Origin of the sequence: Flavobacterium branchiophilum FL-15 (genome assembly GCF_000253275.1) — a bacterium.
GTDB classification, from domain to species: Bacteria; Bacteroidota; Bacteroidia; order Flavobacteriales; family Flavobacteriaceae; genus Flavobacterium; species Flavobacterium branchiophilum.
Map to the genome: position 1 here is coordinate 3,451,541 of NC_016001.1, position 108,344 is coordinate 3,559,884.

Here is a 108,344-nt window from a genome sequence, read left to right on the forward strand (position 1 = left end):
ATTTTCATCTTTATTGCCGGCTGTGCCATTATTAATAAAATTGTACAAATCAATTATTGGTTCTACTTCGATTTCATTTACATTTTCAGCCTCTTGTACACCTATTGATTTAAAAAAAGCTTGATCGTTTTGATTGATTTTAGTTTGCAAATAATCTATTTTGGTGTACAAATAATCAACACTACCATAATAAGGCGTAACGATGAGTTCGTGTCTGTATGATTTGGAAAAATGGTCTATTGTATAGCCCAAAATGCCTCCACCTATTATTAAAAAGGCAAAAACACGACTATTGTTTTTTAAAAACAATATACATTTGAACAAAGAAAAGGCAATGTTACCAAAAAATGATTTCACTTTATCAGTTAAAACTGATAAATCTATATCTTGATCGGTTGTTGAATTTGAGTTTGTATTCATTTTAAAATATTAATTGATATTGAAAATTTGTTCCAATATTTTGATAGTGATCAAATAGGTTGGTTTTACACCTGTTGTTCCAAGTCCGCCAGATGCCAGCGTACTTCCCGTTTCTAAAGGGTTGTCCGATGCATAATAAGCATACCTTACTTTTACATTTGGATGAATGCTTTTTCTAATTCTTGATGCTGATTGAATGGCTTTTTGATAATAAGAGCCTTCCATTTCTAGTCCGATGGCTTTCCAGGTGGATTCATGAAAAAATTTCAACAAATCTCGGTTTTGCAACGAGGTTCCTAAAACGGTTATCATGGGCCCTGCAAAAACAGGAATATCATTTCCGTCAAACATTTCGGGAGTTAATTCGTTTTCAAAAGGATAATTGTCGGCCGTACCTTCGTTTACGTGTGCCGTAGGTATCATGATGTCGCCTTTACCACCTTCTAAAATTCCAGCTTTGCCCATAATTGAAACCGATTCGACATTTAAAAAAATGTCTTTCTTGTAGGGTTTCAATAATTCATCAATCGTTTCATAGGCTTGTTCTCCAAAAGCATAGTCCATTACTATAATCACGGGTTTTTTTTCGCCCGTTTTGGCATTTGGAAACGCTGATTTTGCCCAATCTATTTTGGCAGTATCAAAAATTTGTACATCAATGTTAGTTCCCGATGTGTCTGGTATTGCTATCATACCATGTTTTGAGGCAAATTCGGTTACCTTGTTGCGAACATCGTTGGCACCAGATTTACTGAGTTCTTCAAAAATATCAAAATCCGACTTGTCTTTAAATTTGGTTTTAAGTACATAGGTTGCAAACAAGGAGTTCATTACCGAGTGCATATTGGCACTAATAATATGTATAGGTCTTTGCAACAATTGATGGGCTTCTAACACTTTTTTGATGTTTGTGGCCCAAATTTCGCCATGAATATGATGCCCCAAACGTTCTCTTAAAATAGGACTAAAAGTAATGGTTCGCTTATTGTTTTCAACAGATTCCTCTATGGCTAGTTTGCCCAACCAATAAATAATATGTAGGAAACGATTGGGTTTTTCAAACGTACCAAAATCATCATAAATATCCAAAACCTCCTCAAATGTTCTACCCAAAATATTTGACAAATGTGAAATGGCTTTTTCCTTGTCTATTTGAGTTAATTTTTTATTTTGAATAACAATTTGTTCTATTTTTTGCCAATCTCTAGTAACTTCATTATTATTTTCGTCCAATAAAATACGGTCTTTTATTTTGTGCGATTCAATAAATATAAAGGTTAAATGGGTTAAAATATCATAAATATCCGATCGCCCCCTTGTAATTACGATATTCATTTGCTCTTCGTCTATGCGATAGCAATTTCTGCGACGTTTTGGAGGTACTATGGGTTGAAAATGCGATTTAGAATACCCTTCTTCTGATGTTAAATTGATAAAACGACATTCTTCTATCCCAACGGGCAAACGTTCTATAACATACAACAAACCATTTAACTCTACTTTTTCGTCGGCAATAGAACCATAAATTTCTGGACGTAAGGACAACAAAGCTTCTTTTAAAGTTTCGCCCGAAACTCCCATGGGTTTATAAAAACCTCTATTAAATAAATGTCGAATAGTAATGTATAATCTTTCAATTGCAGCCGACGATTCTTGAGCCCTTGAGCGAGAAATGTTTTTGGTTTCGTTCATAAATGGATATTTATATTTATAATAATTCTTATATACTATTGCGTTTTGTAGTTTAATGTAGTTACAACCAACAAAACACAATGCAATAATAGTTGTGTTTTTCACCAAAAAAAGCCTAATATTTCAACATCATATCATTTAGGTTATTTTTTAACACGCAAATATATGAAATTTATTTAAAATAAAATTGTGTTACATCATTTTGCAAAACAAAATAATTTAGAACGCCCTTTAATTTCATTGCCAAATGTTGCAGATTTGAATTAAAAACAAGACTTTTGTGGGCTAATCAAATTGCTTTTCATATTATGAGAACATTAGTTATTGGAGACATTCACGGAGGGCTACTCGGCTTGCAGGAAGTTTTACAACTCGCTTGTGCAAAGCCAGAGGATCAGTTGGTGTTTTTGGGCGATTACGTAGATGGTTGGAGCCAGTCGCCCGAGGTTTTAAATTTTTTGATCGAACTAAAAAACAGTCATAATTGTATATTTATAAGAGGCAATCACGACCAACTTTTGTTGGAATGGTTGCAATCTGGTGCTCAAGAAATAAGCAACAAAATGTGGTTTCAGCATGGAGGCGAAGCAACGGTATTGGCCTATGCCAAAGTAGCTAGTGCTACCATTCAACAGCATATTGCCTTTTTAGAAAACTTAGTAGATTATTATATAGATCCTCAAAATAGGTTGTATATCCACGCAGGGTTTACAAACTTAAACGGAGTAGCAAATGAATATTTTTCAAAAATGTACTATTGGGACAGAACCCTTTGGGAAATGGCTTTAGCATTAGACCCCAAAATGAGTGCCGATGCCGATACTTATCCCAAAAGGCTTCTGTTATACGACGAAATATACATTGGACACACTCCAGTAACCCGAATTGGAAGCAGTACTCCACTACAAAAAGCCAATGTTTGGAATATAGATACTGGAGCGGCTTTTTGGGGGCCACTCACCATTTTAGACGTGGATAGCAAAACATTTTGGCAAAGTAAACCGCTTTGTGAATTATATTTTAATGAAAAAGGTAGGAATTAAGTTAAAAAACAGTACATTTGCACCAAAATTAAAATAATTTAAATTAAATAATCCATATTAAACATGAAAAAATTAGCAATTGTAGTTATAGCAACCTTTGCCACAATAGGTCAAATACAAGCCCAAGCATTTAAAGGAAAAGGAGATGTCAAAGGGCAAGTTGGAGTTAATTTTCAAAGTGGCGGAACAGGAATTACTGTTTCATCAGATTTTGGAATTGGAGAAAATATGTCTTATGGTTTTGTTGCAGGGTATTTGCTATCTGTAGAAGAGGTATTGGGGTCAAAAGCTGGATTTTCTGACAGAGTCGATTTGAAAGCACGTTTTAATGCCAATATAGGAAGTGTTTTAAAGTTGAATCCAAAAATAGATGTATATCCTGGATTGGATTTGAGTTTGAAAAATTTTGGTGGCCACGTTGGGGCAAGATATTTCTTTACAGACGGTTTTGGCGTATATAGCGAGGCCGCTTTTCCTATTGCACGATACAACAACAGTGCAACAGGTTTTGATTATTATAACAACCAATTTAATTTTCAAGTTGGCATAAGTTTTAATCTTTAAAATATTTTGCAAATAATACCTTTCTCAAATAAAACATAATTCTTTTTTTGATTTATTTTTTGATGAAATGTTTTAAAAAACAAAACTTAAAAACTATATTTGCAACCTAAAAATTAACTATTTCAAATGAGTAAATTATTGATAGTAGGAACAGTAGCATTTGATGCCATTGAAACTCCTTTTGGAAAAACCGATAAAATATTGGGCGGTGCAGGAACCTATATTGGATTATCAGCATCAAACTTTAATGTAGATGCAGCCATTGTATCTGTTGTTGGAGATGATTTTCCACAAGAATATTTAGATTTGCTAAGCACTCGAAAAATTGATATTTCGGCCATTGAGATAGTAAAAGGTGGTAAAACCTTCTTTTGGAGCGGTCGCTATCACAACGATTTGAACTCTCGAGATACTTTGGATACACAATTGAATGTTTTGGCCGATTTTCAGCCTAAAGTACCAGAAAATTTCAAAAATACCGATGTAGTCATGCTAGGGAACTTACACCCTTTAGTACAAAGCAGTGTGTTGGACCAACTGACCTCCAAGCCTAAATTAGTTGTTTTGGACACCATGAATTTTTGGATGGATTGTGCTTTGCCAGAATTACTCGATGTTATAAAACGTGTTGATGTAATTACTATAAACGACGAAGAGGCCAGACAACTTTCTGGCGAGTATTCTTTAGTAAAAGCAGCTGCCAAAATTCATACTATGGGGCCACAATATGTAGTTATCAAAAAAGGAGAGCATGGAGCGTTGTTGTTTCAGGGCGAAGACATCTTTTTTGCACCAGCATTACCATTAGAAGAAGTGTTTGATCCAACAGGAGCAGGCGATACTTTTGCTGGTGGATTTGCAGGTTACATTGCACAAAGTGATAATATTACGTTTGAAAACATGAAAAATGCTATTATTCATGGGTCGAATTTAGCGTCGTTTTGTGTGGAAAAATTTGGAACCGAAAGAATGTTGCAACTTGATTCTGAAGAAATTGCCAAACGATTTGAAAAATTCAAAAAATTAACTTCATATTAATTCAAATTAAAAAAAAATTTATACTTTTACAAAAAAAAATAATTCAAATAATTTACCCAAATACACACGAAAAAAGATGAAGAAATTATCCCTTTTAACATTAGTTTTATTGATATGTAACTTTGCATTAGCTCAAGACAAAAACCCATCATTTATTGTAAAATCTGGCGTTAATTTACCCATGTATAGTTCAGATTGGAAAGGAGCATTTGTAGGATACCAAGTTGGATTGGCCGTTGATGTACCTTTAACAAACAAATTATCGTTTCAACCTGAAATTGATTATTTTAGATCAAAATCAGAATGGCAATTAGATGCGTTACACAAATTAACCATATCTACTTGGAACATTCCATTGGTTTTCAATTATAAAATTACCGAAAAATTAGGTGTTTTTGCTGGGCCACAAGTAAGCTACATTGCACACTTTACAAGAAGTAGAGTCATTGGCGACTGGGTACAAAGCGAAACAACAAAACCAGATCGTTATTTGTATGAATTCAACTATGGACCAACAGCTGGAATTTCATATAATTTTTATAAAAAATTCTCAATCGAAGCAAAATATTTTATGGGAATGAGAGAGTTAGATATCAATCCTGGTTTTTTTAATCAATTCACAAATTTGAATGTACAAAAAATGAGTATTGCTAACGTTTCACTTACATATAAATTATAGGTAAACCAATACATAACTAATAGCCTCAATTTGTTTGAGGCTTTTTTTTTTAAAACAATATTTTAAATGAGCGATCAATTAAAACACGAATGTGGCATTGCCTTAATTAGGCTATTAAAACCCCTTGAATTTTATAAAGAAAAGTACGGAACAGCTTTTTATGGGGTTCAAAAGATGTATCTTTTGATGGAAAAACAACACAATAGAGGCCAAGATGGTGCTGGATTTGCAAGCATAAAATTGGATGTTGAGCCAGGCGAAAGATATATTAGTCGTGTGCGATCAAACCAGGCACAACCCATTCAAGACGTATTTGCTCAAATTAACGACCGCATCAACGAAGAGCTTACCAAACACCCCGAATATGCCAACGATATCGCTTTGCAAAAAGCCAATATCCCTTATATTGGCGAACTTTTTTTGGGACATGTTCGGTATGGTACTTTTGGTAAAAACAGTATCGAAAGCGTACACCCTTTTTTGCGTCAGAATAATTGGATGCACCGCAATTTGATTTTGGCAGGAAATTTCAATATGACCAACGTAAAAGAACTCTTTAACGGCTTGGTCGAACTAGGGCAACATCCAAAAGAAATGACAGACACCGTAACTGTCATGGAAAAAATAGGTCATTTTTTAGACAATGAAGTTACCCAACTGTATCAAGAGTGTAAAAATTTAGGATTGACAAAAAGAGAAGCCTCGCCATATATAGCCGAAAACTTGAATTTGGCCAAAATATTGCATCGTGCTTCAAAAAATTTAGACGGTGGCTATGCCATGGCTGGCTTACTTGGTCACGGAGATGCCTTTGTGTTTAGAGATCCTGCTGGAATCCGACCTGCTTATTATTATAAAGACGACGAAATTGTAGTAGTGGCCTCGGAAAGACCCGTAATACAAACCGTTTTTAATGTTGCATTTGACAAAGTACAAGAAATTGAACCTGGCAACGCATTGATTATCAAAAAAAACGGACTTGTAAGTACACAAGAAATATTGACACCAACCATCAAAAAAGCGTGTTCGTTTGAAAGAATCTATTTTTCTAGAGGCAGTGATGCCGAAATTTATCAAGAACGAAAAAAATTAGGTAAACTTATTTTGCCAGCCGTTTTAAAGGCCATTGATGACGATACAGATAACACCGTTTTTTCTTATATTCCAAATACTGCCGAAACTTCTTTTTATGGCATGGTAGAGGCAGCTCAAGATTTTTTGAACCAACGCAAAAACAATTATATTTTAGCAAACCGAAACAAACTTACAAAAGAAACGCTACAAGAATTGCTTGAAGTAAAAATTCGGATGGAAAAAGTAGCTATCAAAGATGCCAAACTACGAACTTTTATTACAGAAGATGCCAGCAGAGACGATTTGGTAGCACATGTATATGACGTTACCTATGGCGTAATACAACCAAACGACAATTTGGTTATTATAGACGATAGCATTGTTAGAGGAACTACCCTAAAAATGAGCATCATCAAAATGATGGATCGATTGAATCCGAAAAAAATCGTTATTGTATCATCGGCTCCACAAATTAGATACCCTGATTGTTATGGTATTGATATGGCAAAACTCGAAGGTTTAATTGCTTTTAGAGCAGCCCTCGAACTATTGAAACAACGAAACATGTACCACATTGTACAAGAAGTGTACGACAAATGCAAGGCTCAAGAAAACTTGAAAGATGCTGAAATGGTTAATTATGTAACACAAATATATGACCCTTTTGAACCTCAAGAAATATCAGACCAAATTGCAAAAATGCTTACCTCGGCAGACATCAAAGCCGAAGTAAAAATTATTTTTCAAACGGTTGAAGACTTACATCTTGCTTGCCCTAAAAACTTGGGCGATTGGTATTTTACAGGCAACTACCCAACGCCAGGAGGCAACAGGGTAGTGAATAGGGCTTTCATGAATTTTTATGAAGGAAAAGATGCTAGAGCCTATTAAAAATGTTAAAATGTGTATTTTATCGTTTTTTTAGGTTAGTTACCTAAATTATTTGGAGGTTAAATAGGCTTATATTACTTTTACAACATCATAAAATAGTAGGTTAAATTTATGGTAGATTTGGGGCAAAAAAGGTGGATTCATTCCACCTTTTTTATTGTACTAAATTCAAACAAACCACCAAATCGTTTGCTATAAAATCCTTGCTTTATCCTTATAATCCGTTTTATTTTTATGGAAAACAATAACCGTTGCCCTTGGTGTTTGTCGAGCGAATTATACAAACAATATCATGACACCGAATGGGGTGTACCAGTACATGACGATCAAAAAATGTTTGAATTTATAATTTTAGAAACCTTTCAAGCAGGATTAAGCTGGCTCACTATTTTAAATAAAAGAGCCCATTTTAAAAAAGCTTTTGATGGATTTGATTATCAAATTATCAAAAATTATTCTGAAACTAAAATTGCCGAATTACTTCAAGACAAAGGAATTGTACGCAACCAATTAAAAATTAGGGCTGCTGTAACAAATGCTGCTGCTTTTATAAAAATACAAGAAGAATTTGGAAGCTTTTGCCAATATCTTTGGCAATTTGTAAATAACCAACCCCTCATCAACCGCCCAAAAACATTATCAGACGTGCCATCAAGCACCCCATTGTCTGACCAAATTAGCAAAGATTTGAAACAACGAGGCTTCAAATTTATGGGTACCACCGTGGTATATGCCCATTTGCAAGCCACAGGAATTGTAAACGACCATTTAGAAAGTTGTAGTTTTAGGGGGTAAAAAATTATCGAAAACCGCTTGAGTTAGTGCTTAAAAAAGTGGCTCTTGGATATAATCCCAACCACAACAACAACCCTATGGGTATGCCGGCAAAGCCCCATCAACAAACCAAAAATTTCTTTCTTTCTTCTAACCACTAACTTCAAACTTCATAATTCAAAACTTCTATAGTTGTTTCTATAAGTTTGTTTTACGATAATTTCAATTCTTGTAATTTTTTTATGAAAAAATTTGCAAAGTGTTTTTTTTGTTTGTACTTTCGCAAAGTAGATACAGTATGTTAAAAACGCAATGAATTTCGTGTATTTACTAGTTGGGCAACATTCTAACCAAAAAGAGCCGAAAGTGAACTTTTAACACAAGATACACTTATTTAAAAAAATAATTTGTTAATTTGCTTTGTGGAAAAAATAGGACACATAGAAATAAGAATAACAGGTTCAAAAGGTAATATTGAACTATCTCCCGATAATTATGACATTAGGGAAATAATTACTATTCTTGAAAATGCCGAAAATTTACTTTATCCTGGCGACAAAAAGGAAAGACCAATTATAAGCTACAATATTGAACAAGGTTCCGTAAAACATATACTTAAAACTTCAATCCAATTTATTATTGGTTTTAATGCTATAATTGGACAAGTTAGTAATATTCAAGAAATTGATTTTCTTGATTTACAGACAGCAAAAGCATTTGAAAATTTACAAAATATTGCGATAAAAAAGGATTATATTTTTAGTATAAAAACTTCATTAGAAAATAGTAATGAGGTGAAAGTTGATAGAACAACTCGATATATCAGAACTGAAGCAATTTGGGCAGATGCGGAATTCTATTTCTATGGTAAAATAACAAATGCCGGAGGGAAAGATAAAGCAAACATCCATATTCTTACAGCAGACTTTGGTACTATTCGTATTCAAACTCCAATTAGTTTTTTAGAGGATTACGAGGAAAATTTACTTTATAAATCTCTTGGAATTAGAGCTTTAGGAAAACAACATTCCTCAACAGGAGAGATAGATACTACAACATTAAAATTCTTAGAGTTAGTTGATTATCAACCAAAGTATGACGATTTATATCTTAAAGGACTTCGTGAAAAAGCTAAAAAATCTTGGCTTGACGGAATTGATCCTGATAGTTGGTTAAAAGAAATTAGAGGAGGTTATGATGCGTAAATCAGTTTTGTTAGACACAAGTTTCTTTATAAGGTTTTTAAATGACAACGATCCTTTATTTAAAAATGCAGATGGTTATTTCCGATATTTTATAAAAGAAGAAATAACAATGATTATTTCGACTATTTCAATTGCTGAATATTGTGTTGGAGGAGATATTTATGAATTACCATTGAAAAATTTACAAATTGTTCCTTTTAATTTAGACCACTCAAAGAAAACAGGAGAATTTGCAAAAATAATTTTGATAAAATATCCGAAAAATTAAAATTAGAGTTAATAATTAAAAACATAATCCAATAAAAAATGTATTTTTGCTATTACAATTATTATTTTTATGTTTGTAAAAAGCCCAAATTTTCTAAACGAAAGATTTCCTTTATCCAATACTTATCAAAATATCTTGAAACAAGGATTATTTATTAGTCTATCTGTTTATTTGTTTTTGATAATTTTTCAGCCATTTGGTACTTATGAATTAAATATTGGTTGGCTCAAATTTCTGATTTTGTTCCCCTATAGCTTAATTACTTTTGTGTTTTTTTGTGGACTAAAACTTATTTATGTTCGTTTAAAATCGAACGTTTGGAACATCAAACACGAAATTTATAATTACTTGATATTACATTTCTTAGTAGCTTTTATTGGATATTTGTATCTGATGAAATTTATTCAAAAATCTGATTTTAGTTTTATGAATTTTTTACTTATAATTTTTATTACTTTTGCTATTGGCATTCCTATTTGCATGCTTAACTTTCTTGGAGCATTTATGTTATCAGTTTATGAAAACAAAAAAGCAGGTTCAAAAGAAAGAAATAATTTAACCAAAAATTCTGATGTAGGGTTGAGTTTATTAGAATTTGAAAACGTGGCTCAAAATTTTGTTTTTGCAAAATCCGAAGGAAACTATTGCTATGTCTATTATTTTGAAAAAGAAGTATTTCAAAAAAAATTAATTAGAATTTCGCTTGCAGGATTGGAAAATGTTTTGATTTCTGAAACAATTCAAAAATGTCATCGTTCTTATATTGTCAATACTTCCTATATTATGTCCAAAAAAGGAAATGCCCAAGGCTATAAAATAAAAGTCGAAAACTATGATGATTACATTCCTGTTTCTAGAAAATATATAAATCAAGTAATATAATAGAAATAACAAACGTTTATAATAGCTTCATTTTTTGGTTTTATGTTAGTTAATTATTGAAATTACTAAGCAATTGTATTGTAAGTATAATTTTCAATATTAAAAAGCTTGTCAAACATCACATTTTCTTGTCAAACATCACATTTTCCTGAATAAATCATTTTAATTAATGATTTTTGCAGTCTCACTAATAACGTGTTAAAACGTTTTGTTTTTACATTACGTTTTACGAATAAATATAAAAAGCATCAAAAATGAAAAAAATTATTACATTAGTACTATTAACAGTATCAACTATTTGCTTTTCACAACAAACAGAATTGTTGGTAAAAGCTAAAATTAGATCCGAAGGTTTCAGTTGCGAACACGACACAATTTCAAAAAAAATCATACTTACGGTTGATTTAGAGGGTAAAACCTATACCCTTTTAAATACTACTATAAAGAACTGCGAGGTTGCTTATCCATTGCCAAGTCCAAAAAAAGACCGATTGTTGAAATTATATATTGAATCAAATAATTATGAAAAAAAATATTTTGAATTTGAACTCAAAGCAGGTTCCAAAGGAAATATCGAAATAGGAGAAATTTTATTAAAAAAAAAAGCGAAAGAATAACTCTTGATTCACAAACCAACAATTTAGAAACCGTTACTGTTTTTGGCATCAAAAAAGAATTTATCAAAGTTGAAGCAGATAAAACAACAATCAGTATCAAAAATAATGACATCTTATCAAACGGTAACATGTACGAAGCCTTAATGAAACTGCCAGGAGTGATGCAAAATCCTTCGGGCGGTTTTTCTTTGAATGGCAAAGGAGCTACAGTTTGGATAGACGGACAACCTACAGGTTTGTCGGGTCAGGACATGATAGGTTTTATCAACAGCCTTCCTGCCAATGTGGTCGAAAAAATTGAAATGATAACCAATCCTGGTGCTTCGTATGATGCCAATTCAACGGGGGGTATTATCAATATTATTACCAATCCAAAAACTTTCAAAGGATTTAGTGGTACGTTAAACTCCAGTTATACTTATAGTAGATACAACAAATATGGCACCTCATTGTCCTTGCTGGGTAAAGTTAAAAAATTAGGTTGGCAGTTTTTAGCAGGTGCAAACCATAACATATCCGACGAACAAAAAAACATTATTAATCAATTTACTGATTTTCAACCAAATGTTTTTTTAAAACAATCTTATTTTACAAAAACAAATGACAAAAGTTTCTTTAACAGAACTACGTTAAACTACGACCTCACAAAACAAACAACTATTGGATTGAAATATAATTTTAATACCAACAAAAATATGAGTAGTTCGAATGGATTAATTAGTGCTGATAATACTTTCCCATCAATAAATACCATAACTAGCAACAATCCAACCGACAAAAACACTAGAAATGAAATCATCCTGTATCTTAAAAACAAAATGGATCAAAATGGATCCGAGATGACAATCTTGGGTGATTGGAGTGTTTTTGACAAAAATAATTTTAACCCGCTTTCTCAATCCAATACTTATAGTATTGTAAACAAAGATTTGAAAATAGACAACAAATATTTGAAAATAGATTTTTCGCTACCCAACAAAAATAAAGATTTTACAATAAATTTCGGGTCAAAAGTGGCTTACAACAAAGTAAAATCTAACGGAAAATACAATATGAACAATACCAATAGTAGCATTTTTGATAACCCAATTTACAACTCACAAATTGATTATCAATACAAAGAAACCAACTATGCGGCTTATTTTGAAACCAAAAAAAAGTTTGACAAATGGAGTTTTATGGCGGGATTAAGAGTAGAACATTTCAAAATCAATAGCGAGGTGTACGGTAGTTCTACCGTTTATGATCGCAAATATACCAATGTATTCCCATCAATCAATTTTTTATATCATCTTAGCAAAATTGTTGATTATTCTATTTCCTATTCACGAAAAGTGCAACAACCTAATTATAGCGATTTGGATCCAAATATCAACGGGTATTATGATAGTTTTACTACTAATAGTGGTAATCCAAACCTTCAATTAAACTTTAACCATAACTTTGAAACACGGTTGTCGCTTTACAAATTTGCTTATTTAGGTTTTAACTACACCTATTCCAATAGTCAAAATTTTCTTGTTTTACAAAACCTAAACAACCTAAAAACCAATCAAACAACCATTACAACAGAGGGTTTAGAAAATTATAATTTCTCTGCTGCAATTCCAATTCCATTTGGTCTTTTTACAGATGGTGTAGCGTATTTCAAAAAACCTATCAATATCAATAAGGTTAGCTATTTGTATTTTATAGCTAATTGTAATATCTTCAAAATCAATCATTTTGATACTTATTTTTCTGGTTCAAAACCATTTTTTTCTTATAATGTTTATTCTCAAATCATTCTCCCATATGACACCAAATTGGTTGCTTCTTACTTTCTAACCTCAAAAGGTACTTACAATATTTATCAAATCAACTCTCCAATGCAAAGACTTGATTTAAGTATCAGTCGGAGTTTTCTTAACAATACATTAAAAGTAACTGCATCGGCAAACGATTTACTACATAGTTATAAAATCAATGCCCTATCGCAATCTAATAACTTGTATATAGACTACAATTTGGCCACAGATACACACAGCTTCAGATTAGGACTTAGTTATAATTTTGGCAAATTTTCAGCCTTACACAAACAAAAAGAAATCAACGAAGACGACAATGAAAAAAATCGGGTAGAGAAAAAATCTAGCATTGGTGTTCAATAATACAAAATATTTAATAAATAATTGATGTAACTTTAGTTGATTTTGCATCAATTATTTGTATAATACCAAATATATTTATAAAATAGTCCAAAGATGCGTAGTTATTTTTTAGAAAAAAATTTCAAAAAAAATCGTTGCATAGCTGGGCTACGGAACTATTTTTTTTGAATAATTTTAGCAAAAAAGAACAAGTAGATTGGACTATTTTATATGTATATTTGGTATAATTATAGCTTTTAATTTAAAAATTACTCAATAATATAAAAAATACTAATACAAAAACTAGCCTTTCCCTGCAACCGCAAGCCGAGCAATGAATGGCTGAATATTATTTATTACCCCATTTTGCGTTAGGGATAGTGGTGGAAATCCTTTTTTTGGTAGAAAGTTATAACTTTAGTTTACTATCAAACTGATTTGTTAGGCATTTTTTAAATCTTTAATAATCTTAAAGGCTACATCTACTTGTTTGTCATTTACTAGTATGGTAAATTCATTTGAAGTAGAAATAACTTCATTGATAATAATGCCTTCCCAAGCCAATCGCTGAAAAATGTAGTAATAAATACCTGGTATCACTATGTTTTCTTTAGGTAATTTTACTGTAATTGAAGATAAATTTTCGAGTTTTTGAATCATTTTTTCATTGGCAAAATGTTTATCTACCAAATGATTGATGCTTTGCGAAACTACAATATTGGTTTCGTTTACACCCCGAGAAGAGGTATAAAACAAATCCGAATGGGTGTTGATTTCTGATATCAAATCGGCTTGTTTGTTTAAAATACTTTCAGAAACCATAAAAGTATAATCCGTTAAGGACGAACGCACCGTGATTTCGCCAATGTTTTTTAAAACTTTAAGAATACTATGATTAATCCTAAAATCCAAATCTACCGACAACCGTTTTAATGCCATCACAATAGCTCCTTGCTTGACATCGCTGGAAAATTCTTGCTTCAAATCGGTCATCATATTCCTAGACAACGACGTAAGGTTGATAATCCCTTCTGAAAGGGCTTGCAACAAAAAAGGTTTGGTTTTGATATAATTTTCTACTATCGACGAAACAGTTCTCATAAATTCAATTGTTTTAAAAACACGGCAAAGATATAAAAAAAAACATTTTGTTACAAATAAAACAATTAGTATTTTAATGAAATTCTCAATATCTTTGCCGCAAACAAAACAGGCTATGTTTTTTTTAGACGATTCTAATTATTTCCCAAATGTAAACCAGGCCAATCCAGAGGGTATATTGGCCATTGGTGGCGATTTGTCTGTAGAGCGGTTGCAACTTGCCTATCGGAGTGGCATTTTTCCTTGGTTTAATGACGATGAACCCATCATTTGGTGGGCTCCTAATCCGAGAATGGTACTTTTTTTAGACGACTATCAACCCTCAAAAAGTATGCGAAACCTATTGAAAAAAAAGCTATTTAGGGTAACATTCAATCAAAATTTTAAGGCCGTTATGACCCATTGCCAGCAAATCAAACGCTACGGGCAGTCGGACACTTGGATTTCCAATGAAATGATAAAAGCCTATTGCCAACTACACGACATAGGTTTTGCCAAATCTGTAGAAGTCTGGCAAGATGATCAACTTGTTGGGGGCTTGTATGGTATTGATTTAGGTCACATTTTTTGTGGCGAAAGCATGTTTTCTGTGGTAGCAAATGCCAGTAAAATAGCTTTTGATTTTTTGGTCAATCATCTAAAAGCCAATCAATACCAGTTATTAGATGCCCAAGTATATAACGATCATTTGGCTCGCTTGGGTTGTATAGAAATCGAAAGAGACGTGTTTATGAAAATTCTAGAAAACAAAGCAAATCCTATATAAAACAACAATTTATACAAACATTTTTTGAGCGTTTCCACAAGCGTCGGGCTATCTGTTTCAAACAACGTTCATTGAACTCCAAAAGAAATATAATATTGTGAAATAAACTTTTTTGATAATCACATTCAGAAACTATATTCGTGCAAAATAACACACACTTTTTGGGGCTAAGGGCTTCTAAAAGGATTTCCTCTACTATCCTTAACGCAAACTCTGGTAAATAATAACATCCAACCAAACATAAGAAATAACCACAATATTTGATTCTTCTTTTATACTTTGTTATCTTTGCCTAAACATCAAACTTATGGCCAAAATCAAAACTGCTTTTTATTGTCAATCCTGTGGAAATCAGTATTCAAAATGGCAAGGACAATGTAATGCCTGCAAAGAATGGAATACCATTGTTGAAGAAATCATTCAAAAAGAAACCAAAGTAGCCTGGAAAATGGCCTCGCCCGAAATAGTAAAAGCATCTAAACCACTACGAATCAACGAAATAGATGCTACACAAGAAGTTCGTATGAACACCACCGACGAGGAACTCAATAGGGTTTTGGGCGGAGGCATAGTACCTGGATCTTTAATTTTGTTAGGCGGCGAACCAGGCATTGGAAAAAGTACCCTTTTATTACAAATTTCGCTAAAATTACCTTACAAAACACTATATGTTTCTGGAGAAGAAAGCCAAAAACAAATCAAAATGAGGGCCGAACGCATAACCCATTCGGGCGAAAATTGTTTTATACTAACGGAAACCAAAACCCAAAATATTTTTAAACAAATTGAAAATATAGCCCCAGAAATTGTCATTATCGATTCTATTCAAACCCTTCATACCGAATATATTGAATCGTCGCCAGGCAGCATTTCTCAAATCAGAGAATGTACGGCAGAGCTTATAAAATTTGCCAAAGAAACCAATGTTCCTGTAATTTTAATTGGCCATATTACCAAAGACGGCAGTATTGCTGGGCCCAAAATTTTAGAACACATGGTAGATACTGTTTTGCAATTTGAAGGCGACAGAAACCATGTGTATCGGATATTGCGATCGCTCAAAAACAGGTTTGGCTCTACGGCCGAGTTGGGCATTTATGAAATGATGGGCAGCGGATTGCGAGAGGTAACCAACCCCTCGGAAATCTTAATATCTCACAAAAACGAAGAACTCTCTGGAACCGCAATAGCCTCTACACTAGAAGGAATGAGACCTTTGATGATAGAAATTCAGGCACTCGTAAGCACCGCTGTATATGGAACCCCACAGCGAAGTACAACGGGATACAATGCCAAAAGACTCAACATGATATTGGCTGTTTTAGAAAAAAGAGCAGGATTTAGACTGGGAGCAAAAGATGTTTTTTTGAATGTAACTGGAGGCATTTCTATAGACGACCCCGCATTAGACTTGTCTGTTGTAGCCGCCATTTTATCGTCTAACGAGGATATTCCCGTTGGAAAAGATTTTTGTTTTGCGGGCGAAGTGGGACTTTCTGGCGAAATAAGACCCGTAAATCGTGTAGATCAACGCATTCAGGAAGCAGAAAAGTTAGGTTTTTCGACCATTTTTGTTTCAAAATACAATAAAATAGCACTCAAAAATACGGCCATCAGCATCAGATTGGTAGCCAAAATTGAGGATATTGCCAGCGAACTCTTTGGATAACCCGTTTCAAAAATTTTAATTCACAATAAATGTCAAAATTATATATAGTACCCACCCCCATTGGCAATTTAGACGACATGACTTTTAGAGCCATCAAAGTTTTGAAAGAAGTTGATTTGATTTTGGCCGAAGACACCCGCACCAGTGGCAAATTGTTGAAACATTTTGACATTGCAACCCACATGCACAGTCACCACATGCACAACGAACACAAAACCGTTGAAAATATTATAGCCCGATTGCAAGCAGGCGAAAATATAGCTTTGATTTCCGATGCGGGAACACCCGCCATATCCGACCCCGGATTTTTACTCACTCGGGCCTGCATTGCTCATCAAATACCCGTAGAATGTTTGCCAGGTGCTACGGCTTTTGTGCCAGCATTAGTCAATAGTGGGTTGCCTAATGATAAATTTGTTTTTGAAGGATTTTTGCCCGAAAAAAAAGGAAGACAAACCCGTTTTTTAGCCTTGGCAGACGAATCCAGAACCATGATTTTTTATGTATCGCCCCACAAGCTGGTAAAAACTTTGCTGGAATTTATTACTTATTTTGGTCCAGACAGACCCCTAACGGTATCTCGAGAAATATCCAAACTTCACGAAGAAACCATTAGAGGTACCGCCCAAGAAGTGTGGCAACATTTTGAAAACAAAGCACCAAAAGGTGAAATTGTAGCAGTAGTTGCAGGTAAATCCAATAAATAATTCCTAAACCTTTTTCAATTCAAAATAACATGACACTAATAGCATTTTTAGAAAGAATAAAACACAACCCCACATCTGTTACTTTTGCAGATACTATTGCAATTATTGAAAAATATTACAACTTTTCACCAACTGCTTTTGTCAATGGCCAACAGCATAATGCCGCAGGCGAAAACTCTGGATCGTGCCAATTGTTTGCCTTTGCAAAAATTCAGCAATTGAATGAATCCGAAACTTTGGCCTGTTTTGGTGCTTATTATTTTGACGACGTAATGAATAATCCTACGGGGAACAACCACCAAAATATTAGAAATTTTATGCAAACCGGCTGGAAAGGTATTGCTTTTGAAGGCATTGCATTAACATTAAAACCCTAATCAACAGCACCCTTTTTGTAGGGGCAAATTCCCATAAGTTATGCGTTGGACAATCAAACCCAAACCTTCGGATGCAAGTATAGCAGTATTGGTTTCGCAATTGCAAGTGAGTCCAATTATTGCAACCCTGTTATTACAACGGGGCGTTAGCACATTTGAACAAGCCCGTCAGTTTTTCAGACCTCAACTTTCAGACTTGCACAATCCATATTTAATGACCGATATGCATTTGGCGGTAGCCCGAATAGAAAAAGCTATTGAAAATCAAGAAAATATATTGGTTTTTGGTGATTATGATGTAGATGGTACAACGGCAGTATCCTTGGTGTCGAGCTACTTGAGAAGTTACTATCCAAACGTAGCAACGTATATTCCAGACCGATATACCGAAGGCTACGGTGTTTCGTTTCAAGGCATCGATTTTGCAGACGATAATGGTTTTTCGCTGATCATTGCACTAGATTGCGGGATAAAATCGATACAACATGTGGCTTATGCAACTGAAAAAAACATAGACTTTATCATTTGCGACCACCACCGGCCTGGGGACGAATTGCCCAAAGCAGTAGCCGTATTGGACCCCAAAAGATCGGATTGTAGTTATCCTTATGACGAGTTGTGTGGCTGCGGCATTGGGTTCAAACTGATACAGGCATTGGCACAAAACAGGCAACAAACCATTGAAGATTTGGTGCCTTATCTGGATTTAGTAGCCACTGCAATTGCGGCAGACATTGTGCCTATGACGGGCGAAAATAGAATTTTGGCAAAATTTGGATTAGAAGTCATCAACAGTCAGCCAAGGGCTGGTATTTTGGCAATGATTCAAAATATTAAGAAAAAAGAACTCACTATAACCGATGTAGTATTTATCATTGCTCCCAGAATCAATGCCGCAGGCCGCATCAAACATGGCAATGAAGCAGTAGCACTACTTACAGAATTTGATTTGAATGAAGCCGAAAAATTTGCATCGGAAATAGAACAATACAATACCGATAGAAAAGATTTGGACAAAATCATGACCCAAGAAGCCTTATTGCAAATAGAAGAAAACGACGAACAAAACCGTTTTACAACAGTCGTTTTTCAGGACAATTGGCACAAAGGTGTTATTGGAATTGTGGCTTCGAGACTTACCGAAAAGTATTACAGACCCACTATTGTTTTTACAAAAAACGACAATAAATATGCCGCTTCGGCTAGGTCTGTCAAGGATTTTGATGTGTATGATGCTTTGGAAAAATGTGCCGAACATTTAGAGCAATTTGGCGGACACAAATATGCAGCTGGAATGACGTTGAAACCAGAAAATTATCAAAATTTTAAAGCTGCTTTTGAAAAAACAGTCCGAGATACCATTTTGCCCGAGCTATTAATTCCAGAAATTTTGGTAGATGCAGCACTTGAATTTGATGAAATAACACCCAAATTCATTCGGATTTTAAAACAATTTGAACCTTTTGGTCCAGAAAATATGTCGCCTGTATTCTATTCAAAAAACATAAAAGACACGGGATATGGCAAAACTATGGGCAAAAATGACGAACATTTGAAACTTTATGTCAAGCAAAATTATGGCAACAGCTTTGGAGCAATTGGTTTTAATTTGGGAAACAAATTAAACAAAACCCAAAACCAACAACCCTTTGAAGCTGTATATAATATTGATGAAAATGACTATAATGGCAGCATCAATGTACAACTTCGATTGAAAGATTTGAGGTAGAAAAGGGGTTTTATTAAAAAAAAGGTGCTTTTTGAATAAAAAAAAACAGAAAATGAATTAATTATTTTGATAGTAGCATACAAAACACTAAGTTTGATTTTCATTTTGATAAAAAAATAAAATATTTCTTAAACAAGTGATAAATGATGACAGAGAATCCAAAATTTGCAGTAATTGGAGGCGGTAGCTGGGCAACAGCAATTGCCAAGATGTTGTGCGTAAATTTGCCCGAAATTGCTTGGTATATGCGTAATGCCTCGGCAATAGAACATCTTACCAATTACTACCACAACCCTAATTATTTGAGTTCTGTAGAATTTGATACTAAAAAACTGCGATTGACAACCAATATTAACGAGGCAATTGCCTATGCAGACTATATCATTTTTGCCATACCGTCTGCTTTTTTAAGTGCAGAGTTGTCTCATTTGACCGAAAGTTTAGACAACAAAGTCATTTTTTCGGCCATCAAAGGCATTGTTCCCGAAACAAGTTTGATTGTAGGCGAACACTTTCATGAAACATATCATATTGATTATCAAAATATTGGAGTTATAACAGGGCCTTGTCATGCAGAAGAGGTGGCACTAGAGCGGTTGTCCTATCTTACAATTGCATGTGGCGATGCTAATAAGGCCAAAATAATGGCCAAATACTTGAGTAGCAATTACATCAAAACAAAAATTTCTGACGACATTGTAGGTACAGAATATGCTGCCATGCTCAAAAATATTTATGCCATTGCCGCTGGTATGGCTCACGGGCTTGGTTATGGCGACAATTTTCAGTCGGTTTTGATGAGTAATGCCATTCGTGAAATGAAAAAATTCATCAAAAAAGTACACAAAATGAAACGAAACATCAATAATTCAGCTTATTTGGGCGATTTATTGGTAACAGGCTATTCCGTTTTTTCGCGAAATAGAATGTTTGGCAACATGATTGGCAAAGGCTATACCGTAAAAAGTGCCATGATGGAAATGAGTATGGTAGCAGAGGGCTATTATGCTACTAAAAGTGCTTGGAAGCTCAATCAAACCTACAAAGCCTCTACTCCAATAATAGATGCCGTTTATTGCATTTTGTATGAAGGCAAAGAAGCCAAAAAAGTATTCAAAAAATTAACAGATAAATTAGATTAAAATCCAAATTATTATGAACGAAAGATGGAAATACCAAGTCAAAACTGGAGGCATTTGGGGCATTTTTATGATTGTTTTTTCCACGTGGTATTATACCAATACCAAGCCGTTGGCTCTGCAATTGGCAGAGGGTGGCTATTATTTTAGGGCCGTTGGCTATCTTGTTTTTGGTGTATTTGTGCTTGGTTATTCCAGCTGGACAGCCAAACAACGCAGAGAAGGCAAATAATACCAAATATACATATAAAATAGTCCAATCTATTGGTTGTTTTTTGCTAAAATGAGTCAAAAAAAATAGTTCCGTAGCCCAGCTATGCAACGATTTTTTTTGAAAATTTTTTCTAAAAAATAACTACGCATCTTTGGACTATTTTATAAATATATTTGGTGTAACTTTTTAGGGCTAAATACTACATAAAAACAACCAACTAGCCTCGGTTCACATGAATTTTATGGGGATTAAGCAAATAATTTTTCCATTCTGAACAGAAAGAACTTCACATCTATAACACCTCTTTGGTTAGCTCTAAAAAGTTTTATTTTGGAATTAAAAGATTCTGCATTTGCATTTGTGAGTCTTAGAGTAAAGAAATTTAATATTGTTTCTAAATGATATTTTAAGCTGTTTGCTGCGGTATTAAAAGTGTTTAATTTTAATAATTTTGTTTTCTCAATCCAGTTTAAAAATTTTTCTCTTGCTAACTCTTTTGATTGTTCTTCATAAATATTTCTAAATTCCATTGTATGTTTATAAGCATCATGTAAAAGTGGATAGTTTTTAAATAATAATTCTGCTCTTTGTTTTTGATTTTCTGTCCAATCACTTTGCTTTTTTGCAATAATGTATCGACTTCGAGCAAGTAATTGTTTTGGAGAATCATCATTTTCTAAAATAATCGGAATATATTTTATGCCTTGATCTTTGGCTAATTTTATGGCTTGACTTTCTTTTTCAATTTCCTCCCAGCGATATTTTATTCGAAGATGTTGCAAACATTCCATAACCATTTTTACAACGTGAAAACGATCCGTAATCAAGGAACTCTCTGGAAAACACATCTTTGAAGCTAGTTGCATGTTGTTTGCCATATCTTGAGTAATTGTCTTAACTAATTTACGTTTTTCTAACGGTATTTTTTGTAAAACATCAATAATATCCTGACTCTTAGTGCCTTTTATACTAGCAACTAATGTTCGTTTTTTACCTTTTCCTGATTTATTAGTAACAAATGTGTAAAGCTCTCCTTTTGACAAACTTACTTCATCAATACTTAAATTTTCACCTATGTTTTCTGGGTATATCAAATAATCTTCAGCATGAGAGTATTGATTCCAAATTTTAAAACCACTTGTCTTTTTATAATGTCTTCTCACTAAATCTGCCTTGACACCATAATAACTAGCAATATTACTTATCGTATCTTCTCGGGTCGAAACCTGTAGATTTTAAAAAAGCTGCCAATTCAATAGTTAGTTTTGAACCTTCAGTGATGAACGAATAATCGCTTTTAATTTCAACAGATTTATCTGTTTTACTCCGCCATCGCCTACGACGAATACCTAAATAAACGGATTTTCCACGAATAGGAAAATCTTGAATTATGGTTCGATTATAAAATCCTTTTGATTCATATTGTTCACTTTCATAGCCATTTGGAAGTATATTCTTCTCATCTAAATAAATATAAAAACAATCCTTTTTGGTTGCTATATCCCCTAATTCTTTAAAATCCAAAACATCAAAATGATCTAATAAACCATCAGGTAGAAAGTGTGAAAAAAATGAAAAATCCATTGCTTTTTTATTGCAAATTTACAAATTCTCCCCAATTATTTTATATGAGCCCTAGCCTCAATGTTTTTTGGGCATTACCACAAGGGTCGGGCTATCCGTTGCAAACAACGTTCATTGAACTCCATAAGAAATATAATATTGTGAAATAATCATTTTTGATAATCACATTCAGAAACTATATTCGTGCAAAATAACACACCCCTTTTGTGGGTTGGGGGCTTCTAAAAGGATTTCGGCTACTATCCCTAATGCAAAATCCGGTAAATAATAGTATTCTGCCCTTCTTAGCTAACCATAACACCCTCTACAAATAGCAAAGGCACTTCGGTTGCATTTTCGAGCGCTATACTATTCGCCTTGAAAGTGTATTTTTTGTCATACAATTTATTGTCTATAAAAAAAGTAACCATAAATTCATTGTGAAGTGCCAAAACACTTTTTTCTAACATCTCAATTTTTACAACCGACACGGGTTTTACTTCCATAAAAGCATGCCGAAGGATAGATGTTTTTTTCATCTCGCCATTGATGGTTCCAAATGCTTTTGACACAATCATTACGCTATCTAACTGATAATCAGAATCATTTATCAAATAAGCATACCAAACTTTTTCCATAAAATCATCGTTCCACTCTTGTACGGCAGCCAAATGAATGTTTTCAACAGTCGGGATCATGATGTCTTTTTGCATTTTGATTCAAATTTTTGGATTAATATTGACAAGGCAAAGGTAATGATTTGTTTTTTTGAAATAAAAGTCAAATCAACTTACTAATGAAATAAATTGTTTCAGTTTGCCACTTTTGCTTCTTATCAGTTTGTCTTTGCGAATAAACTTAAAGGATAATCCTTTTTCCAAATACTTTTCAATGGCTTGTTCTATACGTTCTATTTGATTAGAACTCAAAACACTATCACTCACATACTCAATTTCAAAAACAGCCGTTTGAAGTTGTTTGATTACAAACTCTTTTACATTGCCATCGTCATCAATGATGCTCTTGGTAATGTAATAAAACGTAAGTCCTGGCGATTTTTTGCCGCTTGGCAAAATAGCAATGTCGTTTGTTCTACCAACAAGTTGTTTTAAAATAGGTTTTTTAATTGTACTTTTTTCGTCTAAAATTCCTCTATCGCCAATGTCATATCGGATAAAAGGATGTGCCTTGTTATACAAAGACGTAATTACAATGCGGCCTTCTTGTCCATTGGGCAACACCTTATTATGGTCGTCCAAAATTTCAACTAATATCGTTTCAGAATTAACCTCCCAGTTACCGTTTGGATGCTGAAAAGCAATCAAATCGAGCTCTGATGCACCATACTCGTTTACAACCGGAACTCCAAACTGGGTTTCGAGCAACAATTTATCCGATTCAAAAAGCATTTCGGATGTTGTTACCGTCACTTTTAAGGTTGGACAAACATCTTTGAGAATGATGTTTTGAGCTTTCAAAAATTTTGCAAACAAAACAATTGAACTGGTATAGCCGTTGATGTAATCAAATTGGTTTTTTTGAAATTTCAATAAAATGGTTTCTAAAATGGTATCAGACATATCAAAAATAGGAAAACGGTAGCGGTGGCTCAAAACGTCTTTGAGCCTTTCTTTGGTATGCCCAATAAAATCGAGCGGAATACCGTAAAATCGGGCCTGAAAAGATTGATCAAAATCGATGCCATACCATCCAAATCGATGGATAATACCACACCAAGTAAGTGCATGGCAGTATTTATCTTTGGCAAATACAAACGGGTCGCCGCTAGATCCAGATGTTTTATTGATAAAAACATTTTTTGGAGTATAGCCGTTTGACAGTCTTTGAGCAAGAGGTTTTTGAAAATCTTTTTTGGTCAAAATAGGTATGTCTTGCCAAGTACGAATGGCTTTTGATTGTAAAATAGCTTTATAAAAAGGGTTGTTTTGTTGATGAAAAAGCACAATATCGCTTTTTTTTTCATTAATATAATGATGGTATTGTGCTTCTGGAATTTTCAGAATGGTTTCAAATTCTGATTGAGCTTCTTTGATTGGAAAACCCGAAAATTTGAGTGATAGCTGGAATAAAGAGACCATAAAGTGGGGCTTAGTAGGTTTGAAATGAAATATTTCAAAAGTATAAAAAATAAATTATTTTATCATTCTAAAACAAACTATTTTTGCATCATTAAAAACATACACAATGACAATTTTATTACTTGGTTCGGGCGGCAGAGAACATGCTTTGGCATGGAAAATGTTGCAGTCCGACAAATGTTCCAAACTACTTGTTGCCCCTGGCAATGCTGGTACGGCAAGCATCGCAACAAACATCAACATTAGCCCCACAGATTTTGAGGCATTAAAACAATTGGCCATTGCCGAGCAAGTAGGTATGGTTGTGGTGGGGCCAGAGGATCCATTAGTTCAAGGGATTTATGATTTTTTTAAAAATGACGAAAAATTACAGCACATTCCTGTAATTGGGCCATCAAAAATGGGGGCACAACTAGAGGGTAGCAAAGAATTTGCTAAAGAATTTTTAGTCAGACATCAAATTCCAACGGCGGCATACAACAGTTTTACGGCAGCAACTGTTGAGGCAGGTTGTGCTTTTTTGGAAACGTTGCCACCGCCTTTTGTATTAAAAGCCGATGGATTAGCAGCTGGTAAAGGAGTATTGATTATCCATAATTTGGACGAAGCCAAAACCGAGCTGCGTAACATGCTGGTGCATCAAAAATTTGGACAAGCCAGTACAAAAGTGGTTATCGAAGCATTTTTAGATGGAATCGAATTGAGCTGTTTTGTATTAACAGATGGTAAAAATTATAAAATATTGCCAACAGCCAAAGATTACAAACGCATAGGCGAAGGCGACACTGGCCTAAATACTGGGGGCATGGGGGCTGTTTCGCCTGTTCCATTTGCAGATGACGTGTTGATGGAAAAAATAGAAAATCGGATTGTAAAACCTACTGTGGCTGGGCTTCAAAAAGATGGTATAGATTATAAAGGCTTTATTTTTATTGGCCTGATCAATGTAGAGGGTGAGCCTATTGTGATTGAATACAACGTACGAATGGGCGATCCAGAAACCGAAGTGGTCATTCCTAGACTACAATCAGACTTAGTAGCGCTGTTTGAGGCTGTAAGTACACAAACTTTGGATAAAGTGGTTTTAGAAATAGATCCCCGAAGTGCCACAACCATTGTGGTGGTTTCTGGTGGTTATCCAGAAGATTTTGAAAAAGGAAAAATCATTTCTGGACTAGATAGTATAGCAACATCATTGGTGTTTCATGCAGGAACAAAACTCGAAGGCAATCAAGTGTTGAGCAACGGTGGTCGTGTTTTGGCCATTACTTCTTTTGGTCAAGACTTTAGTGAAGCCGTAAAAAAATCTTATCAAAACATAGACAAACTACATTTTGATAAGATGTACTTTAGAAAAGATATAGGCTTTGATTTGTAAAAAATAAGACATAAGCTTCTGAAAATTTCAGGAGCTTATTTGTCTAAATACGAATGTGCCGTAGTATCTTGATACTCGTCGTTGTTTGCTTTGTGTAATTTTAATTGTTTTATCCAATAAACAATATAATAAGTACAAATTCCCATAAAAATCCAATTGAAAATATTAGCAGCAAACCAGCTTTTTAATTCCAAATCTTTCAAGAAATCTTGAGGGATATAAAGTACCTTTTCAAACAACCATTGTATTCCTTCGAAAAATGCTTTCATATTCTATAAAAATTATATTTATATTTGCAAAAATATAAAATATCCGCATGATAACAACTATTTTTAAGAAATCTAATCCAATAAATTATATTTTGATTGGTTTATTGATAATTGGCTTCTATATTATTTACATTTTTAATCAAAAAATAGTTTTTTTCGACTCTTTTTTTTGGATTGAAAAAACGATTTCGTTATTGGCAATCCTTGGATCGTTAATAACTGCCGAGTATATTACCCAAAAAAATGGTTTGAGCAAAGGAGGCACTTATTCTATATGTTTTGGGTTGATGTATTTTATTTTTTTTCCCTCTGTTTTTAATGAAACACGCATGTTGTGTGCCAATTTTTTGGTGCTTTTAGCAATCCGAAGGCTCATTTTGATGCAAACTTTAAAATTTCCAAAAGAAAAAATATTTGATGCCTCATTTTGGATTTTTATTGCTACCATATTTCATTTTTGGAGTATTTGGTTTTTACTTTTAGTATATGTAGCCATTGTTTTTCATGCTTCTAGGGATTACCGCCATTGGTTAATTCCATTTATTGCCTTGTTTTGTGTGCTTATTTTATTTGCACTTGGCAGTTTAATTATTAGTAAAAATTTGTTTTACGCTTTTATACAATCTACTCATTTTACATTCGACATCAATTATTTTGCTTCTATAAACGACAATATTAGTTTTTCCATATACCTTACAACCTTGTTGTTTTTTGCGGTTTCGCTACTCCTCTCGCTTTCAAAAAGACCTTTAGTACTAGGGGCTACCTACAAAATTGTGTTGTTTTGGCTGGCCATTGGTTTATTTATATTTGCTGTTTCGGCCCCAAAAAACAATAGTTTACTGGTATTTACCTTTGTCCCTTTGTCCATAATATGTACCGCTTTTTTAGAATTTGTTCCCTTGCAATGGCAAAAAGATACTGCCTTTGTTGGGGTTTTAGTACTGAGCATTGTTTCTTATTGTATTCATATTTAATTGATAAAAATAAATAAAATTCTTATTAAATCAATTCATTATTAATAAAATCTAAAACAAGTTTATACGCTTCTTTTTTGGCGGTTTCCAAATCATAGTTTTTAATTATGGTATCAAATTGGGGTGCTGTTGCCAGCTCTACATGGGCTTTTGCAATTCGCATATTGATTTTTTCATCGCTTTCGGTAGAGCGTTCTTTGAGTCGTCGTTTCAATTCATCAACGCTTGGTGGTTTTACAAAAACTGCCAAGGTTTCATCAGGAAATTTAGATTTGATTCGTAAACCACCCGCAACATCTATATCAAAAATAACATTTTTTCCTTTGTCCCAAATTCGGGTTACTTCGCTTTTTAGCGTGCCATAAAAATTGTCTCTATACACTTCTTCCCATTCTACAAAATCTTCGTTTTTGATGTGGTGTTTAAATTGTTCTAACGACATAAAATAATAATCTTTACCGTTTTCCTCCTCTCCCCTAGCCTGTCGAGTTGCTGCCGAGATGGAGAATTCTAAGTTTAAATTTTCGTGTTCCAACAAATGTTTTACAATTGTTGTTTTTCCTGAACCTGAAGGAGCAGAAAAAACGATAAGTTTTCCTTTTTGCATTTTCCTATCTTATTTTAAAGCACATTCAATACTTGTTCTTTTATTTTTTCTAACTCGTCTTTCATCTGTACAACCAATTTTTGCATTTCGGCATGGTTTGATTTGGAGCCCATTGTGTTGATTTCTCGTCCCATTTCTTGAGTAATAAAACCTAGTTTTCGGCCATTGGCCTCTTGGCCTTCGAGGGTTTCGATAAAATAGTCCAAATGATTTGAAAGCCGTACTTTTTCTTCGGTGATGTCTAATTTTTCCAAATAATAAATCAATTCTTGTTCAAATCGGTTTTCGTCAATACTAACTTTAAGTTCATTGATGGCTGTTTGCAAACGGTCTTTGATGGCTTGCACCCTTTCTGGATCTAATGCCAAGGCCTCTTGCATATATTGCTTGATATTGGCTATACGGTGTCTGAACTCTTTTTCGAGTGATTGCCCTTCGGAAATTCTAAATGCTTGGATGTTTTGTAGGGCTATTTGCACTGCTTTTTGTATTTCTTGCCATTCATTTTCATCAATTTCTTCTCGTTCGGTTTTTAGGGCATCGGGCATTCTTACGGCCATTTTCATCAACTCTGTTTGATCTGCAGTGGCATACACCTCTTGGAGTTGGGCTATATAAGCTTTTACAATTGGAACGTTTACTTTTGAGGTGGTTTGTTCGGTTACATTTTCTATAAATATCGAAAAATCAATTTTTCCACGTTCGAGTTTAGAGGCTATTTCGTTGCGTAATCCCAACTCCATTTCTTTATAAACAGACGACATCCGAACGTTTAAGTCTAATCCCTTGCTATTTAAGGATTTTATTTCTACGATTATTTTTTTGGTTGGCAACTGCAAATTGGCCTTGCCATAGCCTGTCATCGATTGTATCATATATTGGTTTTTCAAAAAAAAGTTGGGCAAATATACTAAAAAAGCCTTATTCATTTACTTTTATATCCCATACATCTTGAGGCGGTACTTTTTGTAACTACAATTTGATTTTGTAGATAAAGCCAAATTCATATCAATAAAAAATATATATTTGTATGTTGAAACCAAAAACATTTTGTTATTTTGATTCATTTATAGAACAAGTTTAAAAATTAAAAATTAAAAAATCATACCGCATGAAATACCATCTTATTGATAATCAATTATTTATAAAAAACAGAGCCAAATTTGTTGCTCAAATGAAACCCCATAGTGTTGCGGTTTTCAATTCAAACGACATCTATCCAGTATCGGCAGACAGCACTTTGCCATTTGCACAACATCGGGATATTTTTTATCTTTCGGGAGTAGATCAAGAGGAAAGTATTTTGCTTTTGTTTCCAGACGCTCCTTATCCAGAGCATCGAGAAATGTTGTTTTTAAGAGAAACCAACGAGCATATTGCCGTTTGGGAAGGCGAAAAACTAACCAAAGAAGCCGCTCAACAAGTTTCGGGTATTCAAACCATACATTGGCTGCAGGATTTTCATAAAATTTTGAACGAAATGATGACTTATTCTGAAATAATGTACATCAATACCAACGAACATTATCGGGCAGCAGTAGCTACTGAAACCCGTGAGGCCCGTTTTGTAAAATGGTGGAAAGAAGCTTATCCTGCACATCAAGTTGCTAAGAGCAACCCTATTTTGCAAAGGATACGATCTGTCAAAGAGCCTGAAGAGTTGGCCTTAATTCAAACGGCTTGTAACATTACTGAAAAAGGGTTTCGTCGTTTGCTTTCTTTTGTAAAACCCAATGTCATGGAATATGAAATTGAGGCCGAATTGATTCATGAATTTGTCCGCAATCGTTCCAAAGGATTTGCCTATACCCCAATCATTGCATCGGGCAAAAATGCCAATGTGTTGCATTATATAGAAAACAATCAACCGTGTTTGGCGGGCGATTTGATATTGCTAGACGTTGCTGCAGAATATGCTAATTACTCTAGCGATTTAACCCGAACAATACCCGTTTCGGGTCGTTATACTGATCGTCAAAAAGCGGTTTACAACGCCGTTTTGAAGGTAAAAAATGAGGCAACAAACCTTTTGCAGCCGGGTGTTTTGTGGAAAGAGTACCACCTTGAAGTGGGTAAAATAATGACTTCGGAGCTGCTAGGATTGGGACTTTTGGACAAAGCCGATGTACAAAACGAAAATCCTGAAAAGCCCGCTTATAAAAAATATTTTATGCACGGTACTTCACATCATTTGGGCTTAGATACTCATGATTATGGCTTGTTGCACGAACCTATAAAACCCCACATGGTGTTTACCGTAGAACCTGGCATATATATACCCGAAGAAGGTTTTGGTATTCGATTGGAAGACAATGTGGTTGTACAAGAGCATGGAAATCCTTTTAATTTAATGCAAAATATTCCTATTGAAATTCAAGAAATTGAACATTTGATGCATGCATAAAAATGCTGTTGTTTGTAGCATTTTGCGTTAGGGATAGTAGTGAAAATCCTTTTAGAAGCCTCCCAGCCCCCAAAAGGGGTGTTATTTTGCACGAATATAGTTTCTGAATGTGATTATCAAAAAAGATTATTTCACATTATTATATTTCTTTTGGAGAATAATGAACGTTGCTTGAAACGGGTAGCCCGACCCTTGAGGGAACGTCCAGAAAACATTGAGGCTAGTTGGTTGTTTTTATGTAGCATTTAGCCCTAAAAATGATGCCTATTTGAATGACATTAGCTATTGTGAAAAAAAAACACCTTTTGTTTTGGTTACTACATCCAAAAACAAAAGGTGTTTTTTTGATTGTGCTAGGTCTAAAAGCGATAACCTATAGATATGCCGCCACGCCCCACATATTTGTAATCCAACTCTTTTGATTTTGGGTTGAATAAATTGCGACCAACACCAGAACTAATTTCAAAAAATATTCCTTTTTTATTGATCCATTTTCCTCCGATACCAAATCCTAGTGCAAAATCGGTTGATTTTTCGGGTTTGAAAGTATAGTAATTGTAATTGCCGTTTTCATAAGTATAAGCCAAATAATCTTTGCCTTGCTGTGTATTGAGCATTCCAAATCCTTCAAAGAAAAAACCGGCTGCGGGTTTTTTTCCAAAATACATTCTATAATAAGTTGTCAATCCAAAAACCTCGGACGTATCTTCGTTGTTTGCAAACATTAAGGAAGCACCAACACCCGAATCTTCGTTGAGTAATCGTTCATAAGAGGCGTCAAAAGCACCTAAAACGAGGTAGAGAGCATTTAATTTAAGTTCGTTTTTTTTTGAAAAATTATCTTTTTGTTGAGCTACTACTACACTTGAAATAAGAAGTGTGAGTAAGATGAATTTGTTTTTCATTTTTAAAAAAATTAAGTTGTAAGTTTGTTTTATAATAAGTACAAAAGTATTAAAAAAAACTTTTATCTATCATATTTATCTATTAAAATTATAAAAATTCGCTATTTTCCCAACCCCTGGCTTTCAAAGGGATTTTAGTATTGGCTCGTGTAATCAAATGAATACCGTCTGATTGCGGCAGGATATGCCCAATAATACTAAAATTTGGGTTGCCTTTAATTTTGTCGAAATCCGTAATTTGGATTGTAAATAAAAGTTCAAAATCCTCGCCTCCACTCAAGGCCACGGTGGTACTATCGAGGTTAAATTCTTCGCAAGTGTTCATAAACTGCGGGTCGAGTGGCAATTTGTCTTCATACAAATGGCAACCCACTTGAGATTGTTTGCAAAGATGCATCACTTCCGAGGCCAAACCGTCTGAAATGTCTATCATGGCCGTTGGCACTATCTCTAGAGCATGAAGGAGCGTTCGAACATCCGTTCGGGCTTGTGGCCGAAGTTGCCTTTCTATTAAATAAGCATAGGCTTCCAAGTCGGGTTGCACGTTTGGATTTACAAGAAACACTTGTTTTTCTCGTTCTAGCACCTGAAGCCCCATATATGCGGCGCCAATATCGCCAGAAACTACTAGTAGATTAGTGTCTTTTGCCCCATTTCTATAAACAATTTCGGCCTCATTTGCCATGCCCAATGTGGTAATACTTATGATAAGTCCTTTTTGTGAACTTGTTGTTTGTATGCCCACAAGGTCTAATGTATAATCTAAAGTGGCTCTTCGGATTCCATCAAAAAGGTCGTCGAGGGCCTCGAGGGTAAAACGGTTTGAAACGCCTACCGAGACTGTAATTTGAGTTGGGCGGGCGTTCATGGCAGCTATATCCGAGAGGTTGGCCACTACGGCTTTGTAACCTAGATGTTTGAGCGGCATATAAGCCAGGTCAAAATGAACCCCTTCTATCAACAAATCATGTGCAACAAGGGTTTTTTGATGATCAAAATCCAATACGGCAGCATCGTCTGACACGGCGTTTGTTGTAGAGGGTTGAGAAGGGCAAAAAGGTTGATTCAAATGATGGATAAGGGCAAATTTGCCCATTTTTTCTAATGTTGTGCGTTGTGGATTTTGATCTTGAATCATGGCAATTACAGTTGATTTTTTGGGTACAAATATACAAAGTATCTTCTTATAAAGCGGACAGCCCCAAAAGCGTTTTTGGAATTTTAAATAATAAATACGTTTCTGTTTGATTTTTTTATACATTTGCGGAGGTAATAAAAACGGGATGTTATGAAAACTCGACTAAACAATGATGATAAATGAAAATAGTATTAGACAACATTATTTTTTCTAATGTAAATAATGGTGGCGTTTCAAATTATTGGTTTGAACTTATCAAATATATAGAGAATCAAGATATTGAAGTTACTTATATAGAAAATCAAAAAATGGAGTCTAATTTTCATAGAAGTCAATTGAATATTTCTAGTGAAAAAATATTTAAAACAAAATATCAAAAATGGAATAGGTTATTGCCAATAGATTATAACATTGAAGATGAAATCATATACCATTCTAGTTATTATAGAGCATTGACCCATGCTAAAAATGCTATAGAAATAACAACCGTACATGATTTTATACATGATTTTTTTTCTCCAATATACAAAAGAAAACTTCATAATTATATTAAATATGCTGCAATAAAAAGAAGCAAAGGCGTTATTTGTGTTTCTAACAATACTTACAAAGACATGCAACGATTTTGTCCAACAAAACCTCATCAACAAACTGCTGTTATTCCAGTTGGGGTTAGTGATGATTATTTTCCAAAAGAAAATACTCCACAAGATTTTGCCCAATTAAAAGAATGGAATATTGAAAAAAATGGATATTTATTGTTTGTTGGAGGAAGAGTTAATTATAAGAATTTCGATTATGTATTGGAAGTTATCAAACACACTCATTTCAAACTTGTTGTAGTTGGCGGTGGCCGTTTTAATAAAATAGAGTTGAAAAAAATGGCTTCAATATCTAGCGCTATTTTTCATTTGGATAATGTATCAAATACCCATTTGAACTTGCTTTATAACAATGCATTTGCATTGATTTATCCTTCTAAATATGAGGGGTTTGGCATTCCTATAGTAGAAGCCATGAAATCTGGTTGTCCTGTAATTGGTTTTAATCAACCCATAATTAAGGAAATTGTTGCAGATGCTGCTTTATTGCTTAATCATTTAGACCCATCGGCATACATTTATTTTGAAAATTTATTAAATAAACAAACGTATAGAAACGAAATAATAGCAAAAGGGATTGAAAATTCTAAAAAATACAGTTGGACTAAATGCAGTAAAGAGACTTTAGAATTTTATCAATCATTAAGTTGATGGTATTGATATTTATGGTTGAAATAATAAGTAAAAAATAGTAGGTTGAAAAAAAACACACCGTTTTGTCTGTAGAAAAAGTCTTCGGTAAAATTCAAAATAAAAATATTTAGCATGATAATAGAACAGAGTAACTGGTTGTATTTGTAAATAAAATTAGTAATTTTGAATACCCATATTAAATATATACACAGCCCTAAAAGGCCACTTGACAAAAGTATATAAAAGAAATAGTTGTGCGTTAATTTAGGATTTTTATAAAAATCGGAATCGTATTTGCTTTTGTAACAATCTAATAATTCCGTCTGAAGTTGGGCAAAACCAACACCAAATAATAAATTGGGTTTTGCAACATCTACACTACATTCAAAAATGGCTCGTCTGATGTTTGTAGAGTCGTAAGATTTTCCTTGAGGTTTAGAGCTATAAGACTCTACCAATTCTACAAACCTTTTTTCTACACCAGGAACATTATAACCAAAAATACCAAAACATGTAATGAATATAAAAAACACCAAGTATCGTAAATACTTGGTTGAATGAAGTTTAAATAAAATGATGTAAGATATTAAGATAAAAATAAAAATAATATTTATTTTGACGGATAACATGAAAGTGATAGTAATATAAAAAACAACGTATATCATTTCCGAATATTTTTTTTGGTAAATGAATTTTATAAATGAATTGAAAATACATAAAATTAATATCGATGTAAAATAAGTAGGATGTATCCTAAAAATTGGTATTTCGTTGTAAACAAAATTTCTAAATTTAGGAACTTTATAACTATATAAAAATAAATCGAAAAAACTATATTGATTTAGGAATAATACAATATAAGTAATACAAATAATAAGACAAACATATTTTAATAAATTCAAATATAAGGTAACATTTTTATTTGAAAAAAAAATTATAGGTATATTGTTAAAAATAAAAGGTATTAAAAAGAAATATAGTGCATTTTTAATAGGAGTTAAATCGCTGAAGTTGGTCATTCTGAATATACAAAAAATAAGAATTATCCAAAAAGGTATGCTGTATATAATGATATTTTTATCAAAATTAAATTGTTTTTTTTTATATTGAACAAAAAGACAAACTAAACTTGTGATTATGAAAATGGCATTGTTTATATTCTCTTTAAACAAAGGAAAACAAAAAAACAAGCAAAACAGAATAAATAAAAAATTATTAATAAAATTGTTCATGCTATAAAAAATATTAATACTTTTGCAAAGTTAATATTTTAATTTAAACAAAAAATGAAAAAAATAATTGGTTTAGTTTTATCTGCTTTGATAATTGTTTCCTGTGGAAAAGAAAAGAAAACAGACTCTGAACAAGAAACCCTTGAAGTGAGTGGGGATAAATTTACTTTAGAAATAGAAGGAATTTATGAAAAAGACGATAGTTTGATTGTTTTTTATGAAAACGAAGGTTTTTTTGTACATGATAAACCTACAAGTGTAAAAGTAAAGGGGTCTCCATTAAATCAAAAAATAATTGTGGATATGCCAAAAAATATTTTTCCAAGTAACTTTAAACTTACTGTAAGTACTAATAAAGATCAGAAAAATTTATTAATTTCAAATGTAACCATCAAAAATGGCAAGTTATTAATTGATGGTAGTAATGATAAATATTCTAAATTATTTGCTACTGATGAATCATTTTCATGGGATGAAAAAAATTCTAGATTTACATTAAACCATTCTAATAAATATCCGCCATCATTTATAGGAACAAAAGAGTTAATAGGTTTATTAGCCACCGAATAAAATACACCCTGTATAAATAGAAAAGCTGTTCATATCATAAATGAACAGCTTTTTTTGTATTATATCAAATTATAATTTTGTAGAATTCTTTTAAATCTGGGCTTTTCTAACATTTATAACTTCATAATATATTAGCCATATAAAGAAAAAGAATTCGGGCGGAAAGTAATGCCCGTCTCGAAATAGTTTTAATAAAATATAAATAATCAACCCTTGAGATAAATAAAATTTTTTGTTTAAAAAATACTTTTTGGAATGCCATAAAAACATAATTACCACAGATATTCCAATATAGCCCATTTCAGATGCCATTCTTGTAAATAATGAATTGGCATCGTTTGCATTTGTATCTGCTCTTTTCATGACATATAAATATTTTGGAGGTGACATTCTGTGAAAATAAACATTTTTATGAACATATACATGGCTTCCAATGCCACTACCAAATGGGTGATCCTGCAGGTTTTGATTGGCAATAAATACATTACTTAATAATGCATAGGAACTCAAATTTGTATATTCTTTAAATTTTCCGGTATTGACGGCATTTAACGACTCTATTGTATCATCAACTCTTAACTTAAAAAAATTATATTCATTGTAAATATATACAAAGGTTATTAAAATAAATGGTATCGAAATTAATAGGAATAATATTCTTTTTAATGAAATATTAGGTAAAATAAAAATTAAAGCTATCCCTAAATATCCAAGTGAGGAACTAGAAATAATTAAGGTTATAAAAATTATCAAAAACGGAATGTAGTTTTTTATTTTTAAGTAGTAATAACAAGCCGGAATGACTACAATGGCATAATGTGCTGGCTCTGTAAATATGCTACATAATCGCTGATCGCCCTGGGGATTAAATGAAATACCCATAAAATACATTGGATAAGCAATAATTGCTGCCCATAAACTCATTTTTAAGTATATTTGTTTTATAATAATAAAATCAAACATCGGAATGAAATTATAATAATAAACGCCAATGATAGATATGCCAATGATTTGAGCTAAAGCATAATTTGGAGGAATACCAATAATGATATTTGCAATCAAAGCGTGTATTAGAAGCGACACTAATACGATTAAAAAGTATTTATTAATATGTATGGTTTTATTTATTAAAAAAACCAAAGTATAATTTAAAATTATAATTAGGTATAATAATTTTAAATCTATAATAAAATGAAAAAAAAAGGCTTCGGTAAAAACTGCAAAAATAGATGAATACAATAAATATTGCTTTAAATTATAATTCAATTTTTTTGATACAACCATAGATGTGTATGATTAGGGAATATGTTATTATATTTTTTGCCATTGTACATGATAAAATCTTGTTTGTTTGAAGTTATCAATACCTCGTTGTCCGATAATGGTTCTTGTATAATGGTCGTTGAATTATTAACAAATATACAATTAATTTTATAATTAGTCCAAAAATAATTATATACTAACGGATATTCCCAATCGTTTAACCCAAAACCTATTGTAGATATCGCCCCTTTATCTAAATAGTTGCTTATTATATTATATTCTTTATATAAAAATAATTGGTTTGAAAAATATTTTTTATAGCGTGTATCGTTTATCTTTATATTCTTGGTAAACTTTAGGTTGGTGATTATAGGTCTTGTGTTGTTAAATAAGTAATAAAACCCAAAACAACAAACACAACAAAATAAGGTTATTGCTACTATAAATTTTTTATGTTTTTTTATGTTATCAAAATAAATAGAAACTAGCACTGCCGAAAATATAAACATTGGAATATGGAGTCTTGTGTGCCATGGTTGCCATTTTAAATATCCCACAAACAAGATTAATTGAAATAGTATTATTAACAATACTAAGATTTGAATTATTTTATAATTGTATAAATTCTTATATAATATGTATATAGAAATTAAAACTATAAAAAACAATTGTAAAGTATTTGGTACTAAATCTTCGTGTGTTTCATTAGATTTGGGACTCAAATATTTTGCTCCATAATAATTGGTGTCTGGACTATTAATATCCAATTCATATTTTTGATGATAACTTTCGATAAAATCATTATAATATGAAGTAAAAGGAGGTATAATATGCAAACCAATGTTTTTTAACAAATTTGAGGTAAATATTTGGATATTCATCTTGTCGTTTGAAAACATTTTGGATTCTACCTTGTCAATATTCAATATATTTCTATCTATATTATAATTTCTATAAAAATGATTAAAATTTAATATAAAAATAACGATAAAAGCAAAAAAAATGTTTTTAAATATAGCAATTTCTTTAGTTTTAATTATATTATGACATATAAAAAGAGCCAATATTACTATTATAGGAGCTATAAATAAGTATGCAGTACCTTTTGTAAAAATTGCCAATCCAATTGAGAGTCCAAGAAAAATAAAATTTTCAACATTAGATCGTAAATAAACACGTATAGAAAATAATGCTGTGGTGATAATAAAAAAACCACACACTATATCGTTTTTAGTTGTAGTAGCTTCTAGTAAAATGGATGGTGTGCTAATAAAAAAAACAATCCCAATTAATTTACTTAACCTAGTTGTATTTGTAATGTCTAAGAGGGTATAGAATGATACTGCTGTTAATAATAAGAAAAATAGTTGTACACTATTGGCTAAATAATCATTACCTTGTAATAAACAAACATGTAAAATAAAAAATTCACTAAAAGGGGGTTGATATAAATGCCTTAAAATATTGGTTTGAAAATGTGAAACAGATTCATTACTTATCCAAAACATTATACGTGACATGTGATAAGTTAATGAATCCCAGTTGTTTGGTGGATATATCAATCCTTGAAAGAGTAAGCAACTAAAAAAAAGGAGGATTAAAAAAGATATACGTTTTTCAATATTTGAAAATAATTTAAATTGGGCGTTTAAAAATTTAGGTAATTTTAAAAGTGATTTTGTTTTTATCAAATAAATTACATTTATGCCAGAAAATAGTAGCCAAAAAAATAATATTACTGTAAAATTAAGTAGGTTTAAATAACTTAATAATTCTGTAATAATTACTAATATACAAAAAAATAATAGGCTTGTTTTGATTATAACGTCTATACATTTCTCGTTTTTAAAAAACTGAAAACCCGAAAAAAGTAATAATAAATAAGATATGTATATAAGCATAAAATTAATTTTTAAATTCTACATTTATTTCTTAGAAACATTTATCACGGAAAGCCCAATTTTATTGAAAGTAATATAATCTGCAAATTTGAATATTGGGACTAATAGATTGAATATACCCATTTGACCTTCTGGAATAGTTTTTTTCTTTAAGATATTTCCAGAAAAATACCAACCAAAGATACCTATAAAATTAAAAGAAAACGTATGTTGAATTGTTAAGCCATTTTTTGAAATTATTTTTTTTAAGCTATTTGGAGTATATCTTCTAAAGTGTTCTAACTCAACATCAAACGAGTTGAAAAGGGCTTGATAAGCTGGGACTAGAATGATCAGTACACCATTTGCTTTTAGTAATTTTTTACAATTCTCAATGGCTTTTTCGTCATTTTCTATATGCTCTACTACGTTTAAAGCAAAAACTGTATCAAACGTTTCTAAATACTCTTTATACTGTGAATCAAAATTTGGATGAACCAAATCAATCTTTACAATTGGGTTAGTATATTTTTTTTTTAGGATTTCGCAATAATTTTCTCTTAAATCACTTAGTGTAATATCATATTTATCTTTAATAAAATACTTAGAAATATTACCTATACCACTTCCTATTTCAAGTATTTTGCCTTTACAATTTTTTTTGATGGTATGATACATCCATTCGTTAAATTTATCTGCTTTTTCTATCACGTTTAGTGTGATATGTCCTTCTACATCTATTTCTTTTATATTATGCTCCATCTTATTTTGCTTTAAATAAACCATATTTTATTATACAATATATTGCTCTAAAACCATCTTTCCATCCAATTTTTTTACCCTCTTCATAAGTTCTACCATAATAAGAAATGCCAACTTCGTAGATTCTAATTTTGGGTATTCTAGCTATTTTGGCTGTTATTTCAGGCTCAAATCCAAATCTATTTTCTTTTAAAGATAAGGACTGAACAATTTTGGTGTCGAATAATTTATAACAAGTTTCCATATCTGTCAAGTTCAGATTTGAAAACATATTGGATATAAAAGTCAAAAATTTATTTCCAATTGTATGCCAAAAAAAGGAAATTCGATGAGGCTTTCCTCCCATAAATCTACTACCATATACAACATCTGCAAAACCATCTACAACGGGTTTCAACAACAAATTATATTCTTGTGGATCGTATTCTAAATCTGCATCTTGAATTATTAAAAATTCACCCGTTGCTTTTTTTATACCCGTATGTAATGCTGCTCCTTTTCCTTTATTTTGATGATGCTTGTAGTATTGAATATTCAACTCAGCATTGTTTTTAATGTAAGATAATACCGCTTCCTCAGTATTGTCATTAGAATAATCATTAACTATAATTATTTCTTTTTCTATTCCTGCTATAAGTTGAGTTTCTTTTAACTTATTCAAAATAATATGTATTGTTTTTCCCTCGTTGTAAGCGGGTATAATTACAGATAATTTGTGCATCATAATTTATCTTTTTTATAAAAAATCCCATCTACCTCTAGTTGTTTTCCGGTTGAATGATCAAAAAAACCATTTTCTATGGCTAATAGTTCAAATCCTAATTGTTCTATATTTGATTTCATTTTTTCAAATGTTATTGTCCCTTTATAACTTGGTATCAATGACATTTCTATTTGTATTCCTTTTATTTTATTTAAGGAATTAGTAGCTCCTTTCAATACAAATTCTTCGTATCCTTGAGTATCTATTTTCATATAAATATTGTTACCACTTATATTTAAACTTTCAAAAATAGTATCTAAAGTTTTTACTTCTATTGCTTCTTTTTCTATGAATTTTGCTTTTGGTGCTGCCTGTGTTAGCAACGGCAAGTCATCAAGCATAGAGCTACTTACAGAATTATGTGAAATATTAATATAGGTTTTTTCGTTTTTATCGCCCAAAGAATAATTATAAACACTCCAATTTTTACTTTGTTTTGCGTTTTTTTGCAAAGTTTCAAAAGCTTTTTGAGTTGGTTCAAATGAAATGATAGCTCCTTTGTAGCCCAAACTCCTCATCAAACATCCATATTGACCAATATTTGCACCAATATCTAGTATTACATCTATGTTATGGTACTCTAATAATTTAATTCTTCTTACTAATTCATCATTTGGATATTTTATTACATCTATATGAAACAAGCTATTTAAACTTCTTTTTACTTTAAGCAAAAAATTTTTATTTTTGTATAAAAATGAATTCATTTATTCCTTATAATTATTAATTAAATTTTGTCTAATATATTGTAACAGTATTTTGGTATTAAAATAGCCCAAATTATACTAATGATTACTGAAGACAAAACTACACTATTTATTCCAAATTTTAAATTAATTAAAACTAAAGTTAATGGAATCTTAAAAAACAACCCTATTATTAGTAAAATCATATAATAATTAAGTTTGCCAATTCCGTTCAAAAAATTGCTGTAAAAACTAAAAAATATTCGCAATGCGGTGAGCAATGCTACCCAAATGATCAAACTCGATGAAGTAGTCAAACTATTTCTTGTCCATAATTTTAAAATATAAGGATATAAAAAACCAGCAACAACAATACACAACACCATGACAACAAATAGTCTATTGAATAATTTAAATTGTTTTAATAATTTTTTTTGTTCTTTTTCTAAGTAATTTTTTGTAAACATACTCCAAAGAGGCGAAAATGCAGCAATAATTATCATTAATGGAAACTGAAAATATTTTGTAACAAAATCATACGCTGCAATATGATTTGGTCCAAAATAATAGGAAATGATATAACTATCTATTGTAAAAATAAATATCATCGAAAGTTGGATAATCATATATTTTGTTCCCAATTTGATACTTTCTAAAAATAATTTTTTTGGAAAATCACCTTTTATAAATAGATTCATTTTTTCGATTATAAAAAATCGTATGGTAAAAAATAAATTTACTATAAAGCAAAAACCGCCATTGATAATTGTTATTGCTATTAATTTATTTGAATATGAAATATTTTTGTAAAAATGATGTAAAAAAAACAATAATATCATAAAGCCAAACTGATTGATGAATATTGAAAGTTCGGCATATTTACCTTTTAAAAATGCAACATATAATGATTTATGAATGTTTGCTATAAAATTTAGGCAAAAAAATAAAAAATTTAGTAGAAATAATTTTTTTAAATAATTTTCAGGATAGATATTTAGATTGAAAATGGTTCCCAAGTGATTTGTAAACACAAAAAAAGTAAATATTAAAAAAAGTAATAGTGCAATATAAGCCGATGTTTTGTAAGTAGATTTGATGTATAACTGTAATAATTTTGTATTGCCTTCTAATATCAAATGGGGTATTTTTGTTTTTAGTGCACTTTGAATACCAAAATCCATCAATAAAACCCATTGAAACATTGTAAATACTAAATTCCAAAGACCATAATTTTCTTTATCCAAATATCGTAATAACAAACTCATTGAAACAAACAATGACAGTCCTGATAGTGATTTATAAAATCCACTTAACACAATATGATTGTTTTTTAAACTAGATAATGTAAAATATTGTGTCATGTAAAAGCTTTAAAAAAGAATGCAAAGTTATTCTAATTTTTTGTTATTTTTGTGCTGTTTTTAATAAATAATCTATTCTGAATGACCTATCAATCTGTTTCTATTTTAGGGATACCTTTTTATAAAGGCAAAGCCAATCAAGTGTTTGATTTATTAAATACGAGCGGAGGCCTGCTTACGGTGCCTGCAGCTCCTGGACTTGCCAATATTCCAAACGATGCCCACTATTATCAGGCCTTGCTCCATTCGGATATTATCATTCCAGATAGTGGTTACATGACCCTGATTTGGAATCTTTTTTTTAGTCCAAAGCTTCACAAAATTTCTGGATTAGAATTTATCAACTATTTTATTGACAATATTTCGAGTTTGAAAAATAAAAAAATATTTTTGATCAACCCTTCAGATTTGGATGGTCAAATCAATCAAAAATATTTTGGAAGTCTTGGCCATACCATTTCCGACCAGAATGTATATACGGCTCCTTTTTATGAACAAAACACTCATGATGAACAGTTGTTAAATCAAATTAATTTACAAAAACCAGACTGGATTATTATTAATATTGGTGGCGGTACTCAAGAAAAATTAGGCCTTTTTTTAAAACAAAATTTATTTTACAAACCAGTCATCATTTGCACTGGAGCTGCTCTTGCTTTTAAAACAGGGCGTCAAGTTCAAATCCCAAAATGGATAGATTATATTTATTTAGGTTGGTTACACAGATGTATTTCAAGCCCAAAAAACTACATCCCAAGGTATTGGAATAGTTTTAAATTGTTCTTCTTGCTAATTAAATACCAAAACAAACCTATCACCGATATTTTTTAATTACTAACGCTTTTTTGGTAATTATTTTTTGTGCATGATCTCATCATACCAAATTTATTTAGATAGAGGGTAACACCCCCAACTGTAGGGCTTTTAATATCAAACCTGCTGTGCTTTTGATTTGAAGTTTTACAAAAATATTTTTGCGATGGGTTTCTATCGTATGTTTGCTGCTATTGAGCCTATTTGCAATTTCTTCTGTGGTTAGTTCTTGGGCTATTAGTTTGATAATTTCTTTTTCTCGTGGGCTTAATATATTTTTATTAAACTCAAATGAATTGGTTTTTTTTTCAATATGCCAAAAAACTTTTTGGTTTCTATGCACAATGTCTTCGATGGCAGTTATCAGTTTGTCTTTTTCTGTTTCTTTTAATAAATAACCATCTATGTCTTCGTAGGTTTGTAAATTTCCAAACATACTAACAACTAAAATTTTAATACCTACATGTTTGTTTTTTAGAGCCTTAATAAATTCGATGCCATTCATATTGGGCATAGAAATGTCTGTTATGATAATATCGGGCAAGTCTAAAGCTATTTTATTGAGGGCCAGCTGGGCATTGTTTACAGCAAAAACTATTTCAAAATTGCTTTTTTGAGACAATACCGAAACCATTCCGTCTAAAAACATTTGATGATCGTCAACTAATCCAATTCTAATATTCATGTTTCTTTGTTTGTTTTTATCTAAGTTAGAAAACATCAATAATGACACAAGTTCCATGCCCTAGTTCAGATTCTATGGTCATTTGTCCATTGATGCTTGTAAGTCTTTCTTCTATATTTTTTATGCCTATACCTTTTGCTTCATGGGTTTCAAATCCTATCCCATCGTCTTCAACCATAATATTAATTCGGTCGTTGTGTTGGGTAATCGAAAGGCTAACATGTTGTGCTTGTGCATGTTTTTCGATATTGGATAGCAATTCCTGAAAAATACGATACAAATGATGGACCGCATCTGAAGGTAACGCTAAAAGAATGTCGTCTGGAAAACAATAAACATCAATTTGAAAAAGACCCCTGTTTTGGTAATTATCACGGAGCTCACCTAGTAAATTTTCCAATGTACGATTGGCAATATAATTAGAACTCAAATTGTGCGATATGGCCCGTAACTCGCCAAATACTTTTCCAATTTGTTGGATGGTTTCATTCAAATGAATGTCTGGATTTTTAGACTGCAAACTAGACAATTGCAGCTTTATGCCGGCCAACTCTCCTCCAACACCATCGTGAATTTCTTTGGCAATACGGTTGCGTTCTTGGTCTTGCCCTTCTACTAAACCCAAAACGTGTTTCAACTCCCTATCCTTTTCGAGTTGTTTTTTTTCTTGTTCGGCTAAAATTAATTCGTTTTTGCGAATGATTTTTTGAGTACGAATGCGGTTTCTGTAAAAAACGATGACTACAATAATGCCTAAAAAAAGTAAAAATGCGAGTCCAATAAACCCCCTTTTTTTATTACTTTCTATCACTTTTTCTTTAGACAACAAATTGATTTTCAGGTTCTTTTTATCTACTTCATATTTGGTAATGATATCGTCAAAAGCCTTACTTTTTGCTACGCTAAAAAGGCTGTCTTGCAATTCATAATGTTTTTTTTGATAACCTAAAGCCTCTTTGTATTGCCCTACTTCAGTATAATACCCAGAAATGGCTTTATACAAACTGGCTTTTTGCTCTTTGTTAAAACCTTTTTGGGTGAGAGCCAAAGCTTTTTTGTAATACTTTATAGATTCGGAATATTTTTTTTGACTTTTGTAAATGCCTCCTAAATTAAAGTATATATAAAAGTACTTATCTTTATTATTTAGAATTTTGGCTAACTTTTCAGCTTTTTTGATACAATTTAATGCTTTTTCAGTTTTTTGCAAATCATATTCATCTATATATATAGTACCTAAATTAATCAAAATATCGCATTGAGTATTGACATCGTCCAATTCTTGTGCAATTTTATAGGCTTTCAAATGATGCTCAATAGCCAACGGTCGGTTTTTATCACGTATCAAACCACCAACATTAATATGAATAGCCAACAAATTATCTTTCAGGTCGTTGTCTCGGGCTATTTTTTCGTTGGTTTTATAATATGACAATGCTTTTAGAGTATCCTTTTTATAACTATATAATAATCCTAAATTGATATAAACATCACTTAGATGTTTAGTCAATTGGTGAGCAGTTGCAATTTTTAATGATTGAATCATTTTTTTTAAAGCGTTTTCATATAATCCCTTATCCATATCTATATTTCCTAACTGATTATATGCACCTGCTAAAATTTTATAATTCTTTGATTTTAAAGCGTATGGAAGTGATTTGTAAAAATAAGCTGTTGCCAGTTTAGTGTCAGATTTCATCGTGTAAAAATAAAATCCCATATTATAATTACATCTCGACAACAAAAAATCGTCTTGCAAGGATTGACTTTCTGATAAAGCTTGTTGGATATATTTTAAGGCTTTATCGGGGTTAGAATTGATATTGGCCGCAAACAAATCGATCAGTTGGCTTACATGTGCCTGTTGGGTTTGAGGATATAACAAGGTGCTATAGCCCAAACCAAACATCCATGCAATAAGATACAATGGTCTGTTGGATATTCCCAAAAAAGCGTTTTGTTTCAAAAACATTTTCAAAAGCATAAGTTGATTATAACACGTTATAAAACACGAGCCTTTTTTGGGGTAAGGCTTTTTTTTATCATCAAAAACAAGTGCAGTAGGATTCCTTGTTTTTTTAAAAGTCAAAAATAATAAAAAATACCTGTTTTATGGTATGTTTTTAAAAGTAATTGTAAATTAGCTTTGTCAAATCATTAAAGAATTGTTTTTATGAACACTTTTAAGTATATTTTTATTTTATTTTTTACAAGCTTTGTAGCTCAAGCACAATATGTTGTAGCGGGATCATCTCCTGTTACAATAACCTTTACAGCCGATTATTTTAATGCCTCTTTTTATTTTCAACAAGAATTAATAGTTACTAATTTGCAAGACGTTGCTATAAGCGGATCGTTCATTGCGGAAGAAGGGGTATATATCAAGCCAATGACCAATACTACCATCCTATTGGTACCCACTACTACAACTAGCGGAAGCCCCCACAGTAATAACGACAATTCGCTAACAGAAGTGGGAAACGGAACTATAATTGCGAAAAAAGGTGGTTCAACAGGAAAAGTAACCATTTTCCCAAATCCTGTACAGGCTAATTTAAGTTTTAGTTTGGACCACGAATTTGTGGATCGATACGAAATTTATGATGCCACGGGCCAAATAATAACAAGTCAAACTATAGTTCCTACACAATCCAATACAATAGCAGTTTATACTTTGCCTAGCAATGCAACCTACATTTTAAAGCTCCATTTAACCAATAATACCTACCTTAATGTTCAATTTATTAAAAATTAAAGAAAATGTTTAGGTATTAATAAGTAGAATTTTTAAAACCGAAACCCATATCGTTCCGCTCCACAATATAGGAGCGGCTCGGTATGACAACATTACAAAATTAGAGCGATACCCGAAAAGCTTAAAAATAGAGTAGGGACAACTAAAAAAAACAAAACAATGAAAAAATTAATTTTTACGGCAGCACTTTTGGCTGCGGGAATGACTTATGGACAAATGGCCACTCCAAACGGAACAGTAACCACCACAACGAATCCAACAACCGGAAATGTGGGTATAGGTACTACAACACCAACACAAAAATTAGATGTGGCTGGTTTTATTCATGCAAATGGATTAGAAATAGGGAAATTAAATGAGGATGGGATAATATACCTTAAAAGGGCATTAGATGGTAATAGTAATGGTATTATTAATGTACAAAATGGTAATACTCTCAATATTCATCAAGGGGGTGGATTAGGTTCAAAAATAGTTATGAATACAAACGGTATTGAGTTAAAAACTGAAAATTCGTTAAGTCCATACAATATTGATACAAGGTTAATTGTAAAACACCATACAGGTAATGTTGGAATTGGTACATTAGACCCAAGTGCAAAATTAGATGTTGTAGGCACTACCAAACTGAATGGACAAGTTGGTATAGGACAAACTTTTGGTTCATTTCCAACAACAGCTGGAAGTGTAGATGTTTCAAATTATAAATTATTTGTAAATGGTGGTGTTTTGGCAAACGAAATAAGAGTGCGAACAGGTTGGGCAGATTATGTTTTTGCAAAAGATTACGCATTAAAACCTATTGCAGAGGTAGAAAAATTTATTGCTTCAAAAGGACATTTGCCAAACGTTCCTTCGGCTGCAGAAGTAGCAGATAGTGGCATCAATGTTGGGGATATGGCACGTATTCAGCAAGAAAAAATCGAAGAACTGATGTTGTACATCATCCAACAAAACAAACGTATTGAAGCACTTGAGGCAAAAGTAAACCGTCAATAAACATAAAACCAACTTTATGCAATAGAATAGAAAGTAATTCTATTTATTGACTTATAAATTTACATAAAAAATTTTATCGTAATAATTTTATTCCTTTTTTCAAAGGGACAGGGTATTTTTTAACCATTTTAAAAACAAATAAAAATGAAATCTAATCCAATATACACCATCATATTGTTGTTGCTAACCACATTTGGTTTTGCACAAAACAACGAAATAACAGGTACTTTAACTTTACCAACAGTCAATAGTATAACCCCCATAGCTTCAAATGGCAAAGTGCTTACATTAGACAATTCGGGCAAAGTAATTTTAGCCAATACCAGCAGCGGCACTGGTAATGCTACAAACGTTTATACCATAAAATCCATCAATTCGCCTGCTATTTTAGGGGCCAATATAACGGTTGATAATACTAATACATTTCTAAATGATGCCATAAACGCTGCTATAAATGATACCATTAATTTTAAATACAAGAAAATTTATATCCAAGAAGGGAATTATAAAATGAATGGAAGTGTAATTTTAAGCAATAAAAAAGGGATTACTATTGAGGGAAGTGGAAACAGTACTATTATTACACCTTTTACAAATATGGATATGGGTTTAGCCTTTTTCAAAGTAGAAAATAATAGTTATTACAATACCATAAAAAACCTATGTCTTGTACCAGAAGTGTTTAACGGCCAAGTTTCTACTGCAAAAATAAATTCATGTATAGAATTAAAAGACGGAGATAAAAATATATTTGAAAACATTTTAATTGGTCAAGTAAATAATGATGAAGGTGTGGTTAATAGTTATTATTGTATGACTTCACCAACCCCTATACACATCATCGCTCAAGGAGAGGCAGACTTTAATACTTTTAGAAACATCAGCTTCAAAAGAAGTTTAGGAGGCATAGTTATAAATACATCTCTAGGGGCTTTTAACGGTAATACTTTTGAAAACATTAGTTTTGACAAAGCAACTGTTGGTATAGAATTCGTTGATAGTGATCCTGCTGATCTTTCTTTTAGACCAAATGATAATATTTTTAATAAAATAAAGTTTCAAACAACAACTAACCCTAGTAGTGATTTAGTATTAATTGACCAACTAACAACACATGTTGTAAAAAATGTTATAGGCAGAAATAATACATTTAGAGATTTCGATATTTTTGACTGGAAAGAATCCTCTCCAAATAATAAATTAACGTATGTTATTAATGTAAGTGAAAATGCTGATAGGACTGTTATTGAAAATTTTGATACAGAAGGCCGAACTAATAATGGTACATCAGAAACTAGAGATAAATATTACAAAGACGAAGGACATCATACGCAGTTTATTAATAATGGTATTGGTAGAGGTGGAACAGATAACATACTTAGAGGTATAAATGATTATTATATAGAAGGAGTTGAAAGAACAACTTATCCAACCTCACTAAATGATACTAATAAAAATCATTTGGCGTTTAAAAATTTTGGAAAAGTATTGATACAGAATAATGAGAACAATTGGGGTAGTTCACAATTAACATTTCAAAATTATGAATTTTTTACTATAGGGAATAACACAAAAACACCTAAAGATGATAATATTTATAACGGAATAAGCAGGTTAAATATAAATGGAACGAAAGTGTTTTATGGAACAAGTATAAATACATTATTTAGCAAAAGAGGAGTATTAGGAATTAATTGTGAACCTGGAATCTCAACAGATTCTGAATTATCTACATTTAATCCAGATCCTTGGAACGAGTATGTTTTTAGAGTTAATGGTAATATTTCACTCCGTAATTTAGCAAGCACTAAAGAACTTTTATATGTTAATTCAGCTACAGAAAGTATTTTAATTGGTGCAAATAGTGTAAATGCAAAGTACATATTAGAAAAAGCAGAAAATGCGGGATATAATCTTTTAGTAAATGGCAAAGTAAAAGTAAAAGATGAAATATTAGTAAGCAATGTTGGATGGGCTGATTATGTATTTAAAAACGATTATAAATTGCAGTCGCTAGCAGAGGTTGAAAGTTTTATCAAACAAAATGGTCATTTGCCTAATATGCCATCGGCTCATGAAATAGAAACAAACGGATTGCCTTTAGCAAGTATTAGCACCAAACAACAAGAAAAAATTGAAGAGCTCACGCTGTACCTAATCAATCAAAAGAAAGAAATTGACGAGTTGAAAAAATTAGTTCAACAACTTGTTGCAAATACCCCACAAAGATGAAAACTATATTAATATTTGCCTTGTTTTTTGCGCTACAAATCATGGCTGCTCAACCCGAAACTTTTTGTTCTCCAGCACCAGTAAATGCCAATACCGCTGTAGCTATTTCATTTTCGGCAACAAATGTCCCTGTAAATAATGGTAAGTATTACACCAATCAAGCCATTACTACTACTGGAACGCTAAATGTAACAAATAATAAGTTTTATTCAGCAACAAAAGTAAGTCTTACAAATGGATTTAAGGCTGTTCCTTTGGTTACAGGTAAGTTTATTGCAGCTGTTGGGCCTTGTAATAATGTTTCTTCTAAGGAAACAATTGTAACAGATACAATAATTGCTAAACCCGCCATAGAACAAGTGGCTATAAGTGAGGTAGATGTTGTGCTGTTTCCCAATCCTGCCGATCAATTTTTGAATATCAATCTAGGTAATATTGACGCAAATAGGATAGCAATAATTGGAATTGATGGTAAAATAATTTTTCAAAGAAGTATAGATATTTCAGACAAAACAGTAACTATCGACGTTGGAATGTTGGCAGAGGGAATTTATAATTTGATTGTTTCAAGTGATAACAATGTTGTAACTAAACATTTTGTAAAATCAAAATAAAGACCAACTTACTGCATCATTACTTTGAAGCGGGTGTCCTAAAAAGTTGAATTTTCAAGGCTTTATATTTTTATCTCATTACTATTTTAGTGTTTTAAATGTATAAAAATGAAATTTTAACTTTTTGGGACATCTTTTTTTTGTAAAAAACAAATTACACCAAATGTACAATATAAAATAGCCCAATCTATTGGTTCTTTTTTGCTAAAATGAGTCAAAAAATATAGTTTCGTAGCCCAGCTATGCAACGATTTTTTTTTAATTTTTTTCTAAAAAATAACAACGCATCTTTGGACTATTTTATAAATATATTTGGTATTAAAAAGGTTTGTTTTGCAATATCCAATTATAAGTAATATTAATACCCTCCTCTAACGAAGTTTGGGCTTTCCAACCTAATTGATTGATTTTAGAAACATCTAAAAGCTTTCTTGGGGTTCCATCGGGCTTGGTTGTATCAAAAATAATGTTGCCCGTATAGCCTACAATTGTACTTATTATTTGTGCTAGTTCAAAAATGGTTACATCTGTTCCGGTTCCAACATTTATAGTATCTTCGCTTTCATAGTGCTCCATCAAAAAGCAACAAGCCTCGGCCAAATCAGATACAAAAAGAAATTCTCTCAGAGGTTTTCCTGTTCCCCACAAGCTAACTTCAGGAACATGATTTTGTTTGGCTTCGATAAATTTTCGCAACAAAGCAGGCAAAACATGCGAATTTTGAAGGTCGAAATTATCATTTATACCATATAAATTAGTAGGCATTGCCGATATAAAATGGCAACCATATTGTTTTCTATAAAACTTACACATTTCAATTCCAGCAATTTTTGCAATCGCATACGCTTCGTTTGTGGGTTCGAGGCTTCCTGTAAGCAAATATGTTTCTTTGATGGGTTGAGGAGCTAGTTTTGGATAAATACATGAACTGCCCAAAAAGAGTAATTTTTTTACTTGATTTAAATAAGCAGCATGTATAACATTATTTTGAATCATCAAATTATCATATAAAAAGGCAGCTGGATAAGTATTATTTGCTAGAATACCACCCACTTTTGCTGCCGCCAAAAATACATACTCTGGCTTTTCAGATTCAAAGAAATCTAAAACTTGTTGTTGGTTTCTTAAATCTAATACTTTGGAATTTTTCTCTATAATATTAACAAATCCTTTTGCTTTTAGGTTTCTAACAATTGCAGATCCTACCATTCCGTTTGATCCTGCAACAAATATTTTAGCAGTTTTAGTAAACATTGTTTTTATATTGGGTTACATATTCTAGGTCGTGTTGCATCATAATTTGAACTAATTTTTCAAAAGATGTTTTGCGTGGATTCCAGCCCAATTGTGTTTTGGCTTTATTTGGATTACCCAAAAGGGTTGCTACTTCAGCTGGTCTGTAATATTTTGGATCAACCTCAATTAGTGTTTTTTGTGTTTTGGAATCAATTCCTTTTTCGTTTGCTCCTTCGCCTTGCCATGTTAAGGTGATGCCAATTTCGTTGAATGCTAATTCGCAAAATTCTTTTACACTATGTTGTTCTCCAGTAGCAATTACGTAGTCTTCTGGACAATCTTGCTGGAGCATAAGCCACATACACTCTACATAATCTTTGGCATAGCCCCAATCTCTTAAAGAATTTATATTACCAAGATACAATTTTTCTTGCAATCCAGCAGCAATTCTGGCTGCAGCAAGTGTAATTTTTCGTGTAACAAATGTTTCCCCTCTTCTTTCGGATTCATGGTTGAATAAAATACCATTTACTGCAAAAATTTGATAGGATTCTCTGTAATTTTTTGTAATCCAATACGCATACATTTTCGCTACTCCGTAAGGAGAACGAGGGTAAAATGGGGTTGTTTCTGTTTGAGGTATTTCTTGCACTTTACCATATAATTCTGATGTTGATGCCTGATATATTTTGGTAGTAGATTCTAATCCACAAATTCTGATTGCCTCTAATAATCGAAGTGTACCAATAGCGTCTGTTTGTGCCGTATATTCTGGCAATTCAAACGAAACTTTCACATGCGATTGTGCTGCTAAATTGTATATTTCATCCGGTTTTAAAGCTTGTATTAGTCGAATCAAATTCGTAGCATCGGTCATGTCTCCATAATGAAGTTTTATTTTTTGTTGTGCATGCAAATCTTTGATAAGATTATCAATATATAAATGTTCTATTCGCTCCGTGTTAAAGGTGGAGCTTCGACGGATAATTCCATGAACTTCATATCCTTTTTCCAATAAAAATTCGGCCAAATAAGATCCATCCTGTCCATTAATGCCCGTTATCAATGCTTTTTTCATGCTGTCATTTTAAAAAACACAAAGCTACTATTTTAAATGATTGGTTGTTGTATTTTTATTTCACTTTGCTAAAAAAATTAAAAAAGGGATTTGTAAGTTTTATCGTTATTGTAATGCTGCTTTTTAAAAACCTTTACAAAAACATCAAATTTTATAATTCTTGAATCTGCCAAACGAATGAAACCGCTATTTTATAAACAAGTATTGGGTATTATTTCACATTGTTCATAAAAATAACCGTAAGATTTTTATTTGTTTTTGATTTAAAAAACCATTAAGTAAGATTGAGGTGATAAGTCATCATTTTAGTCCTTTTTACATCTATTTTGATTTCAAACATTAAATAACGTTCTTGTTTCTTGATAAAAAGCCAGATGCTATTTTTGAAAATAAGTTTCCAATTCGTAAGGATTTGTTATTTTTGATATAATTTTAAGGTTTTTATCCATCAAAATATAGGTTGGTGTGGCGTTTAAGTAATAGTCTTTTGCGGCTTGGCTATCCCAACCTTTTCCGTCACAAAAAGTAATAAAAGGAGCTCCTTTATAATAGGCTTCAAAAGCTTTGACATCAGTATCAATCGATATATATATAAATTCAATATCTATTTGTTTTTGCAATCTGCCATAAATACCTACCAATGAAGGATAATTTGATTGACAATTTGGACACCAACTCGCCCCAAATATTACAAATTTGTAGGTGTTTGATAGGTTTAATAAATTTTTATTTTCAGATAAAATGATGTTTGGAGCAGTATTCCCAATAGCTAATTTTTGATATTGTTCAAAGATACTTTGGGTTTTGACATCTAAATTACAATTTGTTTCGTTTAACATAGCTAATGCTATTTGCGAAGCAGGTGCTATGTATCCTTTTTTTTCTAACCAATTAAAACAAAATGTAGCTATTTCTTGTTTTCGAAGTGGGTCTGTTTTTAAGTCATCCAACCAAACTTGGTTAGCTATTATTAATTGAGCACTAAGTGATGTACTAGGAAATACTTTTTCTAACATTTGATAATAATTAACAAGCCATTCTTTAATTAGTCCAGAATGCCATATTTTATTGTCGTTAAAATGGGTCTGTTTATAGCATGTAGCCAATTCAGAGTTAATATATTCGGTTTCCGTTTTAATATTTTCAATAGCTGCAATACATTTTCTAAATTTTATATAACTACTTACATAAAGTTGTGGGTTTATTTTCTTATAAAAATCGGTTATTTTTGTATTCTGAAATGCAAGTTCGTCTTTTAACCATTTTTTTTGTGCTTCCGTATCTTTATATAACGGTAATAAATAAGAAAGTGCGGGTATTTTTTTTTGAATATCTTGATTTAGAGCAATCGCTTTTTCAAAAAATTCATTTTCTGTTGAATTTTTAAATTCAAGTGTTTTAAAATCGGTAAGGTCATCCCATTTTATTTCAATATCTTCACCCGCTAACAAAACGATGATATTGGAAGCTCCTTTTGATTTTAAAATGCTCGAACCAATATAGTCTTTCGGATATTTCAAAATAAAATTTCCATCCAAATCGGTATTGGTTTTAGCTAGTTCATATTCTTTTAATCCGTCAAATCCCCAAAGGCTTATGTCATTAGATAGTACTTTTGAAAAACGACCTTTGATACTTTGAGCTTTTAGATGAGCCGAACACAATAGTAAAAAACAGATAAAAATTCTCATCTTTAATTTTGTTTTAGAATAGACGCCAAATTTACATAAAACTATCTGTTTCTGAGCACAAATAGCCTGTATAAAAAAGGCTCCATTAAAAAAAATTAATAGAGCCTTTTTATAAAAAAATGATATTAATATAGCACTACCATTGCTTTGTTGCAGTACTTAATGTTTGAGCATAAAGCGTAAACGGAGTTGGATATGCAGAGGCAAATGAATTTGAATTAGAATTTGAATTATAACTTGTCCCTGTTCCAATAGGATATGTTTGTACTTGTCCCAATTGTGCTATATATATTGCAAAAAAGGAGTCTGATCCAGCTGCAGTTTTAGCAGTTGGTCTTTTGAATACAAAATAATAATTAGTACTTGCATTTCCAGATCCTGTAGAAGGGGTTGTCCCTCCATAATTAGTATATCCAGAAATATGAGTTGCACTTGTTTTTAATTGCATTCCCGCCATAGAGGTTACTGAACTACTCCATGTTCTAACCTGAAATGCCATGATGTAGTTACTAGCAGGTATTTTAGTATTACTATTACTATTTGTTGACAATGTATTATTTCCTGAAAAACTTTGTGGATTTGCTGAGTCTGTTGCAATAGTAGCATCTGATAATCCGCTTTTTCCAGCTCCTAAAATCAAAGCAATTTTATCATATTCAGATTTGGTTATGGCTACTGCATTATCAATAGCAGCAGCATCATAATTGGTACAACTTGTGCAACCCGCTTGAGCTAAAGCTCCTCTAATAGCATCAAAAATGGGAATGGTACAACCGCCTGCAAAAGCATCTACCGTAATATCGAAAACCGTGTTGCTAGTACCTGTAAATGTTCCCGTAAAACTATAAGTCATATTGCCCGATGCAGCATAAGTGCCCGAGTTTCTGGTAAATGTGATGCCATTTGCAGTAATGGTTTCGGCAGGGTAGTTTTGTCCTGTATTACCCGCAGTATATGGAATTGCAATTGTTCCCGTGTAGGAGTTGCCATTTGTTAGTACCCAGTCGTTTGTAGAAACAATAGTATTTCCACAACTGAAAGTAGCCGCTGGATCTACAGTACGTGTAAACGTACAAGACTGCCCACCAAAGGTTAATGGAAAACTGGCTGTTCCTGGGCCACTTGGGGTTCCAGTGATACTAAATACTAAGTTTCCTGAGGTACCAATTAGTCCAGGTGCAAGTGTTGCAGTAAGCCCTGTTACTCCAGTTGAATTGACCGGTACTTGATTGAATTTTCCGCTATTTCCACCAGAATATGGTACAGAAGTAGTTAAATTGCTAAGTGCCAATCCCATTTTTAGAGTTCCTGTGTGTGTAGCTCCAGCACAATTTAATGTAGTAACCGTAGCTGCTGGAGTGTTGTCTTTTATACATCTAATGGGATACCCATCTCCTTTAAGTCCGCTACTAGTTTGTGTACCCGCATTATAAATTCTCATTCGCATAGCTCTAAATACTTCTACTGCGTTGGTATTACTCCAATAAAAAGTTTCTTGTCCTTCAAAATCTACTTGGCCTGTTGATGAAGTCCGAAATCCTGGTATGGTAATTTTTAAGGTAGCAGCGGCAGCGGTTGTGTGGTTATTAATGTTTGCCGCTGTGATATAGTTAGACCACTCCGTTAACGAAGGTACTCTAAATCCATAAGGGCATGGATTATTAGTACTAGTTTCGCTGGCCCAAAGTGTAGTTGAAGAGTTCACCCTCCAGTCATCTTTTTTAATAAAAAGTGCATCTGTAGGTGCATCATTTTGTGTTAAAGTTTCCCCATTTACTTGTGCTGCTAAGGTAGCAGTAGTATAAGTTATTAAATCATGTCCATCGCTTGGTCTTCCCCATTGGAACATATTTCCATAAGCATTTGTATCTGTTCTAGAAGTAGCTTGTCCATTTGGATTAAAACTTGCACTATTTACATTGGTATAATTGGCTCCCAAATTGTTATTCAACCAAATATTACCATCTTCAGCTTCTATTGGCAAATACAAAAATTGGTGTCTGTTTTCGGTTCCTGCACCTCCATTGTCGGCCAAACCAAATTTCTTATCTGGAATACCTGAAATTGCACGAATACTAAAATAGGAGTTACTACCGAAACTGTCGTATGGATAACTAAATGTTCCTAATAAAATACCTAAAACATCGTCTCCAATACCTCCATTTATATCCAATTTTTTGATGTTAAGTGTACCGCCCACAGCTTTTATGGTTGCAATAATACTTTTAGTACTAGTAGTATAAGATTGTGATGCCCATGACAAATTTAAATCTCTGCTTATACCATCTTCTGTTAAACTAGCATCAATTGTAATATTTGTACTATAAGCAGGTAATGTACCAGATCCAGTAGCTGAAATAGGTATTTTATAAGTAAATCCAGAAGTTGTAATAACACCTTGAACATCAACTGCAACAGCTTCATTGGTACCATCTGCTGCAACCGCAGTGGTTACAGCCGCAGAGGTAGGACTTGTATAAGGCAAATAATCTTGATCAAATGCCGATGCTATAAAATAGGAATAGTCCTGACCAAGTGTAAGAGTAGCAGGAATATCAATAACCGGTTTCTTTTTAAAAACGGGTATTGGGGTTCCTACTACTTGTCCTATTGCTACAACCGTTTGTAGGAGTAGCAATAAAACTGTAAATATCGATTTGAGATTTTTCATCTGTTTCTGTTTAATTTTATGATTACAATCCAGACACCCAAGATACATAAACATCTGTTCCTACTACCAAAAAGTTGTAAAGAGTATGTTTACTTGCGGTTGTTGCACCGTTGTCAGATGGCAAGTGAACCGTCAATGTAGTGCCTGCAATATTTGTTGCTGAAAATGTTGATGTTCCAGAAGTTGCTCCTTTTACTACTAATGTATATGAACCACCATCTTTTAAATTTTGTAAAGTAAAAGCTCCAGCACTTGCTGTAGTTCCAGCTAGGTTACTTAATGCAAAATTAATAGTTGTACCTGTTGCAGCAATTGATGATGTATTGGTTGCAGCACCATTCACTTCTAATTTTGTTTTAGGATCAGTAGTTCCTATACCTGTATTACCTGTTACCAAATCAGAATAAATAATCGTAGAATCATCTGAGTAGTTTCTTAAAGCAAATGCACCCGACCCTGCTGCTAATTTTGCCCACGAACCAGTAGCATTACCAATGGCAATATGACCAAAATTAGTTAAAGTTTGGCTACTTGTAAATCGTGCTACTTCTTTTACAGCAGATTGTACATCCAATTTTGCATTAGGTGTTGCAGTAGTAGCATTGGTTTGAAGCAATCCAATCCCTACATTTCCAGAAGGTGCAATTCTCATTACTTCCGCCAATCCAGAAGTTCCACTTGTCGATGCTTTGAAAAGAATTCCTAAATTGTTTGTAGCACCTGAAGGAATTAATCCAACATAATCATTATTTCCGCCATTAACTGCATAAAAATTTTCAATAACTGTACCATATTGTGTTTCTAATAACACTCCATATTTTCCTCTAATGGTACCATTCACGTCCAACATTTGAGCTGGAGTTGTAGTGCCAATACCAACTCTTCCAGACACTGCTTTCACAGTTAATCTAGCCACTTGAGTATTGTCTGAAGCGGCAGTACCTGTTGTCAATTGCAAATCCATTAGACCTGTATTGGCAGATCCAGATGGCAATATACTTCGAATACCTGTAAACCAATCTTTTGAATGCCCTAATTTAATTTGAGCCGCCATAACATCTGATGTAGGTGGAACCGTAACATTTGAAAATAAACCAAAATCCGCTGCATTGGTACTTGTTATAACAGTCAATGCTTCACTAGGATCTACAGTTCCAATACCAACTTTTCCTGCCGAAGGATTCAATGCCAAAGGCAAACCAGTTGCTCCAGTTTTATTTTGAGACTGTATATAAGCTCCATAAGGCGAATTGGCTAAAACTCCAAAATCCAATGCGTGGTTTGAACTGCCATCTACTCTTAGTATAGCATTAGTAGCATCCACATTTTGAGCAGAAGGCTGATTGTTGGTTCCTTTTACAACTAGTTTATTCAATGGAGATGTTGTTCCCATACCTACATTACCTGTAGATAATACAACAAGATCATTGGCTTGTTGTGCAGTTGTAGGAGTTCCCGAGCTTGCATTATCTTTGCCTCCATCGACATTGAAAATGCCTTGCGGATTGGTTGTTCCAACTCCAACTTGTGCATATGTTCCTGCTGCTGTAAGCAGTAATAGTGATAATAGTAATTTTGGTTTTTTCATTTTAAAAAAAATTTAGCGATTATAAATTATGGTTTTTTGATAAATAATTATCGTTGTTTATAAGGTGTCTATAAAATACACCTCGAATTAATTAATTTTATTATATGATATTTAATTTCGTATATTCACAACAAACTACCTACTTATTGCTTTTTAATAGTAGTCATAGTAGCTCCTTTTTTAGTTATAAAAATATACGAATATAGCGTCCTTTGCTAAAGTAAGTTCATTTAGACTAAAGGAGGCATCAAATGTGGAAGAAGTGTATTATTTTTAAAAATAATGTTTTTAAATGAAATGGTAATCTTTTGTGTAAAGCCTATAAACTGATTTGGTTCAAATAGCAATAACGGTTGCACCTGCCAATCCAAAACGTTTTGACATGAGATGTCAAAGGGTTTGCTAGATTTGAATTTAGCATTTTTAAAGTAAAGTGGTTTTTTTTCTGTGTACTTTGCTTTTTCGTAGGCTATGGCACTTTTAAGAATAGGATTGCCACAACGTTCTAAAGATTTTATTTGAATAGCTTTAGTATAAACAATTTCGTTTACAAAAGTTATTTGCCCCTCTATTTCAAGCTTGTTTTTATTTTCAACCTCCAAATGGGCAATTGTAGCATTGTTACTCTTTATGGTTTGTTTGGTTTGAGTTTCTAGCTTTAGTATGCCTTCTCCTTCAATAGAAGCATCTTGCAAATTAATATGAAGTTCTTTTACCATTAATACACTTCCTTTTTGAATATAAACCATTCCATTAATATACATAGTCGTACTATCTGCTACAGCTTGACTAAATGCAAGCGGAGCAAATAATAATAGTAGGTATAAATGTAATTTGAATTTCATATTTAAAGTAAAAATTTGTGATTGCAAATATAAAAATTAAATTAAATTAAAAACCCTAAATTTGAATTTTTAAAACATTAACTTTCAATAGTATATTGAATTACATTTATTTAATTTTTTTAATGACTCTTTTTTTAACTCTCTTTCAAATAGCATATATTTTTGTTATTAGACCAAAGTTTTAAAATGTCGGATGAATGGTTTGCTATTGTGGCTTAATGCCGTTTTTTATTTTTTATTCAAAAAGGTGTAATTAGACGTTTTTCAATATCATAAAGCACAATTATTTTAAGTATTCATTAGTTTGATTTTGTGATTTTATTGGTCTTTTTAAATCATTATAAAAAAAGTTTTTCAAAAATACATCCCTCTCAAATGATTCCATTTCTTTTTCTTAGTATTTTGATTGTTGTCTCAATGTTGATGAATGTTATTTACATCAAAAACAGGTTTTAGGTTCCACCATTTTACTGATGATTATGTCCGTTTGGACGCAGTTACTATTCTACAATATAAGGTTAAAATGATTTTAAACTTATTAGCATCGTATTCAAATTGTTTTATTGCTTTATCAAATTTTACATTTCAATTGCATTTCGGTTCATTTATTTTTTTGATGCAATCTGTTTGTACATAGCTTTTATTCATCAACCGTTTCCAACAAAAAAACCTTTTTTAAGATTGAACTACTGTTTTTAAATATATTAACAAACTGTTTTTCAGATATTTAGTTAAATTTATTGATGTTATTAAGATTTAATCTAAATAAAATTTGCATAATTAAAATGTTGGTTTTATCTTTGCAACGTTATTTTTAATTATTCTAAATAAACGCATTTCGTAAATATATATCATGAAAAAGACAATCAACTTCCTAATCATCGCATTAATCTCTTGTTTTATAAGCTATGCCCAAGAAACGGGATCTATTGAAGGCAAAATTATTTCAAAAGACGGCTACCCCCTTTCGGGTGTTACTATTAAGCTAGGCAAAAAAACATCGGTGTCCAAAACAGATGAAAATGGGTTATTCTTTTTTAAAAATTTCCCTGTTGGTTTGCACACCATTACCATTGAAGCAGAAGGTTTGAAAAAACAGACCCAAGATATTAAAGTAATTGCCAACGAAACTACCAAAGTTACTTTTACTCTCGAGGAACAAATGGAAACATTGAGAGAGATTGTAATCGTAATTAAAGAGAGTCCGAACAAAAGAAAAGTAAGTGCGGTTCGGTCAGGGTTGAAACCTTTGGACATTCCGCAAAGTATGCAAACCATTGATAATGAAATAATTGCACAACAACAAGCCATTCGCCTGAGCGAAGTCATTAAAAATGCCAATGGTGTGTATGTAGGTTCTGCACGTGGTGGCGCACAAGAATCGTTTTGGTCTCGTGGCTATGATATGTCGGCAAATAATATGTTTAAAAACGGATTTCGATACAATTCAGGTTCTATTCCAGAGGTTTCATCTTTAGATAAAGTAGAATTTCTTAAAGGCGGTTCGGCTTTATTGTATGGAAATGTGGCTCCTGGAGGCATTATAAATTTGGTTACCAAAACCCCATCTTTCAAAAAAGGAGGCGAAATTATCATGCAAACAGGTAGTTATGCGTTTTACAAACCATCTATCGATTTTTATGGACCATTAAGTAAATCCATTGCCTACCGATTGAATGCTTCTTACGAAAATTCAGAAAGTTTTAGAGAAGTCGTAAAGAGAGAGCGTTATTACATCAACCCTTCGTTTTTATTGAATATAAGTTCAAAAACACAACTTACCCTGCAAGGTGATTTTATGAACGATAATTGGACGCCCGATTTTGGTACGATACTTATTGGCAAGCAAATTTTTGAGGTGCCAAGAGGCAATTATTATGGGGCTTTGTGGTCCAACGGAAATACAAAAACCGCCAGTGCCTCTGCCCTATTGAACCATTCGCTGAACAAAAATTGGAAGCTTAATTTCAATTCGTCTTACCAAAATTATGACCGTGAATGGAAAGGCACCGAACGCATTCAAATTACCAATCCAAACGGTACTTGGAGCCGCCCTCTTGGTCAATACAAAAACCTAGAAGCCATTTTGGGGGAGCAAATCAGCCTTCAAGGTTGTTTCAAAACAGGTAACATCAAACACCAAACTTTTTCGGGTATAGATTATGAAAATTCAGTAGCAACCGCACATACTTTTGTGTTTTCACCTGCCAATTATGACACGATAAACGTCTTTACATTTGACCCAAACAATCAAACCATTACCGAGCCAAACGCTGTCAATACTCAAAAAGTAATCACAACAACCAATCGTTTCGGAATTTATGCTCAAGATTTGATTTCGTTTACCCAAAAATTCAAAATGTTGGCTGGAATTCGTTGGTCGTGGCAAGAAGCTCAAGCTGCAACGCACAACTTTCTTGCAAGTCCTGTTACCATTTCTAAAGGTATAAAATTGAAAGACAAAGCCTTTTCGCCTAAAATTGGTTTCATTTACCAACCCGATAAAAACGCTGCTATTTTTGCTAGTTATTCCAATTCGTTTACCCCAAATACAGGAACAACAGCCGACTTAAAACCTATCGAAGCTTCGATAATTGACCAATATGAAATAGGTGTAAAAAAAGATTTTTGGAGCGGCATTTTGAGCACCAACATTACCGTTTACCAAATTACCAACAGCAATTTGGCACAAACAGCCGAGTTCAAAGCTGATGGCGTTACTCCAAATACCGACACCAATATCAAGGTTTTGAATGGCGAAACCACAAGCAAAGGCATCGAAATTGACATCACCGCAAAACCAATAGAAGGCTTGAATATCACCGCAGGATACAGCTACAACGACAGCCGTTTCAGCAAAACCAACATAGTAAATGGTGGATTTATAGAAGGCGACCGATTGACTCGAACGCCAGCAAATACAGCCAATTTGAGCTTTTTTTACAACATTCCGTCGGGCAAGTTCAAAGGCATTTCTATGGGGGCCATTGGCAACTACATTGGCAACCGACTTGGTGGTTGGAACGATCAATACGTCGTCAACACAACCACCGGTACCGTAACCATCAACGACAGAGATATTCCGTTGCAAGGCTACACAACTATCGATATATCAGCAGGTTACACCTACAAAAAATGGAGTATTTTGTGCAAACTTTCCAACATTACCAACGAGTTAAACTATACCGTTCACGAAAATTATAGCGTCAATCCTATTGCACCTCGCCAAATTATGACTAGTTTAAAATGTAAATTTTAGAAGCAGACAATTTCGTTTCAACAGAAAATTTGTCCCGCTATCGCCTTTATCTTTTTGTTTTTTGAAAAAAAAAAAACAAAAAGGATATCGGCTCTATCGGGGCTAGACATGACGAATAGATTCCAAAAGACATTTTCTAAACAAAAATTTTAAAAAAAAGGTTTTACGACGTAACGCATTGGTTTCTTACAAATGTTTAATATTATAAAAAAACTATTCAAAAATGTAAACCATTAAGAAATTAAGGTAATTAAGACTTAATGAAACTTAATATGTTAATGGTTCGATAAAAATTTAATAAATTTTAATTAAACCATTGACATAAAATACCATCTATATATAAACTAAAAAATAAAACTATGGCAAAACTAACTGCCCGCAACATTCACCGAGATTTAGGCTACTTTTATGTAGGCCTGATTATTTCATTTGCTTTTTCAGGTATTATGATGAACCACAGAGAGATGTGGCATCCCGAAAAATATACCGTAGCAACTAAAGCTATAAAAGTAAACATTCCAAAAGACCAAGAAATAACCGAAAAATTTGCCGAAGACCTTGGCCAACAATTGGGCATTGAGGATAAATTTCGCCGTTACAAAGTAAAAGAAGATAAATTAAAAATATCCTTTGAAAAAAATGATGTCGAAATTGACTTAAAAACTGGCAAAGGCGAAATAGAAACATTTGTGAAAACACCAATTATCAGCCAGACCATGAAGTTGCACAAAAACACCTCCAACTGGTGGATTTACTACTCGGATATTTTTGGTATATCGTTGATAACCATTGCCATTTCGGGCATGCTGATGATTACCGTTGGCAAAAACACCTTTAGCAAACGGGGCTGGAAACTTGCCGCAGCAGGTTTGGTTATTCCGTTGTTGGTTGTATTGTTTGTCTAAATTTCGATCGATATTCATCTGAATATTAAATGCACAACATCAACATCTAAATCCTTGTCAAAATGAGGTAGGTTGACAAGGATTTTTTATCACAATTTGATTTATTCGTACCAAGTAAGCACCCGTACTTTAACCTATAGAAATCAATATATTCTGTTGAAAATCAACTGTTTTAGTTTCTATTTGTTCAAACCCGACATTCTACTTATTTGATTCAAAACCACAAAGGCAATTGTAAAAATTATTTAGCCACAACATTTAAAAAAAAACTTTTAATATAAACATAATTTTCTATTTTTGTTGAAAATTTGATTCTATATGTCGTTTAAAACTTATTGGTTTTTTATTGCTTTGATGCTATTAGCCCTGCCAATAAAAGCCCAAACAACATTTAAAGGCGTTGTAAAAGACGCATCTAGCCATGCTCCCGTTCCGTTTGTGAGCATCAAAACAAACAATGGAATGTTGTATTTTACAGATGCCAAAGGCAAATTTTTGCTCACTATTTTGGATACCGTAACCACCATCCAAATTTCGAGGGTTGGTTTTGAAAGTCAAAAACTAGAAGTAAAGGCCCATCAATACTATAAAAACATCTATTTAAAACCATTTGATACAAATAAAGAAGCCTTATCCAAAAAAAATACAGCACAAAAAATCATAAAAAACGTTATTTTTTATAAAAAACATAATGATCCGTTGTTGCGATTTAAAACATTTGATTTTAAGACGTATAACAAAACTTTAGTTACAGCAACACCCGATTCGTTAAAAGGCAATATTGACAGTGTTTTTATTACCCGAAATGGATTTAAAATACTAACAAAAGTAGATTCCTCTGACTATAAATTAAAACAAATTATTACAAAAAATCATTTGTTTTTATTAGAAAAATTATCGCTTTTTCAATATGCAAAAAATAATTTAAAAGAAACCATTTTAGACGCCAAAATGGCTGGATTCAAAAAACCTTTGTATGAAATATTAGGTTTCAACTTACAATCTTTTTCGGTATATAACAACCACTACGAATTAGCCGAAACCAAATACATTAGTCCATTATCAGAACATTTGTATAATGAATATGAATTTACACTATTAGACGAGGCATGGGTAGAAGGCCGAAAAACTGCCGTTATATATTTTAAAAACAAAAAAAAGAGTAAATCCAAGGGGTTAGAAGGGGTGCTTTATATAGACAAATCCAATTTTGGAGTAGCAAAAGCTGTTTTAGGAGTGGGTGGCATTTTGAACATTTCGGGGGTTCATGATTTTGAATATAGTGTTGAAAAAGACATTTGGTTTCCAAAACACAAAAAATTTATCATTACAAAAGGCAAAAACAACGAAGACATTCAAATTTTAGGTTTGAAAATTCATTTTGATAATAATGATATATTAGAAATGCCATCGCATGATAAAAAATTATCAGATTATTTGTATTTAATTTCAGAATCGAAAAATTTTGATATCCAAATAGACCAGCCCGTAAATATCAAACGCCCTTCTATTGCCATTCAGGCCAAGGAAGAACCAACAAAAGTGCATCGGCAATTGATGGACAGCCTTTGCATACAACATTTAGACGATAGAACCCCTAATACCTATCGGGTTTTGGACAGTTTGTCTGTCAAAAACAAATTAGAATCCCGAATAGCCATTGCCCGAAAATTTAGGTTTGGCTATTTGCCAATTGGGAAAATAGATGTGGATTTGAAAAAGATATTTACATTTAACAACCACGAAGGTTTGCGATTTGGTATTGGAGGTATGAGCAACGAAAAACTGTCGAGCCTTTATAAACTAGAGGGTTATACGGCTTATGGAACCAAAGATGGAGTGTTTAAATACCATCTTGGAAGTAGTGTTCGGGTTGGGAATTTTTCAAATTCATGGATTGGAATGTCCTATACAGATGATGTTCGAGAGCTGGGAAGTACCAAATTTTTAGTAGAAAAAACACCATTCAAAATATATGATGGAAGGCCCTTTAATATTACCAATTTTTATAACATTGTTAGTTTAAGAGCCTATATTGAAACTCGAATTATTCCAAAAACCGAAAGCGTTTGGGAAATATCACACAACATTATTGAGCCTAAATTCAACTATATGTTTGCCCATTTGGGTAGAGAATACCGCATTTTTAACCTAACAACGGCACAGGTTTCTATTCAATGGAATCCGTTTAGCGATTATATGCAAACGCCAATTGGTAGGTTTGAAATAGAAAAAAGGTTCCCAAAATTTACATTTCAATTGACCCAAACATTGCCAAAAATTATTGAAAACGATTTTGATTTTTTTAAAATAGATTTCAAATTTGATTATGAAAAAGAGTATCTGAACAAACAAAAAACGGGGCTGATACTAAATGCCGGACTAACGGTTGGCGATGTTCCAATAACCCATTTGTTTAACATGTTGCCCAACAATCCTACAAAAGACAATTTGTGGGAAAGACTAACAACAGCAGGTAAAAATAGTTTTGAAACAATGTTTTACAACGAATTTTTTTCGAGCAATTATGTTTTTTTACAAGCCAAACATGCTTTTGTCGATGTGCCGCTTTTTCAAAAAAAGAAACCTACCATTGTGTTAGTGTCAAGATTTGCTTATGGAAACATGAATCGCATGTCGCAACATATTGGACTTCCATTTAAAACACTCGAAAAAGGCTATTACGAATCGGGGATAGAAATCAATCAGCTTTACAAAGGATTTGGTTTGAGTGGATTTTATAGATATGGGCCATATCAGTTTGAAAATATCAAAGACAATTTGGCATTACGATTGACATTTGCAATCCAATTATAAATAAAAAAGTATTAATTATTTTGAGCATCGGTAATGCCTCTAACGGATTTGATGTATTCTGATGGTGTTACTCCTTCAAACTCTTTAAACACACGATTAAAAGTGGCCTGATATTCAAATCCAGCTGCAGTATATAAATCTTTTAACTTTCTGTTTTTCAATCCGTTATCTATTTCTTGTTTGACATATTCTATACGGTAGTAATTGACTAAGTTTTTGAAATTTTCGCCGTTTTGATTGATATTAATCGACTTTGAAATATAATTAATGTTGGTTTGAAAATGTTCAGCTAAATCATTTAAAGAAAAATTAGGGTCTTTGTATGGTTTTTCTTTTTCTATATATTGTACAATATCTTTAAACAGAATAACAAAGTTGTCTGATTTAACAAACTCTGTTTTGTTTTTAGTTTGTAGTTTTCTGTTGTTTTTTCTGTCGTCTTGGTCATAATCAATTTCTGCCTCTACAAAATGTTTTTCTGTATTTTGCATTTTTTGGGTATCCGATTTTTTAAGTTCGCTATTTTTTTTGTAAATTTGATTTAATTCTTTTTTAAAATGATAAACCAACAACATAAACAAAAATATGGTAAACAATTGTACAACATTCCAAATATAAACAGATTTTTGTGTAGTAAATACATTGCTGGAATTGAAGCCAAAATATTGCACAAAATATTCTGAAGCATAAGGAGTTAGTGGCAATACAAATGCCAAAGCGATCAAATAGGTTACAGCATATCTGATATTAAAATTAAAAAACAATATAATTATCAAATTGATAAACCAAGCGTATTCTAATGGTAAAAAATTCCAAACCAACAAAATATCGGTTAAAAATAAGATGTTATAAAAAACAAACATAACCAAAATACCTTTTTTGCTGTTCATTTCTTTTACAATATAATAAATGATATTATTGCAAACTAAAGCTATAAAAACAGGAAAAGTATATTGCGATTGGTCAAATAAATATAGAAAAAAAATAAACGTAACAATATAAAAACTCACAATTAAAAAATGGAGTTTGATAAAGTTTTGAGCACTTTTGATATGTAAATTTAACATATATGTAGAGTTTACTTTTTTATTGGCGAAAATACAAATTATTTAATGAATAATCCAAATATTTATAAAACATGCCAATATCAGATAATAGAATTGAAAATATACTATATATCAATAATAAATTACAATAAATTACAATAAATGAAAATAGCAGTAGTACAATTTGATATAATTTGGGAAAATAAAATCAAAAACATCAATAAATTAGAGGTCATTTTTTCTAAAATTTCTTCAAATACAAACCTTATCCTTTTGCCCGAAATGTTTACTACGGGTTTTTCGATGAATGCACAATTGCTGGCCGAAACCATGCAGGAACAAACCGTTTTATGGCTACAAAAAATGGCAAAACTACACCAAGCTGCCATTGCAGGTAGTATTCCTATACAAGAAAATGGCCTTTTTTACAACCGTTTTTTATTTGTTTTGCCATCGGGCAAAGTGCTATTTTATGACAAAAGGCATTTATTTACCTTGGCTGGCGAACATCAAATATATACTGCAGGTATCCAGCCACAAATAATATTGTTCGAGGGTTTTAAAATTGCCCTTCAAGTTTGCTATGATTTGCGATTTCCTGTTTTTAGTCGGAACACTTTGGGCTATGATGCCTTGTTGTATGTGGCCAATTGGCCAAATGCTAGAATTGCAGCATGGGATGCTTTGCTAAAAGCCCGTGCTATCGAAAATATGGCTTATGTAATTGGAGTTAATCGGGTGGGTTCAGATGCTCATCAATTAGTATATAATGGTCATTCTCAGTGTGTTGATTGTTTTGGCAACCTGGTTTTGTCACCACAAACTACTGAAGGTTTTTTTGAATTTGAGCTGGACAAAAAAGCTTTAAACGAGGCCCGAAAAAAATTTCCGTTTTTGAACGATGGTGATACTTTTGTTGTTGATATACAAAAAAACCTTTAGCTTATGAGGCTAAAGGTTTTGATATGATGTGGTGCAAAATGAATTAAAAACCATAATTGACTCCCAATCCAAATACTTCTCTGATTTGAAAAGCTCCAATAGTATTATCATCATAAATTGCTTGAAAAGCTAAATTTGTAGAAATATATTTATTGATTTTCATTACTAAATTCATATTATAATCTATAACAATATTTTGAGGTTTGTCTAAATAATTGGCATATAAACCTAAATTATTTTCAATCGTAACATTTTCCATCAAAGTAGTTTTATAATAAGCATTTACAGATGCTCCAAATTCAAATCTAGAGGATTTGCCTTGTGCTACACCAAAAGACGAACCATATTGTGTAAAATAAGAATCTACTAAAATTAAGCGTGAAGTAGCAGGTGCAATATTCACTTTCAAATTGTCAGATTTTTTCCATAGCATACCCGGACCTGCCTGAATATATGCTGGCGACATAAAGTGTGAATTTTTGACGCCTGTTGGTTTTCCTGTTCCGTCTAAAAGGAATCCTGCATCAAACTGTGTTTTAAAATTTACAAATCCAGAATAAAACCAATATCCTGAGGCTTTTTTTCCAACAATAGAATTGATGATCAATCTGTCGTCTGTTTTTCTTACTAAATCTTCGCCTTTGATTTTTGTCAAACCGTAAGAAGCAATAAATTTGTTGTCCCACGATACGTCATCTTTTTTGTAATTCAAATCATAATTCAAACCAATATTGCCCGACATATTTGAAACACCACCTCCCGTCCAATCGTTATTAAAAGCTGATTGATTGAAAGTTAGGGTTATCAATCCGCCTTTTTTCCAACCATTAGGTTTGGCATCGAGTTCTTTTTTAATTTTTTCTAAATCTTGAACCGTTCTTTCTTGTGCGTTTGAGCAAAGTCCTGATAATAAGACTATTGCATAAAAAATTTTCTTCATTATTGTTAATTATTATTTGCTACAAAAGTACAGATTCCATACGGATTGCCCAAAAGAATTAACATATTTATTTGCGTTTATACATGGGCACGGCCGAGCATGCTTCGCCAAACATAATGCTCTTGGCCACAGTTTGTAAATTTTGTAGGGCTAAAATGTATGCTCCTTCTGGTACGGGTTTTTTGGAGCAACCTTTCAAAATCATGGGTTTATCTTGGTATTGTGTATAATCCAATTCATTTAAAATATCTTGATATATACTGGTTTCCAATGTTTCTAAGTTTCCCAAAACTATTTTTTTTGAAAAAGGCTGCAACTGAACGGCTACCAGCATACTGGCCCATTTTGGTATAATGGCATCTGTACTACATGTAATGGCCACAAAAGCATCTTGATAATTGCTCCAATTGTGTTGAGCAAGTGCCGTTCTAAATGCTTTTTCTTTTAGGATATACCCTTCAAAAAGCCATTGAGACAAATCGATGAGCTCCCGACGACCCGCTGGATAATAATCTTCTAAATCAAATACAACCAAGGCACTTTGAGCCACTTTGTTGAGTATTTCGTCTTCCATTTTTTAAAAAAATTTTACAACATTCCCAACTCAAGTTTGGCTTCTTCGCTCATTAAATCTTTGCTCCAAGGGGGGTCAAAAGTAATTTCTACTTCTACCTCGTGTATTTGATCTATCGTTTTTATTTTTTCCTCAACTTCTAATGGCAATGTTTCGGCCACAGGACAATTTGGCGAGGTTAAGGTCATCAAAATTTTTACATCAAATGCTTCATTTACCATTACATCATATATCAATCCTAACTCATAAATGTCCACTGGAATTTCTGGATCGTAAATGGTTTTTAATTTTTCTACTATCGATTCGCCTAACGAATAAGTATCTATCTTATTTTCTGTACTCATATTTTATTTGTTTCTTTTATTTTGAATTGTAAGCCAAAGCATACATTTTTATTTGTTTGATCATAGACAGCAATCCGTTGGCCCTTGTTGGCGAAAGGTGCTCTTTGAGTCCAATTTGATCGATAAAATCCAATTTTGCCTCTAAAATAGCTTGTGCCGATTGTCCTGAAAAAGTTCTTATCAATAACGCTACAATACCTTTTGTTAAAATAGCATCGCTATCGGCAGTAAAATAAATGATATGGTTTTCAATGGTTCCGTGCATCCAAACCTTTGATTGACAACCTTTTATTAAATTTTCATCTGTTTTTAATGATGTATCTATCAATGGTAAGTTTTTTCCCAACTCGATAATGTATTCATACCGTTGCATCCAATCGTCAAACATTAAAAACTCTTCAACTATTTCTTCTTGTATTTTTTGTATTTCCATTTGTTATTGTTTATTATTTGAAAGCGAAATCATCAATGATACTACTTTTGACAAAGCAACAGGAGGATTTCCAGCATCAAAATCTTTTGAAGTATAAGTTTCATTTTCCAATGTTATAACAAATTTTCCAATGCCGGCACCATCATAAAATCGGGCTTGAGATGGAGCTTTGTAAGTAGCTATTTCATTGTATTGTAGCAATTTAACTTCGCTTACAATGTTTTGCCAATCTGTATCTGATAGGGCAAAAATTTTAGGCTTTTCAAATTCGTCTCTCGAATTTACAACTTGTATGGATTGATTTGCTATTTCAATTTTAAAAAAACTTCCCCTTGAATTGGCCGTATAAACCAATTTAAAATCTTGCTGTTGTTGGGTTACTGTTGCATTTGCAACAGGCTCTTTGGTAGTCATGGTGTTCTGGTTAGTTGCATTTGTACTTGTTGATTTACAACTACAAACTAAAAAAGAAAATAATACAAAAGTTAGGGTTTTCATTTTTTTATCTATTAATAAAATTAGTATTCTTACTGCAACATTGTCATGGCTTTTTTAATAGCTGCAACCATCAAATCAATTTCGTCCTTGGTGTTATAAAATGCAAAACTAGCTCTGATGGTGCCTGGAATTTCGAAAAAATTCATAATGGGTTGTGCACAATGGTGCCCCGTTCTTACGGCTATACCAAGTTTATCAATAATTGTACCAATGTCATAAGGGTGAATTCCTTTGATATTAAACGAAATTACAGAGGCTTTTTCGGGCGTTGTGCCAAAAATTTGTAATCCTTCTATTTGAGTTAATGTTTGTGTAGCATAATCTAAAAGCATTTTTTCGTGAGCCGCAATGGCCTCAAAACCAATTTCGTTTAAATAATCGATGGCAACACCCAATACAATGCCTCCAGCAATATTTGGAGTGCCTGCCTCTAGCCTATGAGGCAATGCTGCATATATTGTTTTTTCAAAGGTTACTTCCTTAATCATTTCGCCTCCTCCCTGAAAAGGTGCTAGTGCATTAAGGTGAACTTCTTTGCCATATAAAACTCCTGTTCCCGTTGGTCCACACATTTTATGTCCAGAAAAAACATAAAAATCGCAATCCAATGCAACAACGTTGGGCCTCAAATGAGGTACTGCCTGTGCTCCATCTACTAAAATTAAGGCTCCAACTTGATGGGCTTTTTGTGCCATATAGGCCACAGGATTGAGGGTGCCTAGTGCATTTGAAATATGATTTACGGCTACTAACTTGGTTTTGTCCGATAATAATTTTTCAAACTCCGACAAAATTAAAGCTCCGTTGGCATCCATTGGAATTACCTTTAGTACCGCTCCCGTTCGTTCGCAAAGCATTTGCCAAGGCACAATATTGCTATGATGTTCTAACGCCGAAACCAAAATTTCATCCATGGGTTTTAGCCAATGGGCCATGCCGTTGGCTACTATATTGATGCTATGCGTGGTTCCAGAAGTCATTATTACTTCGTGTGGATGCAAGGCATTGAGGTGTTTTTGAATTTTTTGTCGTGCCAGTTCATAAGCGTCTGTTGCTTTTTGGCTCAAGGTATGCACCCCTCTGTGGATATTGGCATTGGTGTTTTCATAATAATGGGCAATGGCCTCTATTACAACTCGAGGTTTTTGAGACGTAGCACCATTATCAAAATAAACCAATGGTTTGTTGTTTACTTGGGTGCCCAGAATTGGGAAATCGGCTCTTATTTTTTGAATATCAAACATCTCTTTATTTAGAATTTTTCTAAATACAAAAGTAATCAATTTGATTTATAAAAAAACGGTGTTTGTTTATATTTTTGTTAAAATTGATTACCTCTATTTTTTATGAAAACCAAAACCCACTTGAAGGTTAATTTTCAAGTGGGTTTTGAAGGTTGTTTATCAAAAAAAAAATAATATATGCTACAAATTTTCAATAATTTTATCTTTTGGATATTTTACCTTGTAGCTAATTCTTATTTTCTTGCTTTCGCCAGCCTCTAGTTTGAGTTGCCATGTTAATATACCTGTTTCGGCATTGGTATTTGCTTTGCCATTTTCTAGCAATTCTATTGTAATGTCTTTGTCGGTACTGATAGGGTATTGGTCTTTGAGCAGCATGTTTATGGCTTCTTTTTTGTTGTTTTTTACCGTAAGGTCATACGTAAACATTTGTTCTTTGTAGCCAGAAAGGAATTTTGTCCCCGACTTGTCTGCTACTTTCTCTCGCTTGATGGCTATTTTTTTGTCTCTGCCCATGCTCAAATTCAGGGTGTCTGCGGTTTGGTTGGGGTTGATGGTTGTTTTGCCCACATACATTCCTTCAAAAATGATGTTGGCTTCGCCAGGCAACAAATTGAATTTAGAATAATCGCTAACCTCAGCTAATAAGAAGGCCTCTTTTTCTACTCTTGGTGCAGCATAATATTTGTAGGTTGCCGGAATTTTAAGATCTTTCAGAGCTACACTATGGGCTTTGCCGTTGGATAAAATATCGTAAGGAATGTCTATATCAAACGAAATGTTGAGTTCTTGTTCTTCAATGGAGGTATAATCGTCACTATTTTTGGTGGTTATTTCAATCACACCATAGGCTGCTTCACTGCCATAAACCGAGGTTGCATTTTCCCCTTTGAGTACGTTCATGGATTTTATGGCATTTTGATTGATGCTTTGAAAGGCTTCTTTAGAAATTATAGAACCGTTTACAACATACAAAGGTTCTGCATTTTTATCGATTGAAGCGGCTCCTCTGATTATGATCTTTTTATCAATACCAGGAGCTCCAGAAGCATCACTTATTTGCACACCAGCTACTTTTCCTTGCAAAGATTGGATTACATTTGAAGTGCTATTCAAATAACCTTGTTTGTATGAATTACCATATTTCAAAAACCACGCATTCAAAATTGGGGCGGTATTGTTTTGGGTTGGGTTGCCGCTAGAAAGGGTTAATTTTACTTTTTTCCAGTCTATTCCTGTGTTTTGGGTTACTTTTGCTTTGTATTTTAGGTTGATTGCCGTGTTGATGTTGTCGGCACGCAAATCGTAAAACGGTTGCCACGACGCATTTGCAGTAAGGTAATTGATGTCAAAATTTACGGTGCTGGTCATGTCTGCCATAACTTGCAGTATCAATTTTCCTTGCGAGGCACTTTCTTCTTTTTGGGTGTTCAATTCCAGTTTGTTGTTCAATTTTTCAAGCCTCCAATTTGTTTTGGCTTCTTTTTCTTCAATGGAATGAATGGCATTTCGCAAGTCTCGGTGTTTCAGGTTGTAGTAATCCACTAGTTTCATGAGTTCGGCAACGTTCAATCCTGTATTGGCTCCAGCCACATTTTGGTTTTTGTCTAGCAGTTCGATGCTTTTGGTATGGGCGGTTTTTTCCGTATCCAACTTACTCAATTCTTTCTGAAGTATTGCAATACTGTCTCGCACTTTTTTGATGGTTGGGTTGGTTTCGTCTATTTCAAACTCGGAAATATAATTTTTGGTAAATTGAACCGAAAGCACCGTAACATGGGCGGGCACACCAATTTGGATGGTGTTTTCATTAACATAATCGGCCACGTTTTTAACCACAATTTCACTCACCCCCATAGGCAAAGCTACTGATGTGGTGTGGTTTAGCTCGGCACCATTACTATAAACAGTTGCACTTTTGATTTTAGCGGTCGTAAAAATCGGTTTTTGAGCAAAAGAAACTGCCGAAATACCGATTAAGATTGCAAAAAGAATTTTTTTCATGTCCATACATTTTTAAGGTTTAAAAACATAGAGCCTTATTTGACACAAAAGGTTGGGACGAAACAATAATTAAAAATTCAAAATCAATTTAGCTATACTAAAATACAAAAAAATACCTATAACATCATTAGTAGTTGTGATAAAAGGTCCTGTTGCAATAGCAGGATCTATTTTATTTTTATGTAAAAAAAGAGGTACTAATGTTCCTAGCGTGGCTGCAAACAAAATAACAACAATAATAGAAATAGAAATAGCAATTCCTACTTGAATTTGACCAAACATAATGGTATGATAGCCTAAAAGGATCATCGAAATGATGGTTCCAGAAATCATTGCAACCGCAATTTCTTTGCTAAAATAATTACGACTAAATTCTTTTAGTGTGCCATTTGCCAATCCTTGTACCACAATGGCCGAAGCCTGTACCCCAATGTTGCCAGCAGTTGCCGAAAGCAAAGGAACAAATATAAACAGGGTAGTATATTTCTTAAAAGCGGCTTGGTTGTTGTCCAATACTTGCGAAGCTAGCAACTCGATAAGCATGCCCATCAAAAGCCAAGGGATTCGAGCTTTTGTGAGTTCTAAAATACTGTCGTTTGTTTCAACGTCCTGCGTAATACCTGCTGCTAATTGATAATCTTTATCGGCCTCTTCCTTGATAACGTCTATAATATCGTCAATCGTAATACGACCCACAAGCCTGCCCAATTCATCTACTACGGGGATGGCTTCCAAATCATATTTTTGCATGATTCGTGCCACTTCTACATCTTTAGTATCTACGTTTACAAAATTCAATTTCGGAATATACACATCGGCAATTTGAGTTTTGGTAGATGTAGTCAATAAATCCTTCAACGATAGCCTCCCTTTGAGGCGGTTTTCATCATCAACCACATAAATCGAATGTACTTTTGAAACGTGTTCGGCCTGAATCCGCATTTCTTTCATACAGGTAATGACACTCCAGTTTTCATTGACTTTGACTAACTCTTTCCCCATCAATCCTCCTGCTGTATCTTCGTCATAACGCAACAATTCTACAATATCTTTGGCATGCTCTACGTCCAAAAGTTCCGAGATAACCTCGTGCTTCTTAGTTTGAGACAATTCGCCAATAATATCTGCCGCATCATCTGTATCCAACTCATCCAACTCTTCGGCAATTTCTTTAGGCGACAAGCGTTTCAAAATGTTTTCTCGCAAATCGTCCTCTAGTTCCAAAAGTATTTCAGAGGTAACGTCTGACTCTAAAAGCCTAAAAATATAAGTAGCTTCATCAAAATTCAATTCGTCTAAAACCTCGGCAATATCGGCATGATGCAAATCCGACAACAAAATTTCTAGTTCGTTATCGGCTTTATTTTCAATAAGTTGTTCTATCTGAACAATTAAATCTTTGCTTATTTTAAACTCCATCGGCTTCAATTTTTTGGGTTAAAGCTATAAATTCTGCAACACTCAATTGCTCCGGACGGCTATCCAAAAGGCTGTCTTCTCGCAATTTGTCCGACAAATTTAATGTTTTCAAACTATTTCGCAATGTTTTTCGTCGTTGTTGAAAAGCGGTTTTAACCACCGTAAAAAACAATTTTTCGCCACATGGCAAACTGTAATTGTCTTTTCGTATCAATCGTAATACACCCGATTTGACTTTTGGCGGCGGATTAAAAACGTGTTCATCTACCGTAAAAAGATAGGTTGCCTCATAAAAAGCCTGTACCAATACCGATAAAATACCATAAGCTTTGCTCCCTTTTTTCTCGCAAATCCGTTCGGCTACTTCTTTTTGAAACATACCCGAAAAGGCAGGTATTTGATTTCGATATTCTAACACCCTAAACACAATTTGAGTCGAAATATTATACGGAAAATTCCCAATAATTGCCCATTGTTTGTCTTCAAATATTTTTTGAATATTGTATTTCAAAAAGTCTTCCGATATTATTTTGCCTTTCAAGGCTGGGTATTTGGCATCCAAATACGTTACAGATTCTTTGTCTATTTCTATTACATAAGTTGTTATGGGCTTGGCTAACAAATATTTGGTCAAAACCCCCATACCTGGCCCTATTTCCAACACATGATCATAACCCTCCAATTCAAGAGTGTCGGCTATGGCTTGTGCAATGCTTTCGTCTTTTAAAAAATGTTGTCCGAGGTGTTTTTTGGCTTTTACTTGTTCCATGTTTTTTAGCCCAATGGGCAAAAATTGTTTGTTAATAAAAAAAGAATTGGATAGGGTTTTAAAACGTTATTGATAGTCTGCAATTAATTCCAATTCTGTTCTAAAAGCCAACATTTTATCCCCAAAAAGTTTCAACGATGCCTCTCGAAGTTTTGGTGCATCTTCCAAATAATACCGCTCTAATGTATTTTTGCTATCGGTTGTATATTGAACCGAATAAGTAATGCCTCCCATGTCCTCTTCTATCAATACCTTGACTAGTCGGGCCGACAAAAATTTGCCCGTGGCCAGCATTTCGGGTATGTGTATGTTGTGCATCCATTGCAGCCACTGGTCGTGGACACTCTCTTGAATATTTATTGTTACATTGTATATTATCATCATTTTGTAGTGCTTTTGCTATTGTTTATAAAGCCTTATCTCCCCGTAGTTGCCTGTACTTTCGTTGGGCATCTGTGTAATAAATACTGTCTTCGTGGTGCATAATAACGGCCTCGTAGCAGGCTTTGGCCTTTGCTACATCTTGTTTTTGACTCCAGATATTTCCCGAAAAATAGTAAGCCTCGTCTGCATATATCCCATCTTGAAAGCGGTCTATAATTTGCTGATAATGTGCTAAGGCCATATCCCATTGCTCCATTGTTTCATATATTTTGCCCATTCTATACAGTGTTACTGGCACAATTTCGTCTGTAGCATGCTCGGTCAGTATTTTTTTGAAAGCCTCTAGGGCAGCCTCATTTTTGTTTTGATAAACCAAAAAGTCTGCATGGGCCAATTTTTTCAAAGCCGTTTGTGTCGAATCGGACACCGTGTTATCGCTTATCAATAAATACAAATCTATCGCATCGTTTGCAATCAATTGTGTCGAAGCCGTTTTCAATACAGACAATTGCTTGTTGGCCCATTCAAAATCCGTTTGAAAATAACTCGTTTTGGCAATTTTCAAACTCGCTTCTTGCCCGATAACATCATTCTTTAAGTCATTTTCTATTTGCGAATAATAAATCAAAGCCTGATTAAATTTTTCCTGATACAATAAAATATCGGCCAATTCCATTTTGGCTTCTCCCATTTGGGTATAACTCAACGGCAATTCCAATGCCCTTTTCAATATCATTTGGGCCTTTTCAGGATTTTTCAGATAAAATGCAACAAAATGAGCCTGCAGTTTTTGCAAATCAAACGTAATTTGATTGATACCATATTGTTGAATCCAGCCTTCTAATGCCACATCTATTGCAGCATAATCCGTAGCAACGGCCTTTTGAATTTTAATTTTTTCAATAAAATAATAAGCCTGAACTTTCAAATAAGGGTCATTCGTGTTGTCCAATACAAATTGATAAACCTCGTTGGCAGTAGCTATTTCGCCTTCATTTGCTGCCATTTGTGCTAAATTGATGAGGTTTGAAAACATATCAGGACTGCGTTTATAAATCGCTTTTTCCTGTATAAATGCCTTGCCAAAATCTTTTTGTTGCACAAAATGCCAACTCAAAAATTGGTTCCAAAAAATGTCTTGGGCCTTTTGTGTTCGCAAAATCAATGCCTTTTTCAATACATCGGCAAAATGTCCTGAAGCATCCTCTGCCAAATACCTCGACAACGCATTCTGAATAACAGGCAGCATACCAGGATTGGCAGCAGACTCGTCCAACAGCTTCTCTACCATCAAATCCGATTGTCCTTTTTGGCCATAAAGCACGGCCATTTGAAAATTAAAATTAAAATTCGGATTCAAGGAAACTCCCAGTTGATAGGCTTGCAATGCCTCATTTACCAACGATTTTTGTTCAAAACAACTAGCCACCCCATACACCTCATCTGGATTTTTTTGAATCATTGCCATCGCCTTTTGATAATATTTTTGGGCTTGCTCTTCGTTTTTTTGCCGCTGATAATTGTAGCCCAACTCTATCCACAATACAGCTATCGGATGGCCGTCGAGCTTACTTTCTATCCGCTTTTGGGCTTCGTCATATTTTTCCAGCTGTTGCAAACACGCTATCGTTTTCAAAAAATAGGTAGCATTTTGCGGCATGTCTTTGCTCAAGGCCTCATAACTCAATTGTGCTTTTTCAAATTCGCCTTTGTCAAAATAATATTGTGCCAATTGTTCGTTTTGAGACAAAACCAACAACGAGTGCAAAAAAATTATTAAACACAGACAATACTTGAATTTCATATTTCTAATCAATATTTATTTTTTATCGTGGCTTCTCATAATATATTTTCAAAAAAACAGGCAAAATAAATAACAACACCATTTGTTACATCCAAAAAAAAAATTGGGCGTGCCCCACCGTAAACTACGGGTCGGGCTATCCGTTTCAAACAACGTTCATTGAACTCCAAAAGAAATATCATATTGTGAAATAATCTTTTTTGCCCAAAAAAAGGGCAAAATAAGGATTTCCACTGCTATCCCTCACGCAAATCCAAACAACATTTCAAATGCCCGCTTTCAAAACAGCTTGTCATTTCAATCCCAAAACAATGGCTTTCTAAAAATTTGTTTCACACAAATGTAAAACCACAACATGCTTTTGCAATAATTAAAAATACCGCTTAATCTATGAGGTCAAATCCACAATACCTTCTCAAAACTTCTGGAATTACAATACCCTCGGGCGTTTGATAATTTTCTAAAATCCCAGCCAAAACCCTTGGCAAAGCCAGCGAGCTTCCGTTTAAAGTGTGTGCCAAATGGTTTTTCCCTTCCTTGTCTTTAAACCGCAATTTCAAACGATTAGACTGAAAAGTTTCAAAATTGGACACCGAACTGATTTCCAACCAACGATCCTGAGCTGTCGAAAAAACTTCAAAATCATAAGTCAAAGACGATGCAAATCCCATATCGCCACCACACAACCTCAAAATTCGATAAGGCAATTTCAATTCATTCAAAATATCCTTCACGTGTTCTACCATGCCTTCAAGCGCTTCATAAGATCGATCAGGATGTTCAATTCTTACAATTTCTACTTTGTCAAATTGATGCAATCTGTTGAGCCCCCTAACATGAGCTCCCCACGATCCTGCCTCTCGTCTAAAACAAGGTGTATAACCCGTACACAAAACAGGCAGTTCGTTTTCGTTCAAAATCACATCTCTAAATATATTAGTAACAGGCACTTCTGCCGTGGGTATCAAATACAAATCGTCTTTGGCATCATGATACATCTGCCCCTCTTTGTCGGGCAATTGCCCCGTACCATAAGCCGAAGCTTCGTTCACCAAATGAGGCACTTGGTATTCTTTATAGCCCGCATCGGTATTTTTATCTAAAAAATAAGCTATCAAGGCCCGTTGCAATTTGGCTCCTTTGCCTTTATATACAGGAAAACCAGGTGCTGTGATTTTGGTACCAAGCTCAAAATCAACAATATCATATTTTTTTATCAAATCCCAATGTGGCAACGCCCCTTCATATAAGGTTGGAATATCGCCCGTTTGAAAAATATTCAAATTGTCGTCGGCAGATTGGCCTTCTGGCACAATATCGGCAGGCAAATTTGGAAGCGTATATAATTTTTCTGTAAGCTGCTGCGACAATCGCTCGGTTATTTCGGCAAGTTCTTTGCTTTTTTCTTTCAGCGAAACCGTTTTGGCTTTTAATATTTCGGCTTTGGCTTTTTCGCCGTTTTTCATCAAATCGCCAATATCCTTCGATAATTTATTAGATTCAGACAAAATAGTATCTAAAGCCACTTGCGAAGCCCGACGGTTTTCATCTAATTCAACGATTTCTTTCACAACAGCTCTAGCGTCAAGATGTCTTTTGGCCAAGGCTTTGATTACTTTTTCTTGATTGTCTCTAATAAATGCAGTTTGTAACATTGTTTTTTGTTTTAAATAATGCCAGCAAATTTAAGGAATTTGTTTTTATTATTGCCTATTGCTTGCTATTTTAAAACATAAACATTTTTTTGTAAAAAAACACATCCATACCATAACGCTAATTACAGTCCTACAACCCGATGCGTCGCACTTAAATAGACAATAAAAATCCTATTTTATTTGTAATACAAAAGCAAAATTTGAGCCATAAAACCTCACAATTACAGATTATTATATCCAAAACCATCGGGTATAATACATATTAGGAATAAAAAATCAAAGATGGTTTAAAATAGGAAACAAAAATAAGAAATTATTTTGTATGATTTGAAAAAAGAGATATTCAAATGCCTCAAAAATATTGAATTAAAACTTTTGATAAATTAATTTAAAATTCTGGTTTTCAATTATTTTGAATGATTAAAGTTGCACTTTTTTGAAAATGAAAGGCCACAAAAATATATTGCCAATTGATGGTAATTATAGGGAAATAAAAAACAGACGCTTCAAATATTTGATGGAATTGTCATGGGGTTATATTGCATAAATAATATCAGAATTTAATGTAATAATATTTTAAAAATTAGTATTAATTTAATAATATTAAGATTTGAAATAGTTTGAAAGTATTGTTATCTTTGTGCTTTCAAAACAACAACACAACAACAATATTATGAACATTCACATCATTGGAGGGGGCAACTTGGGGGTGGCCATTGCTTTGGGTATTTCAAAATTTTTCAAAGGGAATAAAGTTACCGTAACCCGCAGAAACATTGACAAAATAAGTTATTTAGAAAAAGAAGGTATTCAAGTATCGTCAAACAATACCACACATATTTCGGAAGCTGATATTGTTATTTTGACTATAAAACCCTATCAGGTTCAGGCGGTGCTAGAAGAAATTTTGCCCCATTTGAATCAAGCCACTATAGCATCGGCCGTAAGTGGCTTGTCTATCGAGGAAATACAAGCAATAACAGGCACACAACATGCAATTGTACATATAATGCCTAATATTGCAGCCCGTTTTGGCGAGTCGGCTACTTGTATATCCTATTTGCCAAAAGACAAAGACAAGGCTGAAAAAGTGATTACATTATTTGATTATTTAGGCACCGTATCTGTTATAGACGAAAAATTGATGGATGCAGCCACGGTTTTGGGAGCCTGCGGAACGGCTTATGCCCTACGATACATAAGAGCCTCGATGCAAGCGGGAATAGAAATTGGTTTTGATGCTCAAACGGCATTGGCCATTGCCTCGCAAACCGCCAAAGGTGCCGCAACAATGGCCTTGGTCGAAAAAATACATCCCGAGCAGTTGATTGATCGGGTAACAACCCCACAAGGTTGTACTATTGTGGGCCTCAACGAAATGGAACACGAAGGGTTTAGTTCGTCGTTGATAAAAGGTATTAAAACCTCTTTACAAAAAATAGTGGGTTAATTTATTTTTAAAAAAATTATACGCATTAGAACACCTCTGATGCGTTTTTTTATATCAAAGCATGAGCAAAAAAATAGCAGTATTGGGTTGTGGTTGGTTAGGATTTCCATTGTGCAAAGCTTTTATCAAACAAGGGTTTGAAGTAAATGGCACTACAACAACAGCATCAAAAGTAACGGAGCTTAAAGAGGCGGGTATCGTTCCGTTTTGTATTTCACTCGATAGCGAGGGCGTTCGTGGTGATATAGCCACATTTTTAGAAGGGGTTTCGGTATTGGTTATCAATATTCCGCCACAGCTTCGAAAAGCAAACTCAAGGGGCACCGAGCAGGTTTTTGTTCAAAAAATACAAAACCTTTTGCCTTATATAGAACATAGTGGAGTGAGCAAAGTACTTTTTGTGAGTTCGACATCGGTATATGCTGATAGTACTATGATTATTACAGAGCAAACGCCTCCAAACCCTATAACCGAAAGTGGCCAACAGCTTGCCATTGTAGAAGACTTGTTGCAGTCTAATGGGGCATTTGAAACTACAATTGTTCGATTTGGAGGGCTTGTTGGTCCTAAAAGACACCCCGTTTGGAGTCTTTCTGGACAACAAAACATTGCCAATCCAGAGGCACCAATACTATTGATTCATCTAAAAAATGCTATCGAAATACTGATGCAAATTGTAGTCAAAAATGTTTGGAACACCCTTTTTAATGCGGTTGCTCCTTACCATCCGAGTAAGAAAATGTTTTATCAATCGTTGGCTCAAAAATGGCATTTGCCCATGCCCGAGTTTGATGACCAATCAGTATCTAAATTAAAATACATAGCCAATTATCGTTTAACTAAAGTGCTGCATTATCATTTTGACCACCACCATTTAGATGATTTAGAATTTTAACGTTTAAAACAATCATGATGTCGTTAAAATAAATTATTTTTGCTCAACTAATATTGAGTGCTTTTGTACAATTCTAACACCTTTTTTGAAATGACTATTCCATTAAAAACCTTTTTATCTTCAAAAATTCAACAAATTGGTTTGCCTATTTTGGCCCTTTGTTGGGTTAGTATTGTTTGGGGAACTACTTGGGTAGCGTCAAAAGAAGGGGTACAACACATGCCCGCATTGCAACTGGCAGGTATGAGGCAATTTTTGGGTGGGTTGTTGTACATTTTGTTTTTTACTTATAAAAAAGCTCCTTGGCCAAAAGGCAAACAATGGAAAATGATTGTCATTTTGAGTATATTGAATTTTGTGTTGAGCAATGGATTGAGTACCTGGGGTGTAAAGTATATTAGTAGTGGTTTGGGGGCCATTATTGGGGCTTGTGTACCTTTATGGATTTTGATAATCAATATATCTAGGGGGCAAAAAGCTACAGCACTTGCCATTACAGGATTTGTGGTTAGTTTTTCGGGGGTGTGTGTTATTTTTTATGATCATTTGGCCGATTTTTTGAATCCTGATTTTAGTTTTGGAATCATTATTTCTATTATTTCTACCATTACATGGGCTTTTGGCAGTTTATATACCAAGAAAAAAGCAGCCGATTTTAATCCTTATTTTGGGTTAGGAATTCAAATGTTTATTTCTAGTTTGTTGCTATTTGCTTTTGTGGGAGCAACAGGAACTGGAGTTAATGTTTTGAAAATACCCGCCATTTCGTGGTTGAGTATTGCATATTTGGTGGTATTTGGTTCTATTCTTACATTTATTGCCTTTATTTATGCCTTACAACATTTGCCTCCCGATGTTAATAGTATTTATGCCTATATCAATCCAATAGTAGCGGTTTTGTTGGGAGCGGTTTTGTTTGACGAAAAATTAACGGTAGCCCTTGCTATTGGTGGTTTTGTTACGCTTGTGGGGATTTATATTGTAAACCGTTCGATGAAAAAAAATGCCTCATTTTAGTACGAATGTATGTTTGGTAGTAGTTGGTATCACTAGCCCAGATAGCAGTGGAAATCCTTTTCTTTTTTTTCTTTAAAAAAAGAAAAGATTGTAACGAATAGCTGGAAATAGCTCCAAATAAAAAACCCCGACTTCTTCACGAAATTGGGGTTTTCAATTCTTTACTAGTCTAACAACTAATCACTAACAACTAATATCTGTAATATTCTGGTTTGAAAGGGCCTTGAACCTCGACACCAATATACGCTGCTTGCTCTGGACGAAGAGTTTCTAGCTCTACCCCTAATTTTGCTAAGTGCAAGGCGGCAACTTTTTCGTCTAAATGTTTTGGTAACATGTAAACGTCGTTGTTGTAAGCTGCACTGTTTTTCCACAATTCGATTTGAGCCAAGGTTTGGTTTGTAAACGAGTTACTCATTACAAAACTTGGGTGTCCTGTGGCACAACCAAGGTTTACCAAACGACCTTCGGCCAAGATGATGATGTCTTTTCCGTTTACGTTGTAGATATCGACTTGTGGTTTTACTTCGTTTTTGGTATGACCAAAGTTTTGGTTTAACCAAGCCATGTCTATTTCGTTGTCAAAGTGTCCGATGTTACATACAATGGTTTTGTCTTTCATTTTTTCGAAATGAGCACCCAAAACAATGTCTTTATTTCCTGTTGTAGTAATGATAATGTCTGCATTTGCAATAACGGTATCCAATCTTTTTACTTCAAAACCGTCCATTGCAGCTTGCAAAGCACAAATTGGGTCAATTTCAGTAACGGTTACAATAGAACCAGCGCCACGGAAAGAGGCTGCAGAGCCTTTACCTACGTCGCCATAGCCACAAACGACAACTCTTTTTCCGGCCAACATGATATCAGTTGCACGACGAACAGCATCAACAGCCGATTCTTTACAACCGTATTTGTTGTCAAATTTCGATTTGGTAACCGAGTCATTTACGTTAATTGCTGGCATTGGCAATGTTCCTGCTTTTACTCTTTCATATAATCTATGTACTCCTGTTGTAGTTTCTTCAGACAATCCTTTGATACCTTCTACTAAATGAGGGTAACGGTCGATAACCATATTGGTCAAATCGCCACCATCGTCCAAAATCATGTTCAACGGTTGTCTGTCTTCGCCAAAGAATAAGGTTTGCTCGATACACCAGTCAAAATCTTCTTCGTTTAATCCTTTCCAAGCATATACTTGGATTCCAGCAGCAGCAATTGCAGCAGCAGCCTGGTCTTGAGTTGAGAAAATGTTACAAGAAGACCAAGTTACCTCAGCTCCCAAAGCAATCAAAGTTTCGATCAAAACGGCAGTTTGTATGGTCATGTGCAAGCAACCCGCAATACGAGCTCCTTTTAAGGGTTGTTCGGCTGCATATTCTGCACGAAGTGCCATCAAACCTGGCATTTCAGCTTCGGCCAATTGAATTTCTTTTCTTCCCCATGCTGCTAGAGAAATGTCTTTTACTTTGTAAGCCACATAAGGCATAGATGTAGTAGTACTCATTTATTGTATATTTGTAGATTTAATTTTTTTGCAAAATTACATAATAAGTTATGAATTTAAAAATTTTTATCAAAAATTGTGAATTGTTTATTATGCTAACATTTTGAAATCCAAATATTTTGAATTAAATTTGCTTTTATAATTAGTCTTATGCCTTTATTAAAAATCATAGATCATTCGCCAGAAACCCAAATTTTTGTTTGGAAAATAACAGAAAAACTTACAGATTTAAAAACTACAATTGAGTTAAAACCTGAAAGTGCCTCCCGATTGCAAGGAATGCAATCTGAAGTGCATCAAAAAGCTTTTTTGTGTGTAAGGCATTTGCTGCTACTGGCGGGCTACTTGGATGTTGATTTGTGGTATGATGATTCGGGCAAACCCCATTTATCCGACGGAAAATATATTTCTATTAGTCATTCGCACGACTTGGCTTGTCTAATTATTAGCCGTCAAAAAGTGGGGATAGATGTAGAGTTGCAACGGGATAAGATTCTGAAAATTGCAAACAAATTTATCGATTTTCAAAAAATGAATTTTATAACCAACAGTGCCGAAAATCTGATTGTTTTGACACATATTTGGGGAGCAAAAGAAGCTATATTTAAAATTCAAAATCAAAAAGGAATCAGTTTTAAAGACCATATTCAGGTAGCTGCTTTTCAAAAAAACGATTTGAAAACCAAGGCTGTTTTAGAGTTTGAAAATACGACAACCCGCTTTGATGTGTATGTTCAAGAGGTTGAAAATTTTTGTTTGGTTTATGCGTTTATTTCAGAAACCGACCAAAACAATTCGCCCTTTATTTAACCCAAAAGCAAGTTCATGAAACCAATATATGAAGCCTTTTTGGCCTCCAAAAAAAAGAATCAAAAAGGGTTAGCTATTTTGATAGATCCCGATAAAATAGCCTTAGAAAACCTTAATTTATTATTATTAAAAATCCAAAAAACACCGGCAACCCACTTGTTTGTTGGTGGAAGTAGCGTGAGCAACAACATAATAGATCAAATAATTATTGAGGCAAAAAAGCATTTGAACATTCCAATATTGTTGTTTCCAGGTCATCCATCACAAATATCAAAACATGCCGACGGGATTTTGTTTTTGTCATTAATTTCGGGTCGCAACCCAGATTATTTGATAGATTTTCAGGTGCAATCAGTACCCATTTTGAGTCAAACCAATCTTGAAATTATTGCTACAAGTTATATTTTAATAGACGGAGGTTGTACAACGGCCGTTGAAAGGGTGAGCCAAACGACCCCTATGAGCCAAGACAACCCCAGCTATATTGCTCAAACAGCCCGAGCAGGCGAAATGATGGGAAGCCAATATGTTTATTTAGAAGCGGGTAGCGGAGCCATCAAATCGGTGTCGGAAGATATAATCAAACAAGTAAGACAACACATTTCGATACCCATTATTGTTGGCGGGGGCATCAAAAACCAAGCACAAATAACAGCCATATATCAGGCGGGTGCAGACCTAGTTGTTATTGGTACGGCTTTTGAAAACGACAATCATTTTTTTGAAAATTTATTTTTGTTTTGATTAAAATTCAGCAACGGCCTAATGTTGTATTCCAAAAAGAGTATCAAAAAAAAACCAGTCATATAACAGAGCATGTCCAACCAAGAAAACGAATGGCCCAATACGATTTGAAGCCATTGGACGTTTTGCAAATGTAACGTTTTGAGAATGGCAATATATTGTAAAAATTCGATAAAAAAACACATTAATAAAACAGCAAAAGCCATTTTGAGCACATTGGTTTTTAAAAAAATTTTAAAAAAACAATACAATAAAATAACTACCAAAACATCGCCCAAATAAGGCCTAACAAATGAATCGTGAACAAAAACAGCTATGCAAACTTCTGTTATAAAAAGCAACACAGCAAAATACAGGTATGATGCATTGAAACCTATCATTAGTAAAAATTTTATAAAAACAAAATTAATAAAAAATCAAGAAAAAAATAATTTATCTATTGTAATAATTCCGCCATTTTCTTAGAGTATTGCGGCTAATTTTAAAATGTAAAGAGGTTTGATAATCCGTTAGAGCATATTCTTTTTGATATGACAAAACCTTTGTAATTGAGTTTTCGTCATAAGACCTCAATTTTTGATTTTCAAAGTTATGACTTTTTGAATGAAGATTGATTTCTTGATCAAAATTGATAATGTCTAAATTTGATACGTTTTCTTTTTTTAAAAAACTCAAATCTTTCTTCAAATTCGATATAATTTTTTCGTCAAACATGTCCGAATATAATTGATAATAATTAGGTTTCATAATATTAAAAAGTTTTTAGTTCATAAAGTTTATTCAAAGCAAATCCATTATTTTTCATCACTACTAGCAAACAAGCTTATAGGTGTCAAAAATTTATGGTGAATCAATTTCAGACGTTGTAGTTGTTTAGGCTTGATTTTAAAAAATAGCGAAACTTCATTGTCGTCTAAATGATTGCACCGTTGAAACGCCAAGATTTCGGATATTTCGTTTCTGTTAAATATTTTTCTTTTTGATTTTACTTTTATATAAGTCATCAATTCTAGTTGTTTAATTTATAATCTATTACTGTTTCTTTTCTGAGCCAATTGTAAATAGTAGTTCTAGGAATATTATACTTGTCCATAACTTCATTAATTGTAAATTTATTTTTATTTATACCGTCTAATATATAATTCTTAATTTGAACAGTGTACACATTTTTTTTAAAAAAACCTTGCATATTTTTATCAGCTTGTTTGCGAACACTAGTAGAAATACCATGATATAGAATAAGATGCCCCGTGTAATATCTAAAAAAATCGTATTTCAATAATTTACACCATTTGAGTAACTGTTCAGAATCTAAACTCTTATCTAAAAACATTTTTTCTACATCGTCTATAGAACATTTAAAATATTTTGCAATTCGTTCTAACGAAATATTTTGTTCCTCAACAGATTGTTCTAAAATGGAACCAATATGAATATTTTTTGTATTTTTTTTCATAAAAAATAAATTTAATAAGTTTTATTGTAAATTAATTTTAAAATCCCTAAACGTACCTGACCTATTTTATAATAAATTTTTATAATAAAATTTATGCAATTGTTATTAATAAAAAATTCCTGAGCCTAATCCAAACAAACCAAAAAATTCTTGAACTTAAATTTGTTTTTCCTTTTTGTATTGTTGTGTCAAATTTATATACAATATAAGTTTTAGTTGCCCTTTGATTATACACAATACATACATATTGAAATATATTTTCACATCATTTTATTTCAAACAATTGAAAATTAATTATTTAATATATTAAAAAATTTATGCACCATTAAAAAAATAATGGATATATGCGTAAAATGTGTAGTTTTTTTATATTAAAATGTGTAGCTGACATGTAGTTTCAAAATTAATATTTCATACATTTATATTAAAACACAACAAATGATATGGCCTTACTAATAAACATTAGTTAGTATTTAAAAGTTCAAAACAAATTATGGAGTCAATTTTGAGAAGTATTTCATACAAATAGCAACGTAATTTAAAATTTAAAACCATAAAAATATTTATCCATAATATAGAGGGCATTTCAATTGTAAATATTATTTTTGGTGCTTATAAAAAATTTCAAATGACCCATATTCAATACATTCAAAAGGCTTTGCAAATGCCTCAAAGTGGCATAAAAGGACTCGAAGCAACATTACAACTACTTTCAGAGGATTGTACGATTCCGTTTATATCTCGATACCGAAAAGACCAAACAGGCAATTTGGACGAGGTGGTTATCGAACAAATTGCCAAACTCAACAAGCAATTTGAAGAGATTGTCAAACGCAAAGAAGCCGTTTTGAAATCTATAGAAGAGCAAGGCCAATTAAGCCCCGAATTGTCTAAAAAAATAACCCAAAGTTTTGACTTGCAAGAATTGGAAGATTTGTATTTGCCATATAAGAAAAAGAAAAAAACCAAAGCCGATGTGGCTCGTGAAAAGGGCTTGGAACCCTTGGCCAAAATTATCATGAGTCAAAACAATGATGATATTGATTTTATGGCATCTAAATATTTGAACGACAAGGTGTTGAATGAAGATGAAGCCTTGCAAGGTGCTCGTGATATTATTGCCGAATGGATTAACGAAAACATTTATATAAGAACAAACTTGCGTAGGACGTTTCAACGCAAAGCCGAAATTGGTTCCAAGGTAGTCAAAGCCAAGAAAGACGACGAAGCCGCCCAGAAATTCTCCCAATATTTTGATTGGTCGGAACCCATTTCAAAAGCACCTTCGCATCGATTATTGGCCATGTTGCGTGCAGAAGCCGAGGGTTTTATCAAACTGAATGTAGCCATCGAAAAAGAAGAGGCGATTGATTTTATATCACAAAACGTCATCAAAAATCAACGATCGGAGGCCAAAACACATTTGGAATTGGCCATAAAAGACAGTTACAAACGCTTGCTAGAGCCCGCAATTTCCAATGAAACTTTGCAAGAAGCCAAAGCCAAAGCCGACACGAAAGCCATAGCCGTTTTTGCAGGCAATTTGAGTCAATTGTTATTGGCACCTCCTTTGGGCGAAAAGCGAATTTTGGCCATCGACCCAGGTTTTAGAAGTGGTTGTAAGGTAGTTTGTTTGGACGAAAAAGGCGATTTGCTCTACAACGAAACCATTTATCCGCATGCACCACAAAACGAGTCGGCTATGGCAATGAAAAAAATTCGTTCCATGGTGAATGCTTATAATATTGAAGCTATTTCTATTGGAAACGGAACGGCAAGCCGTGAGACGGAATTTTTTATCAAGAAAATTGCTTTCGACAAGCCAGTTCAGGTATTTGTGGTATCGGAGGCGGGTGCTTCGGTGTATTCAGCAAGCAAAATTGCAAGAGAAGAATTTGGAAGTTACGATGTAACGGTTCGGGGTTCGGTTTCTATTGGGCGGCGGCTTTCGGATCCGTTGGCGGAGTTGGTAAAAATCGATCCAAAATCCATTGGAGTAGGGCAGTACCAGCACGATGTGGACCAGAGCAAATTGCAAACGGCACTCGACACCACGGTGGTTAGTAGCGTGAATTCTGTGGGCATCAACATCAACACGGCGAGCAAATCGTTGCTGCGTTATGTGTCGGGCATTGGCGAAAAAATGGCAGAAAACATAGTGGCCTATCGTGCAGAAAATGGGCCTTTTGAAGATAGAAAGCAACTCAAAAAAGTACCACGATTGGGCGAAAAAGCATATCAGCAAGCGGCAGCATTCATTCGAATTAAAGATGGAAAAAACCCGCTAGACAATTCGGCAGTGCATCCCGAAGCGTATTCTATTGTTGAAAAAATGGCAAAAGATTTAGGCATCAAAACCGAGGCATTAATTGCCAATAAAGACAAGATCAAACTCATAAAACCCGAGCAATACATTACGCCAGAAATAGGAATTTTGACTTTAAAAGACATCTTGAAAGAGCTTGAAAAACCCGGATTGGACCCAAGAAAAGCGGCAAAGATTTTTGAATTTGACCCCAATGTGCGTTCCATTTCCGATTTGCGAACCGGCATGATTTTACCGGGTATTGTGAACAACATTACGGCATTTGGTTGCTTTGTAGATTTGGGCATCAAAGAAAGCGGATTGGTTCACATTTCGCAATTAAAAGAAGGCTTTGTATCGGATGTGAACGAAGTCGTAAAAATGCACCAACACGTTCAAGTAAAAGTAGTTGAGGTGGACGAAGCCAGAAAACGGGTGCAATTGACGATGGTGGTATAGTTTTTTTTGTATATTTGTCGTATAATTATAAACTTTTTATGAATTACAGGTTAGAACTACTTGAGGATAAGAAATTTGAGGATTTAAAATATAGGTTTCAAATTTACTGTTTAATAATCACTTTCAAACATCACTTCTTGGTACTACAAAGTTTATGTCTTCCGAATTTACTTGCTTTATAGTGGTTTTTTAGCTATTTAATCTAATAGTATCAAATTTAAAAGTTATACCAAATATACATATAAAATAGTCCAATCTATTGGTTCTTTTTTGCTAAAATTATTAAAAAAAAATAGTTCCGTAGCCCAGCTATGAAACTATTTTTTTTAAATTTTTCTAAAAATTAACTACGCATCTTAGGACTATTTTATAAATATATTTTGGTAAAATGCTAGATTAATTGTCCAAATTTTTAATAATGGTTTTCAAATTATCTAATAGTTCAACATTTGTTATGCCTTTTTCTAAATCAAAATTTTGGTAAAAGCTTGGTAATGAAAATGTGGCTTTTATATCAGCTCCAGAAAATGGCAATAACATTTTTGCCGATTCCAATACGGTTGTCCCACCTCTGGCACCTGGCGAAGTTGCCATTAAAAGCATTGGCTTGTTATTAAAGGTTTTTCTGTCTTTGATGCGAGAAGTCCAATCTAAAATGTTTTTTATCCCCACATTAAAAGATCCATTGTTTTCTGCCAATGACAAGATAATTAAGTCTGTTTCATCTATTTGATTTGCAAAAGCAGTAACTTCATTTGGAATTCCCAGATCATTTTCATTGTCAATGCTATAAATGGGAATTGTCAGCAAACTAATATCTACAGTTGAAACGGTTGAGCCAATAAATAATTGAGCCGTAAAGTTTGCCAAGGCTCTGTTGATAGAATTTTTAGAGTTACTCCCTCCAATGGCTAGAATTTTCATGATTGTTTTGTGTTTAAAATTCTTGTTTGTAATTCTGGAAAACGATACAAGGCTACCATCCATACAAAAGCTTGAATGATACAAGGTGCAATTACAGATTGACCATGCTCTAAATGTGTGGCAATTGCACCACCCATATAAGCTGCCAATAGTAGTGTCCCGATAATTCCAGTTCGAGGATAAATAAAAAAGAGGGCACTTACTATTTCTACAACCCCCAACATGGTATAACTTTGGGCATTGAGTCCAAATCCTTCTGCCATTTGTAACGCTTGGTCATTTGCAGTTAATTTTCCTATGGCACTGCCAATAAATACAAAGGCTACCAAGCCTGTAAGCACCCAATAAATGATTTTTTTAGTCTTTGCTGTCATTTTTTTTAAAATTTATTTGTTGTTTTACAAAATTATGAAACAAATATACGTAATTTTACTTTCTAAAATATAGTTATTACCCAATGGTAAGTAGTTATACCAAATATACATATAAAATAGTCCAATCTACTTGTTCTTTTTTGCTAAAATTATTCAAAAAAAAATAGTTCCGTAGCCCAGCTATGCAACGATTTTTTTTGAAAATTTTTTCTAAAAAATAACTACGCATCTTTGGACTATTTTATAAATATATTTGGTATTACTTAAAGGTAAGTACTCCTTAATCCCAAAAAAATGATGAATCATAAAGAAGATATTTGTCGGATACGGTTGATGGCAACAAGAGATGCGCTAGATGTTATTCAAGGAAAATGGCGAATTCCAATTATCATTTCTTTGACTTATGGAAATAAGCGTTTTGGTGAAATACAAAAAGATATTGTTGGTATTTCGCCCAAAATGCTATCACAAGAGTTGAAAGCCTTAGAAATAAATCAAATTATCAAGCGTACGCTACACGATACCATGCCCGTTACTACAGAATATTCACTTACACCGCTTGGACAGTCAATGAATGGTTTATTAGAAGAAATTTTAAATTGGGGCATTCATTTTCGGAATGAAGGCCTTAGGAAATAAATAAAAATTAAACATTTTATGAAGGCCTTATTTTGGATAAATTCAATTGTTTTTATTCCACAAAATAGCCTCATGATGTTACAAACAATGGTTACTAATCTTTTTTGTATAAAAGCAACATCAAACCTATATCTTGCAAAACCAAAATCATCGTTGTATCTTTACCGCATTGAAATGGTTTTGAAAATGGAAATGGCATCAATATTTTGAAATACCAAACACTATTTCAAATTTAAGTTACTTTATTTATTTTTTTTAAACAAATTACCCTCATTATGATTGAACCAATATTGATAGACACCAACGAATATATTCCAGGATTATCCATAGACTGTGTCATATTTGGTTTTCATGACAACCAGTTAAAGGTGTTGGCCATCAAGTCTGCATACCATTCCAAATGGTCGTTGCCTGGTGGATTTATCAAAAAAGAGGAGGATTTGGACACTGCAGCCCATAACATTCTTTTTAAAAGAACGGGTTTGAAAGGCATTTTTCTTCGGCAGTTTGCCGCTTTTGGACACGTTACCCGTAGCGAAAATAACTTTACTCCTCAAGCATTTAAAGAATTGAAAATATCCGAAAAAGACCAAGCATGGTACTTGCAACGATTTGTTTCTATTGGTTATTATGCCTTGGTCAATTTTAGAGATATTAAATTTTCTAAATCAAAAAAATCTGAAGCAATGGAATGGATAGATCCTAGAGCGTCGTACGAATTTATCATAGATCATAAAGATATTTTAGACAAAGCCCTTGAAACATTACAAAAAGAACTAAATTTGTTGCCCATTGGATACAAATTGCTTCCAGAAAAATTTACAATTCCCGAATTACAAAAATTGTATGAAACTATTTTAGGGCGACAATTGGACCGACGCAATTTTTTAAGAAAGATTACCCATATTGGAATCATCATCAAATTAGATGAGAAAAAAACTAAAGTTGCCCACAAAGCTCCAAATTATTTTCGATTTGACAAACAAAAATATGAAGAAGTATTAAAAAACGGCATCAATCAAGGGTGGTAATTGAAAGCACCACCCCTACCCTATTTTGAGTTTTTGATAACAAAAAAACACCCATTTTTTTATGAGCAAATCATTAGAAGAAGTACATCAAAGTGTTTCGACACTACACAAAAAATCTACTTATCGGCGAATAATGGCTTTTTTTGGCCCTGCCTATTTAGTAAGTGTGGGTTACATGGATCCGGGCAACTGGGCAACAGATTTGGCAGGTGGCAGCCAGTTTGGATACCAGCTGCTATGGGTATTACTCATGAGCAATTTAATGGCTCTTTTGTTGCAAAGCCTTAGTGCAAGGCTTGGTATTGTTACCCAGCGCGATTTGGCTCAAGCCTCACGAGAAACCTATCCTAAGTTTATCAATTATATCCTTTATTTTTTGGCCGAAATTGCAATTGCAGCCTGCGATTTGGCCGAGGTTTTAGGCATGGCCATAGGCATCAACCTTTTGTTTGACATACCGCTTATTTTTGGGGTTGTTATTACCGTTTTGGATACTTTTTTATTGCTTTTTCTAATTCAAAAAGGCATTCAAAAAATGGAGGCTTTTATCATTGTTTTGGTTTTAATTATTGGTATTTCGTTTGTATTTGAAATGTTTTTTGCACAACCAGAAACGGCTGCTCTCCTTAAAGGATTTATACCTTCGATTCCAAACAACGACGCTTTATATATAGCCATTGGAATTATTGGAGCTACAGTAATGCCACACAACTTATACTTACATTCGTCATTAGTTCAAACCCGAAAATTTAACCAAACCAACGAAGGGATCAAACAAGCCATCAAATATAATTTTTTTGACAGCCTTTTAGCACTCAATTTTGCGTTTTTTGTCAATGCGGCTATTCTAATTTTGGCAGCAGCTACCTTTTATAAAAACGGTTATTTTCATGTAGCCGAAATTCAAGATGCTCACCAACTTATGAAACCCTTGTTGGGCAAATGGGCTCCCATTTTGTTTGCAATTGCACTTATAGCAGCAGGGCAAAGCTCTACTGTAACGGGTACTTTGGCAGGGCAAATTATTATGGAAGGCTATTTGAATTTACGCATACAACCTTGGGTCAGACGGGTGATTACTAGACTAATAGCCATTGTGCCTGCCGTAGTAGTGATTTTGATTTTTGGCGAAAGCGTTACAGGAAAACTACTTATTTTTAGTCAAGTTGTTTTAAGTCTTCAGCTGGGTTTTGCCATTATTCCACTCATCCATTTTGTAAGTGATCCTCAAAAAATGAAAGGTTTTCAAATAAAACCATTAACTCAGATTGTAGCTTGGTTGATTGCCTTGATTATTGTATCGCTCAATGCCAAATTGGTTTTTGAACAATTATACCTATGGATTCAAGAAACTCAAAACCCTTTAATTCTATACCTTACCGTTGTACCGCTAGCCGTGTTTTTTTTAGGATTGTTGTTGTATCTTACCATCAAGCCTTTTATAAGTCGCAATCCGTTTTTGGACCACAACCATTCGCCACATCCAGTCCATTTTACTTATTTAGACCACCAATCGTCTGATTTAAAAAACATTGCCATTGCCATAGATTTCACTAAAGCTGATCAAAAGGCCCTACAAAATGCTTTTGATTTAGGAGGCAAAAAAGCACAATATACCCTAATACACGTAGTAGAAACGGTGGGTGCATTAGTATATGGCAAACACATTCTGGACCATGAAACCCATATAGACGAAAAATTGTTGCAACAATACCAAACCCAATTAATAGACAGAGGTTATAAAGTTGAGGTATTATTAGGATTCGGAAAACCATACAAAGTTATCCCCCATTTAATCAAAACACACCATTTTGATTTATTAGTAATGGGTACTCACGGACATACAGGCATTAAAGATTTGATTTTTGGAACAACCGTAGATAAACTTCGTCATCAAATTGAAATTCCATTATATATTGTAAAATAAAATTTTTATAATTTAATACTTAGTATTTATATAGTTTATAAATTTCCGAACCTGAAGGGTTCAAGTGGTGCTTTTCATGATTGTTTTGTTATAAATATATGACTGTCCGTAACTCATTCCAAATATATTTATAAAATAGTCCAAAGATGTGTAGCTATTTTTTAGAAAAAATTTTCAAAAAAAATCGTTGCATAGCTGGGCTACGGAACTATTTTTTTGACTCATTTTAGCAAAAAAGAACCAATAGATTGGACTATTATATATGTATATTTGGTAATAAAGGCTTCATTTTCTTTGCAGCTCTGTGCCTTTGCGTAACATTGAGCTCGCAAAGAATAGTCGAAAACTAATTTACACTATGAAATAGTTCTAGTTGCGGATAGTCCTATAAATATAGAAACCCGAAGAGGTTCGGGTTATGTTTTGGATTATCTGTTAAATGTTTCAAATATTTGAGTCAAATTTTCTGGATCCAAACCACAATGTTTATGGAGCATATCCATGCTGCCGTGTTCTATAAACGCATCTGGAATACCCAAAATTTTGACACGATTTGTCAATTGATGTTCTAAAACATAAGCCCCAATAGCAGCACCAAACCCTCCTTTGACGGTGCCGTCTTCTAGGGTAATCATGTTTTGATAATTAGACGTAATGGATTTCAAAGCATCACAATCTAGTGGTTTTACAAATCCAAAATGATAATGTCCAAAATCGGAATTTTGATTTATTTTTGATAAAATACCACTCACAACATTTGTCATGGTTCCAGTGGTCAAAAGTGCTGTTTGGCGTCCTTTTTTCAAACAAATGGCTTGTCCAATAGTGATTTTTTCAAATGGTTTTTCCCATTCTACAAGGCTGCATCGGCCTCTTGGATATCTAATGGCTATGGGGTTTTGTAGTCCAAGTTGTGCCGTATAAAGTATGTTTCTAAGTTCAATTGCATCTTTTGGTGCAAATACAATCATGTTTGGAATAGCACTCAAAAAAGCCAAATCAAAAACACCATGGTGGGTGGCACCGTCTTCGCCAACCAAGCCAGCCCTATCTAAACAAAATACAACAGGCAATTGTTGCAAAGCCACATCATGAATAACCTGATCATAAGCACGCTGTAAAAAAGTTGAATAAATATTACAATAAACAACCATTCCTTGAGTGGCCATTCCTGCTGCTAGTGTAACCGCATGTTGTTCGGCAATCCCAACATCCAAAGCCCTTGTAGGATATACTTCCATCATCAATTTTAAAGAACTGCCCGTTGGCATGGCTGGAGTAATTCCTATAATATTGGGGTTTTGATGTGCCAGCTCTAAAATAGTTTTGCCAAAAACATCTTGAAATTTGGGTGGCAAATCAACATCAGATTTTAGCATGAGTTCTCCGGTATTGGCATTAAATTTGCCAGGCGCATGATACGTAACTTGATGGGTTTCGGCTTGTTGAAGTCCCTTACCTTTTGTAGTAATAAGGTGCAAAAATTTGGGCCCTTTTATTTTTTTTAAACGCTCTAATTCTTTGATAATCAATGTTATATTATGGCCGTCTATTGGGCCAGAACCATCAAAATTTAATGATTGAATTAAGTTATTTGCCTTTGGGTTATGCCCTTCTTTTACGGTAGTAAGATAATTTTTTAGGGCTCCAACACTCGGATCTATTCCAATGGCATTGTCGTTTAGAATAACCAACAAATTGGCTCCCGTAACCCCCGCATGATTGAGTCCTTCAAAAGCCATCCCACTTGCAATCGAAGCATCGCCAATAACGGCTATGTGGTTTTTGTGGGTGTCTCCCTTCAATTGTGAGGCCAATGCCATGCCCAATGCAGCACTTATAGATGTAGAAGAATGCCCTACTCCAAAGGCATCATAAACACTTTCGGCCCTTTTTGGAAATCCCGAAATACCTCCAAACTGTCTGTTGGTATGAAAAATATTTTGACGTTCTGTAAGTATTTTATGCCCATAAGCTTGGTGGCCAACATCCCAAATCAATAAATCATTTGGCGTGTCAAATACATAATGCAAGGCAATTGTAAGTTCTACAACTCCCAAACTAGCCCCCAAATGCCCTTCTTTACTAGCCACTATTGTTATTATAAATTGTCTTAACTCTTGAGCAAGTTGTTCCAATTGTGAGGGCAACAGTTGTCTCAAATCGGCTGGCGAATGGATTTTGGATAAAAGTTGGTTTTTCATCGGTTGTATTGGGTATCTATTTAATCATTGGGGTTACTCCACGTTAATATTATTCCAAATAGGAATAAAGGTGTTGTAACGCTTTTGGTAGTGCCCATCTTTAGATTGTGTCGATTTCATGAATTTCAAAATACAAATCTACAACCATTTTTTTAGAAACAAACCGATTGTCTAAACAATTTCAAAAGGCTACGCCGCACTATCTCATTTTAAAATCAAAAAGGATTACTTGGTATAAACACAAAAGAGTAGTTGCTAAATATCTATATTTGCAAAAAAAATAAATACAAAGCAAAATGGCAAGAGACCCACAACTAAAGGAGCGTTGGGAACGATTAGTTCAAATTTTGTCCGATCGGTTTTCGCAAGGCGAAGATTTAGATTTAGAAGCCATCATTTTTTTGATTGGCATACAAGAACTAGGAAAGATACACAAAACCTATCAAAAAGATGATAAATTAAACTTAATGCACATTGCTATATGTAGGCTATTAGAGCCATACGGTTATTATACCTTTGATTATTTTGATGCCGATGGCTGGCCACATTATACCGTAAAAGAACAACTTCCTGCCTTAAAAGCTGGCGAACAATCAGTACTGATGAAAGAGGCTATTGTAGCCTATTTTTTAGAAAAAGAGTTAATTGATTGATTTTTTATCTATTTTGATTCAAAAAAATGTTCTAAAAAGGCAATATTTAAGACTAAAAAACTAATTTTGCACTTATGAATGCCTACCCAAAAAATAAGCTAAAACAATCCAAGTGATGACAGACAAAATCAAAGCCTATATAGCCGAAGCCAAAGCTTTTCAAACAGAAAACAAAGAAAAATTAGAAGCCTTCCGAATTAAATTCTTAGGAAGCAAAGGTTTGTTAAAAGAAGTATTTGCAGATTTTAAAAACGTTCCAAACGACCAAAAAAAAGAATTTGGTCAAGTAATTAATTTGCTCAAAAACATAGCCGAGGAAAAAGTAAGAACCCTTCAAGAATCCTTAGAAAACAAAGAAGAAACCAAAGGGATTTATGGTGATTTGACCCGTCCAGCCGAAGCCTTAAATATTGGCTCAAGACATCCTATTTCTATTGTAAAAAATCAAATTATTGATGTTTTTGCAAACATAGGTTTCAATGTGTCCGAGGGGCCTGAAATAGAAGACGATTGGCACAATTTTACGGCACTCAACCTGCCAGAATACCACCCAGCACGAGACATGCAGGACACCTTTTTTATTCAAACCAATCCCGATATTTTATTAAGAACCCACACCTCATCTGTTCAAGTGCGGTATATGGAAAACAACACCCCTCCTATTCGTACCATTTCGCCAGGTAGGGTATTTAGAAACGAAGCTGTTTCCTCTCGTTCGCATTGTATTTTTCATCAAGTAGAAGGTTTATATATAGACAAAGACGTTTCATTTGCCGACTTGAAACAAACCTTGCTATATTTTACAAAAGAAATGTTTGGAAAATCTAAAATTAGACTTCGCCCATCATACTTTCCGTTTACAGAACCAAGTGCCGAGGTAGATATTTACTGGGGTTTAAAAACAGAAACAGATTATAGAATTACAAAAGGTACAGGATGGCTAGAAATTATGGGTTGTGGTATGGTAGATCCAAATGTACTTAAAAATTGCAACATCAATCCCGATGACTATAATGGTTTTGCCTTTGGAATGGGCATCGAACGTATTGCGATGTTGCTGTATCAAATTGGCGATATTAGAATGTTTTATGAAAATGATGTTCGCTTTTTAGAACAATTCAAATCAAGTTTGTAATTTTTTATTAACAAATAATTGCATTATTTCACGCTTTTTTATATTTATAATACGATAAACACCATCCATAAAACGCCTATTGTCTAATTTATTCCAGACAATAGGCGTTTTTTTTTACAACTCTTCAAAATTTGAAAATGTTTCTAAAAAATGGTGAATGACAATTGGAAACGGATAAGTTCTAATATGATCAAATGTTTTTCCTTCGTTTAATTGGCCTTCGATTTGAACTTTCCAAAACTGAAGGTGCAATTTTTGATGGGTCAATTTGTGTATTATCGGTTCGTTTTGAAGCTTTTTGAGGCTTTTAACGTTGTAATGGTCGTTTAGATATTGTAAAACAATGGTATCATCATCAAAATGAAGTGATTCTAATAAAGGAAATTCGTATAAATTTTGCCAAATATCTTTTGCTATCCGTTTTTGAACAATCGAATTGGCTTTTTCATCTTGCAAGATAAAATAATTTAAAAATCGGTTTTTGACTTTAATTTTTTTAATTTTTACAGGCAACTGTGCTACTTTCTTTTTTTGCAATGCCAAACAACTATCGCTAAAAATACAACTGTTGCAATCAGGATTTTTTGGTACACATTGCAAGGCACCAAACTCCATTATGGCTTGGTTAAACAAGGCAGGATGCTCTTTTGGCATGAGTTCGAGTGCCAAGTTTGAAAAAACACTTTTAGTTTGTATCAATGCTATATCATTTGATATGTCAAAATAACGAGCCAGTACTCTAAAAACGTTTCCATCGACAACAGGCACATATTCGTTGTAAGAAAAAGAAGCAATAGCTGCAGCAGTATAGCTGCCAATGCCTTTGAGTTTTAATAAATCTTTGTAATTATCAGGAAAAATCCCGTTTTTTTCAAAGGCAATAGTTTGGGCTGTTTGATGCAAATTTCTGGCACGAGAATAATAACCCAATCCTTGCCAAAGTTTTAAAACCTGTTCTTCTGAAGCATTTGCTAGATGAAAAATAGTTGGGAAATGGTTCATAAAAGCCTCATAATAAGGCAATCCCTGAGCAACACGAGTTTGTTGAAGCATAATTTCGGAGAGCCAAATGGGATATGGGTTTGTGGTATTTCGCCAAGGTAAATCTCGTTTTTGAAGGTGGTACCACTGGATAAGTTTGCTAGAAAATGACATAAAATTCAATTAGTTAGCAAAAGTATATATTTATGTTGTTAAATTTTAGTCAATTAGCTTGAATAATTGTTTTTTTAATTCCTATATTTGCAAACTCAAAAAAAGTATATCATTATAAATACGAAAGAAAATGACGAAAGCAGATATCGTAACAAAAATTTCAGAAAAATTAGGTCTTGAAAAAAAAGACGTTCAGGCAGCCGTTGAAACCTTTATGGAAGAAATCAAAAGCTCATTAGAAACAGGAGATAATGTATATCTTAGAGGTTTTGGAAGTTTTATCGTAAAAACAAGAGCCGAAAAAACAGGAAGAAATATTTCTAAAAATACAACTATAAAAATACCAGCACACAATATACCTTCATTTAAACCAGCAAAAGTATTTGTAGAAGGTGTAAAAACAAACAATTTAGCAAAATAATTATTAACCATAAAATCGAAAAAACATGCCAAGTGGTAAAAAAAGAAAGAGACATAAGGTAGCAACACACAAACGCAAAAAAAGAGCGAGAGCTAACCGTCATAAAAAGAAAAAGTAGTCTAACTACTTTTTCTTTTTTTTAAGTTCATTGAAAAGGAAGTTATTGTTTCAATACATTTTAAAGTAAAAGCTCTAAGCTCTAATAATACTATGTTTGACAATGCTTCACCGGGTACAATACCTGTAAAATTATTGTTTAATCCATCCTTACAAAATAAGTTGGTAGTTAAGGGTTGATGATTCATAGCCAGACTAAAATCAGCAACCAATGACCGACAATCAAATGTTCGGATAAAAATGTACAGCGTGAATAAAGAATTAATCATTAGATCTAGTCCTGAAGCCGTAGATTTTGCCTTATTAAAAGATGGAAAACTAATTGAATTACATAAAGAACAAGAAACCAGCAATTTTCAAGTTGGCGATATTTTTATTGCTAAAATCAGAAAACCTGTTGCAGGACTCAATGCTGCTTTTGTAAACGTAGGCTACGAAAAAGATGCCTTTTTACATTATCATGACCTTGGTCCTAATCTTGCTTCGCAATTGAAATTCATAAAACTTGTAAGCACAGGTAAAATAAAAGATTTCTCCCTAAAAAGCTTTCAGTTTGAGAAAGAAATAGATAAAAATGGTATGATTACAGATATTATCAATGCCAATCAATCTATATTAGTACAAGTGGTTAAAGAACCTATTTCGACCAAAGGACCCAGAATTAGTTCTGAATTGTCCTTGGCTGGCCGATATGTGGTGTTAGTACCTTTTTCGGACAGGGTTTCGGTTTCTCAAAAAATTGAAGCTAAATCTGAAAAAGACCGACTAAAAAAACTTGTACAATCTATCAAACCAAAAGGATTTGGTGTTATTGTTAGAACAGTAGCCGAAGGCAAAAATACAGCCGAATTAGAAAAAGATTTGCAGAACCTGCTAAGCAGATGGACTGCAATGTGTAAAAAATTACCAACTGCTCATCATCCTTCAAAAGTATTAGGCGAACTCAACAGAGCTTCCTCGATACTACGAGATGTATTCAATGATTCTTTCAGTGGCATACATATAGATGACGAAGAGTTGTATCAACAAACGAAGGAATACGTTCAAAAAATAGCGCCTTCAAAACAATCAATGGTAAAGTTTTATCAATCTAAAGATACTCCTATTTTTGAGAAATTTAATATCGAAAGACAAATCAAAACATCTTTTGGCAAAACAGTATCGATGAGCAAAGGTGCTTATCTGATTATAGAACACACTGAAGCACTGCATGTTATAGACGTTAATAGCGGCAACCGTTCTAACAAAGCTTCTAATCAGGAAGATACTGCAATGGAAGTAAACATGATAGCGGCAGCCGAAATTGCCAGACAACTCCGACTGCGTGATATGGGTGGCATTATTGTGATCGATTTTATTGATATGACCGATGTTGAAAATAGAAAAGTATTGTTCGACTTCCTAAGGGAAGAAATGAGCGATGATAAAGCCAAACACAAAATCTTACCGCCTAGCAAATTTGGCCTTGTTCAAATTACCAGACAGCGTGTAAGACCTGAAGTAAACATTAAAACACGGGAAGAAGACCCTAATAACGAAAATGCCGAAATTGAAGCCCCTATCGTTATTATCGACAAAATAACTTCCGATTTAGAGAATTATTTAAAAAGTTACAATAATGTTGTGCTCAATACACACCCTTTTGTAGCTGCTTACCTTGCAAAAGGTTTTCCATCTATACGCTTAAAATGGTTTTTTGAGCATAAAAAATGGGTAAAAATCATTCCACGTGACGCTTACACGTATCTTGAATATCATTTTTTCGACAAAAACGGAAATGAAATTAAAGAGTAAAAAATTAATAAAAAACCGCTTCTTACTAAGGAGCGGTTTTTTTATGTTTATACCAAATACGTGTATTGGTATTAATCGTTATCGCTGGCATACCATTCTGCAAATGATGTATCCGTTTCTTGCAATTTTAATGAATGTAACTTGATGTTTTCAGGCAATCTGTTTTTTATTTTTTCGGAAAAATTAACCACCATATTTTCGCTAGTTGGCTGATAATCAACCAATATAACATGATGCCCTCTGGCTATCAATTCTGTGGCCAGCTCTATATGTGGCGTTGTTTTATTAAACACCGTAGCATGATCAAACAAATCGACAACTTCTTCTTTTACTATTTTTTTTAAATCTGTAAAATCTATAACCATTCCATACTTAGTGTTAGCTCTATCGGTTATCGGACTTCCTATAACGGTTACTGACAACTTATAACTATGTCCGTGAACATTTTTGCATTTGCCATCATAGCCATAAAGGGCGTGCCCTGTTTCAAAACTAAATTGTTTGGTAATTCTAATTTTACTCATTTTAAAAGGATTTGAGTTGCAAATTTACATCATTTTTTGAAAATAATTTTCATTTCACTTTATTAAAAAATATTGTATTTTTAAATCAAAATTATACCAAATATATTTATAAAATAGTCCAAAGATGCGTAGTTATTTTTTAGAAAAAAATTTCAAAAAAAATCGTTGCATAGCTGGGCTACGGAACTATTTTTTTGGATAATTTTAGCAAAAAAGAACCAATAGATTGGACTATTTTATAGGTATATTTGGTAATATATTAATTTATCAAAATAATAATGACAAAATAGCATTTATCTTTTCAAACGAATGAAAATTTTCATGTTCAATGGTATGGTCAATTCTTTCGTGTGCCCAAGTGGTATGAAAAGGAACATGCACACCATGTCCGCCAATGTTTAGCACTGGCAACACATCTGATTTTAACGAATTTCCAATCATTAAAAAGTCTGAAGAATCTATATCTAATCGTTTGATTAAATCGGAATAATCAATTTCTTGTTTGTCAGACATGACTTCAATATGATGAAAATAGTGCCCTAATCCAGAATTATGTAATTTTCGCCTTTGGTCTAATAAATCGCCTTTGGTGGCAACGACTAATTTGTATTTCCCTTTTAAGGCTTCCAAAGTTTCTTCGACACCATCTAGTAAAACAATCGGTTTTTCAAGTAATTCTTTCCCAAATTGAATGATTTTTTCAATCACCTCAACGGGAATTGTATTGTTTGAAATAACCATTGCGGCTTCTATCATCGAAAGAATGTAGCCTTTAATTCCATAACCATACAGTTTCAAATTAGCAATTTCAATTTTGAATAATTCTTGCGAAATACCCTGATGCGAAAGGTAATCTTGCATCAATTCGCAAAATTTTTTTTCGGTTTCGTCAAAATATGTTTCGTTTACCCAAAGGGTATCGTCGGCATCAAAAGCTATTATTTTTGGTTTCATATTGATTTAATTAATCGTCTCACCATTCCCAACACCTTCAGCATCTGGGTTTACAAAAACCAATTTCCCTTCGGCATTGTTGGTCATCAAAATCATACCTTGACTTTCTACGCCACGAAGGTTTCTGGGTGCCAAATTTACTAAAACCGTCACTTTTTTACCAATAATAGCTTCTGGTGCAAAACTTTCGGCAATGCCCGAAACAATGGTTCGAACGTCAATTCCAGTATCTACTTTTAAGATTAAAAGTTTGTTGGCTTTTGGCATTTTCTCCGCTTCCAAAATCGTTCCTACACGCAAATCCATTTTGGCAAAATCTTCAAACTGAATCGCTTCTTTTTGTGGTTCGGATTTTTTGTTTTCGGCTAGGTTGGCTATTTTTGTTGCTTCCAATTTATCAATTTGTTTTTGGATTTCTTCGTCTTCTATTTTAGCAAAAAGTAATTCCGCTTCGCCAATTTGGTGTCCGGCTGGAAGTAAGTCGCTATTTTCAGCAATGGTATTCCAATTCAAAGCTTGCTCTATTTTTAAAATATGGCTTAATTTTTTTGCTGTAAAAGGCAAAAATGGTTCGCAAAGTGTACTCAAAGCCGCTGCAATTTGTAAGGCTACATACATTTGGGTTTGTACACGCTCTGGATTGTCTTTGATCACTTTCCAAGGCTCTTCGTCGGCCAAATATTTATTTCCCAAACGAGCGGCATTCATCATTTCGCCCAAAGCTTCTCTAAAACGGTAACGTTCAATTGAACTTGAAATTACCGCTGGATACGCTTTTAATTCATTTAAAACTGCTTCATCATATTCCGTAAAGTTGGGTGTTCCCCCTTCGGGGGTTAGGGAGCTTGGAGCTGGCACAATACCGTTGTAGTATTTATTAGTCAGAACCACCACACGATTGATGAAGTTACCAAAAATCGCCACCAATTCGTTGTTATTTCTAGCTTGGAAATCTTTCCAAGTAAAGTCGTTGTCTTTAGTTTCTGGCGCATTCGAAGTCAAAGCATAACGCAATACGTCTTGCTGATTGGGAAATTCTTCCAAATATTCGTGCAACCAAACCGCCCAGTTTTTAGAGGTCGATAGTTTATTGCCTTCCAAGTTCAAAAATTCATTCGCAGGCACGTTATCAGGCAAAATATAACTTCCTTCGGCCTTCAACATCGCTGGGAAAATGATGCAGTGAAATACAATATTGTCTTTTCCAATAAAGTGAACCAATTTAGTGTCTTGATCTTTCCAATAGGGTTCCCAATTTTTTCCTTCACGTGCTGCCCATTCTTTTGTAGCAGAAATGTAGCCAATAGGGGCATCAAACCACACATATAATTTTTTTCCTTCGGCACCTGCAACGGGTACGTCAATTCCCCAATCCAAATCACGGGTTACGGCACGAGGCTCTAATCCGCCATCAATCCAGGATTTTACTTGACCATACACGTTGGGTTTCCAATCGTTTTTATGACCAACTAAAATCCATTCTTTCAAAAAATCTTCGTAACGATCCAAAGGCAAAAACCAGTGTTTAGTTGATTTCAAAATAGGGGTTTCGCCCGTAATGGTCGATTTTGGGTTGATTAAATCCGTAGCGTTCAAGGTAGAACCACATTTTTCGCATTGGTCACCGTAGGCTTCTTCGTTGCCGCATTTTGGGCAAGTTCCTGTTACAAATCGGTCAGCCAAAAATTGATTGGCTTTAGCATCATACAATTGTTCTGTTTCTTCTTCAATAAAATCGCCTTTGTCATACAAGGTTTTGAAGAATTCCGAAGCCGTTTCGTGATGAATTGCAGCCGAAGTTCTGGAATAATTATCAAAAGAAATTCCAAAATCCACAAACGATTTACGGATAATGCCATCGTATTTATCAATTACTTCTTGAGGTGTAATGCCTTCTTTTTTGGCTTTCATCGAAATGGCAACGCCGTGTTCGTCGCTTCCGCATACAAACAAAACGTCTCTTCCTTGCAATCGTAAATAGCGAGAATAAATGTCCGAAGGCACGTAAACCCCCGCTAAATGGCCAATGTGGATTGGGCCGTTTGTATATGGCAAGGCCGCTGTAATGGTATATCTTGTAGCTTCGTTATTTGTAACGTTGCTTTCATTTGTATTTTCTATCATGATTTTTCTATAATAAATGCAAAAATAAAGTTTTGATTTTTAAATAGTAACTAGTTATCCTTTTTTTTAAAGAACATTTTTTATTTAGGCCAAATAATACCAAATATACATATAAAATAGACCAATCTACTTGTTCTTTTTTGCTAATATTATTAAAAAAAAATAGTTCTGTAGCCCAGCTATGCAACGATTTTTTTTGAAAATTTTTTCTAAAAAATAACTACGCATCTTTGGACTATTTTATAAATATATTTGGTATAAAACAGCCCATACAATTAATTTTTTTTGGGCGTTCCCACAAGGTCGGGCAATCCGTTGCAAACAACGTTCATTGAACTCCAAAAGAAATTTCACATTGTGAAATAATCTTTTTTTGATAATCACATTCAGAAACTATATTCGTGCAAAATAACACACCCCTTTTGGGGGCTGGGGGGCTTCTAAAAGGATTATCATTGCTATCCCTAACGAAAAACGGGTTTAATAATAAAATTTGACTATTTTTTAAAATATTTTTTATCAATCGTTTTCAAAATTTAAAACTTTGTCAAAGATTATTGAGACAAATTAATACTTAATTAAACGACATTCTAATATTAATTCAATAATAAATTTAAAACATACCCATCTATTATATGCTATTTTTTAATTACAAGCTATTTTATCTACCCTATTTTGGTGTCGCCCGCCTTCAAATGAAGTTTGTAAAAAAGTGTTTACTATTTCTAAAACTTGCTCAATAGCTGTAAATCGAGCAGGAATACTCAACACATTAGCATCGTTGTGCTGGCGTGCTAAGGCCGCTATTTCTTTTGTCCAACACAGGGCTGCTCTCACTTCTTGGTGCTTATTTGCCGTCATGGCTATTCCATTGCCCGATCCGCAAATAACAATGCCAAAATCGGCTTTTTTTTGGGCTATATCCTTGGCTACTGGATGTGCAAAATCTGGATAATCCACACTGTCTGCGCTGTCTGTTCCATAGTTGGTTATTTGGTGTCCTTGTGCTATTAGCATGGCTACAATGGCTTTTTTATATGCTGGCCCTGCGTGGTCGTTTCCAATAGAAATATTCATCGTTGTTTGTTTATTTTTTTTGATTGGCAAATTTAAGCATTTTTTAAAATAAGTATTACTTAATTTTTAACCTATTTTATTAAGCTCAAAATTTTAATTTTTACCTTATTTGAAATTATCAATATTTATATCAAACTATCTTATATTTTTATTATATTTGAAAATGAAACCCTTTTGTTATAAAATATAATGTATTGATTATCAATTAAATAACAACTTTATCAACAGTATTTATCATTGTTGATAAATTTTGTAATTACTTGGTTATCAATACAGCTGTTTTGAACAATGTTTGTTAATAACTTCAAATAAAATTAAAGAACTTTTTTTT

General features: G+C 33.4%; 97 protein-coding genes (1 of these 97 cut by a window edge). 45 read left to right on the forward strand and 52 right to left on the reverse strand.

All coding sequences use genetic code 11. From position 1 onward, the window contains the following. Together FBFL15_RS15125 and FBFL15_RS15130 are read right to left on the reverse strand one after the other, a co-directional pair. A protein-coding gene (locus FBFL15_RS15125; protein ID WP_014085379.1) for a hypothetical protein crosses the window boundary here: on the reverse strand, positions 1-420 show its 5' end (the start). The gene continues 588 nt to the left of window position 1, outside the view; 420 of the gene's 1,008 nt are visible here — the first part of the coding sequence; the start codon lies at positions 418-420; the stop codon falls past the left edge of the window. Between the two features lie 9 nt (positions 421-429). Beyond that, positions 430-2,112 carry a DUF6909 family protein gene (locus FBFL15_RS15130; protein WP_014085380.1) on the reverse strand — a complete coding sequence of 561 codons (1,683 nt, stop codon included), beginning with the start codon at positions 2,110-2,112 and terminating at the stop codon, positions 430-432. A 308-nt stretch (positions 2,113-2,420) separates the two neighbouring features. Here FBFL15_RS15130 and FBFL15_RS15135 point away from each other — a divergent pair, with 308 nt between their 5' ends. The 11 genes from FBFL15_RS15135 (at position 2,421) to FBFL15_RS15185 (ending at position 13,297) form a co-directional block, all read left to right on the forward strand. After that, positions 2,421-3,155, forward strand: coding sequence for a metallophosphoesterase family protein (locus FBFL15_RS15135; RefSeq protein WP_014085381.1), 735 nt, complete (start codon positions 2,421-2,423; stop codon positions 3,153-3,155). 63 nt (positions 3,156-3,218) lie between these two features. Beyond that, entirely contained in the window at positions 3,219-3,719 is a 501-nt protein-coding gene (locus FBFL15_RS15140) for a DUF6646 family protein (RefSeq protein WP_014085382.1), read from the forward strand. Positions 3,720-3,845: 126 nt separating this feature from the next. Then, complete coding sequence (locus FBFL15_RS15145) at positions 3,846-4,757, forward strand: PfkB family carbohydrate kinase (protein WP_014085383.1); 912 nt, start codon at positions 3,846-3,848, stop codon at positions 4,755-4,757. 76 nt (positions 4,758-4,833) lie between these two features. Continuing rightward, a complete protein-coding gene (locus tag FBFL15_RS15150) occupies positions 4,834-5,436 on the forward strand; it encodes a porin family protein (protein WP_014085384.1) in 603 nt (200 codons plus the stop codon). A gap of 66 nt (positions 5,437-5,502) precedes the next feature. After that, on the forward strand, positions 5,503-7,401 hold the full coding sequence (locus FBFL15_RS15155) for an amidophosphoribosyltransferase (RefSeq protein WP_014085385.1): 1,899 nt from the start codon (positions 5,503-5,505) through the stop codon (positions 7,399-7,401). Positions 7,402-7,635: 234 nt separating this feature from the next. Then, entirely contained in the window at positions 7,636-8,196 is a 561-nt protein-coding gene (locus FBFL15_RS15160) for a DNA-3-methyladenine glycosylase I (RefSeq protein ID WP_014085386.1), read from the forward strand. Positions 8,197-8,597: 401 nt separating this feature from the next. Next, entirely contained in the window at positions 8,598-9,380 is a 783-nt protein-coding gene (locus tag FBFL15_RS15165; protein ID WP_014085387.1) for a hypothetical protein, read from the forward strand. Then, a complete protein-coding gene (locus FBFL15_RS15170) occupies positions 9,370-9,648 on the forward strand; it encodes a hypothetical protein (protein ID WP_193765375.1) in 279 nt (92 codons plus the stop codon). The genes FBFL15_RS15165 and FBFL15_RS15170 overlap by 11 nt, the downstream gene beginning before the upstream one ends. Positions 9,649-9,717: 69 nt before the next feature. Beyond that, positions 9,718-10,530: a LytTR family DNA-binding domain-containing protein gene (locus FBFL15_RS15175; RefSeq protein WP_014085389.1), complete on the forward strand. Its 813-nt coding sequence runs from the start codon at positions 9,718-9,720 to the stop codon at positions 10,528-10,530. A 254-nt stretch (positions 10,531-10,784) separates the two neighbouring features. Then, positions 10,785-11,147: a hypothetical protein gene (locus FBFL15_RS15180; protein ID WP_014085390.1), complete on the forward strand. Its 363-nt coding sequence runs from the start codon at positions 10,785-10,787 to the stop codon at positions 11,145-11,147. A gap of 128 nt (positions 11,148-11,275) precedes the next feature. Beyond that, positions 11,276-13,297 (forward strand): outer membrane beta-barrel protein, encoded by a 2,022-nt coding sequence (locus FBFL15_RS15185; protein ID WP_044032364.1) that lies wholly within the window; start codon positions 11,276-11,278, stop codon positions 13,295-13,297. 420 nt (positions 13,298-13,717) lie between these two features. On the opposite strand, the gene FBFL15_RS15190 is transcribed toward FBFL15_RS15185, so the two are convergent. Continuing rightward, positions 13,718-14,377, reverse strand: coding sequence for a hypothetical protein (locus tag FBFL15_RS15190; RefSeq protein WP_014085391.1), 660 nt, complete (start codon positions 14,375-14,377; stop codon positions 13,718-13,720). Between the two features lie 115 nt (positions 14,378-14,492). Here FBFL15_RS15190 and aat point away from each other — a divergent pair, with 115 nt between their 5' ends. The 7 genes from aat to FBFL15_RS15225 all read left to right on the forward strand — a co-directional run bounded on the left by aat (position 14,493) and on the right by FBFL15_RS15225 (position 20,996). Then, positions 14,493-15,143: a leucyl/phenylalanyl-tRNA--protein transferase gene (gene aat, locus FBFL15_RS15195; RefSeq protein ID WP_014085392.1), complete on the forward strand. Its 651-nt coding sequence runs from the start codon at positions 14,493-14,495 to the stop codon at positions 15,141-15,143. A gap of 307 nt (positions 15,144-15,450) precedes the next feature. After that, positions 15,451-16,812 (forward strand): DNA repair protein RadA, encoded by a 1,362-nt coding sequence (radA, locus tag FBFL15_RS15200; protein WP_014085393.1) that lies wholly within the window; start codon positions 15,451-15,453, stop codon positions 16,810-16,812. A 29-nt stretch (positions 16,813-16,841) separates the two neighbouring features. Continuing rightward, positions 16,842-17,519 carry a 16S rRNA (cytidine(1402)-2'-O)-methyltransferase gene (gene rsmI / locus FBFL15_RS15205; protein WP_014085394.1) on the forward strand — a complete coding sequence of 226 codons (678 nt, stop codon included), beginning with the start codon at positions 16,842-16,844 and terminating at the stop codon, positions 17,517-17,519. 29 nt (positions 17,520-17,548) lie between these two features. Continuing rightward, positions 17,549-17,896 (forward strand): HopJ type III effector protein, encoded by a 348-nt coding sequence (locus tag FBFL15_RS15210; RefSeq protein WP_014085395.1) that lies wholly within the window; start codon positions 17,549-17,551, stop codon positions 17,894-17,896. Between the two features lie 40 nt (positions 17,897-17,936). Further along, positions 17,937-19,625, forward strand: coding sequence for a single-stranded-DNA-specific exonuclease RecJ (recJ, locus tag FBFL15_RS15215; RefSeq protein WP_014085396.1), 1,689 nt, complete (start codon positions 17,937-17,939; stop codon positions 19,623-19,625). A gap of 146 nt (positions 19,626-19,771) precedes the next feature. Beyond that, the gene (locus tag FBFL15_RS15220) at positions 19,772-20,767 is read left to right on the forward strand and encodes an NAD(P)H-dependent glycerol-3-phosphate dehydrogenase (protein WP_044032637.1); all 996 of its coding nucleotides are present in this window, start codon (positions 19,772-19,774) and stop codon (positions 20,765-20,767) included. A gap of 13 nt (positions 20,768-20,780) precedes the next feature. Next, positions 20,781-20,996: a hypothetical protein gene (locus FBFL15_RS15225; RefSeq protein ID WP_044032365.1), complete on the forward strand. Its 216-nt coding sequence runs from the start codon at positions 20,781-20,783 to the stop codon at positions 20,994-20,996. 230 nt (positions 20,997-21,226) lie between these two features. Here FBFL15_RS15225 and FBFL15_RS15230 read toward each other — a convergent pair whose 3' ends face one another. The 4 genes from FBFL15_RS15230 to FBFL15_RS15245 form a co-directional block, all read right to left on the reverse strand. Beyond that, complete coding sequence (locus tag FBFL15_RS15230) at positions 21,227-22,141, reverse strand: ISAon1 family transposase (protein WP_014085398.1); 915 nt, start codon at positions 22,139-22,141, stop codon at positions 21,227-21,229. A 34-nt stretch (positions 22,142-22,175) separates the two neighbouring features. After that, positions 22,176-22,562 carry an ISAon1 family transposase N-terminal region protein gene (locus FBFL15_RS15235; RefSeq protein ID WP_014085399.1) on the reverse strand — a complete coding sequence of 129 codons (387 nt, stop codon included), beginning with the start codon at positions 22,560-22,562 and terminating at the stop codon, positions 22,176-22,178. A 284-nt stretch (positions 22,563-22,846) separates the two neighbouring features. Further along, positions 22,847-23,254 carry a hypothetical protein gene (locus tag FBFL15_RS15240; RefSeq protein WP_014085400.1) on the reverse strand — a complete coding sequence of 136 codons (408 nt, stop codon included), beginning with the start codon at positions 23,252-23,254 and terminating at the stop codon, positions 22,847-22,849. A gap of 72 nt (positions 23,255-23,326) precedes the next feature. Then, on the reverse strand, positions 23,327-24,640 hold the full coding sequence (locus tag FBFL15_RS15245) for a phenylacetate--CoA ligase family protein (protein WP_014085401.1): 1,314 nt from the start codon (positions 24,638-24,640) through the stop codon (positions 23,327-23,329). A gap of 106 nt (positions 24,641-24,746) precedes the next feature. Between FBFL15_RS15245 and purD the strand changes: the two genes are divergently transcribed. Then, entirely contained in the window at positions 24,747-26,018 is a 1,272-nt protein-coding gene (purD, locus tag FBFL15_RS15250) for a phosphoribosylamine--glycine ligase (RefSeq protein ID WP_014085402.1), read from the forward strand. Positions 26,019-26,053: 35 nt separating this feature from the next. Here purD and FBFL15_RS15255 read toward each other — a convergent pair whose 3' ends face one another. Beyond that, on the reverse strand, positions 26,054-26,287 hold the full coding sequence (locus FBFL15_RS15255; protein ID WP_014085403.1) for a DUF6341 family protein: 234 nt from the start codon (positions 26,285-26,287) through the stop codon (positions 26,054-26,056). 47 nt (positions 26,288-26,334) lie between these two features. Between FBFL15_RS15255 and FBFL15_RS15260 the strand changes: the two genes are divergently transcribed. Further along, on the forward strand, positions 26,335-27,264 hold the full coding sequence (locus FBFL15_RS15260; RefSeq protein ID WP_014085404.1) for an LTA synthase family protein: 930 nt from the start codon (positions 26,335-26,337) through the stop codon (positions 27,262-27,264). Positions 27,265-27,289: 25 nt separating this feature from the next. On the opposite strand, the gene gmk is transcribed toward FBFL15_RS15260, so the two are convergent. Together gmk and FBFL15_RS15270 are read right to left on the reverse strand one after the other, a co-directional pair. Then, complete coding sequence (gmk, locus tag FBFL15_RS15265) at positions 27,290-27,871, reverse strand: guanylate kinase (RefSeq protein ID WP_014085405.1); 582 nt, start codon at positions 27,869-27,871, stop codon at positions 27,290-27,292. A gap of 14 nt (positions 27,872-27,885) precedes the next feature. After that, on the reverse strand, positions 27,886-28,746 hold the full coding sequence (locus FBFL15_RS15270) for a YicC/YloC family endoribonuclease (RefSeq protein ID WP_014085406.1): 861 nt from the start codon (positions 28,744-28,746) through the stop codon (positions 27,886-27,888). A gap of 236 nt (positions 28,747-28,982) precedes the next feature. Here FBFL15_RS15270 and FBFL15_RS15275 point away from each other — a divergent pair, with 236 nt between their 5' ends. Continuing rightward, the gene (locus FBFL15_RS15275; RefSeq protein ID WP_014085407.1) at positions 28,983-30,275 is read left to right on the forward strand and encodes an aminopeptidase P family protein; all 1,293 of its coding nucleotides are present in this window, start codon (positions 28,983-28,985) and stop codon (positions 30,273-30,275) included. A 359-nt stretch (positions 30,276-30,634) separates the two neighbouring features. Here FBFL15_RS15275 and FBFL15_RS15280 read toward each other — a convergent pair whose 3' ends face one another. After that, positions 30,635-31,180, reverse strand: coding sequence for a hypothetical protein (locus FBFL15_RS15280; protein WP_014085408.1), 546 nt, complete (start codon positions 31,178-31,180; stop codon positions 30,635-30,637). An 88-nt stretch (positions 31,181-31,268) separates the two neighbouring features. Then, on the reverse strand, positions 31,269-32,318 hold the full coding sequence (thiL, locus tag FBFL15_RS15285; protein ID WP_014085409.1) for a thiamine-phosphate kinase: 1,050 nt from the start codon (positions 32,316-32,318) through the stop codon (positions 31,269-31,271). Between the two features lie 179 nt (positions 32,319-32,497). Between thiL and FBFL15_RS15290 the strand changes: the two genes are divergently transcribed. Continuing rightward, positions 32,498-33,571, forward strand: a complete 1,074-nt coding sequence (locus FBFL15_RS15290) for a glycosyltransferase family 4 protein (RefSeq protein ID WP_014085410.1) — start codon at positions 32,498-32,500, stop codon at positions 33,569-33,571. Here the strand turns inward: FBFL15_RS15290 and FBFL15_RS17170 are convergent. Then, a complete protein-coding gene (locus tag FBFL15_RS17170; protein WP_014085411.1) occupies positions 33,556-34,785 on the reverse strand; it encodes an O-antigen ligase family protein in 1,230 nt (409 codons plus the stop codon). The genes FBFL15_RS15290 and FBFL15_RS17170 overlap by 16 nt on opposite strands. A gap of 54 nt (positions 34,786-34,839) precedes the next feature. Here FBFL15_RS17170 and FBFL15_RS15300 point away from each other — a divergent pair, with 54 nt between their 5' ends. Continuing rightward, complete coding sequence (locus tag FBFL15_RS15300; protein ID WP_014085412.1) at positions 34,840-35,355, forward strand: hypothetical protein; 516 nt, start codon at positions 34,840-34,842, stop codon at positions 35,353-35,355. 90 nt (positions 35,356-35,445) lie between these two features. On the opposite strand, the gene FBFL15_RS15305 is transcribed toward FBFL15_RS15300, so the two are convergent. The 6 genes from FBFL15_RS15305 to FBFL15_RS15330 form a co-directional block, all read right to left on the reverse strand. Beyond that, positions 35,446-36,621, reverse strand: coding sequence for an O-antigen ligase family protein (locus FBFL15_RS15305; RefSeq protein WP_014085413.1), 1,176 nt, complete (start codon positions 36,619-36,621; stop codon positions 35,446-35,448). After that, complete coding sequence (locus FBFL15_RS15310; protein WP_158309111.1) at positions 36,618-38,138, reverse strand: ArnT family glycosyltransferase; 1,521 nt, start codon at positions 38,136-38,138, stop codon at positions 36,618-36,620. Before FBFL15_RS15310 ends, FBFL15_RS15305 begins: the two co-directional genes overlap by 4 nt. 405 nt (positions 38,139-38,543) lie before the next feature. Continuing rightward, positions 38,544-39,284 (reverse strand): class I SAM-dependent methyltransferase, encoded by a 741-nt coding sequence (locus FBFL15_RS15315; RefSeq protein ID WP_231847474.1) that lies wholly within the window; start codon positions 39,282-39,284, stop codon positions 38,544-38,546. Continuing rightward, positions 39,262-39,984 carry a glycosyltransferase family 2 protein gene (locus FBFL15_RS15320; RefSeq protein WP_014085416.1) on the reverse strand — a complete coding sequence of 241 codons (723 nt, stop codon included), beginning with the start codon at positions 39,982-39,984 and terminating at the stop codon, positions 39,262-39,264. The genes FBFL15_RS15315 and FBFL15_RS15320 overlap by 23 nt, the downstream gene beginning before the upstream one ends. After that, a complete protein-coding gene (locus FBFL15_RS15325) occupies positions 39,981-40,697 on the reverse strand; it encodes an FkbM family methyltransferase (RefSeq protein WP_068801160.1) in 717 nt (238 codons plus the stop codon). Before FBFL15_RS15325 ends, FBFL15_RS15320 begins: the two co-directional genes overlap by 4 nt. A gap of 53 nt (positions 40,698-40,750) precedes the next feature. Then, positions 40,751-42,070, reverse strand: a complete 1,320-nt coding sequence (locus tag FBFL15_RS15330; protein ID WP_014085418.1) for an oligosaccharide flippase family protein — start codon at positions 42,068-42,070, stop codon at positions 40,751-40,753. A gap of 81 nt (positions 42,071-42,151) precedes the next feature. On the opposite strand from FBFL15_RS15330, the gene FBFL15_RS15335 reads away from it, so the two are divergent. Next, positions 42,152-42,901 carry a WecB/TagA/CpsF family glycosyltransferase gene (locus tag FBFL15_RS15335; protein WP_014085419.1) on the forward strand — a complete coding sequence of 250 codons (750 nt, stop codon included), beginning with the start codon at positions 42,152-42,154 and terminating at the stop codon, positions 42,899-42,901. 58 nt (positions 42,902-42,959) lie between these two features. Here FBFL15_RS15335 and FBFL15_RS15340 read toward each other — a convergent pair whose 3' ends face one another. Together FBFL15_RS15340 and FBFL15_RS15345 are read right to left on the reverse strand one after the other, a co-directional pair. After that, a complete protein-coding gene (locus FBFL15_RS15340) occupies positions 42,960-43,568 on the reverse strand; it encodes a response regulator transcription factor (protein ID WP_014085420.1) in 609 nt (202 codons plus the stop codon). Between the two features lie 25 nt (positions 43,569-43,593). Continuing rightward, on the reverse strand, positions 43,594-45,540 hold the full coding sequence (locus FBFL15_RS15345) for an ATP-binding protein (protein ID WP_158309112.1): 1,947 nt from the start codon (positions 45,538-45,540) through the stop codon (positions 43,594-43,596). A 201-nt stretch (positions 45,541-45,741) separates the two neighbouring features. Between FBFL15_RS15345 and FBFL15_RS15350 the strand changes: the two genes are divergently transcribed. The 4 genes from FBFL15_RS15350 (at position 45,742) to FBFL15_RS15365 (ending at position 50,168) form a co-directional block, all read left to right on the forward strand. Next, the gene (locus FBFL15_RS15350; RefSeq protein WP_014085422.1) at positions 45,742-46,323 is read left to right on the forward strand and encodes a T9SS type A sorting domain-containing protein; all 582 of its coding nucleotides are present in this window, start codon (positions 45,742-45,744) and stop codon (positions 46,321-46,323) included. A gap of 159 nt (positions 46,324-46,482) precedes the next feature. After that, the gene (locus FBFL15_RS15955; RefSeq protein ID WP_014085423.1) at positions 46,483-47,322 is read left to right on the forward strand and encodes a hypothetical protein; all 840 of its coding nucleotides are present in this window, start codon (positions 46,483-46,485) and stop codon (positions 47,320-47,322) included. A gap of 144 nt (positions 47,323-47,466) precedes the next feature. Beyond that, on the forward strand, positions 47,467-49,554 hold the full coding sequence (locus FBFL15_RS15960) for a hypothetical protein (protein WP_014085424.1): 2,088 nt from the start codon (positions 47,467-47,469) through the stop codon (positions 49,552-49,554). Continuing rightward, positions 49,551-50,168 (forward strand): T9SS type A sorting domain-containing protein, encoded by a 618-nt coding sequence (locus FBFL15_RS15365; RefSeq protein ID WP_014085425.1) that lies wholly within the window; start codon positions 49,551-49,553, stop codon positions 50,166-50,168. Before FBFL15_RS15960 ends, FBFL15_RS15365 begins: the two co-directional genes overlap by 4 nt. A gap of 318 nt (positions 50,169-50,486) precedes the next feature. On the opposite strand, the gene fcl is transcribed toward FBFL15_RS15365, so the two are convergent. The 6 genes from fcl to FBFL15_RS15395 form a co-directional block, all read right to left on the reverse strand. Continuing rightward, complete coding sequence (gene fcl, locus FBFL15_RS15370) at positions 50,487-51,422, reverse strand: GDP-L-fucose synthase (protein ID WP_014085426.1); 936 nt, start codon at positions 51,420-51,422, stop codon at positions 50,487-50,489. Beyond that, on the reverse strand, positions 51,412-52,482 hold the full coding sequence (gene gmd, locus FBFL15_RS15375; RefSeq protein WP_014085427.1) for a GDP-mannose 4,6-dehydratase: 1,071 nt from the start codon (positions 52,480-52,482) through the stop codon (positions 51,412-51,414). The genes fcl and gmd overlap by 11 nt, the downstream gene beginning before the upstream one ends. Before the next feature lie 377 nt (positions 52,483-52,859). After that, positions 52,860-54,173, reverse strand: coding sequence for a TlpA family protein disulfide reductase (locus tag FBFL15_RS15380; RefSeq protein WP_014085428.1), 1,314 nt, complete (start codon positions 54,171-54,173; stop codon positions 52,860-52,862). Between the two features lie 136 nt (positions 54,174-54,309). Beyond that, positions 54,310-56,844, reverse strand: a complete 2,535-nt coding sequence (locus FBFL15_RS15385; RefSeq protein WP_014085429.1) for a fibrobacter succinogenes major paralogous domain-containing protein — start codon at positions 56,842-56,844, stop codon at positions 54,310-54,312. Between the two features lie 22 nt (positions 56,845-56,866). Further along, positions 56,867-58,432, reverse strand: a complete 1,566-nt coding sequence (locus FBFL15_RS15390; protein ID WP_014085430.1) for a hypothetical protein — start codon at positions 58,430-58,432, stop codon at positions 56,867-56,869. Between the two features lie 230 nt (positions 58,433-58,662). Then, complete coding sequence (locus tag FBFL15_RS15395; RefSeq protein WP_014085431.1) at positions 58,663-59,277, reverse strand: hypothetical protein; 615 nt, start codon at positions 59,275-59,277, stop codon at positions 58,663-58,665. Positions 59,278-60,130: 853 nt separating this feature from the next. Between FBFL15_RS15395 and FBFL15_RS15400 the strand changes: the two genes are divergently transcribed. From FBFL15_RS15400 to FBFL15_RS15410, 3 genes are all read left to right on the forward strand, one after another. Then, positions 60,131-62,536, forward strand: a complete 2,406-nt coding sequence (locus tag FBFL15_RS15400) for a TonB-dependent receptor (RefSeq protein ID WP_014085432.1) — start codon at positions 60,131-60,133, stop codon at positions 62,534-62,536. Between the two features lie 359 nt (positions 62,537-62,895). After that, entirely contained in the window at positions 62,896-63,441 is a 546-nt protein-coding gene (locus FBFL15_RS15405) for a PepSY-associated TM helix domain-containing protein (RefSeq protein ID WP_014085433.1), read from the forward strand. Positions 63,442-63,759: 318 nt separating this feature from the next. Continuing rightward, positions 63,760-66,258 (forward strand): DUF5686 family protein, encoded by a 2,499-nt coding sequence (locus tag FBFL15_RS15410; RefSeq protein ID WP_014085434.1) that lies wholly within the window; start codon positions 63,760-63,762, stop codon positions 66,256-66,258. Positions 66,259-66,269: 11 nt separating this feature from the next. On the opposite strand, the gene FBFL15_RS15415 is transcribed toward FBFL15_RS15410, so the two are convergent. Further along, positions 66,270-67,325: a helix-turn-helix domain-containing protein gene (locus tag FBFL15_RS15415; protein ID WP_014085435.1), complete on the reverse strand. Its 1,056-nt coding sequence runs from the start codon at positions 67,323-67,325 to the stop codon at positions 66,270-66,272. A gap of 141 nt (positions 67,326-67,466) precedes the next feature. Here FBFL15_RS15415 and FBFL15_RS15420 point away from each other — a divergent pair, with 141 nt between their 5' ends. Further along, positions 67,467-68,246: an amidohydrolase gene (locus FBFL15_RS15420; RefSeq protein WP_014085436.1), complete on the forward strand. Its 780-nt coding sequence runs from the start codon at positions 67,467-67,469 to the stop codon at positions 68,244-68,246. Between the two features lie 43 nt (positions 68,247-68,289). Here FBFL15_RS15420 and FBFL15_RS15425 read toward each other — a convergent pair whose 3' ends face one another. From FBFL15_RS15425 to serS, 12 genes are all read right to left on the reverse strand, one after another. Further along, the gene (locus tag FBFL15_RS15425; protein WP_014085437.1) at positions 68,290-69,186 is read right to left on the reverse strand and encodes a DUF3078 domain-containing protein; all 897 of its coding nucleotides are present in this window, start codon (positions 69,184-69,186) and stop codon (positions 68,290-68,292) included. Positions 69,187-69,253: 67 nt separating this feature from the next. Then, positions 69,254-69,760 carry a DUF2480 family protein gene (locus tag FBFL15_RS15430; RefSeq protein ID WP_014085438.1) on the reverse strand — a complete coding sequence of 169 codons (507 nt, stop codon included), beginning with the start codon at positions 69,758-69,760 and terminating at the stop codon, positions 69,254-69,256. A gap of 14 nt (positions 69,761-69,774) precedes the next feature. After that, the gene (locus FBFL15_RS15435) at positions 69,775-70,104 is read right to left on the reverse strand and encodes an SUF system Fe-S cluster assembly protein (RefSeq protein ID WP_014085439.1); all 330 of its coding nucleotides are present in this window, start codon (positions 70,102-70,104) and stop codon (positions 69,775-69,777) included. Positions 70,105-70,120: 16 nt separating this feature from the next. Then, entirely contained in the window at positions 70,121-70,537 is a 417-nt protein-coding gene (locus FBFL15_RS15440) for a SufE family protein (protein ID WP_014085440.1), read from the reverse strand. Positions 70,538-70,540: 3 nt separating this feature from the next. After that, complete coding sequence (locus tag FBFL15_RS15445) at positions 70,541-71,035, reverse strand: hypothetical protein (protein ID WP_014085441.1); 495 nt, start codon at positions 71,033-71,035, stop codon at positions 70,541-70,543. 29 nt (positions 71,036-71,064) lie between these two features. Next, positions 71,065-72,279 (reverse strand): aminotransferase class V-fold PLP-dependent enzyme, encoded by a 1,215-nt coding sequence (locus tag FBFL15_RS15450; protein WP_014085442.1) that lies wholly within the window; start codon positions 72,277-72,279, stop codon positions 71,065-71,067. Between the two features lie 180 nt (positions 72,280-72,459). After that, the gene (locus tag FBFL15_RS15455) at positions 72,460-74,289 is read right to left on the reverse strand and encodes a DUF4139 domain-containing protein (RefSeq protein ID WP_014085443.1); all 1,830 of its coding nucleotides are present in this window, start codon (positions 74,287-74,289) and stop codon (positions 72,460-72,462) included. Between the two features lie 63 nt (positions 74,290-74,352). Next, complete coding sequence (gene mgtE / locus FBFL15_RS15460) at positions 74,353-75,702, reverse strand: magnesium transporter (RefSeq protein ID WP_014085444.1); 1,350 nt, start codon at positions 75,700-75,702, stop codon at positions 74,353-74,355. Beyond that, on the reverse strand, positions 75,692-76,471 hold the full coding sequence (rsmA, locus tag FBFL15_RS15465; RefSeq protein ID WP_014085445.1) for a 16S rRNA (adenine(1518)-N(6)/adenine(1519)-N(6))-dimethyltransferase RsmA: 780 nt from the start codon (positions 76,469-76,471) through the stop codon (positions 75,692-75,694). The genes mgtE and rsmA overlap by 11 nt, the downstream gene beginning before the upstream one ends. A gap of 66 nt (positions 76,472-76,537) precedes the next feature. Beyond that, the gene (locus tag FBFL15_RS15470) at positions 76,538-76,852 is read right to left on the reverse strand and encodes a DUF4286 family protein (protein ID WP_044032642.1); all 315 of its coding nucleotides are present in this window, start codon (positions 76,850-76,852) and stop codon (positions 76,538-76,540) included. A gap of 25 nt (positions 76,853-76,877) precedes the next feature. Further along, positions 76,878-78,659, reverse strand: coding sequence for a tetratricopeptide repeat protein (locus FBFL15_RS15475; RefSeq protein ID WP_014085447.1), 1,782 nt, complete (start codon positions 78,657-78,659; stop codon positions 76,878-76,880). Positions 78,660-79,042: 383 nt separating this feature from the next. Further along, the gene (serS, locus tag FBFL15_RS15480) at positions 79,043-80,314 is read right to left on the reverse strand and encodes a serine--tRNA ligase (RefSeq protein ID WP_014085448.1); all 1,272 of its coding nucleotides are present in this window, start codon (positions 80,312-80,314) and stop codon (positions 79,043-79,045) included. Positions 80,315-80,987: 673 nt separating this feature from the next. Between serS and proC the strand changes: the two genes are divergently transcribed. From proC to FBFL15_RS15495, 3 genes are all read left to right on the forward strand, one after another. Beyond that, positions 80,988-81,764 (forward strand): pyrroline-5-carboxylate reductase, encoded by a 777-nt coding sequence (gene proC, locus FBFL15_RS15485; protein ID WP_014085449.1) that lies wholly within the window; start codon positions 80,988-80,990, stop codon positions 81,762-81,764. A 61-nt stretch (positions 81,765-81,825) separates the two neighbouring features. Then, on the forward strand, positions 81,826-82,659 hold the full coding sequence (locus FBFL15_RS15490) for an NAD-dependent epimerase/dehydratase family protein (protein ID WP_014085450.1): 834 nt from the start codon (positions 81,826-81,828) through the stop codon (positions 82,657-82,659). Between the two features lie 90 nt (positions 82,660-82,749). Further along, entirely contained in the window at positions 82,750-83,676 is a 927-nt protein-coding gene (locus FBFL15_RS15495; protein ID WP_014085451.1) for a DMT family transporter, read from the forward strand. Between the two features lie 190 nt (positions 83,677-83,866). Here the strand turns inward: FBFL15_RS15495 and ahcY are convergent, their stop codons facing one another. Then, positions 83,867-85,186: an adenosylhomocysteinase gene (gene ahcY / locus FBFL15_RS15500; RefSeq protein WP_014085452.1), complete on the reverse strand. Its 1,320-nt coding sequence runs from the start codon at positions 85,184-85,186 to the stop codon at positions 83,867-83,869. A 150-nt stretch (positions 85,187-85,336) separates the two neighbouring features. Here ahcY and FBFL15_RS15505 point away from each other — a divergent pair, with 150 nt between their 5' ends. Both FBFL15_RS15505 and FBFL15_RS15510 read left to right on the forward strand, forming a co-directional pair. Beyond that, positions 85,337-85,996 carry a 4'-phosphopantetheinyl transferase family protein gene (locus tag FBFL15_RS15505; protein WP_014085453.1) on the forward strand — a complete coding sequence of 220 codons (660 nt, stop codon included), beginning with the start codon at positions 85,337-85,339 and terminating at the stop codon, positions 85,994-85,996. A 15-nt stretch (positions 85,997-86,011) separates the two neighbouring features. Further along, entirely contained in the window at positions 86,012-86,740 is a 729-nt protein-coding gene (locus FBFL15_RS15510; RefSeq protein WP_014085454.1) for a phosphoglycerol geranylgeranyltransferase, read from the forward strand. On the opposite strand, the gene FBFL15_RS15515 is transcribed toward FBFL15_RS15510, so the two are convergent. From FBFL15_RS15515 to FBFL15_RS15525, 3 genes are all read right to left on the reverse strand, one after another. Next, positions 86,710-87,120, reverse strand: coding sequence for a ribosomal maturation YjgA family protein (locus FBFL15_RS15515; RefSeq protein ID WP_014085455.1), 411 nt, complete (start codon positions 87,118-87,120; stop codon positions 86,710-86,712). The two genes, FBFL15_RS15510 and FBFL15_RS15515, sit on opposite strands and share 31 nt — an antisense overlap. 52 nt (positions 87,121-87,172) lie before the next feature. Further along, positions 87,173-87,487 (reverse strand): hypothetical protein, encoded by a 315-nt coding sequence (locus tag FBFL15_RS15520; RefSeq protein WP_014085456.1) that lies wholly within the window; start codon positions 87,485-87,487, stop codon positions 87,173-87,175. Between the two features lie 262 nt (positions 87,488-87,749). Continuing rightward, positions 87,750-88,196: a transposase gene (locus tag FBFL15_RS15525; protein ID WP_014085458.1), complete on the reverse strand. Its 447-nt coding sequence runs from the start codon at positions 88,194-88,196 to the stop codon at positions 87,750-87,752. Positions 88,197-88,824: 628 nt separating this feature from the next. Here FBFL15_RS15525 and FBFL15_RS15530 point away from each other — a divergent pair. Next, a complete protein-coding gene (locus FBFL15_RS15530; protein ID WP_014085459.1) occupies positions 88,825-90,960 on the forward strand; it encodes a Tex family protein in 2,136 nt (711 codons plus the stop codon). Between the two features lie 396 nt (positions 90,961-91,356). On the opposite strand, the gene FBFL15_RS15535 is transcribed toward FBFL15_RS15530, so the two are convergent. Both FBFL15_RS15535 and FBFL15_RS15540 read right to left on the reverse strand, forming a co-directional pair. Next, complete coding sequence (locus FBFL15_RS15535; RefSeq protein WP_014085460.1) at positions 91,357-91,884, reverse strand: NADPH-dependent FMN reductase; 528 nt, start codon at positions 91,882-91,884, stop codon at positions 91,357-91,359. Then, complete coding sequence (locus FBFL15_RS15540) at positions 91,881-92,258, reverse strand: DoxX family protein (protein WP_014085461.1); 378 nt, start codon at positions 92,256-92,258, stop codon at positions 91,881-91,883. Before FBFL15_RS15540 ends, FBFL15_RS15535 begins: the two co-directional genes overlap by 4 nt. Before the next feature lie 294 nt (positions 92,259-92,552). On the opposite strand from FBFL15_RS15540, the gene FBFL15_RS15545 reads away from it, so the two are divergent. The 3 genes from FBFL15_RS15545 (at position 92,553) to FBFL15_RS15555 (ending at position 95,855) form a co-directional block, all read left to right on the forward strand. Further along, positions 92,553-92,897: a winged helix-turn-helix transcriptional regulator gene (locus FBFL15_RS15545; RefSeq protein ID WP_014085462.1), complete on the forward strand. Its 345-nt coding sequence runs from the start codon at positions 92,553-92,555 to the stop codon at positions 92,895-92,897. Between the two features lie 275 nt (positions 92,898-93,172). Continuing rightward, positions 93,173-93,928, forward strand: a complete 756-nt coding sequence (locus tag FBFL15_RS15550; RefSeq protein WP_014085463.1) for an NUDIX hydrolase — start codon at positions 93,173-93,175, stop codon at positions 93,926-93,928. 61 nt (positions 93,929-93,989) lie between these two features. Then, entirely contained in the window at positions 93,990-95,855 is a 1,866-nt protein-coding gene (locus tag FBFL15_RS15555; protein ID WP_014085464.1) for an Nramp family divalent metal transporter, read from the forward strand. A gap of 428 nt (positions 95,856-96,283) precedes the next feature. Here FBFL15_RS15555 and FBFL15_RS15560 read toward each other — a convergent pair whose 3' ends face one another. Beyond that, on the reverse strand, positions 96,284-98,059 hold the full coding sequence (locus FBFL15_RS15560; protein ID WP_014085465.1) for a 1-deoxy-D-xylulose-5-phosphate synthase: 1,776 nt from the start codon (positions 98,057-98,059) through the stop codon (positions 96,284-96,286). 296 nt (positions 98,060-98,355) lie between these two features. On the opposite strand from FBFL15_RS15560, the gene FBFL15_RS15565 reads away from it, so the two are divergent. Further along, on the forward strand, positions 98,356-98,712 hold the full coding sequence (locus FBFL15_RS15565) for a hypothetical protein (protein WP_014085466.1): 357 nt from the start codon (positions 98,356-98,358) through the stop codon (positions 98,710-98,712). A 115-nt stretch (positions 98,713-98,827) separates the two neighbouring features. Continuing rightward, positions 98,828-99,847, forward strand: a complete 1,020-nt coding sequence (gene pheS, locus FBFL15_RS15570; RefSeq protein ID WP_014085467.1) for a phenylalanine--tRNA ligase subunit alpha — start codon at positions 98,828-98,830, stop codon at positions 99,845-99,847. A gap of 114 nt (positions 99,848-99,961) precedes the next feature. On the opposite strand, the gene mutY is transcribed toward pheS, so the two are convergent. Next, positions 99,962-101,002 (reverse strand): A/G-specific adenine glycosylase, encoded by a 1,041-nt coding sequence (mutY, locus tag FBFL15_RS15575; protein WP_014085468.1) that lies wholly within the window; start codon positions 101,000-101,002, stop codon positions 99,962-99,964. 130 nt (positions 101,003-101,132) lie between these two features. On the opposite strand from mutY, the gene FBFL15_RS15580 reads away from it, so the two are divergent. Both FBFL15_RS15580 and FBFL15_RS15590 read left to right on the forward strand, forming a co-directional pair. Continuing rightward, entirely contained in the window at positions 101,133-101,423 is a 291-nt protein-coding gene (locus FBFL15_RS15580; RefSeq protein WP_014085469.1) for an HU family DNA-binding protein, read from the forward strand. Between the two features lie 366 nt (positions 101,424-101,789). After that, a complete protein-coding gene (locus FBFL15_RS15590) occupies positions 101,790-103,334 on the forward strand; it encodes an Rne/Rng family ribonuclease (protein ID WP_044032646.1) in 1,545 nt (514 codons plus the stop codon). A gap of 71 nt (positions 103,335-103,405) precedes the next feature. Here FBFL15_RS15590 and FBFL15_RS15595 read toward each other — a convergent pair whose 3' ends face one another. The 4 genes from FBFL15_RS15595 to rpiB form a co-directional block, all read right to left on the reverse strand. Then, positions 103,406-103,858, reverse strand: a complete 453-nt coding sequence (locus FBFL15_RS15595) for a 6-pyruvoyl trahydropterin synthase family protein (protein ID WP_014085471.1) — start codon at positions 103,856-103,858, stop codon at positions 103,406-103,408. A 267-nt stretch (positions 103,859-104,125) separates the two neighbouring features. Then, positions 104,126-104,812 carry an HAD family hydrolase gene (locus FBFL15_RS15600; protein WP_014085472.1) on the reverse strand — a complete coding sequence of 229 codons (687 nt, stop codon included), beginning with the start codon at positions 104,810-104,812 and terminating at the stop codon, positions 104,126-104,128. A gap of 6 nt (positions 104,813-104,818) precedes the next feature. Further along, positions 104,819-106,936: a methionine--tRNA ligase gene (metG, locus tag FBFL15_RS15605; protein ID WP_014085473.1), complete on the reverse strand. Its 2,118-nt coding sequence runs from the start codon at positions 106,934-106,936 to the stop codon at positions 104,819-104,821. Between the two features lie 645 nt (positions 106,937-107,581). Next, positions 107,582-108,013: a ribose 5-phosphate isomerase B gene (gene rpiB, locus FBFL15_RS15615; RefSeq protein WP_014085474.1), complete on the reverse strand. Its 432-nt coding sequence runs from the start codon at positions 108,011-108,013 to the stop codon at positions 107,582-107,584. Between the last annotated feature and the right edge of the window lie 331 nt (positions 108,014-108,344).

Excerpts from the sequence above, each read along its gene's own strand:
- FBFL15_RS15595 (WP_014085471.1), bottom strand. The coding sequence starts at position 103,858 with ATGAGTAAAATTAGAATTACCAAACAATTTAGTTTTGAAACAGGGCAC.
- thiL (WP_014085409.1), bottom strand. The coding sequence starts at position 32,318 with ATGATTCAAGATCAAAATCCACAACGCACAACATTAGAAAAAATGGGC.
- FBFL15_RS15450 (WP_014085442.1), bottom strand. The coding sequence starts at position 72,279 with ATGTTTGATATTCAAAAAATAAGAGCCGATTTCCCAATTCTGGGCACC.
- FBFL15_RS15395 (WP_014085431.1), bottom strand. The coding sequence starts at position 59,277 with ATGAAATTCAAATTACATTTATACCTACTATTATTATTTGCTCCGCTT.
- FBFL15_RS15320 (WP_014085416.1), bottom strand. The coding sequence starts at position 39,984 with ATGATGCACAAATTATCTGTAATTATACCCGCTTACAACGAGGGAAAA.
- FBFL15_RS15150 (WP_014085384.1), top strand. The coding sequence starts at position 4,834 with ATGAAGAAATTATCCCTTTTAACATTAGTTTTATTGATATGTAACTTT.
- FBFL15_RS15580 (WP_014085469.1), top strand. The coding sequence starts at position 101,133 with ATGACGAAAGCAGATATCGTAACAAAAATTTCAGAAAAATTAGGTCTT.
- ahcY (WP_014085452.1), bottom strand. The coding sequence starts at position 85,186 with ATGAGTACTACTACATCTATGCCTTATGTGGCTTACAAAGTAAAAGAC.
- gmd (WP_014085427.1), bottom strand. The coding sequence starts at position 52,482 with ATGAAAAAAGCATTGATAACGGGCATTAATGGACAGGATGGATCTTAT.
- FBFL15_RS15960 (WP_014085424.1), top strand. The coding sequence starts at position 47,467 with ATGAAATCTAATCCAATATACACCATCATATTGTTGTTGCTAACCACA.
- FBFL15_RS15520 (WP_014085456.1), bottom strand. The coding sequence starts at position 87,487 with ATGAAACCTAATTATTATCAATTATATTCGGACATGTTTGACGAAAAA.
- FBFL15_RS17170 (WP_014085411.1), bottom strand. The coding sequence starts at position 34,785 with ATGAACAATTTTATTAATAATTTTTTATTTATTCTGTTTTGCTTGTTT.
- FBFL15_RS15190 (WP_014085391.1), bottom strand. The coding sequence starts at position 14,377 with ATGAGAACTGTTTCGTCGATAGTAGAAAATTATATCAAAACCAAACCT.
- FBFL15_RS15495 (WP_014085451.1), top strand. The coding sequence starts at position 82,750 with ATGACTATTCCATTAAAAACCTTTTTATCTTCAAAAATTCAACAAATT.
- fcl (WP_014085426.1), bottom strand. The coding sequence starts at position 51,422 with ATGTTTACTAAAACTGCTAAAATATTTGTTGCAGGATCAAACGGAATG.
- FBFL15_RS15300 (WP_014085412.1), top strand. The coding sequence starts at position 34,840 with ATGAAAAAAATAATTGGTTTAGTTTTATCTGCTTTGATAATTGTTTCC.
- FBFL15_RS15310 (WP_158309111.1), bottom strand. The coding sequence starts at position 38,138 with ATGTCACGTATAATGTTTTGGATAAGTAATGAATCTGTTTCACATTTT.
- FBFL15_RS15160 (WP_014085386.1), top strand. The coding sequence starts at position 7,636 with ATGGAAAACAATAACCGTTGCCCTTGGTGTTTGTCGAGCGAATTATAC.
- FBFL15_RS15135 (WP_014085381.1), top strand. The coding sequence starts at position 2,421 with ATGAGAACATTAGTTATTGGAGACATTCACGGAGGGCTACTCGGCTTG.
- FBFL15_RS15565 (WP_014085466.1), top strand. The coding sequence starts at position 98,356 with ATGGCAAGAGACCCACAACTAAAGGAGCGTTGGGAACGATTAGTTCAA.
- FBFL15_RS15140 (WP_014085382.1), top strand. The coding sequence starts at position 3,219 with ATGAAAAAATTAGCAATTGTAGTTATAGCAACCTTTGCCACAATAGGT.
- FBFL15_RS15225 (WP_044032365.1), top strand. The coding sequence starts at position 20,781 with ATGAACGAAAGATGGAAATACCAAGTCAAAACTGGAGGCATTTGGGGC.
- FBFL15_RS15415 (WP_014085435.1), bottom strand. The coding sequence starts at position 67,325 with ATGTTAAATTTACATATCAAAAGTGCTCAAAACTTTATCAAACTCCAT.
- rsmA (WP_014085445.1), bottom strand. The coding sequence starts at position 76,471 with ATGGAACAAGTAAAAGCCAAAAAACACCTCGGACAACATTTTTTAAAA.
- FBFL15_RS15540 (WP_014085461.1), bottom strand. The coding sequence starts at position 92,258 with ATGACAGCAAAGACTAAAAAAATCATTTATTGGGTGCTTACAGGCTTG.
- FBFL15_RS15455 (WP_014085443.1), bottom strand. The coding sequence starts at position 74,289 with ATGGACATGAAAAAAATTCTTTTTGCAATCTTAATCGGTATTTCGGCA.
- FBFL15_RS15555 (WP_014085464.1), top strand. The coding sequence starts at position 93,990 with ATGAGCAAATCATTAGAAGAAGTACATCAAAGTGTTTCGACACTACAC.
- FBFL15_RS15525 (WP_014085458.1), bottom strand. The coding sequence starts at position 88,196 with ATGAAAAAAAATACAAAAAATATTCATATTGGTTCCATTTTAGAACAA.
- FBFL15_RS15245 (WP_014085401.1), bottom strand. The coding sequence starts at position 24,640 with ATGGTCTCTTTATTCCAGCTATCACTCAAATTTTCGGGTTTTCCAATC.
- FBFL15_RS15535 (WP_014085460.1), bottom strand. The coding sequence starts at position 91,884 with ATGAAAATTCTAGCCATTGGAGGGAGTAACTCTAAAAATTCTATCAAC.
- FBFL15_RS15185 (WP_044032364.1), top strand. The coding sequence starts at position 11,276 with ATGTACGAAGCCTTAATGAAACTGCCAGGAGTGATGCAAAATCCTTCG.
- pheS (WP_014085467.1), top strand. The coding sequence starts at position 98,828 with ATGACAGACAAAATCAAAGCCTATATAGCCGAAGCCAAAGCTTTTCAA.
- FBFL15_RS15345 (WP_158309112.1), bottom strand. The coding sequence starts at position 45,540 with ATGTTTTTGAAACAAAACGCTTTTTTGGGAATATCCAACAGACCATTG.
- FBFL15_RS15275 (WP_014085407.1), top strand. The coding sequence starts at position 28,983 with ATGAAATACCATCTTATTGATAATCAATTATTTATAAAAAACAGAGCC.
- FBFL15_RS15240 (WP_014085400.1), bottom strand. The coding sequence starts at position 23,254 with ATGCAAAAAGACATCATGATCCCGACTGTTGAAAACATTCATTTGGCT.
- FBFL15_RS15270 (WP_014085406.1), bottom strand. The coding sequence starts at position 28,746 with ATGATACAATCGATGACAGGCTATGGCAAGGCCAATTTGCAGTTGCCA.
- FBFL15_RS15260 (WP_014085404.1), top strand. The coding sequence starts at position 26,335 with ATGATAACAACTATTTTTAAGAAATCTAATCCAATAAATTATATTTTG.
- FBFL15_RS15385 (WP_014085429.1), bottom strand. The coding sequence starts at position 56,844 with ATGAAAAATCTCAAATCGATATTTACAGTTTTATTGCTACTCCTACAA.
- serS (WP_014085448.1), bottom strand. The coding sequence starts at position 80,314 with ATGTTACAAACTGCATTTATTAGAGACAATCAAGAAAAAGTAATCAAA.
- FBFL15_RS15180 (WP_014085390.1), top strand. The coding sequence starts at position 10,785 with ATGAAAAAAATTATTACATTAGTACTATTAACAGTATCAACTATTTGC.
- FBFL15_RS15410 (WP_014085434.1), top strand. The coding sequence starts at position 63,760 with ATGTCGTTTAAAACTTATTGGTTTTTTATTGCTTTGATGCTATTAGCC.
- FBFL15_RS15210 (WP_014085395.1), top strand. The coding sequence starts at position 17,549 with ATGACACTAATAGCATTTTTAGAAAGAATAAAACACAACCCCACATCT.
- FBFL15_RS15400 (WP_014085432.1), top strand. The coding sequence starts at position 60,131 with ATGAAAAAGACAATCAACTTCCTAATCATCGCATTAATCTCTTGTTTT.
- recJ (WP_014085396.1), top strand. The coding sequence starts at position 17,937 with ATGCGTTGGACAATCAAACCCAAACCTTCGGATGCAAGTATAGCAGTA.
- FBFL15_RS15405 (WP_014085433.1), top strand. The coding sequence starts at position 62,896 with ATGGCAAAACTAACTGCCCGCAACATTCACCGAGATTTAGGCTACTTT.
- mutY (WP_014085468.1), bottom strand. The coding sequence starts at position 101,002 with ATGTCATTTTCTAGCAAACTTATCCAGTGGTACCACCTTCAAAAACGA.
- FBFL15_RS15955 (WP_014085423.1), top strand. The coding sequence starts at position 46,483 with ATGAAAAAATTAATTTTTACGGCAGCACTTTTGGCTGCGGGAATGACT.
- proC (WP_014085449.1), top strand. The coding sequence starts at position 80,988 with ATGAACATTCACATCATTGGAGGGGGCAACTTGGGGGTGGCCATTGCT.
- FBFL15_RS15420 (WP_014085436.1), top strand. The coding sequence starts at position 67,467 with ATGAAAATAGCAGTAGTACAATTTGATATAATTTGGGAAAATAAAATC.
- FBFL15_RS15145 (WP_014085383.1), top strand. The coding sequence starts at position 3,846 with ATGAGTAAATTATTGATAGTAGGAACAGTAGCATTTGATGCCATTGAA.
- FBFL15_RS15365 (WP_014085425.1), top strand. The coding sequence starts at position 49,551 with ATGAAAACTATATTAATATTTGCCTTGTTTTTTGCGCTACAAATCATG.
- FBFL15_RS15175 (WP_014085389.1), top strand. The coding sequence starts at position 9,718 with ATGTTTGTAAAAAGCCCAAATTTTCTAAACGAAAGATTTCCTTTATCC.
- gmk (WP_014085405.1), bottom strand. The coding sequence starts at position 27,871 with ATGCAAAAAGGAAAACTTATCGTTTTTTCTGCTCCTTCAGGTTCAGGA.
- rsmI (WP_014085394.1), top strand. The coding sequence starts at position 16,842 with ATGTCAAAATTATATATAGTACCCACCCCCATTGGCAATTTAGACGAC.
- FBFL15_RS15315 (WP_231847474.1), bottom strand. The coding sequence starts at position 39,284 with ATGGTTTATTTAAAGCAAAATAAGATGGAGCATAATATAAAAGAAATA.
- FBFL15_RS15445 (WP_014085441.1), bottom strand. The coding sequence starts at position 71,035 with ATGAAAACCCTAACTTTTGTATTATTTTCTTTTTTAGTTTGTAGTTGT.
- FBFL15_RS15600 (WP_014085472.1), bottom strand. The coding sequence starts at position 104,812 with ATGAAACCAAAAATAATAGCTTTTGATGCCGACGATACCCTTTGGGTA.
- FBFL15_RS15550 (WP_014085463.1), top strand. The coding sequence starts at position 93,173 with ATGATTGAACCAATATTGATAGACACCAACGAATATATTCCAGGATTA.
- metG (WP_014085473.1), bottom strand. The coding sequence starts at position 106,936 with ATGATAGAAAATACAAATGAAAGCAACGTTACAAATAACGAAGCTACA.
- FBFL15_RS15235 (WP_014085399.1), bottom strand. The coding sequence starts at position 22,562 with ATGGATTTTTCATTTTTTTCACACTTTCTACCTGATGGTTTATTAGAT.
- FBFL15_RS15505 (WP_014085453.1), top strand. The coding sequence starts at position 85,337 with ATGCCTTTATTAAAAATCATAGATCATTCGCCAGAAACCCAAATTTTT.
- FBFL15_RS15425 (WP_014085437.1), bottom strand. The coding sequence starts at position 69,186 with ATGAAGAAAATTTTTTATGCAATAGTCTTATTATCAGGACTTTGCTCA.
- FBFL15_RS15255 (WP_014085403.1), bottom strand. The coding sequence starts at position 26,287 with ATGAAAGCATTTTTCGAAGGAATACAATGGTTGTTTGAAAAGGTACTT.
- FBFL15_RS15380 (WP_014085428.1), bottom strand. The coding sequence starts at position 54,173 with ATGAGAATTTTTATCTGTTTTTTACTATTGTGTTCGGCTCATCTAAAA.
- FBFL15_RS15545 (WP_014085462.1), top strand. The coding sequence starts at position 92,553 with ATGATGAATCATAAAGAAGATATTTGTCGGATACGGTTGATGGCAACA.
- FBFL15_RS15280 (WP_014085408.1), bottom strand. The coding sequence starts at position 31,180 with ATGAAAAACAAATTCATCTTACTCACACTTCTTATTTCAAGTGTAGTA.
- FBFL15_RS15290 (WP_014085410.1), top strand. The coding sequence starts at position 32,498 with ATGAAAATAGTATTAGACAACATTATTTTTTCTAATGTAAATAATGGT.
- FBFL15_RS15335 (WP_014085419.1), top strand. The coding sequence starts at position 42,152 with ATGACCTATCAATCTGTTTCTATTTTAGGGATACCTTTTTATAAAGGC.
- FBFL15_RS15430 (WP_014085438.1), bottom strand. The coding sequence starts at position 69,760 with ATGGAAGACGAAATACTCAACAAAGTGGCTCAAAGTGCCTTGGTTGTA.
- FBFL15_RS15220 (WP_044032637.1), top strand. The coding sequence starts at position 19,772 with ATGACAGAGAATCCAAAATTTGCAGTAATTGGAGGCGGTAGCTGGGCA.
- FBFL15_RS15515 (WP_014085455.1), bottom strand. The coding sequence starts at position 87,120 with ATGATAGGTTTCAATGCATCATACCTGTATTTTGCTGTGTTGCTTTTT.
- FBFL15_RS15130 (WP_014085380.1), bottom strand. The coding sequence starts at position 2,112 with ATGAACGAAACCAAAAACATTTCTCGCTCAAGGGCTCAAGAATCGTCG.
- purD (WP_014085402.1), top strand. The coding sequence starts at position 24,747 with ATGACAATTTTATTACTTGGTTCGGGCGGCAGAGAACATGCTTTGGCA.
- FBFL15_RS15475 (WP_014085447.1), bottom strand. The coding sequence starts at position 78,659 with ATGAAATTCAAGTATTGTCTGTGTTTAATAATTTTTTTGCACTCGTTG.
- FBFL15_RS15340 (WP_014085420.1), bottom strand. The coding sequence starts at position 43,568 with ATGAATATTAGAATTGGATTAGTTGACGATCATCAAATGTTTTTAGAC.
- FBFL15_RS15435 (WP_014085439.1), bottom strand. The coding sequence starts at position 70,104 with ATGAGTACAGAAAATAAGATAGATACTTATTCGTTAGGCGAATCGATA.
- FBFL15_RS15490 (WP_014085450.1), top strand. The coding sequence starts at position 81,826 with ATGAGCAAAAAAATAGCAGTATTGGGTTGTGGTTGGTTAGGATTTCCA.
- FBFL15_RS15530 (WP_014085459.1), top strand. The coding sequence starts at position 88,825 with ATGACCCATATTCAATACATTCAAAAGGCTTTGCAAATGCCTCAAAGT.
- FBFL15_RS15155 (WP_014085385.1), top strand. The coding sequence starts at position 5,503 with ATGAGCGATCAATTAAAACACGAATGTGGCATTGCCTTAATTAGGCTA.
- FBFL15_RS15170 (WP_193765375.1), top strand. The coding sequence starts at position 9,370 with ATGATGCGTAAATCAGTTTTGTTAGACACAAGTTTCTTTATAAGGTTT.
- radA (WP_014085393.1), top strand. The coding sequence starts at position 15,451 with ATGGCCAAAATCAAAACTGCTTTTTATTGTCAATCCTGTGGAAATCAG.
- FBFL15_RS15560 (WP_014085465.1), bottom strand. The coding sequence starts at position 98,059 with ATGAAAAACCAACTTTTATCCAAAATCCATTCGCCAGCCGATTTGAGA.
- FBFL15_RS15350 (WP_014085422.1), top strand. The coding sequence starts at position 45,742 with ATGAACACTTTTAAGTATATTTTTATTTTATTTTTTACAAGCTTTGTA.
- FBFL15_RS15510 (WP_014085454.1), top strand. The coding sequence starts at position 86,012 with ATGAAACCAATATATGAAGCCTTTTTGGCCTCCAAAAAAAAGAATCAA.
- FBFL15_RS15470 (WP_044032642.1), bottom strand. The coding sequence starts at position 76,852 with ATGATAATATACAATGTAACAATAAATATTCAAGAGAGTGTCCACGAC.
- FBFL15_RS15440 (WP_014085440.1), bottom strand. The coding sequence starts at position 70,537 with ATGGAAATACAAAAAATACAAGAAGAAATAGTTGAAGAGTTTTTAATG.
- FBFL15_RS15330 (WP_014085418.1), bottom strand. The coding sequence starts at position 42,070 with ATGACACAATATTTTACATTATCTAGTTTAAAAAACAATCATATTGTG.
- aat (WP_014085392.1), top strand. The coding sequence starts at position 14,493 with ATGTTTTTTTTAGACGATTCTAATTATTTCCCAAATGTAAACCAGGCC.
- mgtE (WP_014085444.1), bottom strand. The coding sequence starts at position 75,702 with ATGGAGTTTAAAATAAGCAAAGATTTAATTGTTCAGATAGAACAACTT.
- FBFL15_RS15390 (WP_014085430.1), bottom strand. The coding sequence starts at position 58,432 with ATGAAAAAACCAAAATTACTATTATCACTATTACTGCTTACAGCAGCA.
- rpiB (WP_014085474.1), bottom strand. The coding sequence starts at position 108,013 with ATGAATATTTCTATTGGAAACGACCACGCAGGGCCAGCATATAAAAAA.